The sequence below is a fragment of the Celeribacter baekdonensis genome, from assembly GCF_003047105.1.
Taxonomy (GTDB): Bacteria; Pseudomonadota; Alphaproteobacteria; order Rhodobacterales; family Rhodobacteraceae; genus Celeribacter; species Celeribacter baekdonensis_B.
On the sequence record NZ_CP028475.1, the window covers coordinates 2501066 to 2616408 of the forward strand.

At 56.1% G+C, this 115343-nt stretch carries 101 protein-coding genes, 3 tRNA genes, 5 pseudogenes and 1 riboswitch (1 of these 110 cut by a window edge); of the genes and pseudogenes, 45 read left to right on the plus strand and 64 right to left on the minus strand.

Going from position 1 to position 115343, the window contains the following annotated elements; all coding sequences use genetic code 11:
- Positions 1-504: pseudogene (locus tag DA792_RS15945) on the plus strand (aldehyde dehydrogenase family protein) (it extends 836 nt beyond the left edge of the window).
- An 18-nt stretch (positions 505-522) separates the two neighbouring features.
- Positions 523-1908, plus strand: coding sequence for a glutamine synthetase family protein (locus DA792_RS15950; RefSeq protein WP_107721019.1), 1386 nt, complete (start codon positions 523-525; stop codon positions 1906-1908).
- 100 nt (positions 1909-2008) lie between these two features.
- On the opposite strand, the gene DA792_RS15955 is transcribed toward DA792_RS15950, so the two are convergent.
- On the minus strand, positions 2009-2698 hold the full coding sequence (locus DA792_RS15955; RefSeq protein ID WP_107721022.1) for a GntR family transcriptional regulator: 690 nt from the start codon (positions 2696-2698) through the stop codon (positions 2009-2011).
- A 534-nt stretch (positions 2699-3232) separates the two neighbouring features.
- Between DA792_RS15955 and DA792_RS15960 the strand changes: the two genes are divergently transcribed.
- The 5 genes from DA792_RS15960 (at position 3233) to DA792_RS15980 (ending at position 8064) form a co-directional block, all read left to right on the plus strand.
- Entirely contained in the window at positions 3233-4318 is a 1086-nt protein-coding gene (locus DA792_RS15960; protein WP_107721024.1) for a polyamine ABC transporter substrate-binding protein, read from the plus strand.
- 71 nt (positions 4319-4389) lie between these two features.
- Positions 4390-5529, plus strand: a complete 1140-nt coding sequence (locus DA792_RS15965) for an ABC transporter ATP-binding protein (protein ID WP_107721026.1) — start codon at positions 4390-4392, stop codon at positions 5527-5529.
- Between the two features lie 26 nt (positions 5530-5555).
- The gene (locus DA792_RS15970) at positions 5556-6479 is read left to right on the plus strand and encodes an ABC transporter permease subunit (protein ID WP_254679716.1); all 924 of its coding nucleotides are present in this window, start codon (positions 5556-5558) and stop codon (positions 6477-6479) included.
- The gene (locus DA792_RS15975) at positions 6476-7279 is read left to right on the plus strand and encodes an ABC transporter permease subunit (protein ID WP_107721030.1); all 804 of its coding nucleotides are present in this window, start codon (positions 6476-6478) and stop codon (positions 7277-7279) included. The genes DA792_RS15970 and DA792_RS15975 overlap by 4 nt, the downstream gene beginning before the upstream one ends.
- 92 nt (positions 7280-7371) lie before the next feature.
- The gene (locus DA792_RS15980) at positions 7372-8064 is read left to right on the plus strand and encodes a GntR family transcriptional regulator (protein WP_107721032.1); all 693 of its coding nucleotides are present in this window, start codon (positions 7372-7374) and stop codon (positions 8062-8064) included.
- A gap of 170 nt (positions 8065-8234) precedes the next feature.
- On the opposite strand, the pseudogene DA792_RS15985 reads toward DA792_RS15980, so the two are convergent.
- The 4 genes and pseudogenes from DA792_RS15985 to DA792_RS16000 form a co-directional block, all read right to left on the minus strand.
- Positions 8235-9526, minus strand: a pseudogene (locus DA792_RS15985) (NAD(P)/FAD-dependent oxidoreductase).
- Positions 9527-9559: 33 nt separating this feature from the next.
- Positions 9560-9982: a Rid family hydrolase gene (locus DA792_RS15990; protein ID WP_107721033.1), complete on the minus strand. Its 423-nt coding sequence runs from the start codon at positions 9980-9982 to the stop codon at positions 9560-9562.
- Positions 9983-10015: 33 nt separating this feature from the next.
- On the minus strand, positions 10016-11155 hold the full coding sequence (locus DA792_RS15995) for a tyramine oxidase subunit B (RefSeq protein ID WP_107722735.1): 1140 nt from the start codon (positions 11153-11155) through the stop codon (positions 10016-10018).
- Positions 11156-11505: 350 nt separating this feature from the next.
- On the minus strand, positions 11506-12534 hold the full coding sequence (locus tag DA792_RS16000; protein ID WP_107721035.1) for an AraC family transcriptional regulator: 1029 nt from the start codon (positions 12532-12534) through the stop codon (positions 11506-11508).
- 199 nt (positions 12535-12733) lie between these two features.
- Between DA792_RS16000 and DA792_RS16010 the strand changes: the two genes are divergently transcribed.
- The 3 genes from DA792_RS16010 to DA792_RS16020 all read left to right on the plus strand — a co-directional run bounded on the left by DA792_RS16010 (position 12734) and on the right by DA792_RS16020 (position 15795).
- The gene (locus DA792_RS16010) at positions 12734-13669 is read left to right on the plus strand and encodes a tripartite tricarboxylate transporter substrate-binding protein (RefSeq protein ID WP_107721040.1); all 936 of its coding nucleotides are present in this window, start codon (positions 12734-12736) and stop codon (positions 13667-13669) included.
- Positions 13670-13759: 90 nt separating this feature from the next.
- The gene (locus tag DA792_RS16015; protein ID WP_107721042.1) at positions 13760-14299 is read left to right on the plus strand and encodes a tripartite tricarboxylate transporter TctB family protein; all 540 of its coding nucleotides are present in this window, start codon (positions 13760-13762) and stop codon (positions 14297-14299) included.
- An 11-nt stretch (positions 14300-14310) separates the two neighbouring features.
- Entirely contained in the window at positions 14311-15795 is a 1485-nt protein-coding gene (locus DA792_RS16020; protein ID WP_107721045.1) for a tripartite tricarboxylate transporter permease, read from the plus strand.
- A 68-nt stretch (positions 15796-15863) separates the two neighbouring features.
- Here DA792_RS16020 and DA792_RS16025 read toward each other — a convergent pair whose 3' ends face one another.
- From DA792_RS16025 to DA792_RS16045, 5 genes are all read right to left on the minus strand, one after another.
- Positions 15864-16703 carry an intradiol ring-cleavage dioxygenase gene (locus DA792_RS16025; protein ID WP_107721047.1) on the minus strand — a complete coding sequence of 280 codons (840 nt, stop codon included), beginning with the start codon at positions 16701-16703 and terminating at the stop codon, positions 15864-15866.
- Between the two features lie 24 nt (positions 16704-16727).
- Positions 16728-17786: a maleylacetate reductase gene (locus tag DA792_RS16030; RefSeq protein WP_107721049.1), complete on the minus strand. Its 1059-nt coding sequence runs from the start codon at positions 17784-17786 to the stop codon at positions 16728-16730.
- An 87-nt stretch (positions 17787-17873) separates the two neighbouring features.
- Positions 17874-19163: a TRAP transporter large permease gene (locus tag DA792_RS16035; protein WP_107722736.1), complete on the minus strand. Its 1290-nt coding sequence runs from the start codon at positions 19161-19163 to the stop codon at positions 17874-17876.
- Positions 19164-19177: 14 nt separating this feature from the next.
- Positions 19178-19699 carry a TRAP transporter small permease gene (locus DA792_RS16040; RefSeq protein ID WP_254679286.1) on the minus strand — a complete coding sequence of 174 codons (522 nt, stop codon included), beginning with the start codon at positions 19697-19699 and terminating at the stop codon, positions 19178-19180.
- Entirely contained in the window at positions 19696-20718 is a 1023-nt protein-coding gene (locus tag DA792_RS16045) for a TRAP transporter substrate-binding protein (protein WP_107721051.1), read from the minus strand. The genes DA792_RS16040 and DA792_RS16045 overlap by 4 nt, the downstream gene beginning before the upstream one ends.
- Before the next feature lie 122 nt (positions 20719-20840).
- Here DA792_RS16045 and DA792_RS16050 point away from each other — a divergent pair, with 122 nt between their 5' ends.
- Entirely contained in the window at positions 20841-21332 is a 492-nt protein-coding gene (locus DA792_RS16050; RefSeq protein WP_107721052.1) for a MarR family winged helix-turn-helix transcriptional regulator, read from the plus strand.
- A 14-nt stretch (positions 21333-21346) separates the two neighbouring features.
- Here DA792_RS16050 and DA792_RS16055 read toward each other — a convergent pair whose 3' ends face one another.
- From DA792_RS16055 to DA792_RS16090, 8 genes are read right to left on the minus strand one after another with little or no spacing between them, the layout of a single operon-like run.
- Positions 21347-21853 (minus strand): flavin reductase, encoded by a 507-nt coding sequence (locus DA792_RS16055; protein WP_254679287.1) that lies wholly within the window; start codon positions 21851-21853, stop codon positions 21347-21349.
- Between the two features lie 7 nt (positions 21854-21860).
- On the minus strand, positions 21861-22826 hold the full coding sequence (locus tag DA792_RS16060; RefSeq protein ID WP_254679288.1) for a PDR/VanB family oxidoreductase: 966 nt from the start codon (positions 22824-22826) through the stop codon (positions 21861-21863).
- Between the two features lie 2 nt (positions 22827-22828).
- The gene (locus DA792_RS16065) at positions 22829-23590 is read right to left on the minus strand and encodes an SDR family NAD(P)-dependent oxidoreductase (protein ID WP_107721056.1); all 762 of its coding nucleotides are present in this window, start codon (positions 23588-23590) and stop codon (positions 22829-22831) included.
- On the minus strand, positions 23590-24084 hold the full coding sequence (locus DA792_RS16070) for an aromatic-ring-hydroxylating dioxygenase subunit beta (protein WP_107721058.1): 495 nt from the start codon (positions 24082-24084) through the stop codon (positions 23590-23592). Before DA792_RS16070 ends, DA792_RS16065 begins: the two co-directional genes overlap by 1 nt.
- Positions 24081-25358: an aromatic ring-hydroxylating dioxygenase subunit alpha gene (locus DA792_RS16075; RefSeq protein WP_107721060.1), complete on the minus strand. Its 1278-nt coding sequence runs from the start codon at positions 25356-25358 to the stop codon at positions 24081-24083. The genes DA792_RS16070 and DA792_RS16075 overlap by 4 nt, the downstream gene beginning before the upstream one ends.
- A 55-nt stretch (positions 25359-25413) precedes the next feature.
- Positions 25414-25776 carry a hypothetical protein gene (locus DA792_RS16080; RefSeq protein ID WP_107721062.1) on the minus strand — a complete coding sequence of 121 codons (363 nt, stop codon included), beginning with the start codon at positions 25774-25776 and terminating at the stop codon, positions 25414-25416.
- 45 nt (positions 25777-25821) lie between these two features.
- The gene (locus tag DA792_RS16085) at positions 25822-26973 is read right to left on the minus strand and encodes an acyl-CoA dehydrogenase family protein (protein ID WP_107721064.1); all 1152 of its coding nucleotides are present in this window, start codon (positions 26971-26973) and stop codon (positions 25822-25824) included.
- Positions 26970-28130, minus strand: a complete 1161-nt coding sequence (locus DA792_RS16090) for an amidase (protein ID WP_107721066.1) — start codon at positions 28128-28130, stop codon at positions 26970-26972. The genes DA792_RS16085 and DA792_RS16090 overlap by 4 nt, the downstream gene beginning before the upstream one ends.
- 250 nt (positions 28131-28380) lie before the next feature.
- Here DA792_RS16090 and DA792_RS16095 point away from each other — a divergent pair, with 250 nt between their 5' ends.
- A complete protein-coding gene (locus DA792_RS16095; RefSeq protein WP_107721068.1) occupies positions 28381-28947 on the plus strand; it encodes a nuclear transport factor 2 family protein in 567 nt (188 codons plus the stop codon).
- Positions 28948-29009: 62 nt separating this feature from the next.
- Here DA792_RS16095 and DA792_RS16100 read toward each other — a convergent pair whose 3' ends face one another.
- The 8 genes from DA792_RS16100 to mutM all read right to left on the minus strand — a co-directional run bounded on the left by DA792_RS16100 (position 29010) and on the right by mutM (position 37124).
- A complete protein-coding gene (locus tag DA792_RS16100) occupies positions 29010-30335 on the minus strand; it encodes a TRAP transporter large permease (protein ID WP_107721070.1) in 1326 nt (441 codons plus the stop codon).
- 9 nt (positions 30336-30344) lie between these two features.
- A complete protein-coding gene (locus DA792_RS16105) occupies positions 30345-30857 on the minus strand; it encodes a TRAP transporter small permease subunit (protein ID WP_107721072.1) in 513 nt (170 codons plus the stop codon).
- A gap of 50 nt (positions 30858-30907) precedes the next feature.
- Complete coding sequence (locus tag DA792_RS16110) at positions 30908-31942, minus strand: TRAP transporter substrate-binding protein (RefSeq protein WP_107721074.1); 1035 nt, start codon at positions 31940-31942, stop codon at positions 30908-30910.
- On the minus strand, positions 31851-32768 hold the full coding sequence (locus DA792_RS16120) for a GMC family oxidoreductase (protein WP_254679289.1): 918 nt from the start codon (positions 32766-32768) through the stop codon (positions 31851-31853). The genes DA792_RS16110 and DA792_RS16120 overlap by 92 nt, the downstream gene beginning before the upstream one ends.
- A 242-nt stretch (positions 32769-33010) precedes the next feature.
- Positions 33011-34522, minus strand: coding sequence for an aldehyde dehydrogenase family protein (locus tag DA792_RS16125; RefSeq protein WP_107721077.1), 1512 nt, complete (start codon positions 34520-34522; stop codon positions 33011-33013).
- A gap of 492 nt (positions 34523-35014) precedes the next feature.
- Positions 35015-35278 carry a 30S ribosomal protein S20 gene (gene rpsT, locus DA792_RS16130; protein WP_107721079.1) on the minus strand — a complete coding sequence of 88 codons (264 nt, stop codon included), beginning with the start codon at positions 35276-35278 and terminating at the stop codon, positions 35015-35017.
- Between the two features lie 154 nt (positions 35279-35432).
- Entirely contained in the window at positions 35433-36209 is a 777-nt protein-coding gene (locus DA792_RS16135; protein ID WP_107722739.1) for an enoyl-CoA hydratase, read from the minus strand.
- 63 nt (positions 36210-36272) lie between these two features.
- On the minus strand, positions 36273-37124 hold the full coding sequence (gene mutM, locus DA792_RS16140) for a bifunctional DNA-formamidopyrimidine glycosylase/DNA-(apurinic or apyrimidinic site) lyase (RefSeq protein WP_107721081.1): 852 nt from the start codon (positions 37122-37124) through the stop codon (positions 36273-36275).
- An 86-nt stretch (positions 37125-37210) separates the two neighbouring features.
- On the opposite strand from mutM, the gene ubiE reads away from it, so the two are divergent.
- Together ubiE and ubiB are read left to right on the plus strand one after the other, a co-directional pair.
- Positions 37211-37963: a bifunctional demethylmenaquinone methyltransferase/2-methoxy-6-polyprenyl-1,4-benzoquinol methylase UbiE gene (gene ubiE, locus DA792_RS16145; protein WP_107721083.1), complete on the plus strand. Its 753-nt coding sequence runs from the start codon at positions 37211-37213 to the stop codon at positions 37961-37963.
- The gene (gene ubiB, locus DA792_RS16150; protein ID WP_107721085.1) at positions 37963-39498 is read left to right on the plus strand and encodes a 2-polyprenylphenol 6-hydroxylase; all 1536 of its coding nucleotides are present in this window, start codon (positions 37963-37965) and stop codon (positions 39496-39498) included. Before ubiE ends, ubiB begins: the two co-directional genes overlap by 1 nt.
- On the opposite strand, the gene DA792_RS16155 is transcribed toward ubiB, so the two are convergent.
- The 3 genes from DA792_RS16155 to fliK all read right to left on the minus strand — a co-directional run bounded on the left by DA792_RS16155 (position 39476) and on the right by fliK (position 43202).
- Positions 39476-40285 carry a phosphotransferase gene (locus DA792_RS16155; protein ID WP_159075298.1) on the minus strand — a complete coding sequence of 270 codons (810 nt, stop codon included), beginning with the start codon at positions 40283-40285 and terminating at the stop codon, positions 39476-39478. The genes ubiB and DA792_RS16155 overlap by 23 nt on opposite strands.
- Before the next feature lie 138 nt (positions 40286-40423).
- Entirely contained in the window at positions 40424-41101 is a 678-nt protein-coding gene (locus tag DA792_RS16160) for a flagellar hook capping FlgD N-terminal domain-containing protein (protein WP_107721089.1), read from the minus strand.
- Positions 41102-41198: 97 nt separating this feature from the next.
- Positions 41199-43202, minus strand: a complete 2004-nt coding sequence (gene fliK / locus DA792_RS16165; RefSeq protein WP_107721091.1) for a flagellar hook-length control protein FliK — start codon at positions 43200-43202, stop codon at positions 41199-41201.
- 108 nt (positions 43203-43310) lie between these two features.
- Here fliK and DA792_RS16170 point away from each other — a divergent pair, with 108 nt between their 5' ends.
- The 6 genes from DA792_RS16170 to DA792_RS16195 all read left to right on the plus strand — a co-directional run bounded on the left by DA792_RS16170 (position 43311) and on the right by DA792_RS16195 (position 47347).
- A complete protein-coding gene (locus DA792_RS16170; protein ID WP_107721093.1) occupies positions 43311-43601 on the plus strand; it encodes a rod-binding protein in 291 nt (96 codons plus the stop codon).
- The gene (locus tag DA792_RS16175) at positions 43588-43941 is read left to right on the plus strand and encodes a hypothetical protein (protein ID WP_107721094.1); all 354 of its coding nucleotides are present in this window, start codon (positions 43588-43590) and stop codon (positions 43939-43941) included. The genes DA792_RS16170 and DA792_RS16175 overlap by 14 nt, the downstream gene beginning before the upstream one ends.
- Positions 43942-44169: 228 nt before the next feature.
- Complete coding sequence (locus DA792_RS16180) at positions 44170-45684, plus strand: flagellin (protein WP_107721096.1); 1515 nt, start codon at positions 44170-44172, stop codon at positions 45682-45684.
- 89 nt (positions 45685-45773) lie between these two features.
- Positions 45774-46145, plus strand: a complete 372-nt coding sequence (gene flaF, locus DA792_RS16185) for a flagellar biosynthesis regulator FlaF (protein ID WP_439099367.1) — start codon at positions 45774-45776, stop codon at positions 46143-46145.
- Positions 46146-46553 (plus strand): flagellar biosynthesis repressor FlbT, encoded by a 408-nt coding sequence (flbT, locus tag DA792_RS16190; RefSeq protein WP_107721100.1) that lies wholly within the window; start codon positions 46146-46148, stop codon positions 46551-46553.
- Positions 46550-47347 carry a DUF1217 domain-containing protein gene (locus DA792_RS16195; protein ID WP_107721102.1) on the plus strand — a complete coding sequence of 266 codons (798 nt, stop codon included), beginning with the start codon at positions 46550-46552 and terminating at the stop codon, positions 47345-47347. The genes flbT and DA792_RS16195 overlap by 4 nt, the downstream gene beginning before the upstream one ends.
- Positions 47348-47594: 247 nt before the next feature.
- Here the strand turns inward: DA792_RS16195 and DA792_RS16200 are convergent, their stop codons facing one another.
- The 3 genes from DA792_RS16200 to DA792_RS16210 form a co-directional block, all read right to left on the minus strand.
- The gene (locus tag DA792_RS16200) at positions 47595-49643 is read right to left on the minus strand and encodes a DEAD/DEAH box helicase (protein WP_199908081.1); all 2049 of its coding nucleotides are present in this window, start codon (positions 49641-49643) and stop codon (positions 47595-47597) included.
- 234 nt (positions 49644-49877) lie between these two features.
- On the minus strand, positions 49878-51713 hold the full coding sequence (gene ilvD, locus DA792_RS16205; protein ID WP_107721108.1) for a dihydroxy-acid dehydratase: 1836 nt from the start codon (positions 51711-51713) through the stop codon (positions 49878-49880).
- Between the two features lie 114 nt (positions 51714-51827).
- Positions 51828-52886 (minus strand): LacI family DNA-binding transcriptional regulator, encoded by a 1059-nt coding sequence (locus DA792_RS16210; protein WP_107721109.1) that lies wholly within the window; start codon positions 52884-52886, stop codon positions 51828-51830.
- Positions 52887-53238: 352 nt separating this feature from the next.
- On the opposite strand from DA792_RS16210, the gene DA792_RS16215 reads away from it, so the two are divergent.
- The 3 genes from DA792_RS16215 to pbpC all read left to right on the plus strand — a co-directional run bounded on the left by DA792_RS16215 (position 53239) and on the right by pbpC (position 61006).
- A tRNA-Arg gene (locus DA792_RS16215) sits at positions 53239-53315 on the plus strand.
- A gap of 149 nt (positions 53316-53464) precedes the next feature.
- Positions 53465-58912 (plus strand): alpha-2-macroglobulin family protein, encoded by a 5448-nt coding sequence (locus DA792_RS16220; RefSeq protein WP_107721110.1) that lies wholly within the window; start codon positions 53465-53467, stop codon positions 58910-58912.
- A 24-nt stretch (positions 58913-58936) separates the two neighbouring features.
- Positions 58937-61006 (plus strand): penicillin-binding protein 1C, encoded by a 2070-nt coding sequence (pbpC, locus tag DA792_RS16225; RefSeq protein WP_107721113.1) that lies wholly within the window; start codon positions 58937-58939, stop codon positions 61004-61006.
- 183 nt (positions 61007-61189) lie between these two features.
- On the opposite strand, the gene DA792_RS22295 is transcribed toward pbpC, so the two are convergent.
- The 3 genes from DA792_RS22295 to DA792_RS16240 all read right to left on the minus strand — a co-directional run bounded on the left by DA792_RS22295 (position 61190) and on the right by DA792_RS16240 (position 62639).
- Entirely contained in the window at positions 61190-61375 is a 186-nt protein-coding gene (locus tag DA792_RS22295) for a hypothetical protein (protein ID WP_159075299.1), read from the minus strand.
- A gap of 479 nt (positions 61376-61854) precedes the next feature.
- A complete protein-coding gene (locus DA792_RS16235; RefSeq protein WP_254679290.1) occupies positions 61855-61998 on the minus strand; it encodes a TetR/AcrR family transcriptional regulator in 144 nt (47 codons plus the stop codon).
- A 565-nt stretch (positions 61999-62563) separates the two neighbouring features.
- Positions 62564-62639 (minus strand) — tRNA-Lys (locus DA792_RS16240).
- A 113-nt stretch (positions 62640-62752) separates the two neighbouring features.
- Here DA792_RS16240 and dapF point away from each other — a divergent pair.
- From dapF to DA792_RS16270, 6 genes and pseudogenes are all read left to right on the plus strand, one after another.
- On the plus strand, positions 62753-63586 hold the full coding sequence (gene dapF, locus DA792_RS16245; protein ID WP_107721117.1) for a diaminopimelate epimerase: 834 nt from the start codon (positions 62753-62755) through the stop codon (positions 63584-63586).
- A pseudogene (gene mtaB, locus DA792_RS16250) lies at positions 63586-64847 on the plus strand (tRNA (N(6)-L-threonylcarbamoyladenosine(37)-C(2))-methylthiotransferase MtaB). The gene dapF and the pseudogene mtaB overlap by 1 nt, the downstream one beginning before the upstream one ends.
- 12 nt (positions 64848-64859) lie before the next feature.
- Positions 64860-65486 (plus strand): glutathione S-transferase, encoded by a 627-nt coding sequence (locus tag DA792_RS16255; RefSeq protein WP_107721118.1) that lies wholly within the window; start codon positions 64860-64862, stop codon positions 65484-65486.
- A 221-nt stretch (positions 65487-65707) separates the two neighbouring features.
- Positions 65708-66271 carry a ubiquinol-cytochrome c reductase iron-sulfur subunit gene (petA, locus tag DA792_RS16260; protein ID WP_107721120.1) on the plus strand — a complete coding sequence of 188 codons (564 nt, stop codon included), beginning with the start codon at positions 65708-65710 and terminating at the stop codon, positions 66269-66271.
- Positions 66272-66282: 11 nt separating this feature from the next.
- The gene (gene petB, locus DA792_RS16265; protein ID WP_107721122.1) at positions 66283-67596 is read left to right on the plus strand and encodes a cytochrome b; all 1314 of its coding nucleotides are present in this window, start codon (positions 66283-66285) and stop codon (positions 67594-67596) included.
- Positions 67597-67613: 17 nt separating this feature from the next.
- The gene (locus DA792_RS16270; protein ID WP_107721123.1) at positions 67614-68429 is read left to right on the plus strand and encodes a cytochrome c1; all 816 of its coding nucleotides are present in this window, start codon (positions 67614-67616) and stop codon (positions 68427-68429) included.
- 50 nt (positions 68430-68479) lie between these two features.
- On the opposite strand, the gene DA792_RS16275 is transcribed toward DA792_RS16270, so the two are convergent.
- The 3 genes from DA792_RS16275 to thiB are packed head-to-tail and all read right to left on the minus strand — an operon-like array spanning position 68480 to position 71662.
- A complete protein-coding gene (locus DA792_RS16275; RefSeq protein ID WP_107721124.1) occupies positions 68480-69175 on the minus strand; it encodes a thiamine ABC transporter ATP-binding protein in 696 nt (231 codons plus the stop codon).
- The gene (locus tag DA792_RS16280; protein ID WP_107721127.1) at positions 69168-70712 is read right to left on the minus strand and encodes a thiamine/thiamine pyrophosphate ABC transporter permease ThiP; all 1545 of its coding nucleotides are present in this window, start codon (positions 70710-70712) and stop codon (positions 69168-69170) included. Before DA792_RS16280 ends, DA792_RS16275 begins: the two co-directional genes overlap by 8 nt.
- On the minus strand, positions 70688-71662 hold the full coding sequence (thiB, locus tag DA792_RS16285) for a thiamine ABC transporter substrate binding subunit (RefSeq protein WP_107721129.1): 975 nt from the start codon (positions 71660-71662) through the stop codon (positions 70688-70690). The genes DA792_RS16280 and thiB overlap by 25 nt, the downstream gene beginning before the upstream one ends.
- Before the next feature lie 43 nt (positions 71663-71705).
- Positions 71706-71810, minus strand: a riboswitch (TPP riboswitch).
- Positions 71811-72032: 222 nt separating this feature from the next.
- Here thiB and aroC point away from each other — a divergent pair.
- Positions 72033-73139, plus strand: a complete 1107-nt coding sequence (aroC, locus tag DA792_RS16290) for a chorismate synthase (protein ID WP_107721131.1) — start codon at positions 72033-72035, stop codon at positions 73137-73139.
- 8 nt (positions 73140-73147) lie between these two features.
- Here aroC and DA792_RS16295 read toward each other — a convergent pair whose 3' ends face one another.
- The 3 genes from DA792_RS16295 to DA792_RS16305 form a co-directional block, all read right to left on the minus strand.
- A complete protein-coding gene (locus tag DA792_RS16295; RefSeq protein ID WP_199908082.1) occupies positions 73148-74008 on the minus strand; it encodes a DMT family transporter in 861 nt (286 codons plus the stop codon).
- 69 nt (positions 74009-74077) lie between these two features.
- Positions 74078-74365 (minus strand): HU family DNA-binding protein, encoded by a 288-nt coding sequence (locus DA792_RS16300; protein WP_107721134.1) that lies wholly within the window; start codon positions 74363-74365, stop codon positions 74078-74080.
- Between the two features lie 132 nt (positions 74366-74497).
- Entirely contained in the window at positions 74498-75949 is a 1452-nt protein-coding gene (locus DA792_RS16305) for an AMP nucleosidase (protein ID WP_107722740.1), read from the minus strand.
- 187 nt (positions 75950-76136) lie between these two features.
- Here DA792_RS16305 and DA792_RS16310 point away from each other — a divergent pair, with 187 nt between their 5' ends.
- Complete coding sequence (locus DA792_RS16310; RefSeq protein ID WP_107721137.1) at positions 76137-77003, plus strand: SDR family oxidoreductase; 867 nt, start codon at positions 76137-76139, stop codon at positions 77001-77003.
- On the opposite strand, the gene DA792_RS16315 is transcribed toward DA792_RS16310, so the two are convergent.
- From DA792_RS16315 to DA792_RS16340, 6 genes and pseudogenes are all read right to left on the minus strand, one after another.
- On the minus strand, positions 76997-78190 hold the full coding sequence (locus tag DA792_RS16315; RefSeq protein ID WP_107721141.1) for an MFS transporter: 1194 nt from the start codon (positions 78188-78190) through the stop codon (positions 76997-76999). The genes DA792_RS16310 and DA792_RS16315 overlap by 7 nt on opposite strands.
- A gap of 118 nt (positions 78191-78308) precedes the next feature.
- A complete protein-coding gene (gene dxs / locus DA792_RS16320; RefSeq protein ID WP_107721144.1) occupies positions 78309-80237 on the minus strand; it encodes a 1-deoxy-D-xylulose-5-phosphate synthase in 1929 nt (642 codons plus the stop codon).
- Between the two features lie 14 nt (positions 80238-80251).
- Positions 80252-81117: pseudogene (locus tag DA792_RS16325) on the minus strand (polyprenyl synthetase family protein).
- A complete protein-coding gene (locus DA792_RS16330) occupies positions 81117-81359 on the minus strand; it encodes an exodeoxyribonuclease VII small subunit (protein WP_040401827.1) in 243 nt (80 codons plus the stop codon). The pseudogene DA792_RS16325 and the gene DA792_RS16330 overlap by 1 nt, the downstream one beginning before the upstream one ends.
- A gap of 79 nt (positions 81360-81438) precedes the next feature.
- Positions 81439-82137, minus strand: a complete 699-nt coding sequence (locus DA792_RS16335; protein ID WP_009570301.1) for a response regulator — start codon at positions 82135-82137, stop codon at positions 81439-81441.
- Positions 82134-82652: a MarR family winged helix-turn-helix transcriptional regulator gene (locus DA792_RS16340; RefSeq protein ID WP_107721147.1), complete on the minus strand. Its 519-nt coding sequence runs from the start codon at positions 82650-82652 to the stop codon at positions 82134-82136. The genes DA792_RS16335 and DA792_RS16340 overlap by 4 nt, the downstream gene beginning before the upstream one ends.
- Before the next feature lie 172 nt (positions 82653-82824).
- On the opposite strand from DA792_RS16340, the gene DA792_RS16345 reads away from it, so the two are divergent.
- Positions 82825-83694 (plus strand): branched-chain amino acid aminotransferase, encoded by an 870-nt coding sequence (locus tag DA792_RS16345; RefSeq protein WP_107721149.1) that lies wholly within the window; start codon positions 82825-82827, stop codon positions 83692-83694.
- A gap of 63 nt (positions 83695-83757) precedes the next feature.
- On the plus strand, positions 83758-84255 hold the full coding sequence (locus DA792_RS16350) for a hypothetical protein (RefSeq protein ID WP_107721151.1): 498 nt from the start codon (positions 83758-83760) through the stop codon (positions 84253-84255).
- Here the strand turns inward: DA792_RS16350 and DA792_RS16355 are convergent.
- The 6 genes and pseudogenes from DA792_RS16355 to DA792_RS16380 all read right to left on the minus strand — a co-directional run bounded on the left by DA792_RS16355 (position 84252) and on the right by DA792_RS16380 (position 93856).
- Positions 84252-85169, minus strand: coding sequence for a DMT family transporter (locus DA792_RS16355; protein WP_107721153.1), 918 nt, complete (start codon positions 85167-85169; stop codon positions 84252-84254). The genes DA792_RS16350 and DA792_RS16355 overlap by 4 nt on opposite strands.
- Positions 85170-85214: 45 nt before the next feature.
- Positions 85215-86249, minus strand: coding sequence for a tRNA epoxyqueuosine(34) reductase QueG (gene queG, locus DA792_RS16360; protein ID WP_107721155.1), 1035 nt, complete (start codon positions 86247-86249; stop codon positions 85215-85217).
- Positions 86250-86288: 39 nt separating this feature from the next.
- Positions 86289-86954 (minus strand): FtsZ-binding protein FzlA, encoded by a 666-nt coding sequence (fzlA, locus tag DA792_RS16365; RefSeq protein ID WP_107721157.1) that lies wholly within the window; start codon positions 86952-86954, stop codon positions 86289-86291.
- A gap of 47 nt (positions 86955-87001) precedes the next feature.
- A pseudogene (gene mtgA, locus DA792_RS16370) lies at positions 87002-87729 on the minus strand (monofunctional biosynthetic peptidoglycan transglycosylase).
- A gap of 103 nt (positions 87730-87832) precedes the next feature.
- Complete coding sequence (gene gltB, locus DA792_RS16375; protein ID WP_107721159.1) at positions 87833-92368, minus strand: glutamate synthase large subunit; 4536 nt, start codon at positions 92366-92368, stop codon at positions 87833-87835.
- 54 nt (positions 92369-92422) lie between these two features.
- On the minus strand, positions 92423-93856 hold the full coding sequence (locus tag DA792_RS16380) for an NAD(P)-dependent oxidoreductase (RefSeq protein ID WP_107721162.1): 1434 nt from the start codon (positions 93854-93856) through the stop codon (positions 92423-92425).
- A gap of 230 nt (positions 93857-94086) precedes the next feature.
- On the opposite strand from DA792_RS16380, the gene DA792_RS16385 reads away from it, so the two are divergent.
- Positions 94087-94890, plus strand: coding sequence for an undecaprenyl-diphosphate phosphatase (locus DA792_RS16385; RefSeq protein ID WP_107721164.1), 804 nt, complete (start codon positions 94087-94089; stop codon positions 94888-94890).
- Between the two features lie 86 nt (positions 94891-94976).
- Here the strand turns inward: DA792_RS16385 and DA792_RS16390 are convergent, their stop codons facing one another.
- Positions 94977-95960, minus strand: coding sequence for a complex I NDUFA9 subunit family protein (locus tag DA792_RS16390; RefSeq protein WP_107722741.1), 984 nt, complete (start codon positions 95958-95960; stop codon positions 94977-94979).
- Positions 95961-96101: 141 nt separating this feature from the next.
- Between DA792_RS16390 and DA792_RS16395 the strand changes: the two genes are divergently transcribed.
- The 8 genes from DA792_RS16395 (at position 96102) to DA792_RS16430 (ending at position 101176) form a co-directional block, all read left to right on the plus strand.
- Positions 96102-96188 (plus strand) — tRNA-Leu (locus DA792_RS16395).
- Positions 96189-96374: 186 nt separating this feature from the next.
- Complete coding sequence (locus DA792_RS16400) at positions 96375-96986, plus strand: ribonuclease D (protein ID WP_074644027.1); 612 nt, start codon at positions 96375-96377, stop codon at positions 96984-96986.
- Positions 96987-97022: 36 nt separating this feature from the next.
- Positions 97023-97985, plus strand: a complete 963-nt coding sequence (locus DA792_RS16405) for a KpsF/GutQ family sugar-phosphate isomerase (protein WP_107721168.1) — start codon at positions 97023-97025, stop codon at positions 97983-97985.
- Between the two features lie 9 nt (positions 97986-97994).
- Positions 97995-98594 carry an LPS export ABC transporter periplasmic protein LptC gene (gene lptC / locus DA792_RS16410; protein ID WP_107721171.1) on the plus strand — a complete coding sequence of 200 codons (600 nt, stop codon included), beginning with the start codon at positions 97995-97997 and terminating at the stop codon, positions 98592-98594.
- A gap of 47 nt (positions 98595-98641) precedes the next feature.
- Positions 98642-99115, plus strand: coding sequence for a lipopolysaccharide transport periplasmic protein LptA (gene lptA, locus DA792_RS16415; RefSeq protein ID WP_199908197.1), 474 nt, complete (start codon positions 98642-98644; stop codon positions 99113-99115).
- Positions 99115-99846, plus strand: a complete 732-nt coding sequence (lptB, locus tag DA792_RS16420) for an LPS export ABC transporter ATP-binding protein (RefSeq protein WP_009570317.1) — start codon at positions 99115-99117, stop codon at positions 99844-99846. The genes lptA and lptB overlap by 1 nt, the downstream gene beginning before the upstream one ends.
- Positions 99847-100092: 246 nt before the next feature.
- Positions 100093-100668 (plus strand): ribosome hibernation-promoting factor, HPF/YfiA family, encoded by a 576-nt coding sequence (gene hpf / locus DA792_RS16425; RefSeq protein ID WP_107721173.1) that lies wholly within the window; start codon positions 100093-100095, stop codon positions 100666-100668.
- Between the two features lie 43 nt (positions 100669-100711).
- A complete protein-coding gene (locus DA792_RS16430; protein WP_107721176.1) occupies positions 100712-101176 on the plus strand; it encodes a PTS sugar transporter subunit IIA in 465 nt (154 codons plus the stop codon).
- Between the two features lie 96 nt (positions 101177-101272).
- Here the strand turns inward: DA792_RS16430 and DA792_RS23320 are convergent, their stop codons facing one another.
- From DA792_RS23320 to cysQ, 9 genes are all read right to left on the minus strand, one after another.
- A complete protein-coding gene (locus DA792_RS23320; protein WP_368074477.1) occupies positions 101273-101488 on the minus strand; it encodes a hypothetical protein in 216 nt (71 codons plus the stop codon).
- Positions 101489-101595: 107 nt separating this feature from the next.
- Positions 101596-102702 (minus strand): nodulation protein NodH, encoded by a 1107-nt coding sequence (locus tag DA792_RS16435; RefSeq protein WP_368074478.1) that lies wholly within the window; start codon positions 102700-102702, stop codon positions 101596-101598.
- Between the two features lie 3 nt (positions 102703-102705).
- Positions 102706-104403: a DUF5927 domain-containing protein gene (locus tag DA792_RS16440; protein WP_107721178.1), complete on the minus strand. Its 1698-nt coding sequence runs from the start codon at positions 104401-104403 to the stop codon at positions 102706-102708.
- Positions 104400-105386, minus strand: a complete 987-nt coding sequence (locus DA792_RS16445) for a glycosyltransferase family 2 protein (protein ID WP_107722743.1) — start codon at positions 105384-105386, stop codon at positions 104400-104402. The genes DA792_RS16440 and DA792_RS16445 overlap by 4 nt, the downstream gene beginning before the upstream one ends.
- A gap of 236 nt (positions 105387-105622) precedes the next feature.
- Complete coding sequence (locus DA792_RS16450) at positions 105623-106642, minus strand: glycosyltransferase family 2 protein (RefSeq protein WP_107721181.1); 1020 nt, start codon at positions 106640-106642, stop codon at positions 105623-105625.
- A 31-nt stretch (positions 106643-106673) separates the two neighbouring features.
- A complete protein-coding gene (gene galE, locus DA792_RS16455; RefSeq protein ID WP_107721183.1) occupies positions 106674-107660 on the minus strand; it encodes a UDP-glucose 4-epimerase GalE in 987 nt (328 codons plus the stop codon).
- A 9-nt stretch (positions 107661-107669) separates the two neighbouring features.
- Positions 107670-108566, minus strand: a complete 897-nt coding sequence (locus DA792_RS16460; RefSeq protein WP_107721185.1) for a UTP--glucose-1-phosphate uridylyltransferase — start codon at positions 108564-108566, stop codon at positions 107670-107672.
- A 187-nt stretch (positions 108567-108753) separates the two neighbouring features.
- Complete coding sequence (locus tag DA792_RS16465; RefSeq protein WP_107721187.1) at positions 108754-109554, minus strand: 3-deoxy-manno-octulosonate cytidylyltransferase; 801 nt, start codon at positions 109552-109554, stop codon at positions 108754-108756.
- Entirely contained in the window at positions 109554-110351 is a 798-nt protein-coding gene (gene cysQ, locus DA792_RS16470) for a 3'(2'),5'-bisphosphate nucleotidase CysQ (RefSeq protein WP_107721189.1), read from the minus strand. Before cysQ ends, DA792_RS16465 begins: the two co-directional genes overlap by 1 nt.
- Before the next feature lie 132 nt (positions 110352-110483).
- Here cysQ and DA792_RS16475 point away from each other — a divergent pair, with 132 nt between their 5' ends.
- Positions 110484-111302, plus strand: a complete 819-nt coding sequence (locus DA792_RS16475; RefSeq protein WP_107721191.1) for an ABC transporter permease — start codon at positions 110484-110486, stop codon at positions 111300-111302.
- Between the two features lie 6 nt (positions 111303-111308).
- Here DA792_RS16475 and DA792_RS16480 read toward each other — a convergent pair whose 3' ends face one another.
- A complete protein-coding gene (locus DA792_RS16480; RefSeq protein WP_107721193.1) occupies positions 111309-111920 on the minus strand; it encodes an alpha-ketoglutarate-dependent dioxygenase AlkB family protein in 612 nt (203 codons plus the stop codon).
- 212 nt (positions 111921-112132) lie between these two features.
- Here DA792_RS16480 and dnaK point away from each other — a divergent pair, with 212 nt between their 5' ends.
- Both dnaK and dnaJ read left to right on the plus strand, forming a co-directional pair.
- Complete coding sequence (gene dnaK, locus DA792_RS16485; RefSeq protein WP_107721195.1) at positions 112133-114052, plus strand: molecular chaperone DnaK; 1920 nt, start codon at positions 112133-112135, stop codon at positions 114050-114052.
- An 82-nt stretch (positions 114053-114134) separates the two neighbouring features.
- On the plus strand, positions 114135-115292 hold the full coding sequence (dnaJ, locus tag DA792_RS16490; RefSeq protein ID WP_107721197.1) for a molecular chaperone DnaJ: 1158 nt from the start codon (positions 114135-114137) through the stop codon (positions 115290-115292).
- Positions 115293-115343: the final 51 nt, after the last annotated feature.

The window sequence follows — 115343 nt, forward strand, 5'->3', positions numbered from 1 at the left end:
CACGCCCTGACCGAAGATATGCAGATTGGCCCGGTGGCCTCCGAAAGCCAACTGAACAGCAACCTGTCCTATGTCGCCTTGGCCGCTGAAGAGGGCTGTGAGGTCTTGGGTGGTGAGCGCCTGAACCGCGACACCAACGGCTTTTTCCAAGCGCCGGCTCTGTTCTTGGGGTCCAAGAACAGCATGCGCAGTGCGCGCGAAGAAATCTTTGGCCCCTGCGCCAGCGTCATCCGCGTCGAGGGTTTCGAAGAGGCCGTCTCCGTGGCAAATGACACGCAATTTGGCCTGTCCTCGGGTATCTGCACCACCAACCTGCGCAATGCACGCGAGTTCAAACGCCGCTCTGCCGCAGGGATGGTGATGGTGAACCTGCCCACGGCGGGCGTGGATTACCATGTGCCCTTTGGTGGCCGCAAAGCCTCAAGCTATGGCTCACGCGAACAAGGCAGCTACGCAGCTGAGTTCTACACATCGGTGAAAACCTCCTATACATTCGCCGGATAATTCCGCAAGGGCTCCCCCATGACATCGACACCCTATCCACCTGCGCCGCTTCAAAAAGCGCCCCTTTCTGAGGCGCAGGCCTTTCTTGCCGCCTATCCCGATGTTCAGGCGATCGACATCGTGCTGAGCGATCTGCATGGTGTCGGACGCGGTAAAATCATCCGGCGACATGAGTTGGAAAGCTTGTTCACATCTGGACGTGGAATGCCTGCCTCGCTTTTTGCTCAGGACGTCTCTGGCCATGATGTGGAGGACGCGATTGCGTGCATGAACGATGGCGGCGGCGATAGCCGGTGCTGGCCTGTGCCGCACACGCTTGGGTTTCAAACCGCCACCGGGCGCGGCATGGTGTTGTTGCACATGGAAACGCCCAATGGCGCGCCAACCCCCACCGATCCGCGCAACGCGATGATGACACAAATTGCACGGGCCAAAGCGATGGGTCTGACCCCGATGGGGGCGCTTGAACTTGAATTCTACCTTGTCGACCAAGAGCGTGATGCAGAGGGCAAACCCCAACCCGCCCGCGCACCAATGACCGGGCGTCGCCTGTCTGGCACCAACTGCATGTCGGTGGACGAGCTGGACGAAATGGCACCATTCTTTGATGCGGTCTATGAGGGCGCTGCGGCCCTTGATCTCCCCATGGAAAGCCTGATTTCGGAATATGCTGAGGGTCAATTCGAATTAACCCTGCGCTACCGCGATCTGGCGCGGGCCGCGGACGACATCGTGCGCTCCAAACGCCTGCTGCGCACCACGGCGCGCCGCTTTGGTATGGAAGCCTGTTTTATGTCGAAACCTTTTGCGCAAAGCTCCGGCTCCGGTATGCATTTGCACCTGTCGATGATGGATGAGAGCGGCGCGAATATCTTTGCGGACCCGTCTGAAAACACATTGGCCCCTCGGATGCTCACTGCCATCGGCGGGATTCGCGCAAGCATGGCGGACTCGATGTTGATCCTCGCCCCGGTGCTGAACAGTTGGCGGCGCTTTGCCGGAACGATCTATTCCCCCGCCACCAATTCTTGGGGCTCAGAAGACCGCAATGTGGCCCTGCGCATCCCATCAGGCGCGCCAAAAACGCGCCACTTCGAACACCGTGTCGCTGGCGTTGATGCGAACCCGTATCTGGTTGCCGCCCTTGTGTTGGGGGCCGCACTGGATGGGATGGACGCAGGCACCGCTCCGGGCGCGGAAGGTGTCGCAGGCGAGGCGGACTATCCGCCCATGCCCGTCGGCTGGCTGGACGCCATCGACCGGTTCGAAGCCTCTGAGGCAATGAAAACCATTCTTGGCGCACCATTGCACCAGATATTTGCCGCCGTGAAGCGCGGCGAATATAACGCCCTTGCGGTAGAAGTCACTGAGCTGGAATGGAAGCTGTACGGGACCACACTCTGACATCGCGGGGGCACTTTAAACTCCGCAGGCAGGTCTCTCGCGACATTTTGAGGCCGACGTGCCTTGTTGAAATATGGGTCAGTCGAAGCGGGCATTCAGCTCAGGTCATTGCCTCTTGAAGTGCTTTCTTGCCGGCCAAAACCAAACCCTCTTGGATGTCCGCCACAAGCCCTGTGCTCAAAGCATCGGCATCACGGGTCTTCAATGCAGTCAAAATTTCTTGGTGCCGGTCAATGCGATAGTAATCTTGATGGTTGAGCACCACTTGGCGTTGAAAGGGACCGAGTTGAAGCCAGAGACTTTCAATCAACGGCATCACCGCTTGGTCTGGATTGAGACAATAGAGCGCGCGATGAAAGGCGTGGTTGAGCCGGGTCATCTCCACCGGATCGTTTTCCTCAACAGCGATGTCAAGCATCCTGTCGATCTCTGCCATTTGGTCGATCACGATGTCGGACACATAGGGCAAACTGCGCAACGCGGCATGCAACTCCAAAGCCGTGCGCAACCGCACCAGCTCCTCAAAGCGGCCCGACGTCATCACCGGTATGCGCAAACGGCGATTGCCAAGCACCTCGATCGCACTCTCAGAACTCAGCCGACGCACCGCCTCGCGGATCGGAGTTTGGGACAGATCTAAATCATGTGCCAAACCCCGGATCGTCAATTTATGACCGGGGGGAAACGCCCCGACCATAATTGCGCGGCGCAATCTCAAATAGGCATATTCTTGCGTGGTCATATCCGGCGTGCGGACAACCTCAGGAATGCGACAGTCTATTTGATCCATTGATGGCCTTTTCAAATCTTCGCTCAATCATAGCGCAGCAAGCACCTGACACAACGCCCTAATGCCGTGCCGTAAACGCAAATGCTATTCAAGAATGGATTGGCCTACACGGATCAAAATAGGATACAAATACCGCATAAAAAACCGCATGGCATTATCCGCGCAGGCCTTTAGGCCCGTCTGGCGACAAGCGGTTTTGGCAACAGCTGCATCCTCTTTGAGGCGATTTACGGTGTCCTCAAATGCTTTGACACCAATTCCAACCGACCTTGGGACCCATGCCTGAGCCGACGCTCCTTTCGCGCGCCAACCCTGCGATCAGGCCGTGGTGGCATGACCCGCACAACACACTTGGCCTGCAGTCAGATCGCATTTGCCGGAGTGTGTCACCTTGACTCGCCTCCGACATTCTGTATCGTTATGGAAAATAGTATCACAAAATGAGATTTGGCATCAAATATCGCACCCCACCTCAACAGGCTGCGTGGTTTGAGGCAAAGCCAATCCGTCCAACCAACAACAGTGGAGATCCCTATGAAACTTGGACTGACCGCCGCAGTGGCAGCCTGTGCTTTGGCGCAAAGCGCTGCGGCACAAAGCACCGAATTGAACGTCTACAATTGGTCTGACTATATCGCCGAAGACACGATCGCGAATTTTGAGGCCGAAACGGGCATCTCCGTGAACTACGACGTGTTCGACTCCAACGAAGTTCTTGAGGCCAAATTGCTCACCGGCACCACCGGATATGATGTGGTTGTGCCCTCGATCGAATTCATGGCACGCCAGATCCAAGCCGGTGTGTTTGCCCCAATCCCGAAAGACCAGCTTGAGAATTACGGCAATCTTGATCCAACGATCATGAAAGTGCTGGAGGTCAACGACCCCAATAACACCTACGGCATACCTTACATGATGTTCACCACCGGCATCGGCTACAACGTCACCGAAGTGGCTGCGCGCATTGACGCCGACAAAATCGGCAGTTGGGACATGATCTTTGATCCAGAAACGACGGCAAAACTTGCGGATTGTGGTATTGCCCTGCTTGATTCCCCAACCGAAGTGCTGGCACCTGCACTCAATTACCTTGGCCTTGATCCGAACACAGAGGATTCTGGCGACCTGAAAAAAGCCGAAGATTTGATGCTCTCCATTCGGCCTTATGTCCGCTATTTTCACTCATCGCAGTACATCAACGACATTGCGAATGGCGAAATTTGCGTCGCCTTGGGGTATTCTGGTGACATCCTTCAGGCACGGGACCGCGCATCAGAGGCCGGTCAAGGCGTAGACGTCGCCTATGTCATTCCGCGCGAAGGCGCACAGATCGGCTTTGACATGTTGACCATCCCCGATGATGCGCCGAACAAAGACAACGCCGTAAAATTTCTTGACTACATCCTGCGCCCGGAAGTGGTCTCCACCATCACCAACTATGTGTATTACGCCAACCCGAACACAGCAGCGACCGCGTTTGTGGATGACACGGTGCGCAATGATCCGGGCATCTACCCGCCGCAAGAGGTCAAGGAAAAACTCTTTTCCCTGCGCCCACACACGCAGCGATTTGATCGGACTTTGACACGCGCCTGGACCACGATCAAAACCGGGCAATAACCCTCTTTCCTCGGCACGTTGCACAAGCAGCGTGCCGTTTTCGTATCCAGATCAACACACGGGACTCCCCTATGACACAGGCTGCCACACCGGCTCATGCCGAGCCTTGGGCCGACGCAGATGCGACCCCTTTCCTGAGAATCCAAAACGTAACCAAAAAGTTTGGCGACTTCGTTGCGGTGGAAAATGTCTCTCTCGACATTTACCGCGGTGAATTGTTCTGCCTCTTGGGCGGGTCGGGTTGCGGGAAATCCACGCTCTTGCGGATGCTCTCCGGGTTTGAAACGCCCACAAGCGGAAAGATCATCATTGACGGTCAGGACCAGACCGGCGTCTCCCCACACCAACGCCAAACCAATATGATGTTCCAATCCTACGCACTTTTCCCGCATATGACGGTCGAAAAGAACATCGCATACGGGTTGAAACGTGATAGGGTGGCCAAGGATGAAATCCGCCAACGGGTTGCGGATATTTTGGCGCTTGTGCAAATGTCGAAATTCGCCACCCGCAAACCGCACCAACTTTCCGGCGGCCAACGTCAACGCGTTGCTCTGGCGCGTGCCTTGGTGAAAAAACCTAAACTGCTGTTGCTCGACGAGCCTCTTGGCGCATTGGATAAAAAGCTGCGCGAAGAGACCCAATTTGAACTGATCAAAATTCAGGAAAGCCTTGGCATCACCTTTGTCGTCGTGACCCACGACCAAGAAGAGGCCATGACCCTCTCAAGCCGCATCGGCGTGATGACGGACGGCGAAATCGTCCAAGTTGGCACCCCGCGCGAAGTATATGAATACCCGCAAAACCGCTTTGTTGCTGATTTTATCGGCTCGGTGAACACCTTTGAAGGCCGGATCATCGAGGACGAGGTAGATCATGTTGTCATCGCCTCACCTGAAACGGGAACAGAGATTTTTGTGGATCATGGTGTGAGTTGCACCCTGGGACAAAAGGTGGCCATCGCTCTACGACCTGAGAAAATTCAAATGCGTCGCCAACCTTTGGGCGACCTGCGCAATCTGACCACAGGGACAGTCAAAGAGATCGGCTATCTCGGCAATCAATCCATCTATCATGTTGCACTAGAGAGTGGTAAAATTGTCCGTGTGGCGCGGCCAAACCTGACCCGTTATGCAGGCGACTCGCCGACATGGGGCGACAAAGTGTACCTTGGCTGGGGCGGCGCATCTGGCGTTGTGCTTGTGTCATGACCATAGCCCCCGCCTCACGTAAAACCATGCCGCTTGTGGCCCCCATCCGCCGGTTGTGCCTACGTCTGGGGCTCACGGGTCGCGGCCTTGTCATCGCCGTTCCCACCCTGTGGCTGCTGGTTTTTTTCTTGATCCCATTTTTGGTGGTCGCGAAAATCTCTCTCTCGGAACCGGCGATTGCGCGCCCGCCTTATCTACCGGTTTGGGAGTGGATGGATGGGATCTTGTCGATCCATCTGAACTTTAACAACTATCTGTTTCTGTTCGAAGATCCGCTCTACTTCGCCGCCTATTTCGAATCTGTAAAAATCGCGGCCGGTTCGACATTCCTCACGTTGCTCATCGGCTATCCGATGGCCTATCTCATCGCCCGCTCCAGCCCAAGCCAGCGGAACTTGCTTTTGATGGCGGTGATTTTGCCCTTTTGGACATCGTTCCTATTGCGGGTCTACGCATGGATTGGATTCTTGGGCACCAACGGCATCATCAACAACATCTTACTCAAAACCGGCCTGATCAGCGATCCGATCGTGATGCTTCAAACGGATTTCGCGGTCTATGTCGGCATCGTTTACACCTACCTGCCGTTCATGATCCTGCCACTCTACGCCAATCTGGTGAAACTCGATCAATCCTATATCGAAGCCGCCTCTGATCTGGGCGCTCGTCCGGCAACGATCTTTTTCACCGTCACCCTGCCCCTGTCGCTCAGCGGCATTTTGGCGGGCTCAATGTTGGTGTTCATTCCTGCCGTGGGCGAGTTCGTGATCCCCTCCCTGCTTGGTGGACCGGACACGTTGATGATCGGCAAAGTGCTTTGGAACGAATTTTTCTCCAACCGTGACTGGCCGGTGGCCTCAGCGGTGGCGATTGTCATGCTCTTCGTTCTTGTGATCCCCATCATGTTGCTGCGCAAAGCGCAGGCGGCCGACGCGGAGGCAAATTCATGAAAAAACGATCCTATTTCCTCATGATCACCGGCTTTGCGGGCTTCTTTTTCCTCTATGCTCCGATCGTGTCCTTGGTGATCTATAGCTTTAACAAATCCAAACTGGTGACGGTGTGGGGCGGCTTTTCGACCAAATGGTACGGCGAGCTGTTCCGTGATCCGCAGATTTTGGACGCAGCCTGGCTCAGCCTCAAAGTCGCCTTCACAAGTGCCACCATCGCGATCTTTATCGGCACTTTGGCGGCCTTTGTGCTCACGCGGTTCACCAAGTTTCGGGTCAAAACTCTACTCAGCGCCATGATCACCGCGCCGCTTGTGATGCCCGAAGTGATCATCGGCCTGTCGCTTTTGTTGCTCTTTGTCGCCCTACAGGGCCTCACCGGCTGGCCCGGTCAGCGCGGGGTGATGACCATCATCATCGCCCATGCCACCTTTGGCGCGGCCTATTCAGCGGTGGTGATCCAATCGCGGCTCACCGATATGGACCTCTCGCTAGAAGAAGCGGCTCAGGACTTGGGCGCGCGTCCGGTTCAGGTGTTTTTTGACGTCACCTTGCCCGTCATCGCACCGGCCTTGGTCTCAGGCTGGCTTCTGGCCTTTACGCTGAGCCTTGATGATCTGGTGGTCGCCAGTTTTGTCTCTGGTCCAGGGGCCTCGACACTGCCGATGGTGATCTTTTCCAAAGTGCGCCTTGGCGTCAGCCCCGACGTCAACGCCTTGGCCACCATCATCATATTGATCGTGTCGGTCGGCATTGCCGCCGCCGCAATCAATATGCAGCGCGCCAACACACGTCGCTAACCTCCCCCCAAGTCCACCCCCCGCTGCGCCCCTTGAAAAATGGGGCGCAGCGGCGCATTGTGCACCACCAAGTGGACGGGTGGGAGCATCAGATGTCAGGCAAGACGAGTTTTGGGTTGGATGCCATTGAGACCGTGCCCTTGCATGAGATCGTGTTCAACCGCATCACCCGCGCTTTGATGTCTGGGCAAATCCAACAGGGCGTGAAACTCACCTCCCGGAAACTGGCCAAAGAGCTGGGCACATCGGACATGCCCGTGCGCTCAGCCCTCACGCGATTGCAGGCTTTGCGGGCATTGGAACAGCTTCCGAACGGGTCGATGATCGTGCCCGCAATGACCAAAGATCGGTTCTCTGATCTGATGTCCACGCGCGTCCTTGTCGAGACCCGCGCCGCCGAACTGGCCGCTGATCGCATGTCAAAACAAGCGCTGCGCGCGCTGCGTGTGGCCTCACACAACCTCACACAGGCTGCTATAGACCACGACATTGACGCCTATCTGGCCCAAAACTACGAATTCAAATTTCAAATTTATAAAATCTGCGGCTCTGACAGTCTTTTGTTTTTGATTGAAACACTCTGGCTCCAAGTCGGCCCGTTTTTGCGTCAATTTGGTGAGCAATTTGATGGGAAACTGTCAGGGATTTTAGCGCTCGATTTCCACGCGGAAATTGTGGATGCCCTTGAAGCTGGGGATGGAAAAGCCGCCGCGGACTTGATCCGCCGGGACATCTCGGCAGGTGCCCAGCACCTTCTCAAAGAGGCGTCTTTTTCCGACGCATAAGCCCGATATCCGCAAAATCTGCGGTCATATAGACGCGGCAGAATTTGAAGCCGGTTTGCCCGGTTTGTCTGGGTGAACACTTTTGACATAGGTGGCAGCAAAGCCATCAGGGTTGATGCCAAACAGTTTGGCAATGCCCGTACCGTGGTGGAACGGGATCAAGAGAGATATCACCACCGATCAAACCGATACGGGCTTGGATCAACAATCGGCGCCTCCCCCATCACCAAATCTGCGGCCAACTGACCCGCCGCCGGAGAGGTGCCAAAGCCATGGCCCGAGAACCCGGTGGCAAGGGTCAACCCATCAATGCCATCGACGCCGCCAATGACAGGTAGGGAATCCGGCGTGATATCCATCGTACCGCCCCATTCTTCCTCGGATGTGATGTCCGAGAAAGCGGGCCAATAGGTTTTAATATTGGCCATCGCTTCGGCATTGATCCTGGCATTCACCCGTGGGTCCATGGTGCGCACTTTCTCAAATGGCGACATGCGATCCGGCGACCAGCGCCGCGCAAGTTTGAGATCTTCGATGAACTCTCGACCCAAAGAGATGCGCAACATGCTGCGGCCATGTTTGAACATCGGCAAGTATTTCATCCCCAAAAGCGCGTGATCAAGAACCAAGGGCGACCCCACCGCACCACGTTGACAGACCGTAAATCCCCCGTCCATGCGCTTGCGAAACGACATATCAGGCGTCCCAACAGCGATAGGTGTCGGCCCCTCCATCGGCGCGGTGCGAATGGCGTAACAGACCAAGGGCAAGGTCGGAAAAGAGACCCCCATATTGCCCAAGAATTTGCGCGACCAAATCCCCGCTGCGAGGATGACATGATGACAGGAGATTTCGCCCCTTTCCGTCACCACACCACTGACTTTCCCGGCAGAGCGCACCAGCGCGCGCACCGCACAGTTATCGACGATCACCGCACCTTTGGCGACCGCGGCATTGGCAATGGCGATCGGGGCAATCGTCGGTTCGGCGTAGCCATCCGAGGGCGTGTAAATCCCCCCGGCCCAAGATGTCCCTCCCCCGGAACCAGTTCCGCGATCTCTTGATCCGTCACCATCCGACTGTCGAGGTTGTACTCCGCCACCGAGGCAAGCCATGCGCGATGCATGTCCAGTTCCACCTCGGTTTTGGCGGCGAACAAAATACCTTCTTGCCGATAGCCGACATCCACGCCCGTGCGCTGTGCCATCGTCGCCCAAAGCGCGTCCGAGGCCAAAGACATGGGCACATCTTGCGGCGCGCGGGATGTTTTACGAATCCAGCCCAAATTGCGCGAGGATTGTTCGCCCGCAACCCGGCCCTTTTCCAGAACCGTGACGGAAATCCCGCGCTCAGCGAGGGTCAACGCCGCCGTCAACCCGACAATTCCACCGCCAATGATGATGACAGAGGTGGATTTCGGCGCTTCAGCAGCCGTTTGGACAGGGGCGGTTTTGGGGGCCATGGGGCAGTCCTTAAAGGAGGCGCAGTGGGGCGATCAAAGCGAGGTGTCGATGTATTCGATCTCGGCTTTTGACGCGCCGCGATAGGCGCTGACCTCGATCTCAACTTTGTAGACGGAGGAGCCAAGCGGCGGACAGGTCACCGTGGTGGTTGGATCAACGCCGCGAAATTTTTCTCCGAAAATCTCCATCACGGCTGGGGTGTCACCGGGCGTTTGGATAAACACGCGGGTAGAGATCACATCCTCAAGTCCCGATCCCACGGCTTTGAGCGCATTTTCGATAGTCTCAAACACCTGAAGCGTCTGTTCGCGCAGGTCTTCGGGAATCTCTTTCGTCTGCGGATTGCGCCCGGCGGTGTTCGACACCGAAATCCAGTTGTCGACCATCACGATGCGAGAATAGCTGCTGAGCTGTTCCAGCTTGGCGCCGGTTTTGACTTTGACAATTTTTGTCATGTTTTTTCTTTCTATTTCAAATAGATATTTAAATCAACGCAGCACAGGTTCGTCCCACAGGTTGAGCTTGGTGCCGATGCCTTTCGCGATCGCCGTGCGGTACACGGTTGTGCCCCAAGCCACATCTTCGACCGGCATCCCGCCAACGGACAGCATGATGATCTCCTCATCATTTTGCCGACCCGGAGTGGCCCCGGCACAGATCCCGCCGAGGTCTTCGAGATCATCATGGGTCATTTTACCCTCATGGATCATGTCCATGAACCGCACACCGATGACCGGAACGTGGACGTGGGCGGGTTTCGGCAGTTCTTCGAACCACGCCTCATAGAGACCGATGTTGTCCATCACCTTGCGCACGTCTTTTTGCTCCATACCCTCGTCAATCTCACAGGACGCGGGCATCGACAGGAACGCGCCGGGTTTGAGCCAGTCGCGTTTCACAATCGGGTATTTCGACACGTCACCCGTCTCACCAGAGGCGCAATAGGTCACGATGTCAGCGTCGCGCACGAGGGTTTCGATGTCGGTGACAATCTCGATGTTGGTGATCTGCGGATAGGTCTCTTTGGTCCAAGAGATGAAGCTGTCGAGGCTCTTTTGGCCCCGGCCCTGAATTTTCAAAGTGTCGATGCCCGGGCACGCCACCATGAAAGCCGCAAGGGAGGTCTTGCCCATCACGCCGGGACCATAGACCGCCACCACCTTCGAGTCTTTGCGCGCCAGGTGACGGGCACCAACGCCGGGCACCGCGCCTGTGCGGTAAGCAGACAACAGGTTTGCAGACATGATCGCAAGCGGCGCACCCGTATCGGTATCGTTGAGCGTGAACATCAAAATGGACCGCGGCAGGCCCTTGTCCCGGTTTGCAATGTTAGAGCCATACCATTTCACCCCAGTGGTGCCATATGCGCCACCAAGATAGGCAGGCATCGCCATGAAACGGCGGTCTGCCGTGGGTTTTGGCATGTTCGGAAAGGGCGAGTTTTCGGGGAAAACCACCATTGCACCGTGGCTGTCATTGTTCGCGCCCGCCATGCGATAATCGCCTTTGTGCAGCAGGACAAACATATCCTCCATGGCATCCACGCAACCGGCCATATCGGTCACGCCTGCTTTGATCATGTCTTGTTCATTGAGGTAGATGAAATCAATTTTGGGCAAGTTTGTCATGGGGCTCTCTTTGGTCGCTGTGTCATGGGCCGCCACGGTCCCGAATAGAACACGGGCGGCGATCTGATGACCAGAAACGAGATTGCAGACGGGTTTGCCCATTGCGCGGCGCGTCATTTTTCCGATATTTTACGCCATCCGAGCGTTATCCACACACTGCAATGGTGTTTTCAATTTAGACGCAGCCATTGCGAAAACCCTTTATCTGCAAGGCTTCTAATCTCTGTGCGGGTTTTTTGGGGGTGTGAGCGAAATTTAAGCAGTTTGATGTCGTGTCGCATTTTCCATGCTGACCCACGGCGAATCCTCCCGCGACGCGCATGCTCAGACGTCTCGCTACGCACTCTTGATTACAGCGATGATCCCGCTGCCTTCACTTGGCGCGGCGAATGTTCGGACCATCTTTTATGGGCGCGCCAAAAGGCTGTGCCATCGGCGTAGCCCAATGCCGTCGCAATGCGACCAACACTTTGTGTGCCCTCCTGTAAGAGCATTTCGGCCCGCGTCCGCCGGATCTCATCAAGTAAAATCCGCACGCTTGTGCCCTCCTCCGCCAGCTTGCGCTGAAGGTTACGTGAGGACAGGCCCAAGGTTTCTGCCACCCTCTCAACCGACACGGGCCGCAATCCGAGAGACGAAGACACGATGGAACGCGTCGCTTCCGTGAGCGTGGAGCGTCGCGGTGTTTTCTCAATCAAATCCGCGATGTGACGTTCCAACATAGACACCAACGCAGTGTCTTCCGCACGGTAAATCTCCAACATCGGGCCACGATCCATCACCAACCGATTTGTCGCCTGACCGTACAGCACCGGACAGCCAAAATACCGACGCAAGAACTGCGCATTCTCCGGCTCAACATGTTCGAAATGAACCTGTTGTGGTGCCCAGCGCCCAATAAAATTGTCTCGGATCACTTGGGTGGTTGCGACAAGGGTGAATTCGGCATCTTGCCGCCGTGGCCAGATGTGGCCGTCGACCAAACGGTAGGACCAAAACACGTCCTCGCCATTTTCAATGAGCGCCACTTCGGTGCCCGTTTGTAACGACCGCGTGGATCTCACAATCCGATCAAGTCCGACATAAATTGACCGTGAGAGCGACAAGAGAATGCCCATTGGGCCAAGATCTCCGGCACGAATGTCGCTTCCGATCCGGGCCCCAATGTGCTCATCCCCTGACAAAGCGGCGGCACTTTCCATAAATCCCGCATATTCCATCATCGAAAGTCGGGCATAGGGATCTTTCAATATATCAAGGCTCATCCCGTGCTTTGACAAAAGCGGCTGAGTCGAAACGCCCCGCGCAATCAACCGGTCGAGAACGGATCCAAGCACCGTACTGCGAATTGCTGCATGGCCGTGCGTCGCATCTGCCATCTGTTTAAATTTCCATCTGTTTGGAAAAGGGACTTGCGCAAATTATCGCTTTTTTGGCGCGTTTTGCAATGGCGGAAAATTGGGTGGATGACATGTTTAGCGGGCAAAGCGAAACTGCCCCCATATCGTTGGAGGGCAGCGACGCGCAAAAACAAACGTCGGCCGCACAAAGTCGCCGATACGCCCGACAGGAGACAAAATGACCACGCTTTTGAAAATAGGCGCCGCCGCCATGCTGGCCGCCGTACCTTTGGCCGCCGCTGCAGAGTATCCCGAAAAGCCCGTTGAATTCGTCGTTCCCTTCCCGCCCGGCGATTTGGAAGACATCCTGACCCGCATGATCGCAGACGAATTTCAGGCCACTTACGGCGTGCCCGCAGCCGTGGTGAACAAACCTGGCGGCGGCGGCGGCCCCTTCCCCGGTGCGGTTGACGTGGCGCTGGCTCCGGCGGATGGCTACACTGTCGGCTCCTTCGTGATCGACGTCCCCATGGTCGGCCCCTACATCGGCATCGGCCCGCTTGACCCCAATCCATTCGAGCCGGTTGGCATTTTCTTAAGCTATCCGTTTGTCGTCGCAGCGGCAGGGGACGCGCCCTATTCGACCATGGCAGAGCTTGCCGCCTACGCCCAAGATCACGACGTCGCTTTGGGCCATTTCGGCTCTGAAACAAGCCCCGCGCGTCACACACTTGCCCTCGCCAAAGAGCTTGGCTTTTCCTACGCTTCTGATGCGGCCTTTGATGCGCTTGATTGCAACACGCTCGCCTCAGGCGACGCCGATGTGATCAACACCACGCTGCAACTGATCCGCCCCTGTATGGACGATCTCAACATTCTAATGTCAGTGACCAACAATCGCATCCCGCTTTTGCCGGACGTCCCAACAGCCGGAGAGATCGCCCCTGATCTGCCATTCTCAACCTGGAATGGTCTGTTCGTTCACAAAGACACACCGCAAGACGCGCGCGACAAAATCGCAGCTATTGCTGAGAAAGTGATCCATTCCGATACCGCACAACAAATTGCCGCAGACACAGGTGCTGAAATCTACTGGCTCGACATTGAGGCGTCTGAAGCACAGATGCTCAAAGATACCGAAACGCTTCAACGGATCAGCGACTACATCGACTGATCCCTCGCCTGCGATGACATCACTGCTTTAACAGACGGACGACGGGGCTGTTCGGGCCCCGTCTCTTCTTCATGCCTCAGGAGCAATGCCATGGAGCGCCTTAAAACCTTTGTTGAGCTGTTTCAGCGCCAACGTCGCCCCGGCGATTTCGTATTTGCCACGGCTTTTATGGTCTTCGCCGTCGTGAGTTTGATGCTTTTGCCGCAAGAAACCCGCTGGGTCGAAAAAACCCCGCTGTTTGCCCAGCCGGCGTTTTGGCCCGCCATTGGTATTTTTATGATGGTTGGGTTCGGCGCGGTGCATTTGATCGGCTCAATCGCGTCTGAACGTAGTCCCGGGCGCGGCAAAGAAGTGCTCTACTGGGCGCAATCTCTGGAATTCGTGGCGTGGTTTTTGGCCTATGTCCTCGCCGTTCCCGTGATCGGATACCTGCCCGCCTCAATACTCTTCTCCGTGCTGTTGGTCTGGCGTCTTGGCTATCGCAGCCCTCAAAGTTTCGCCATTGCCGCCATCTTCGGCTTCGCAGTCGTTGCCGTGTTTAAGGCCGGCCTCAATGTCAAAGTGCCCTCAGGCGCGCTGTATGCCTATCTTCCCGACAGCATCCGCACCTTCATGATGGTCAATTTCTAAAGGTTTCCGAAATGGATGCGCTTCTTTCCGGTCTCTCCCTCTTGATGAGTTTCGACGTCTTGGTGGCCCTCATGATTGGCTCCATTGGCGGCGTGATCATTGGTGCCATTCCGGGCGTTGGTCCCGCGGTGGCGATCGCAATCTTGCTCCCCGCCACCTTTGCCTTGCCGCCCTTGGTTGGGTTGGTGATGCTGTTGGGGATTTACGGGTCTTCGATGTTTGGCGGCTCTCTGCCCGCCGTGTTGATCAACACACCGGGCACGGCGGTGAATGCGCTGACCACCTATGATGGCTACCCGATGACCCAACGCGGCGAAGCAACCAAAGCGCTCGGCCTTGCCTATGGCGCGTCGTTTTTCAGCGGCATCCTGTCGATCCTTGCCTTGATCCTGTTGTCGCCGCTCTTGGCCAAAATCGCACCGATGTTTGGCGCGCGCGAAATCTTCCTTGCGGCCTTGCTTGGCATCGTTTTGGTCATCGTCGCTCACCGGGGCCAAATCGCGGCGGCGGGCATGATGGCAGGTCTGGGGATTTTGTTGCAATCCGTTGGCATGGAGCCGGTGAAATACACCATGCGCTTTACCTTTGGCCAAGACTGGTTGACCTCTGGTCTTGACCTGATTGTGGTGGTTTTGGGTCTGTTTGCGATCTCTCAGGCGTTCTCCTTATTGGTCGATCCCGAAAGCGCCCCGGACGCCGCCCCGGTCAAAGGCGGCATGGGCAAAGAGATGCTTGGCGTGCTCAAATACAAACGTGTGGCGGCCACGGGGTCATTTTTTGGCGTGGTCATGGGCATGATCCCCGGCGTCGGCGAATTCACCGCGCAATTCATGAGCTACACCCTTGCGCGCAAACGCTCCAAAACGCCTGAAAAATTCGGGAACGGCTCAGAAGAAGGCCTCGTCGCCTCCGAGTCCGCCAACAACGCCGTGCCCGCCGCCGCGATGATCCCGCTTTTGGCGCTTGGTATCCCCGGCGAGGCGTTGACCGCGATGATGTTGTCGGTGTTCTACGTCCACAACGTGGTGCCCGGCCCGGCGCTGTTCCGCGATCATATCGACTTTATCTATGCGCTCTACATCGCGCTTTTGGCCCTCAATGTGATCGTCATCTTGTTTATGTTGATCTCGTCCAACTGGCTCATTCGGCTGATCCGTATTCCCACTCGGTTCTTGGGGATGATGATCCTGATGTTGAGTTTTGTCGGCGTCTATTCGCTGCGCAATTCCGCCGTGGATTGTGCCATTGCCGCCGCCTTCGGGGTGCTTGGGTTGATCCTCAAACGGCTTAACCTTCCGGTGGTTCCAATCATCCTTGGGATGGTTTTGGGCAATATCATGGAGGTCAAACTCCGCGCCGCCATGGCCCGTGTGACCAGCCCTCTCGACTTTGTGGATCGTCCGATTGCGGCGTTCCTTGCCATCGTCATCGTGGTGATCATCGCCTCCTCAATGCGCGCGGCGATCCAAAACCACCGCCTGAAAATGACGCATTAAAGACTGAACTGAAATACAAAAGGGGCGCCTCACGGTGCCCCTTTTGTCGTGGAAACTGTCGCTCAGGATCAGACCAGAACAAAATCAAAGAGCGCCGTCCACTCCCCGGTCCGTTCACCTGCATCCTCTTGGATAAAATCAACAATCAGATCGCTCTTCACGCCAAAAACCGTGTCGCCCTCAAGATAGGGATCCCCCGCCACAAACGTGTGGGTGATCAGTGGCTTATAGCCTTCTGCGACGACGCGAAAATGAGTGTGTGCCGGACGGAACGGATGACGCCCGATATGGCCCAGCATTTGCCCAACAGGGCCATCATCGGGGATCGGATAGGACACCGGCTTGATCCCGTAGAACCAGTAGCGCCCGTCAGGCCCAGTTTTAAACACCCCGCGATTGTTCCATTTGGGTTGAATATCGGGCTGTTGCACATCGTAAAAGCCCTCCGCATTGTCGGACCACACGTCCATCACAGCGCCCTCAATCGGATTGCCGTCGATGTCCAGAATTCGTCCTTCAAACAGGCATCGTTCCCCTTTTCCGTCCAGTGAAATGTCAAAGCCCATCGGACGCTCCGGCGCACCTTCGACGTGAAACGGACCGAACACGGTGGAGGGCGTCGCGCCCTTTGGTTTGCGGTTCTGGATTGCGTCAACCAACATCGACACGCCTAAAACATCCGACAGCAGGATGAATTCCTGACGTTCCCCGGAACAAATTTGGCCGGTGGCGGTGAGAAATTCAATCGCTTTGCCCCATTCCTCCTCGGTCAACTCCACGTCTTTGACAAACGCGTGGAGATGCGCAACCAGCGCACGCATCACTGTGGCCAGCCGCTCCGGCACATCCGCCCCCATGCGAGCATTCACCACCTCGATGGATTTGCTCTCTTCAAAATAAGCACTCATGCCTGCTCCTCCTCCCAAATATGTTTACGACTGCGGTGCCTCTCCGCGCCACGCACGGGTCAACATCGCGCTCAGAGCGGCCTCTTCGAGCGGACGTGGATTGGCATAAGGGCTTTTCAGCGCCATCTGCGCTGCTTTGGCGATCCCACCTTCGGGCATCCCCAGATCGGACAGCGCACGCGGTGCCCGCAACCGACCGGACAGATCAAAGATCGCCTGCGCCGGATCGGCCCCAAGCACGGATGTCAAACGCGCCATCACCGGTGCAATCGCGGGTGCGTTATAGGCAAGCGAATGCGGCAACATGACCGTATGCGTTTCGGCATGGGGCAAATCAAAACTGCCACCCAATGTGTGACAAATTTTGTGATGCAGAGACATCGCCGCGCCATCAAGACAGAGGCCGCAGAGCCACGAGCCGTAGAAAAGTTTGGCGCGGATATCGACATCCTCCGGCGCATCCGCGAGCTTTGGCAAAGCCAAAGCCAAAACACCAATAGCCTCCAGCGCCATGAGGTCGCTGACCGGATTGGCGTTCGGAGCATAGAGCGCCTCGACCGCATGAGCCATGGCGTTCATCCCCGAAAGACCCGATAGTCCGACCGGCAGCCCCAACGTCAAATCGACATCATAAATCACTGTATCGGGACGGATTTTCGCGTCGCGACGGGTCACTTTCTGACCACCTTCGGTTTCACCCAAAATGTCGGTCATCTCAGACCCCGAATAGGTCGTCGGCAAGCTAATGTGTGCACAGTCTTGACGCACCGCAAGCGCCTTGCCCAAACCGATGGTCGACCCGCCGCCGATGGAGACAACCCCATCCGCGCCGCTCTTTTCATAGCTGCACATCGCCTCAGCAGTGACCTCTACTGGCGTGTGCATGGCAGCACCGGAAAACTGCGACCAGTTCCGCCCCATGAGCCCATCAGCCAGGTCCTCAACGGCGTTTTCTTGATGTGGCGTGGTCAAAATCAGCGGGTGCGTGATGCCCAACCGATCCAGTTCTCCCCCAAGAGACCGACGTGCCCCTGACGCAAACAGGACACGGCGCGGGTGAGACAGATAGGTAAACTCTTTCATGGATTTTCAAGCTCTTAAGGCGGCAAGGGCAAAGAAAAATGCGACGGGTCTCTTGCCGGACGACCCGCCGCAGTTGGTGCGAATGCGCTACATCATGTTGGGAACGAACAAGACGAGCGCCGGAAACGCGAGAATTAAGATCACGCGCAACACATCCACCAAAAGAAAGGGCCCAAGACCGCGGAAGATCGTGCTGAGCTGCACGTCTTTGACCACGGATTTGAGCACGAAAGCGTTTAGACCAACGGGCGGTGTGATATAGCTCACCTCGGTGACGATCACGACATAGATGCCAAACCAAATTAGATCGAACCCTTGCGCCGCGACGATAGGATAAAAGATCGGCACGGTGAGTGTGATCATCGACAGACCCTCAAGGACGCAGCCAAGGATCAGGTAAATCACCGTGATGATCCCGATCACCGCCAAAGGATGATCGCCCACGGAGGTGACCAAGACTTGAATGTCGCGGCTCATCCCAGACAGGTTGACGTAGTTGGCAAAGGTCAGTGCACCGAACAGGATAAAAAACATCATCGCTGTGGTTTTGGCCGTTTCATAGAGGGTGACAAGCGTTTTGGTCACGGTCAGACGCCCTTGCAACAGCACCAAAAGGAACGCGCCCCCGGCCCCCATACCGGCACTTTCCGTCGGGGTGAACACACCAAAATAAATGCCGCCCATGACAAAGGCAAAAAGCCCAAGCGCCCCAGCGACCCCTTTGAGGGCGATGATGCGATCCTTGAGCGGAAGCTTGGCCTCAGTCGGCAACTCAAACTTGCCAAAATGCACCGAAATCCGAACCGCAAGCGCATATAGGATCACCCCCAAAATGCCCGGAAGGATGCCCGCGAGGAACAGCTTGCCGATGTCTTGTTGGGTCATGATGCCGTAAAACACCAAGATCACGGAGGGCGGAATCAGAATGCCCAAAGTCCCGCCTGCCGCGATGGAGGCGGTCGAAAGGCTATCCGGGTAGCCAAATTTGCGCATGTTCGGCAGGGCGATTTTCGCCATGGTCGATGCGGTCGCCAAGGACGATCCGCAGACCGAAGAAAACCCGCCACAGGCCACAACAGTCGCCACGGCCAGCCCACCTTTACGATGCCGAAGCCACGCATAAGCGGCAGAATAGAGATCGCGCGCGATGCCCGATTGCACCACGAAATTCCCCATCATCAAAAACAGCGGCAGGATCGACAGCGAATAACTGCGGCTGTGTTCGAAATAGGTTTGCCCCAAAAGCGAAAAGGACGGGGACCACCCGATGATGGCCGCCGTGCCCGCCGTGCCGATCAGGGCCAAGGCAAAGGAAATCGGAACACCAAGAAACAACAGGATAAAGAGGACAAGCGTCCCGAATTCCCAATGGGTCATGAGTTGAGCCATCATCAGGCCTCCTTTTTCGGGCGGTAAAAGACTTCGGCCAAGGTGAGTGCCACCGCGACCCAAGTCAGGGAAGAGGCCAGATACCCGATGGGCGCCACGGGCAGTTCCAATGTCGCTGTGGTGCCACCATAGCCAGCGACCTGAGCGGCGGTGATCCAAAGACGCCACGCAATCACGCCAAGCACACCTGCCGACATCAGCAAAACCACGGGCTCGCGCAGCCGATTGATCCAATCCGGCAGGCGGTCAATAAAGAGATCGACCGTCACATGTTCCCGGTCCAGGCTCGCCGCCGGGAGCCCCAAAAAGATGATCGCAGCCAAAAGCATTTCGGTCAGCTCGGTCGAGCCCGGCACCGGCGCATTCATCAAATAGCGCCCCAACACATCGACGACGGTCAAGCCCATCATCAAGATCAAAAGCACCGCGCAAAGCCAGGCGATCACATGGTGGAAAGGTCGGGCCACCGCGCGCGGCAGCCCATCCTCGTGATGTCCGGCAACAAGTTCGGACAGGTTCATCATTTTTCGGACTCGATTTTAGCGATCTCGGACAGCATCATGTCATAGGCCGCCTGCCCATCGACACCCGCTTCTGTGATCTGCGCGATCCGCTCATCCACGATCGGCGCAAGACGCGTCTTGAGCGCGGCAACTTCTTCGTCGGAGGCGGCTTTGATGGTGATTTTTCCCTCCATCTCAGCCCGCCCCTTGGCATCGGCAGCGTTCCACATTTCACCCGCGCGGCGCGCAAAGGCTTCGCCCAAAAGCGGTTCGATGAGGGCCTGATCCTCCGCCGAAATGCTGTTCCATTTGGCCTCATTCATGACCACGAACATGGCGGAATTATAAAGTCCACCTTTGACGGTGTAGCCATAGTCCAAGATGTCTTCGAGGCTAAAAAAGGTCACCGTTTCAAAGGGAAAGAAGATCCCGTCAGCAACGCCTTGGCTCAAAAGCTCATAGGCCTTGGACGACGGCCCTTCGACTGGAACGGCACCCAAATTTGTCGCAATGTCATGCGCCATGGTCGACCCGATGCGGATTTTTTGACCGGACACATCTTCTGCGGTTTCAATCGGTTTGCGCGAAAAAATCTCGCCGGGACCATGGGTGAAGACGGTCAAAACCTTGACGCCGTCATATTCGCCCGCGTCTTTCAACATCGCGTCTTGAACCCGCCAAAAGGCCACAGACGTGGCCACGGCATCATCGGAAAGGAACGGCATTTCCCCCAAGACGGAGGTTTTAAACCGGCCCGGCGTATAGCCGTGAACCGAATACGTGATGTCGGCGATGCCGTTTTTGGCCAAATCAAACGCCGCGGGGGGCGGGCCAAGCGGGGCGGGCAGAATGTTGATTTTAACGCGACCTTCGGTGACTTTTTCGATGTCTGCGGCCCATGGCACGAACAACTCGGCCACTTGCGGATGGGTCGGGGGCAGCCAACTGTTCATGGTGAGAACGGTGTCGGCAAATGCCGCGCCGGAGAAGAGTGCAATGGCCGTCGCCGTGGCGGCGATCTTTTTAAGTTTCATGTTCATTTTCACATTCCCTATTGGTGCATTTTGATGGTATGACGCCCTTTGTGGGTGTTCTTTATTTGTTGGAAAGTCACCGTATCACACTGATACATATATATTATTCCCTAGGCCACGCGACGAGCATGGGACTTGGAGAGACCGATCATGACCAAAATAGAGACCCCGAAGAGTCCCAAAAACCCGATCATTTCCGTGATACGTGGCCCTATTTTTGGATCAACCGGGTCAACGCCTTTTACACGCGCGCGCTTGAAAAGCGGCTCAAACCCTTGGGTGTCGATGCGCCCCGTTGGCGCGTTCTGATCTCGCTGTACCAACAGGACTACATGTCGGTCTCCGAGGTTGCGGATTTTTCCACTCTCAAACTCAACACCACCACCAAGATCGTTCAGCGCATGATCGCCGATGGTTTGGTGGAGACTCGCGTGCGCCCCACGGACGGGCGCGTGACCGAAGTCTGCCTGACCGAAAAGGGCGACGATTTGCGCGCCAAAGCGCTCAATGAGGTCTACCGCATTCGCGACGAAAGTTTTCACAACGTCACGCCCGCGGAGATCAAAACTCTGAACGCCATCCTTGGAAAGATCACAACGGATCTTGGTCGGATTATCTGAGTTCAGCGTCACGCTCACGCCTGATCCTCCGTCACAAGATGATGGAAATCCCGGCTAAACCACACCAACCCATGACGCGCTTTGGCGCTCATGCGGACCTTTTCGACCTGACAGAAAAACACCGAATGCGTGCCCTCTTCCTGGCGACCTGTGATGCGGCAATCAAACGCGACATTGGCATCTGTGAGCATCGGCGCGCCGGTTGGACCCGCCTCCCAGTCACCAAATGAAAACCGATCCACGCCCTCGACAAAGCGGGCAAAAATGCCAGAGAGCTCCTGATGCTCGGCAGCCAAAACATTGACCGCAAGCACACCGTTTTCCACGAATTTATCATGCGCAAACGCGCGGGTATTGATGCAGACCAACAGCGTCGGCGGGTTGTCCGTGACGGAGCAGACAGCCGAAGCGGTGATGCCATGCTTACCCGCAGGGCCGTCGGTGGTGATCAGGTTCACAGCGGCACCGAGGCGGCTCATGCCTTCGCGAAAGTCCTGTTGGGTTTGAGTCAGATCCATCATCGTCCCCTTAAATATCCAACACGAGTTTTGGACCTTTGGCCCGCGAACAACAGACGCACATCACGTCGCCATCTTCGCGTTCCTCTTCGGTCAAAAACTGATCCCGATGATCAATCTCGCCCTCAAGAACGTCGGTCAAACAGGTGCCGCAAACACCCTCTTCGCATTTGACTTCGACCTTGATGCCGGCACGCGCCAAAGCTTTGGCAATGGTGTCATCGCCCCCGACCGTCAGCGTCACACCACTTTCACGGCATTCGATTTCAAAGCTGTCGCCGGAGAGGTCCACATCCGCCGAGAAATATTCGCGGTGGACGTTGGCATTGGCATGGCCTGCCGCTTCCGCCGTCTCGATAACCCAATCCATGAACCCTTGCGGACCACAGACATAAAGATGAGTGGCCCCAGAAGGGGCAGGCAAATCACGTTTGAGATCAAGCCGTTGTGCGGGGTCTTGGTCGTCATAGTGGAACACCACCTTATCGGCAAACCCACAGCTCTCAAGCGTGTCGCGAAAGGCCGTCACATCCGCCGAGCGGGTGCAATAATGCAAGGTGAAATCTTTGCCGATGGCGTGCAACCGCTTGGCCATTGCGATCATCGGCGTGATGCCAATGCCGCCGCCCAAAAGCACAGTGGTCTCAGCGGTTTCATCCAGCGGGAAGTGATTGCGCGGGCCTTCGACGGTGAACACAGCACCCTCAACGGCCGTTTCATGAACCTTAAGCGAGCCACCGCGACTGTTCGGATCTTTGAGCACCCCGATTTCGTAAAAGTCGGTTTCCGCAGGATCAGAGCAGAGCGAATATTGCCGCCACATGTCGAGGTCAGGCAGGTAGAGATCAAGGTGTGCGCCCGCCTCGAACGGGACGATATTCTCGCCGCTTTCTGGCACGAACCGAATGCGAGAAATCCCGCCACGATCATCCATACGTGCGCTGACCTTTAGCTTTTGTGCGTTGTCTTTGGTCATGATTACCTCACATACAACCCGCCGTTGACGTCCCAACAGGCACCGTTGACAAAACCCGCGTCAGGACCCGCCAACATGACAACCATCTTGGCCACAAAATCGGGATCGCCGAGTTTTTTGACCGGGATGCCCGCAATCGCGTTGCCGATATTGTCGCCCAAGACGTCACGCACCATCGGCGTGTCCATCGGACCCGGTGCGATAGCATTACAGGTCACACCAAACGGTGCGAGATCGCGGGCAAAAATTTTAGTCAGCGTCAGGATCGCACCTTTTGAGGCGGCATAATGCGCCCCTGTCGCGGTGCCGCCGTTTTGACCGGCCAAAGAGGCCATATTGATCAAACGGCCATAGCCCTGCGCCTTGAAATAGCGGCCAAAAACCTGACACCCGGCAAAGGTGCCACCGGCGTTTGTCGCCATGACCTCGTTGAAAAACGCGGGATCAATGTCGAGCACGTTTTGCACAGCAGTGCGCGCGGCGTTGTTGACCAAAACCTCGACCGAACCATAGCGGTCGACACATTTGTCGAGCACCGTTTGGAAATCCTCAGGCTTGGAGACATCCAATGTGGCGGTGATCGCAGTGTCCCCCGCGAGGTCCAATTCGGTGGCCAAGGCTTTGGCCTCCTCACCCGGATTCACGTCGGTGATGATCACTCGGTAGCCCGCTTTGTGCAGTGCCCGGACAGCCTGCGCGCCAAAACCGCGCGCACCGCCCGTGACCACTGCGGTCGGGATGTGTTCTGGAAGCGGCGCGCTCATCAGAACAAGTAGCTGAACGAATTCAGCATCCCATCAGAGTTCAAAAGACGGATGATCTTTTGGTGCAGTTTGAACCCGCCCTCGGTGGATTGGAGGGTGTATGCGACATTGCCTGCCCAGGTGCGTTGACGGCCAAATTTATCCTCGATGACATGTTCGGCGCAGGTCACGGTGACCAAATCGCCGTCTGTGGCCTCAATCCGAAACCGCGACAGCGTGCGCACCGTCAAAGCGGGCGGCGCGGACGAGATGGAAAAGCCTTGGTGGAAACGCCCAATGCGATCTTTGCGCATTTTGGCGTTGTCATAACACAGGTTGACGCTGTTTTTGAAATCCACCGTGTCGCCGATCGGCATGATGTAAAGACCGTCATCGGTCCACAGATCGAGCCACTCGTCATATTCCTTGGCATCCAGCATTGCGCTTTCGGCCCAGATGAAAGCTGTGACATCAGCCAATAGGGATTTGGTGTCGATTTTGCTCATTTCAGTCATTTTGCCATCAAGCCTTTCCACATTTTGTAAGCGGCACGCATGCCGGTCTCAGCGGAGATGTGACCACGCGGACCATTCGGTCCGTCGACCTCATCGACCATGCCGCGGTTCACGAGGATCTTGAGCTCTTCGCCCCCTTTGGTGCCGCGCTGAATGCGTTCCCAGACTTCGGCGTCATCCGGCGAGCCAAAGCCCATCGGCCCTTGGAAATGCTCATGTAAACGAATGCGCGCTTGGTTGGCGGCATCCGGGCCACCGTCCATGCCGATGGCGATATGGCGGATGTCGGTTTGCTCCACGGAAATTGGCGTGAGCACACGAAAGAACGCCAAGGAGAAGGACACGTTGGGGAAGAGGTTGAGGTTGAACCCCGCCCCGCCCACGGCACGCACGATTTTCTTGACCTGATCTTCGGGATAGCCCTCATCACGGATTTCTTGTGCCAGCTCTTCGAAACGGGCCGGGATCGGCGCATCAAGGTTGGCGTCGAGGTCTTCGAGCTCCGGGATCATCATCATGATCGAGTGACCGTTGCCCAGATCCTCAACCCAGCCTTTGCCCTTGTCGAGGAAATCGAACATCTCTTCGGTCTGACCGTCGAGCGTTTGCATAAAGCTCTTGTGCACGACCGGGAAATGGTAGGCGTCGGTGGTGTTTTCCAACTGCACTTTCCAGTTCATCGGCACGGTGAACTGATGCTCGCCCAACACTTTGACCGGGAAGCCACCGCCCTGTTTCATGAACAGGTCAATGTAACGACACACGGCCTCACCCAAGAACTCTTCGAGCGGCTCCATGTCCTCTTTAAAGGTCGCAAACACCATACCGTTGTAGGACTCGGTGCGCAGCTTCAACAGACCATGCTGAGCCTTGTCGAAATCATCGCCGTACTGTTCCGGGTAAGGCAGTGCGCGCAAAGAACCGTCAAGCCCGTAGCCCCAGCCGTGATAGGGGCATTGGAACGACGAGGTCTTGCCCTTTTTGACTTCACAGACGGTGGCAGCGCGGTGACGGCACCGATTGACCATGCAATGGATTTTGCCCTTGCGGTCGCGGACCACGATCACCGGTTCAAGACCGACGTTGGACAGTTTGAACGAGCCTTTGTCAGGGAATTCGCTTTCATGTGCGATCCAGACCCAGGTGTTTTTGAAAATCTTTTCCATCTCTTCGTCAAAGAGATCGGGATCTTCGTACATGGCGGTTCCGACCAGCGCATTCTCTTCGTCGTAGAGTGCGTCAAGGTCACTGAACTTTGGCATATCAAGAGACATGTTGGCTCCTTCTCAGTGGCATCAGGATGGCGTCGAAACCGCGCACCCCGGAAAATTAAAGTTGCGGGATTTCCAAAGCGCGACCCATACGCGCCTCGACGGTCATGTATTTCCAAAGCCGGTCATTGCCCTCGCCCACCACGATGGTGCGCAGCAAGTTACAGGCGGCCATAACGTCTTCGCGGGTCGGGAAATCACAGAGCATGTACCATGTGAACGGAAAGCCCGAGGAGGCCCCGACCATGGTCTGATCGTCATCAAACGTCCCGACGATTTCGACGCCTTCCATCTGGTCAATGCCGGACATCAACTCTTGGGTGGCTTTCCAAACCGGGCCGATTTGGTCAAACGGCAGGCTGAAAAACGTCGGATGGTTGTTAAAGCACAGCAGGGTGCGGATCGGCTTTTGGTCGCTCATAGACTCGTCCTCTTTCGGAATATTTCGTGCAATCAATCGGGTGTCTTAGGGGTATCCGGGCATAGTCGGTTGGTCGAAAAAGCCAGCACCTGCGGCAGTCCACGTGCCCTCGCCCATAAAAGCGTGTTGCGCGACACACGCCGCGTCCACCATGCAACGCCCCAAGGTATGGCCGGTTTCCATCACGCCAGACCCGCCGATGACAAAGGCGATGCGGGCCGCCTCTGCACCATCGCGGGCGGCTTTGGTCGCCACCAAACGCAGGCGAATTTTCATGTCCTGAGACACATCGCCGGTGGACTTGAGTTGCTCCCAAGCCGCCTCAATCATGTCGTAAAACGCCGCGCGCGCCCCCATCAAGATGCCCTGCGCCTTGGCGAATTCGGACTGCACGTAGGGGCGGGCGCCCGGATTTGGTGCGCCGGTGATCGAAGCGCGATCAGCCGCGTCTTTCACCAAGAAATCAAGTGCTTCACGTGCCGCGCCCAAGGCCACGACAGCCAAAACCTGTGATGCCAAAGCCATCGCCGGATATTTGAAAATCAGATCATCCATCTCGGGTCTGCCGCCGCGGATAAAGGTCCACTCAGGGGCCACCACGACATCTTCGACCACCGCGTCGTGCGAGCCGGTCGCAGACAAGCCGATGGTGTTCCACGTCTCATCGACAAAGACCCTGTCGCGCGGCAACACCGCCACACGTGGCAACGGCGTGTCATCGCCTTCGACCTTGATGCCCGCACCAACCAGGGACGACCCCATGATACCAGAGCACCACGGCCAGCGGCCTTTGACCTTAAACCCACCATCAACCTTGTCGGCCTTTTGCGGCGGGAACATTGCCCCCGCAAACACGGTGTTCGGATCTTTGCCGTAGATTTGCGCATAAGTGTCCGACGGCAGTGCCGCCAAATAGGTGGCGGAGACGCCAAAACTTGCGACCCAACCGGTGGAGGCATCCGCCGCAGAGATGTCTTCAATCAGACGGCAGAACTCAGCGGGGGTTTTCTCATCGCCACCAAAACGAGTGGGCACAAAAGAGCGATAAACGCCAATGTGTTGCAGCCGCTCCACCACATCCAACGGCACATGGCGCAACTGAGTAAACTCGGCCCGACGAGCACGGATTTCATCTAAGACGGAGATGTAGAGCGCATCATTTGCTTGGTCTGCGGAGAGTTTGGACAGTGAGGTCATTGGCTTTGGTCCTTTGACTGAAAATCGGGAACACAAGAGACGACCCAGCGCGCAATCGCGCAAAGTCGGGCCTCTTCGCCTTTACGCCCAACCAATTGCAGCCCGATGGGCAAGCCGGTGTTCGTGCGCGCGGGCAAGGTGATTGCGGGGTGGCCGCTGAGGTTAAACGGGCGCAAAAAGCGCGTCAGCGGCAGAATGGTTTGTGGGTCTTGCGCCTCAATCAGCGTTGGCGGGATCACCGGCAAGGCGGGCGTGACAAGCGCGTCATACTGTTCCAAAAGCACGTCCACTTCGGCAGTGAAGGCGGTACGCACCGCTTCGGCCTTGGCCAATTGCGCCTCGGTCACGTTGCGTGCCGCCGTCAGGCGTTTGTGAATATCCGCGCCAAGCGGTGCGCCTTCGTCGAGCAAATGCCCAAATGCGGCGGCGGTCTCATAGGAAATCACCGTCATTCCGGCCTGAAACGCCGCTTCAAAATGGGTGAGGCGTTCATAGCCCATGCCCGGATAGGCATCCATCAAAGCATAGACCAAAGGATCGCCCACTTCGGCCACAGGATCAGATTTGATCCGGGTCAATTTGGGCGCGTGGATGAGGGTTTCAGGAACAAAACTCGGGTCCATGGACGCCATAGCAGTCTCGATCATATCCATGTCACGGGCAAAGGCCCCGACACAATCAAGCGAGCTGTTTCTAGGCGACAGGCCCTTACGGCTGATCCGGCCATAGGTTGGCTTGATCCCGATCACGCCACAACAGATCGCCGGCTGACGCACCGATCCGCCAGTGTCGGTGCCAATGGCAAAATCACATAACCCTGCGGCCACGGCGACGGCAGACCCGGACGACGAGCCGCCCGGAATGCGGTCCGGCCAGTTGGGGTTCACAGGAGTCCCGTGAAATCCATTCACGCCCGTCATCCCAAACGCCAGTTCGTGCATATTGGCTTTGCCGATGATCCGGCATCCGGCCATCAGAAGCGCGTCAACCACCACGGCATTTTCGGTTGCGGGCGCGGCAGAGGCGAAGGCTTCTGAGCCACAGCCCGTCACGGTACCGACAATGTCGATACAATCTTTGACCACGACAGTTGGCCCAGCGCCGCCCAAAGACAGCTCTTGGACCAGCGCGTGAGAGCTGGTGACGTGTGCGTTCATTTTCTGGTCCCTGTTTGGGCTTTGGCGTCATCTGGCGTGACGCTGTTACAGTAATCTTCACGTATTTACGTCACAGGTCAAGTGAAAGATGAAACAATTTCTTTGCGCATTCACGCAGAGTGTCGTAAACCCTGTTTACGGTAATTTTACTGCTTCATCCGCAGGCAACACTCCTCCGCAAGCTCAATTTTTGCCCGAGGTTTGTCTCAAAATCTAAGGTGCGACACAGCGCCGAACCGAAAGGACGCACATGACTGACTCCGACACCATCGCCGCCCTCACCAAACGCCTTGAGCTGCTCGAAGCAGAGGCCGAGGTCCGCCGCGTACAATCCCGCTACATGTTCCTTTGCGACACACCGATGCCCGAATATGGCGTCAAAGATGATGCAGAACGCATTGATTTAATTATGGAACTCTTCTCAGAAGAGGCTGTTTGGGAAGGCGTAGGTGAGTATTACACCGGACAGTTTGGCCGCGCCGAAGGCAAAGCCGCCGTGCGCAAACACTTCGAAGGGTTCTGGGGCGGCAAAACCGATCCGGCGCTGATTCTCAACTGTCACTACCTGACCTCAGAGCAAATCAACGTGGCCCCTGACGGGCTGACGGCAACGGGTCAATGGGTCCATATGCAGCCGTGGTTGTTCTCCGATGGCAAAGCGCTTTTGCGTTCTTCGCGCCTGTTTAATGCGTTCAAAAAATGTGACGACGGCACTTGGCGTTACACCCGCAATCGCACGGAAAACGTGTTTGTTGCGCCGCTTCCCGCCACTTGGGCCTCGGATTATCCCTCTGCCTCGGTTTTGATGAAACCGTAAAATTGCAGCGACTCACACGCAAAAGGGCGCCCTAAGAGGCGCCCTTTTTCAATCGGATCGTCTCACCAAAGTGCAATTTTTGGCACCAAAAGCGTGAGCACCAAAATCCCAATTTGCATCGCCACAAAGGGTAGAACCGCCCGATAGATTTGGGTGATCTCCACATCCGGCACCGCATTTTTGAGGTAAAACAACGCCATTCCCACCGGAGGTGTCAAAAACGAGGTTTGCAGGCAAATCGCCATCAGAATGGCCACCCACGCCGGGTCATGTCCCAAAGCGGTCAAAACCGGCAAAACCAAAGGGGCTACGATCAGGATGATTTCCATCCAATCAAGAAAGAATCCCAAGAGAAACACGATGAACAGGATCAGAATCAGTGTTCCGGTTGGCGGCAAAGGGATGGCGTGAAGCGCAGTTTCGATCAATTCATCTCCGCCATACCCGCGCAAGACGACAGAGAAACAGGACGCGCCAAAAATCAACGCAAAGAGAAACGCGGTGGTCGTGCCTGTGCTTTCACACACCTCACGAAACCCGGACCACGTGAGCCGTTTCGACATCAATGCAATCAACGTCGCCCCTGCTGCACCGACGCCAGAGGCCTCGGTCGGCGTGGCAATCCCAAAGACAATGGACCCCAAAACCGCAATGACCAAAAGCAACGGCGCGACCAGTGAGCCGATCAAATCAAGCACGACCTCGCGCACCTCACGCCCCGCTTCAATCGGCTTGGCCGGAGCGCGATCTGGAAAGCGCAGCGCGATAAACACGGCATAGGCCACATAGGCCAGCGCCAACAACAGCCCCGGCACCATCGCGCCACGAAACAAATCTCCAACAGGGATTTGCAACTGATCCCCCATAACGATGAGCATAATCGACGGCGGGATGAGAATGCCCAAACACCCGGTCGCCCCGACAACACCAAGGCCGAGCCGGTCATCATAGCCCGCACCGCGCATCGCCGGCATCGCGATCGTCGCGAGCAAAACGACAGAGGCACCAATGATCCCGGTGGAGGCAGCAAGCACCACGCCGATCAACACGACAGAGACCGCCATACCCCCCGGAACCACCCGCAACACCTGGTGCATCCGGGTCAAAAGCCGCTCGGCAACGCCGGATTTGTCCAACATCATGCCCATGAAGACGAACATGGAGATTGGGATGAGAGAATAGCTTGAGAGCGTGTCAAAAATCCGATTGGCAACAAAGCCGATCATCCGCAACGAGGCCATATCGGCATCAACGTTAAACGCATCGAGGAACGTGCCTAAAGCCGCGAACAGAACCGCGACACCGCCCAAAACGAACGCAATCGGAAAGCCCGAGAACATCACCACCATGAAGGAGGCGAAAAGAAGGAAAACAAAGAGAATGTCCATGATTGCGCCTTAGTCTTTGTAGGTCTTGGGACCAAACAGAAAGAGGATGGATTTCAGAGCAATGGCCACGGCTTGCAGCGCCAAAAGACTGAGCCCGGCGGCCATCACGAATTTGATGATGTAGCGCGCGGGCAAGCCCGATGGCATGGGCGAGCCTTCTTTGAGGCGCCACGAATAGCCAAAAATCGTCCATGCGCTATCTGTCACGAACCACAGGAATGGCAGCAACAAAAACACCACGCCGCACAGTTCGACGATGGCCTTTTGCGTGGCCGACATTTTGACGTGAAACGCATCAACCCGCACATGGGCGTCTTTTTGATAGGTCCATGCCAGACAGGACATCACCGCCACGGCATTGAGATGCCATTGCAGTTCTTCCAACTCGATCGAACCGATGCCAAAGACATAACGTGAGGTGACATTGACCAGAATGGTGAGCATCAAGAGCGGCAAAAACAACGCGCCGATTTTACCAACCCGGATGATGAACCCCTCAATGAACGCGATAACGATTTGCATGATGTGTTTCCCCGCAAATGCGCGCCGGAGAGGCCCCCGGCGCAGATGGCTTAACGACGTTCGGCCCAAGGCGCGACAGAGGCGCGATAGGCGGTCAGCGAATCCCAGACCCGTTTGAAATCGGCGTCTTTGGCAGTTTGTTCTGCGATCACCTCGTCAAAAGCGGCATGGAGATGCTCCAAGACTTCCGGCGGAAAGGATTTGATCTCAACACCGGCGGCTTCAAACTCGGCCACGGCTTTGGCATTCAACGCCATGGTCGAGGTGATGGATTCAAGGTTCACGGCCTTACAGCTCTCTTCGATCAAAGCCTGTTGGCTTGCATCCAAACTGTCCCATTTCGCCTGATTGACGATCAACTCATTCATCGCAGCGGGTTGGTGCCAACCGGGGAGGTAATAGTATTTGCCCACTTGCTGAAGACCCAGAGTGATGTCGATGGCGGGCATGGACAATTCGGTGCCATCAATCAGACCTTTTTCAAGACCCGGATAGATCTCGCCACCCGGCAAAAGCACGATGGACGCACCGACCTTGGCCATGGCTTCACCTGCCAGACCGGCAAACCGAACTTTCTTGCCTTTGAGGTCGTCGATGGTGTTGATTTCGAAATTGTACCACCCGCCGGCTTCGCTATCCATCAGACCGCAGGGAATGGTCACAACGCCCTGTTTGGCATAGATTTCGGACCAGATTTCGCGGCCTCCGCCGTCATACAGCCAGGCGGTGTGAGTGATCGCATCGGGGCCAAAGGGGATGCCGCCAAACAATTGCACCGCCGGGAAACGACCCGCGACATAAAGCGGCGAGGTGATACCGGCATCCAGCGAGCCCTGTTGCACCGCGTCGAAAATCTGCAGCGACGGCACTAATTTGCCCGCACCGTAAACGGTCACATCAAGCGAACCGCCGGAGGTTTCATTGAGCTTATCGCCCAAATAGGCTGCGTTGGCACCACTTGCGGGCATGGTCAAAGGCCATGCGCTTTGGATGTCAAGTTTTGTTCCCTTGGCCATAACCGGGGCGGCCACCAGTGCAGAAACCGTAGCGGCCACGGCGGCCAGAGATTTGATGTGCGTCTTCATTGTTTTCTCCTATTGGGTTAGTTCGACCTTTCCGGCCGGATTCACGAGACGTGTCGTGGGTGACGCACCAAGGCCGCAATCTGTGCTGCGGCGGCCTCAGTGCTGGGTTGCTGTGCGATAAGCAAATCGAGGAAGGGGTCCTCAACTTCGGTACGCGCGCCCGAGAGTTCTTCGAGAACGGCAAGGGCGCAAAAAGGGACATAACTTTCGGCCTACCTTCGCTGATGTTGAACTGGATGCGCGAAATACCGTCTGTGGTCTCGCCGTTGTAATCTTGGTTATAGGGAATGCCAGCTTCGACACCGGCTTTGACCAAAGCCTCCATCACCGGGTGCGGCTCGTAGTCCTTGATCACACGAAGCGGCCCGCCGGTGGCACGGTAGTCATCCGTACCTCCTTGAAAATCTTCGATTTTCTTGAAATACGGCAAGACAGATTGCCAATCCCAACCATAGTTGCCCTGAAGCGCCCACGCGTCATAATCGGCCTTGTGGCCACGCACATAGATCATGCCGTTCATCGACGAACAGCCGCCCATGACCTTACCGCGTGGCCAATAGACTTGGCGGTTTCCGGCATGTTTTTGCGGCACCGTCGAAAAGCCCCAATCGTAATCGGAAAACCAAATGTCGATCACCCGCAGCGGGGTGGAGACCATGTCGGGCGTGTCACCGTGACCTGCTTCAATCAGAAGGACGGACACTGCGGGATCTTCGGACAGGCGCGCAGCAATCACGCATCCGGCGGACCCGGCACCACAGATGATATAGTCAAATGTTTTGCCGTTCAGATCGGCGGTGAGCTGGGGATATGTATGGGCATTCATGGGGAGATGAGCCTCTTGGCAATGGACAAAGAAAGGGCGGTTCGTGCCAGCGGAGCCGACACGAGGAAGGGAACTTTGCAGTGACAAGGATGGCGTCCAACCGAGGGCATCTCTCGATCTTCAGTTCAATCCTCTCTGTTGTCGTGGCCCCTCTATGGCGGGGGCTTCACGGGTCAGCTGCGCGTCAAGTGCACAGCGTCATTAGGCCCCGCCCCTCGGGGAAAGGGACAGGGCCATGCAGTCTACGCGGGATACGCCACGCAAACCGATTTCGTTTCGAGATAATTCTCAAGCGCGCCTGCGCCGTGTTCACGCCCCACACCCGATTGTTTAAAGCCACCAAAGGGCATGTTTTGATCAGGGATGTTGTGGGCGTTGACCCAAACTGTTCCGGCTTTGAGTTTCGGAACATACCGCATGACTTTGTTGACATCCGAGGTCCAAATCGACGCGCCAAGGCCATAGATCGTATCATTGGCCATGGTCATCGCCTCATCTGCATCATCAAAGGGCGTGACCGAGATCACCGGACCAAACACCTCTTGCTGCATGATCGCCATGTCTTGAGTGGTTTCGGTGAAAATCTGTGGCGCAACATAGTAGCCTTCATTCGGGGCAGCCCCGTTGAGAATTGGCTTTGCGCCTTGTTCGATTGCTTTGGAAATACAGGCTTTAACATGAGCCTGATGTTTGGCGGAGACCAGAGGATTGATCATATTGCCCGGGTTCATCCCAGAGCCAATCGGCAGGCTCCCGGCAATGGCCGCGATGATGTCGAGCGCCTTTTCGTAGATGCCTTTTTGGATATAAAGCCGCGTGCCCGAGGTGCAGGTTTGGCCAGAATTGAACATCGTACCAATGCCGATTGCCGGGCCCAGCAGATCAAGATCCATATCGTCGAACATCACCATCGGGGCTTTCCCGCCCAGCTCCAATGTCACCGGCTTCATGTCTTTCATCGCCTGAATGCCGATGAGCTTTCCGGTCGCGGTGGACCCTGTAAACGTAACCTTATCGACCCCATCATGCGCCACCAAAGGCGCGCCCACGTCCGAACCGGTGCCAGTGATGACATTGACCGTCCCCTCCGGGAACCCGGCCTCCAGACAGAGTTTCGCCAGATACATCGAGGTCAGCGGCGTTTCTTCGGCGGGCTTCAACACCACGGTACAGCCCGCCGCCAGTGCAGGCGCGATTTTCCAGACGGCCATGTTGAGCGGGAAATTCCATGGCGTCACCGCCGCGACCACGCCGACGGCTTCTTTGCGGGTCTGCGCTTGGTATTTTGTGCCCTCGGGGATGGCGATGGACACGTCAAAGGTCTGACCATAAATCTTGGTCGCCCAACCCGCCATATAGCGAATGTATTCGGCGGAGGATTGCACCTCGATGAGACGTGAAATCATCACGTTCTTGCCGTTTTCCAAAGTCTCGATCTGGGCCAGCTCTTCACCATTCTCCTCAATGAGATCGGCGAGCTTGAGCATCAAGGACTGGCGCGCCATGGCGCTCATGTTGGACCAAGGGCCCTCAAAGGCCGCGCGGGCAACAGCCACTGCCGCATTGACATCTTCGGCACCACCTGCGGGCACCTGAGCGATTTCTTCGCCGGTGGCCGGATCGAAGACGGCAAAGGTTCGGCCCGTGCTCGCCCCACATTCATTTTTGCCAATAACCATTTTGGGTGCGGCGAGAAATGCGGAAACAGACGGCAATACGACGTCTACCGCACTGTCAGGTGCAGAAAATTTCATGAGGACCTCCACTGGACCGATGTGCGACTTAGTGTGAACGCGTCGTTGCGCATTACATTATTATTACCGTGAAGAATGACGCATTAAACTTTGTTTTGTCAATCGTGATTTCAAATCAACGTCTCAAAGGCATTCTGGGATCAATATCAGAGCGCACTTGCCGCGCCGCGCCGCGCAATTCAGCACAATGGAAAAGCCATATGGCATTCTCCGCCTCGCCGGTCTCGGCAACGGCCATTGTGATGATCCATTGTGGAAGAGAGGGATGGCAAAGGTATCAACGCTCCAAAGACCGCAAAGCCGTCCGCTTCTGGCTGGGCGACGGCTGTGTTCCGATTTAAGAGCATAGGATGGATTGGAATGGCGACGATATGTGCGGGCCTTTCATCAGATCGACCCTGACCGCCCGCGCCCCAAACAGAGGCACGCCCCACAGACAAGGAAAAACGCGCCCGAAGGCGCGCTCTTTGTGTCACATCAATGTCGGACGACTTAGTTGATGGCTTTGACGCGCGCCGCAAGGCGGGACATTTTGCGAGCAGCTGTGTTTTTGTGGATAACGCCTTTGGAGACGCCACGCATCATTTCCGGCTGAGCCGCGCGCAGGGCAGCCAAAGCAACAGCTTGATCACCGGTCAGGATGGCTTCTTCGACTTTACGGATGAAGGTACGGATGCGCGAACGACGTGCTTTGTTGACGTCTGTGCGGGCGACGGCCTGACGGGCGCGTTTTTTGGACTGGGGCGAATTTGCCATGATCGTTTCCCTCTTTCGGGGTTGGTTGCATATATGTTGCACACGGCCCCCGACACCCCGTTAAGGGCAGGACAATCATAGCCTAAGCGGGCTCCACGCGCATGTGAGGCCTCCCTTAGAGCAGAATCACCCATAAGGGAAGCCAGAAATCTCTTTATTTGTCGCGGAATTGCGGCGCGCGTTTTTCCAAAAAGGCGGCCATACCTTCCTTTTGGTCCTCTGTCGCAAAGAGCGCATAGAAAGACCGACGCTCAAACAACACGCCCTCCGTTAGCGTGGTTTCATAAGACCGATTGACCGCCTCTTTCGCCGAAGCAACCGAAATCGTGCTTTTCTCAGCGATTTTGGCGGCGGTCGCCATCACATCCTCCAGCAGTTTTTTGGCCGGAACCACACGGGACACAAGACCAGAGCGCTCGGCCTCATCGGCATCCATGAACCGCCCTGTCAGATGCATTTCCATCGCTTTGGATTTGCCGACAAACCGTGTCAGGCGCTGTGTGCCACCAAGGCCTGCGATGATGCCAAGGTTGATTTCGGGCTGACCAAATTTTGCCGTGTCAGACGCAATGATGAAATCGCACATCATGGCCAATTCACACCCACCGCCCAGCGCATAGCCAGACACCGCGGCGATGATCGGCTTACGTGCGGCCAAAATGGCATTGGAATCGTCTGTGAAAAAGTTCTCGGTCGCCATATCGGCGTAGGTTTTTTCCGACATTTCTTTAATGTCAGCCCCTGCGGCAAAGGCCTTTTCCGATCCGGTGACGACAATCACCCGCACCTTTGGGTCCTGATCTGCTTTGGTTACGGCATCGGCCAGCTCGGACAAAAGCTTTGAATTCAAAGCGTTTAGAGCATCAGGACGGTTCAGCCGGATCAGCTCCACGCCATCTTTGATTTCGGTAATAAGCGTTTTGTAGGCCATATTGCCCTCCATTATGTGGATCGCAGTTTGGGGAGTCCTAACACTTGGCCCAAAGGGATCAAGTCATCTCTGACAGACTGGGCAAAAGAAGGTCGAGCGCCCAGACTGAACGATCCTTTTGACCTCAGATGTGCACTCGGGTGTGACACAAGACGCACCTTCCCGGCCATAGACGCGAAAATTGTGTTGGAAATAGCCAAGTTCACCATCCGCCTGACGGAAATCTTTCAACGACGACCCGCCCGCCTCGATCGCCTCCAACAACACCTCGCGAATGATGGGCACAAGCGAGGCAACGCGAGCTTTGGCGATTTGACCCGCTTTGCGCGTCGGATGAATGCCCGCTCGAAACAACACTTCACACACATAGATATTGCCCAGCCCGGCAACGATATGTTGATCCAAGAGCGCGGTTTTGACGGGGGTATTTTTGCCCGAGAACGCCGCGATCAGATGCGCCTCATCAAAGTGATTGCCCAAAGGTTCGGGACCGAGTTTGACCAAAAGCGAATGCGCCGTCTCGGCGCTCGTCTCCATCAAATCCATCGCTCCAAACCGACGCGGGTCGTTAAAGGTCACGCGCGCGCCATTTTCCATGTGAAAAACCACATGATCGTGCTTTTCCAACTGCGGATGCTCATGGGCGAACTGGCCCAATGGGTCGCCCGACACAGTCATCCGCCCCGACATTCCCAAATGGATCAAAAGCGTCTCAGCGGTATCAAGATCGGCTAAGATGTATTTTGACCGTCGCCTGAGCCGCTCGACGCGCGCCCCCGTCAATCGCTTCGCCATGTTTTCGGGAAAGGGCCAGCGCAAATCAGGTCGATTGACGTCGGCCCGCGCGATCACTGCCCCCACCATAGAGGGTTCCAGCCCGCGACGAACCGTCTCGACCTCTGGTAATTCCGGCATTTTGATCTCTCCGTTTTCCACATGCGATTGTCACGCCCGGTATGAGGCCTATAAGAAGGGTAAGTTTCGAGAAAGGTGCAAGCACGATGACCAATACCGGCGAGAAGACGACACATTTTGGTTTTAAAGATGTGGCCGAAGATCAAAAGGCCGGAATGGTCCATGGTGTCTTTACCTCCGTGGCCTCGAAATACGACATTATGAACGATGTGATGTCGATGGGCATTCACCGGGTTTGGAAAGACGCGCTGATGGATTGGTTGGCGCCGCGTCCGGGCCAACGGCTTTTGGATGTGGCTGGCGGCACAGGCGACGTGTCGTTTCGGTTCCTCAAACGTGCGCCAGGAGCAAGCGCCGTGGTGCTCGATATGACCGAGTCGATGTTGGTCGCCGGTCGTAAACGCGCCGAGGCCGAACAGATGGCCGAGAGCCTGAATTGGGTCACGGGCGATGCGATGGCCTTGCCGTTTGAAGACAACCAATTCGACGTTTACACGATCTCTTTTGGCATCCGAAATGTGACCCGCATCCAAGATGCCCTGTCTGAGGCCTACCGTGTGTTAAGGCCCGGCGGACGTTTGATGGTGTTGGAATTCTCGCAACTGCCAAATCCTGCGATGCAAAAGGCCTATGACCTGTACTCGTTCAACGTCATCCCGCGCATGGGTCAGATGATTGCCGGTGATCGTGACAGCTATCAATATCTTGTTGAGAGCATTCGCAAGTTCCCGGATCAGGATAGCTTTGCGCAGATGATCAAAACCGCAGGGTTTCACAACGTGAAGTACCGCAATTTGAGCCTCGGCATTGCGGCGCTTCATTCGGGGTGGAAAATCTAATGCGCGGTCCCCACAACATTTGGCGGCTGATCCGCACCGGCGCAACGATGGAGCGCACCGGCGCGATGAAACAGGCGATGGATGCGATGGAGGCCCCGCGTGCCTTTCGTATCTTCGCCAGAACCGTGGTTTGGCCGTTTCGTTGGCTCGGCTATCGCGGCGACGAGACCTTGCCGCCAGTAACCCGTGCGATCACGGCGCTTGGGCCCGCCTATATCAAATTCGGACAAATCCTATCGACCCGACCCGATGTGGTGGGTGTTGATCTGGCCAAGCAATTGCAAGTGCTCCAAGACGACCTACCGCCCTTCCCGCGCGATGTGGCGATCAAAATGGTCGAGGCTGAACTCCAACAGCCCATCTCAGAACTGTTTTCCGAGTTTTCCGAACCTGTGGCGGCGGCCTCCATCGCCCAGGTCCACAAAGCCGTGCGTGCCGATACCGGACAGTCTGTTGCGGTGAAGGTACTGCGTCCCGGTATTGAAAAAGCGTTTCGCAAAGACGTGGATGCGTTTTATTTTGCCGCCTCCCTGATCGAAAAGCTTTCCCCCGCCTCCCGCCGCCTGCGCCCCACCGAAGTGATCGCGCATTTTGAGGGCGTGGTAAAAGGTGAGCTGGACCTTCGACTGGAAAGCTCCTCGGCCTCTGAATTTGCCGCCAATACCGCACATGATGAAGGCTTCTCGGTGCCTGCTGTGGATTGGGCGCTGTCCGCGCGTCGGGTGATGACGCTTGAGTGGGTCGACGGGATCACGGCCTCCGACATCGACCAAATTATCGCCGCCGGACATGATCGCGCTGCCCTCGGCAGCAAAGTGTTACAGATGTTCCTGAGCCACGCGTTGCGCGATGGTTTTTTTCACGCAGACATGCATCACGGCAACCTCAAGATCGCCGCAAACGGTGATATTATCGCACTCGATTTTGGCATCATGGGCGTTCTGGATGAATATACCCGACGCGTTTATGCAGAGATTATCTACGGATTTATCAAAAAAGACTACAAACGCGTGGCAGAGGTCCATTTCGAAGCGGGCTATGTTCCCGCTGACCGGGATGTTGATGAATTCGCCCGTGCGCTTCGTGCCGTGGGCGATCCGATTTTTGGTATGGACGCGAGCCGGATTTCGATGGCACGGCTCTTGTCCTATCTGTTTGAGGTGACGGAACGGTTCGGCATGGAAACGCGCACCGAGCTGATTTTGTTGCAGCGCACGATGGTGGTCGTCGAGGGCGTATCGCGCTCGCTTGATCCGCATATCAACATTTGGGAAGTTTCCCGTCCTGTGGTCGAGAACTATATCAAATCCAACATCGGCCCACGCGCGTTGACACGCGATCTCTGGCGTACGGCAACTGTTTTGGCGCGATTTGGCCCGAAATTACCGCAGTTGGCAGAGGCCCTATTGATCGCACAAACGCAGAACGCCCCTTCTATGGAGCCGCCTTCGAACAGAAAGCAGGCGCTTTGGCTGGCTCTGGGCGGCGCGGTTGCAGCCGGGGTTGGCGCGGTTATAGCGCTGGCTCTAAGCTGAGCTCTGCTTCGGCGGCATCCGCATAAACCGCTTCACCGATACTCGCTTTCCAGACGCAATAGGCCGCCATGCGCCACCTGAAAAAGGGGCGCAACGAGAGGTAGCGATCCACAATTTCCGGGTCTGGATATTGCGCGAGTGCGGACATCTCATCCGCGAGTGTCAGTTGGTTCTGACCGTAAACGTGGTGCATGGCCGGCGAGAGCGCGATGGCCAAATCTGCCGTTGGATCTCCGAATGCGGGGCATTGCCAGTCAACAAACCGGACCATACCATCCTGAGACAGCGCATTTGCGGGCGTTGGATCGCCGTGAAGGAACACGGGCGACACCGACGGCATATCGCGTGGAGCGGGCCTATTGCGGCGCAATTGTTTAGCGAGGAGCGTCGTGTGGCCTTCAAGAAACCTGCTTCCTTCCGCCAAGAGCGTTGATGGGCTGACATCAACCTGCCGTATGCGAAGCGGCGCAGGCAGACAGTGTAAGTGCCTCAATGCACTCAACACTGAGCCGTCTGTTTTGGCCGCGGATGCACCGGGCAAGTAGGTATAGATCAGGCACGGCCCCTGTGATGTTTCAAACTGGGCGACACACTCAGGTGCGAGGTCATGCCCCTTCAGGGCATAGAGCGCGGCAATTTCGGCCTTGGGATCGTTCGGAAACAGCGGGTTTGCGCGTGATACATCAAAGAGCTTGAAGACCCAGTCACTGCTTGGGCTGACGGCACGCCAAACTGCGTTGGTCCGGCCACCCGACAAACGCGACCAGACCATCGGCCCCGTCATCATTTGGCCCGCCTGAGCCAAAATCTCTTTTGGCGGCAGAACATCTGCGTCTTGGGCGGGGGATGTCATCAATGCGGTCTCCGAGCGCGGGATCGCCGGAGTTTAACGGGGCGCGGGCAGGTGTCGCAACCCGCGAATGCTTCAACTTGGATCGCGCAGCGCCGTGACGGAATCGGAATCAATCTCATTGCCGCCTTCAAGCACCAAAATGGTCGACCCTCCATCAAACCGAGCTTCAACAATACGGGAGTAGGTTTCGACAGAACTGGTGGAGAGATAGGTTTCGCCGCTATAGTTTTCGAGCTCGAAACTATAGAGTCCTGACTTCAATGGATCGCCGTCCTCATCAACGCCCGCCCATTCCACGATATCCGATGTCGGGTCCATGGTGACCTTTTGGACAACATCTCCCTTCGAATCGCGTACGATTAAAATGGTTTTGTCGGCGGCTGTGGCCGGATCGGATTTGAGTGAAATCGGCGAGCCGTCGAAATAGGCGGCTTCTTCGCTCCGCGCCTCCATGCCGACCCAGCCTGACAATTGCGAAAACCCCATAAGCCCAAGCTGAGCCGAGAGATCTTCTAGAAGATCATTGGTCAAAACCGCCTGTTCGACCGATGAGAATGTCGCGAGTTGTGTCGCGTAATCGGTAGAATCAATCGGGTTAAGCGGATCTTGGTTTTGCATTTGTACGGTCAGCATTTTGAGAAACGTATCAAAATCGGACCCGACGGCGCTTGACGTGTCATTGGCATTCGAGGATTTCGAACCTGCGGAGCTTGAGGACGTGGTCGTCGCCGGTGCAATTGTGTTGGTCATCTGGTGCTCCTTTAGAGTCTAAGATCCATGCCGGAGGTCGCATCAAGCGAAAGGCGCACGGGCTGAATTTGTGGGCTGGTAACGGGTGGAGTGGCGGTCAAACTCTCCGCAGATGTTCCACCAAAACTGTCAAATTTTTGTTGATCGCCCCCTGAGATCCTTGATCAAAACTCTGAAAAGAGAACCCACTGTTTTCATATCCAAGGTCACGGAATTCGCTCATCAGACTGTCGATATTGCGCCGCAAAAGATCAAGCGTTTCACCCCGTTCCGCCGCAATCACCACATGCATCGCACCGCTTTCGGACAACTGAAAAGAAAGCCGAACCTTGCCCAATTCTTCAGGGGAGAGGGTGATTTCAACAGGACGATCCGGCAGTTGCCGTGCCGCATCAGCAAGCTGCATCGCGACCCGAGTGGGCAGATCCGCTTTTGTAACCATGCTCGCCGGTGAAGTCGCTTCATTCGCACGATCAGCGACAGACAAGACATGCGCATGTTCGCCAAGCCTCTCGGAGATACCTTCGACGCCCGCTTTAAGCTCTTCGGCTTCCGCGTTCGTCAAGGGCGTGATTGAAGACATCGCGAGAGGCGGAGGCGCAACAGAAGATGCGCCGGGTGTCGCTGTTATACGCGTTGTAGTGTCGGCCCCGCCGTCGTCCTGATGCGTTCTTTCTGGCGCGTCTACATCCCCATGACGCCCGACGCGTGTATTGCCACTGTTTTGTTGAGTGACGATATTCGCAGCGACAGATTGGTCTATGCCCTCTGTCGCATGCAGCGTGTTTTGTTGGGCAATCGTTGACGTTGGTGTGGCGATCTTTGGCGCTTCAATATGGCTCACACCCTCGGGTACGCCTTTCGACATCAGTGGCGTGAGTGTCGTCTTTTCTGAACCAGAAGGGGTAGCACTTCTTCCGGCTTGATCTGCCGTGCCTTTGAGAGCATCCGTGCCACCTTTTGGCCCGATCAAATCAGTCTCCAGCGCGACCTCGCCACCTTTCAACGTAAGGTTCCCGTTCGATTGGGCCTCGGATGTTTGATCAATTGTGGTGTCTGCCTGCAAAAGAACGGACGAGATCGCAAGTTTGACATGTGCATTGGCTGTGGTCTCAGGAGGGGTGCCTGGCTTTTCAACCGCTTTTGAAATCGTGGTTTGCTCTGCATTCGACACTGTATCATCTAACGCAAAATTCATGCCCAAAGGCGCTGTTTCATTACGGCTCATTGCAGCCGCACCACCCCAGGAGGACACTAGGCGTTGGATTTTAGCACTCTCAACAGTGGATTTTAGAGAATCATTTTTGTACGCAGCGACGTCAAAAGAGCGATCCTGTCCAACCATCTGTCCAGAGGAGATTGTGCCGATGTGGTTTAGTGAGGCCGTGACTTGAGGCATGCCATCTTGGCCGTCAGACTGGTTCGGATAACCCAGTCTCCCTGATCCATCTTGGGTTTTTTGATCCGCATTTAACCCATCCCCGATCTGATTTTCAGGAAAATCAGCTCCGGCCTCACCAACCGAAAGATCGGCAATTTCGTCAGTCGGTTTATGAGCAATACCGTCCTTTGCGTCCACCTCACCGTCGTTGATCAAGGGCAGGTTTTTACCCGGCTCAGCTGAAGGCCCGGAAAGTGCAATATTGGGTTGATCGCCCCCTTGTGCTACAGAGTGCATGTCAACAAATTTCACATCAAGGTTTTGAATAAGCGTGGTTTTGTTGGTTTGGATTGCATCAAATTGGCTCGCATCGGGCTCAATACTGTCGCCCGGTCCGTCATGCGCCTCACTGCTATCATCATTGGGCGTAACGCCCTCACTCGACACACCCGCCAACCCATCAAACATATCTTTGGCGGAAGTTTGCAACCTCTGGCCACTTCCAGCAGCGATCGCCACACCCGGCATAATCGCGTCATCGCCACCTTTCTTTACCTCGGGTTTTAGTATCTGGCTTTGCTCTCCGAAAACCGCGGCAAAGGTGCTTTCAGGATGTTCGGACAAGACCTCGTCCGGCACAGCCGTGTTTTTGGAACGGTCTTGACCGTCAGTGCGCGCAATCGCTGCGAAGTCTAAAGTCTGTAATTGCATTTCTTGCATCCGGGATTTCTTTCGCCGTGATGTCACTATCCTCCGTGAGTGGTTACCGCTTCTTTACCGAATGGGGGGTATGAGTCGAAAAATACTTCGAATTGGAGTGACCCGACCATGACCCTCAACGCAATCAATGCGATTCAACACAGTCAGACTCTAAAGACGCCACAAGATGAAAAGTTACAGAATGCCGCGAACAAGCTTGAGGCAACATTTCTCTCCGAAATGTTGAAAAGTGCTGGATTCGGCGAAACGCCAGACACATTTGGCGGGGGAACGGGCGAAGATCAGTTTTCGTCCTTTTTGGTTCAGGCTCAGGCAGAAAAGATTGTCGAAGCTGGCGGAATCGGCCTCGCAGAACACATATTTGACGCTTTAAAGGAGAGTATAAATGGCACTTCTTGATGCTTTTCGACCAGCTGCGGCGCTGTCTGATCTTTTAGATAAAGAAAAATCCGCAATTCTCAAAAGCGACTTTTCAACGCTCGAGAAACTCTCAAAAACCAAAGAATCGCTTCTTATCATGGTGGCCAAAACCCAGCTGTCCCCAACTGATTTAAAGGCGTTGAAACAACGCTCTGAGGACAACAGCCGTCTTCTTATGGCGTCGGCAAAGGGGATCAAATCTGCGCGGGAAAAATTGCTTTCGTTACGCAATACATCACGGAGCTTCACGGCCTATGGACCTGCGGGGAAAACCACTCCGATTGGCAATAAGTCGTTAACCATGAAGAAAAAAGCATAAGCGTTTGCCCGATTTTTGCCTCAAATTCGAAGCATCAATTGGGAACAGCTTAGGGAACTCTTAGCCTTTAAGCTTCATAGATCAGAGTGCATCCCGAGGGGGTGGCACGGTAGACCGGAAGCGGTCACCCGTAATCAGTCAGAATGACGATCCTGAACCTGCCCGTGGGGGTGGATCTCGAAACTCATGCGGCGCAAAATGCGTCCCAAGATCAAAGGAAATTATGCTATGTCCAGCATTCTGACCAACAATGGCGCAATGGTTGCGCTTCAAACGTTGAACTCTATCAACTCTAATCTTTCCAAGACTCAGAGCATGATCTCGACCGGTAAAGATGTTGCATCCGCCAAGGACAACTCTTCGGTCTGGGCCATCTCGAAAGTCATGGAATCGGATGTTGCCGGTTTCAGTGCAATCTCCGACAGCCTTGCTCTCGGCGAATCAACTCTGTCTGTTGCCTCCACAGCAGCTGAAACAGTCACCGACCTTTTGACCAACATCAAAGAAAAAGTCGTTGCGTCCCAAGAAGAAAACGTCGACCGCGCAAAAATCCAAACTGACATTGACGCTCTGGTTGGTCAGGTGAAATCGGTTGTCGGCGCAGCCCAGTTCAATGGTCTGAGCCTTGTTGAGGGCACCGATGATGTTAAAATCTTGTCCTCTTTGGATCGCGCCTCTGACGGCACTGTGACCGCCTCTGATATCACCGTAAACCGCATGGATCTCTCCACAAGTGCGGGGACCTATGGCTCCGGTACTTCGCTGGCCTCCAACGCCACCGCATCTGCCGCTGCAGTGTCCAATACCGCAAATACTGCCATTGTGACCGTCGGCAACACCTGGGCTGCGAATGATGTGGCAACGCTGAGTGTTGCGGGTGTTGAGGTGAGCTTTACAGCCACCGGCACGGCTGTTGCAGATGTTGGCGATGGCCTCGCGGGCCTTATCAACGGCCTTGGTATCGAAGGCGTTACAGCCACCGGTAATGGCGATGGCACTCTGACGATCAGTTCCGCCAAAGCGTTTGAAGGCGTGTCTGTAGGTGTGGGCGAAACGACTGCGGGCGATGGTGATGTCTTGATCACGACTCTCAATGGTACGGGCTCGCTAACGGCAACGTCAGGTGACATCGACGAACGTGCCGAGAGCATTGCTCTTTCGACCTCCGCTGCCGTAAAAGAGGGCGATGGCTACAAAGTTACCGTTGGCGGAAGTTCTTACAATTATATCGCTGGCAAAGGCGAATCGATGGAAGACGTCGCCAAAGGCCTGAAAACCGCAATTGACTCGGCCGGCCTCACTGACATCAGCACCACCGTTGCCAAAGATGAAACCACTGGACAGTGGTCTCTTAAGGTCGACAACGATGGCTCTTCTCTTGCTTTCTCCGTCACGGGCAACGAAGGCGGTAAAGCCTCTGGTGGCCTGTTTGGCCTCGATAGCATTGATGTAACCACCAATTCAGGCGCTGATTCGGCTCTCGGCAATATCGAGACTCTTATCAACAACTCGATTGATGCCGCTGCAGCCTTTGGTTCAGCCCAAGGTCGTATCGAAACCCAATCGAGCTTTATCTCAAACCTGACCGATGCTCTGACGTCCGGTATTGGCTCCATGGTTGATGCTGACATGGAAGAAGCGTCCGCCAAACTCCAGGCACTTCAGGTGCAACAGCAGTTGGGCGTGCAGTCCCTGTCGATCGCAAACCAAGCGCCACAATCGATCCTATCGCTCTTCGGTTAAGAGTAATTTTCCGGGCGCCAGATCGGCGCCCGGCTTTCACCGCGGTAAAACCCGCGCTGTAGAATTCATTGTCACCGGAAGGATACGACGTGAACGCTCTCCAAATGGCCCGAACGGCCTATTCCAATACCACCGCCCCAATTCGTACTCCTCGCGGCACCGAATACGAGGCTTTCGCACGCATTACACATCGTCTGCGCCAAGCCTCGGCAGATAAGAAAATATCTTATCCTGATTATGTGAAAGCTCTTTATGATAATCGCCGCCTCTGGACGCTCCTCGCCTCCAGTGTCGCTGATAAAGACAATCAACTCCCAAAGGAGCTGAGAGCAAAGATCTTCTATCTGGCTCAATTCACCGCTCAACATACATCGGCGATTCTCTCAAAAAAAGCCAATGAGTCAGCGCTCATTGATATCAACACAGCCATTATGCGCGGCTTGCATCGGGAGGGTCAGTAAATGAGTGGCCTCGTACTAAAGCTCGGCCCAAAAGAGCGGGTTCTGATCAACGGCGCCGTGATTGAAAATGGAGATCGGCGGTCTCGGCTTTCAATCGTCACGCCAAATGCCAACATTCTCAGACTACGGGATGCCATACATCCCGAAGAAGTAAACACGCCGGTACGCCGAGTATGCTATATTGCGCAACTCGTCCTCTCCGGAGATGCCGAGCCGAAAGAGGCGGGCATTCAGCTCATGCGTGGGATTGAGCAACTCAGTCAGGTTCTAACAGACCCCGACAGCCGTAAAATTTTAAATGCCGCCACATCTGAAGTTCAAAGCGAGCAGTATTACCAAGCACTTAAGTCGCTGCGTGCGCTCATTCCAAGAGAAGAACGGCTCTTGTCTGCCGCTAAATACCAATGAGCTATCAGCCTGTTGTTCCATTTGGTGGCTACGCTGGGTGGGTTGTCCTTCAACGCACAAAGGACAACCAGCAGGAGGCATTCAATGCCTCGTCTGAAATCAAGCGTGACATAGATTACTTCCGCGAGAATATCGCGGAGGTAAAGTCCGCCGAAGATCTGGTGTCCAATTTTCGCCTTCTCAAAGTTGCTCTGGGAGCGTTTGGGTTGGATGATGACATCAACAACAAATACTTTATCGAACGTGTTTTAGACGAGGGTACACTCGATTCAGATTCGCTCTCAAATAAGCTATCCGACAAACGCTATCTCAAGTTCTCAGAAGCATTTGGATTTGGAAACTTTGATATTCCAAACACTGTGCTCAGTGATTTTCCGGATAAGATCATTTCATCCTATCAAGATAAGCAATTTGAAATTGCCGTCGGTGAACAAAACGATGACATGCGGCTTGCTCTGAATATTGAGACAGAGCTGACAGAAATCGCCAACAAAGATACAACGGGAAACGGTCGTTGGTATTCAGTCATGGGAAATGAAGCGGTGAGATCGGTTATGCAAACGGCTCTTGGGCTTCCAAGTTCTGTCAGCACCTTGGATTTGGACCAGCAGTTGAGTATTTTTAAAGACAAGGCCAAACAATATTTTGGAAACTCTGAAGTCGCGCAATTTTCTGACCCCGAAAAGCGCGAAGACCTCGTAAAGCTATTTCTCATACGCTCCGAGATCAATGCAGGGTCAACAGGCACCTCAGCAGCATCTAATGCGCTTGCACTTTTGACCGGATCTTTTTGATTGAAGCGTTTTATTGAAACAACAAAAATGGTGAAATTTATATCAGGGGATGAAGCAATTTCCCTGCGGCCCAGTGGATTTGGATCTGCATAAAGATTTTGAACAGCTCTCGCGCTCAAACCGAAGTCATTCACAAATGACATCGCTGAAAACACCAAAGGCCATGCTTAAATCGAGCATTTCACCCTTCAAGCACGGCCCCTGTGATGTTTCGAGCCCTGCAATGAGGGCTTCAAAATTTGCCTGGTTAACTTTTCTGCCGTTTCGGAGTGGCAAATCCGCCGCCCTGTGCAGCTTTCCCCTTGCTGGGTTTCGCGCCACCCGCTTTAGGCTTAGCTCCCGGCTTGCCAGTCTTTGCGGCATATTTGGCAGCGGGTTTGCCACCATAGGTTTTCCCCGGTGTATCCCCCGCTCCCTTAGCCCGCTTGGGGGCTGCGCTCGGTTTTCCGGCCGGTTTCGGAGCGCGCTCCGTGCGGGGTTTGGCCGCTTGATGCGCTTCATCCAATTCGCGGCGTGTCTTCGGAATGCCAGCATTCTTGTGACGCGGCTTTTTGAACTCCCGAGGCGCATCGGAACCATAGGCGCTCTCTTTACGTGGAGCGTCAAAATCCTTGCGGGGGCCTTTGTCGTAGTCACGACGCGGGGCAGTGTCCACATCCCGACGAGGCGGCTTCGCATCCGAACGCGAGCCGGAGTTGCTGCGCGGCGCGGTAGCGGAAAATGTCGGCGGACCAGCAAGTTGGCGGGCAATGACGCCTTCTTCAAGTTCACCGCTCCCACCCAGAGACGACAAAAATCCAGAAAGGCTGGCTTGCTTGATCTCAACAAAGCTTTCAGATTGCTGAATGCGGATCGCGCCAATGTCGTCTTTCGTCAGGTTGCCTGAGCGACACAACAGCGGCAAAAGCCAGCGCGGCTCAGCCCGATCATCGCGCCCAACCGAAACGGAAAACCAGACACTCGGACCAAACGGCTTGCGTTCGCGCGGATCAGGGCGCGCATCCGGTGGCGTCAAGTCCTCAGGCGCGGATTGACGCGCGCGGAACAGACGCAAATAGGCGGCGGCGATCTGCTCTGGCGAATGCAACTCCAAGAGCTTGGCGGCAAAGGCGCTGTGCTCCTCGGTCATTTCCTCAGACCAAACCGGATCGGCCAAAAGCCGTTCCTCGTCGCGCTGGTTGATGTCATCGGCGGACGGTGGGGTGGTCCATTCGGCCTGAATTTTTGCAAATTTCAAAAGCTGTTCGGCTTTGCGGATCGAACGCGGCGGAATGATCAGCGCAGAAATACCCTTGCGCCCGGCGCGACCTGTCCGGCCAGAGCGGTGCAAAAGCCCCTCGGCGTTGGTCGGCAAATCGGCATGGATCACCAAATCCAGACCCGGCAAGTCGATCCCACGCGCCGCAACATCGGTGGCAACACAAACTTTCGCCCGCCCGTCCCGCATTGCTTGCAACGCATGGGTCCGCTCATTCTGGCTCAATTCGCCAGATAGGGTCACAACAGAAAAACCACGATTGGCAAGCCGCGCGGTCAGGTGATTGACGGCAACGCGGGTGTTGGCGAACACAATTGCGTTTTGCGCATCGTGAAAACGCAGAAGGTTAAAAATCGCGTTTTCCGAGTCGCTTTGAGCCACACGCAAGGCTTGGTAGCTGATGTCGGCGTGTTGGGTCGTGTTCGACTGGGTGCTGACGCGCACGGCATCGCGTTGAAATTGCTTCGCCAATTTGGCGATCATCGGCGGCACTGTGGCCGAGAACAACAAGGTACGGCGGTCTGCGGGTGCTTCGCCCAGCATGAATTCAAGGTCTTCGCGGAAGCCAAGATCAAGCATTTCATCGGCTTCGTCCAAGACGATGGCGCGCAGGCCCGTCATATCCAAAGACCCGCGTTGAATGTGATCGCGCAAACGACCCGGCGTGCCGACAACGATATGGGCACCACGTTCCAATTTGCGGCGTTCGTCGCGCATGTCCATGCCACCCACACAAGACGCCATCCGCGCCCCGGCTTTGGCATAGAGCCATTCAAGTTCGCGCATGACCTGAAAGGCCAATTCGCGGGTCGGGGCCACAACCAATGCAAGCGGGGATGAGGCAGGTTCAAGGCGGTCACTGTCGCCCATCAGAGTGTGCGCAATCGCAAGGCCGAAGCCCACGGTTTTGCCCGAACCGGTCTGTGCAGACACCAAAAGGTCGGCGTCTTGAAGTTCGGGGGCGTTCACAGCCTCCTGGACCGCAGTCAGCGTGTCATAGCCGCGTTCCGCGAGTGCATCGGAAAGTGTTTTAATCATGTAATAAGGTCTATCCGTGAGGGGGTCATCGCGGCACATGCCGCCATCCTGCGTCTTTGACTACAGAAGTCGGCACCATTACCGACAGTTTCGCCGGATGTATACAGCCATTCCGGCGAAAAATCTCTAAAATAAGGGGAACGGCTGTGTTCAAGGCCTGTGCGACCCTTATAGCTCGGCATAAAAACGCCGCCCCAAAGGACGGCGTTTTCACATCTGATCGTTCGGCTTGGCTTACTCGGGCAAAATCCGAACCCCACCTTTGTCAGCCGCAGAGGCAAACAAGGCATAGGCTTTGAGCGCAGTAGAGACAGCACGCGGACGCACCTCGGCCGGGCCCCAAGGCAGTGGGCCTTTGGCAACACGGCGTTTTTCGATCTCGGCGTCTTCGACTTTCAACTCAATCGTGCGATTCGGGATGTCGATCTCGATCACATCGCCCGTTTCCACCAGACCGATCAAACCACCCTCTTCGGCTTCCGGGCTAACATGGCCGATGGACAGGCCAGAGGTGCCACCAGAGAACCGACCATCGGTCAACAGGGCGCATTTTTTGCCCAAACCTTTGGATTTCAAATAGGACGTCGGGTAGAGCATTTCTTGCATCCCCGGACCACCGCGCGGGCCTTCGTAGCGGATCACAACGATGTCACCGGCTTCAACTTGGCGGGTCAAAATGGCGTTGACCGAGTCGTCTTGGGAATCAAACACGCGGGCTTTGCCGGTGAATTTGAGGATGGAGTCGTCCACCCCTGCCGTTTTCACGATACAGCCACGTTCCGCGATATTGCCGAACAAAACGGCCAAACCACCGTCTTTGGAAAACGCATGTTCGACAGAGCGGATCACGCCATTTTCGCGGTCGGTGTCGAGTTCTTTGTAGCGGTTCTCAGTGGAAAAAGCCTGTGTCGTGCGCACACCACCCGGCGCTGCCTTGAACAGGCTTTCAGCTTCGGGGTTGTTGGCAACGGAAATATCCCATTTCGCAATGGCTGCGGCCATCGTGTCGGAATGCACGGTGCTGACATCGCCGTGCAACAACCCGCCACGATACATCTGACCAAGGATCGAAAAGATGCCGCCGGCGCGGTGGACGTCTTCCATATGCACGTTGGGTACGGAGGGCGCGACCTTGCACAGCACCGGAACTTTGCGGGACAGGCGATCAATGTCATCCATGGTGAAATTCACGCCGCCCTCATAAGCGATGGCCAAAAGGTGCAGAACCGTGTTGGTCGAGCCGCCCATCGCAATATCAAGGGACATGGCATTTTCGAAGGCTTCAAAACGTGCGATGTCGCGCGGAAGCAGACCCGGAACCTCGTCTTCGTAATGCTTTTTGGTGATCTCAACGATCTTGCGACCCGCTTCCAAAAAGAGGTGTTTGCGATCCGCATGTGTCGCCAAAGTCGAGCCGTTGCCCGGCAAAGCCAGACCCAGAGCCTCGGCCAGACAGTTCATCGAGTTGGCAGTGAACATACCAGAGCAAGACCCGCAAGTCGGACAGGCGGCGCGTTCAATCGCGTCAACCTGTTCGTCGGTGTATTTGTCATCAGCCGCCGACACCATCGCATCCACGAGGTCGAGCTTTTGCACGATGTCGCCATCTTGCACTTTGCCCGCTTCCATCGGGCCACCGGAGACGAAAATCACCGGAATGTTGAGGCGCATCGCGGCCATCATCATACCGGGGGTGATTTTATCGCAATTGGAGATACAGACCATCGCATCGGCGCAGTGCGCATTGACCATATACTCGACCGAATCCGCAATCAGTTCGCGCGAAGGCAGAGAATAAAGCATCCCGTCATGGCCCATGGCGATGCCGTCGTCGACCGCAATGGTGTTGAATTCTTTCGCCACACCACCCGCATTTTCAATCTCGCGCGCCACCATTTGACCAAGGTCTTTGAGGTGAACGTGACCCGGTACAAACTGGGTAAACGAATTCACGACGGCGATGATCGGCTTGCCGAAATCGCTGTCGGTCATGCCGGTTGCGCGCCAGAGGCCGCGGGCACCGGCCATGTTCCGGCCATGAGTGGAGCGGCGGGATTTGTAATGGGGCATAGTTTTGGCTTTCGTTCTGTAACGTCAGTTTCATCCGCAAAACGCTGCGGGTCTGATGCTCCATACGGCTTTCGGAGCATCATTTCCAGTCTGGATGGTGTGGCGCGTACGGGTTTAAAGTGGCTTTTTCTTGCGTTTCAACGTGTCACCAAACTCAAGAGACGGCTCAAGCGTGATGATTTCGCCACCCGGCGCGTCAGGATTGTCGACGCGTTTTGCAATAATTTCCGCCGCTGCGCGCCCCACCTCAACCCGACAGGCGTCCATCGTCGCCAGCTTGCGCGGCAAGCCGTCGAGGAACTCAATCCCGTTGAAGCCCGCCAGCCCAATTTCGCCCGGCACATCAATGCCGTTGTCGAGACAATACAAAAGCCCACCGGCCCCGATCATATCATTGGAATAATAGAGAAAATCCAAAGGCTCTTCTTGGTTCCGCTGCAACATTGCCTCGGTCATTTCACGGCCTTTGGCCAAGGCCGAGCCGCCCGAATAAAACTCGCTATCCGCGATTTCCAACCCGGCTTTCGCCAAGGTTTCGGTAAACCCTTCAAACCGTTTGCGCGCCCGGTGATCGAGCGGCATTTTGGTGCCCAGAAACCCGATCCGTTTGTATCCGGCATCAATGATCGCCTGCGCCATTTTGCGACCCGCGCGACGGTGCGAAATGCCCACGGCGGAATCAATCGGTTCACCATCCGTGTCCATGATTTCGACAATCGGGATGCCTGCGGCCCCCATCATCGCCTTCGCCGCTTCGGTGTGTTCAAGCCCGGCAATGATCACGCCCGAAGGCCGCCAAGACAACATTTGATACAGAACCGTCTCTTCGCGTTCGGGTTTGTAATTTGTCACGCCCACAACCGGCTGCAATTCGGTGTCATCCAAGATTTGCGAAATGCCAGTCATCACCTCAGGAAACACCATGTTCGACATCGACGGGATGATCACGGCAACAAGGTTCACGCGAGAAGACGCCAAAGCACCAGCGATTTTGTTGGGCACATAGCCAAGCTCGCGCGCCGCTTCCAAAACCTTGGCGCGGGTGGCCTCGGAGACATCGCCGCGGTTGCGCAACACCCGACTGACGGTCATCTCGGACACCCCGGAGGCCTCTGACACGTCGCGCAACGTCAATGGTCTCTTGGAAGGTGTTTTCCCTGAACCCTGCGACATAATCTTAGCCTCCTGTAAAATTTTAAATTTCCACCACTCTACAATATAAATCGCCCTTGTCCACGCGTTGCAACATGTATATGTTAACGCTAACAAGTTTGCTCGGTTTCACCACGATCCGTTTTTAGGCGCTGCTGAAATCTGGCATAAAAAATCCGAATGCCCTGCAAGCTCTCTAACTGTCAGTGCTGTTTCGGATTTCAAAGGGGGAGTGGTGGGCCAAATTCGCTCCCCCTTTTTCACTTTCCTGATCAAGCATCCCCGCCAATACAGCCCCCACCACCGCCCAGCACAAAACCCACGCTTGGCTCTTGTGTCACAGACCCCTCACCCGCTAAACACCTGCGCGTGTGGTCCCGTGGCTCAACTGGATAGAGCAGCCCCCTCCTAAGGGGCAGGTTGCAGGTTCGAATCCTGCCGGGGTCACCAAAAACTCTGTAAAGAGGAGAATCCCTCCGCCTAACGCCCACAAGAACAGCTCTGCCAAAGAGGACGGCATTGCAGTGTCATGAAGCGGTGCGTTGACTCTGCGGGGAGCAGCGTGAGAGTTTGGTTCATGTTCTTGTGGGAGAGTCGTTATGCGTTGTCTTTTTGGTGTTGTTATTGTCCTTCTCAGCCTTGCGACTCCGGCGCTTTCACAGGACCCATTGCCCGAAAAGCGGTTGATCAACACGCGAAATGTCGACTTTTATGGGGCTGATTTACAATCCATTTTCGACACCACCCTTGAAAGCTGTGAGCGCACCTGCCTCAACGATGCCCAGTGCAAAGCATTCACGTTCAACGCCCGCTCCGGCGCCTGTTTTCCAAAATCCACGATCTCAGAGCGCAAAGCCTATGACGGCGCCATTTCCGGTGAGGTGATTACAATACCGACAGCCACGCGCGATCTGGCGCGGTCCTTGTCCAACGATCTCAAGTTTCTGACAGCATCCGATTTTGAGGCGGCACGTCGGCAAACTCAGAGCCTTGGGGCGACGACCTTGGCCGGGAGTTGGTCGGTCGAAGAGATGCTCGACGCCTATTTTGCGCGGCTTGATGCGGGTGACACGGTCACAGCCCTCGATTGGCTGGGAGGGGCAGTGGCACGCACTGATGATCCCGACCTGTGGCAGGTCTATGCCGCCCGCATGATACACCTTGGCGAAGAGAAGAACCGCAAAAACAACACCCTCCGTGAGGCGATGATGCCAACGGCGATCAATGCCTATCTGCGCCAAACCGACGGAGCCAAACGCACTGAAGCACTTGTGACATTGGCGCGCGCGCTGGATGTCCTGGACCGGGGTCAAGATCAACTTCCGCCCCTGCGTTTGGCGCAAAGCCTCGCTCCGAGCGCAGAAGGTGCCCGCCTTTTGGAGCGTGCCGAACGCCTCTATGGGTTTCAAATCACAGATCACACAGTGGACAGCGACATTGCGCTGCCTCAGATTTGTGTGGCTTTCAATCGAGATTTGGTCCGCACCGGCGTTGACTATGGCACATATGTCGGTCTGGAGGACGCGACGCTTGCGGTGACGGCGGAGGATCGGTCGCTCTGCATCGAAGGCGTTGAACATGGTGCCCGCTATGCCCTGACCTTTCGCAAAGGCTTGCCCTCAGAGAGCGGCGAAAAATTGGCGCGTGATGTGACGCTCGATGTCTATATCCGCGATCGTGCACCAGAGATCAGTTTCCCCGGTCGCACCTATGTTTTGCCGCGCACACCGGATGCCGGTCTGCCGGTGGAAACCGTGAACGTGGACCAGTTGGACCTACGCCTGCGCCGGATCAGTGATCGCAACCTTGTTGCCGCTATCCGCGAAGATTATTTTGGTCGCCCACTGGCCTATTATGAAGAACGCTATTTCTCTCGCGACTACGCCGAAGATGTCTGGTCCGGGCAGGGCGAGGTTCAGAACACACTTAACAAAACCATGCTCACGCGCCTGCCGCTTGCGGGGCCTCTGGCCGATTTGGATCCCGGCATCTATGTGCTGAGTGCAGATTTACCGGATGCTGACCCCTATGATGGCACCGGCGCAACCCAGTGGTTTGTGGTGTCTGATCTCGGCCTGACAAGTCTCAGCGGCACAGAGGGGTTGCATGTCTATGTCCGTAGCTTGGGGAATGCCACCCCGCGCGATGGTGTCGCGGTCGATCTGATTTCTCGCTCCAACCGCGTGCTTGGCGCGGCGATCACAGATCAAGACGGACATGCGATGTTTGACGCCGGGCTGACGCGTGGCACGGATGGAACCGCACCCGCCATGCTCATCGCCCGTGCCAACACGGGTACGGATGCCGAGGATATGGTGTTCCTATCACTGACTGATCCGGCCTTTGACCTGTCTGATCGCGGTGTTGAGGGGATGCCCCCTGCCCCACCGATTGACGTGTTTCTGGCCACAGATCGCGACGCCTATCGCCCCGGAGAAACCGTTCATGTGAGCGCTTTGATGCGCGACACAGAGGTCAAATCCATCTCGGATTTACCGCTCACGGCGATCCTGACCCGACCCGATGGGGTCGAGTATAGCCGTACACTGTCCAAAGCGGCCCGCGCGGGCGGACATGTGTTTGACCTGCCTTTGGGCACGACGGTGTCGCGTGGCACATGGCGGCTGGACCTGCGTTCCGATCTTGAGGCCCCGGCGCTGGCCTCCACCTCGCTTTTGGTCGAGGATTTCCTGCCCGAGCGCATTGATTTCGACCTCAGCTTGCCCGATGGCCCTATCCGCGCCGGAGACACGCCGCCACTGACGGTCGACGCCCGCTATCTCTTTGGGGCACCCGGCGCGGACCTGTCGGTCGAGGGCACTGTGCGCCTGGCAAGAGCAAACGGGCTGGAGGAATGGCCGGGATTTCTCTTTGGTCTTTATGACGACGCCGCCAGCCCGGTGACCCGCAGCTTTGGCGATGGTCTCAAAACCGATGCTCAGGGCAGAGCCGTCGTGCCACTTGAGCTTCCCAACGGCGCAGAGATGACGGACCCTTTGATGGCCACCATCACCACGCGCGTCGCCGAAGGGTCAGGACGCCCCGTTGAGCGCCGCCTCACCCATCCGCTTGCGCTCTCTGGACCGGTGATCGGCATTCGCCCCGGATTTGATGGGCTTGTGGGTGAAGGCGATGAGGCTCGCTTTGCGGTGATCGGCCTCGATACGGAAGCGACCGCGACACCCATGCCGCTGCGGTGGACGGTGAACCGTCTCGAACGCCATTACAGATGGTATCAGATCGACGGCTCATGGGATTGGGACGTCAGCACCACACGCAAAGCGGTTGCCTCTGGTGATCTGATGACCGGCGCTGATCCCGTCACCCTGTCGGCGCCTGTCGACTGGGGCGAATATGAGCTTGTTGTGGAGCAGGTGGGTGGGATCTATGCGGCGTCTTCCTATGCGTTTTCGGCGGGCTGGTATGTGCCCGCAGGCGCGGACAGCCCTGACACCTTAGAAATGTCGCTCGACCGAGACAGCTACACCCCCGGCGACACCGCAAAGTTGCGGCTTATGTCACGCTACGATGGCACGGCTTTGATCGCGGTGATGTCGAACCACGTGATCGCCACGCAATCCGTGACGGTGCGTGAGGGCGAAAACATGATCCCGGTGCCTGTGACCAAAGCGTGGGGCACAGGGGCTTACGTGACCGTACAAGCGATCCGGCCAATGGATGTGTCTGGCGGTTTGAATCCGGCGCGCGCCCTTGGGCTGGTCTATGCCGCAATCGACCCCGGCGCGCGGGCCTTGTCCGTCTCGATCGAGGCCTCTGACACCGTCGATCCCCGCGGACCGCTGCCGACCGTGGTCCATGTCGAGGGCACGGAAGGCACCGCCTATGTCACCCTCGCGGCGGTCGATCTTGGGGTGCTCAACCTCACCGGTTTTGACAGCCCCGATCCTATTGCGCATTACTTTGGCCAGCGCCGACTTGGCGTCGAAATCCGCGATCTCTATGGCCGCCTCATCGACGGCATGAACGGCGCAGCGGGGCAAATCCGCTCTGGGGGCGATGCCTCCGGCGGGATGCAACGCGAAGCGCCACCACCGACCGAAGACCTCGTCGCCTATTTCAGTGGCCCTGTCGAAATAGGTGCCGATGGCACCGCGCAGATCTCTTTTGACATGCCTTCATTCAACGGCACCGTGCGGCTGATGGCCGTGGCATGGAGCGACACCGGCGTTGGTGCCGCAGAGCGTGACGTTTTGGTCCGTGATCCGGTGGTGGTCACCGCAAGTTTGCCGCCGTTTCTCGCCCCCGGCGACACCGCGCAAATGCTTTTGGAATTTGTGCACACAGAAGGCCCAGCTGGAGACATGGCTTTGGCCGTATCCGCTCCGGGGCTGACCCTTGGCGCTGGCATTCCCGAAACACTCACCCTCAACGAGCAGAGCAAACTGTCCTTGCGCGTTCCGGTCTCTGCCACCGTGCCGGGCGACTATGAAATGACCGTGTCCCTGACCACCCCCGCTGGCAAGGTTTTGACCAAAGACCTGCGTGTTCCGGTGCGGGTGAATGATCCGCAGATTTCCGAAACCCGCCGCTTTGCGTTGCAATCGGGCCGCAGCTTTACCCTGAACCAAGACGTCTTTACCGCCTTCCGTCCCGGCACAGGATCAGCTCTGATCACCGCTGGGCCTCTGGCTCGGTTTGATGTGCCGGGGCTGCTGCGGGGCTTGGATTTATATCCTTATGGCTGCACCGAACAACTCACCAGCCGCGCCCTCCCTCTTTTGTATTTTGATGAGGTCGCGCACTCTATGGGTATGGCCAAAGAGGCGGATCTTGATGTGCGTCTTGCGGAGGCCGTGCGTCGGATTTTGACCCGACAAGACAGCAATGGCGCCTTTGGTCTCTGGCAGCCAGGCAATGGCGATTTCTGGCTGGATGCCTATGTCAGTGATTTCCTGTCACGAGCCCGTGCACAGGGCGTGGAGGTGCCGGACGTCGCCTTTCGCGCCGCGATGGACAACCTGCGCAATCAAATCTCCTACGCCTCTGATTTTGAGGTCGATAGAAATGGCGGCGGCGTGGCTTTGGCCTATGCTTTGATGGTGTTGGCACGCGAAGGCGCGGCACGGGTCGGGGATCTGCGCTATTATGCGGATGAAAAATCCACAGATTTCGCCACCCCGCTTGCCCAAGCACAACTGGGCGCGGCACTGGCCTATTACGGCGATCAACCACGTGCAGACCGTCTCTTTGCCCGTGCGGCATCTACGGTCTCGCAACAGGCCACGCGCCCCGAGCCCGCCGTGTGGCGCGATGACTACGGCAGCACCCTGCGCGATGCCGCCGGGATCATCAGTCTCGCAGCAGAAGCGGGCAGCGCAGCGGTGGACCTCAATGCCCTTGTCCGGCTGATATCCAACCCAGAGCGAGGGCGTTCAACACAGGAAATGACATGGAGCCTTTTGGCCGCGCATGATGTGCTGTCTGATCCAAATACCGCTGGGCTTTCGGTCGATGGTGCAAATGTGAACGGTGCCTTTGTGCGCTTGCTTGAGGACCAGACAGAGATGAGTCCCATCACACTCACCAACACAGCAAGCACGGACACCGATCTGACGTTGACCACCTTTGGTGTGCCCTCTGGTCCGGTGCAGGCATCGGGCTATGGCTTTGCCATCACACGCACCTATTATACCCCTGAGGGGGTACCCGTAAGCGGCGCTGTGCCACAGGGTACGCGTCTTGTCGTGGTGCTCGACATCGCCCCATCAGAGGCCCAAGGTGGGCGGCTGATGATCGACGATCCACTGCCTGCCGGGCTTGAAATCGACAACCCGCATCTGATTTCGTCGGGAGATATGTCGGATATGGAGTGGCTTGAAACGGCTTATGTCGAGCATGCCGAATTCCGCTCCGATCGGTTCTTGGCCCAAGTGAACCGTACCGATGCCAAGCGGTTCCAATTGGCCTATGTTGTGCGCGCCATCACCCCCGGCACGTATCATCAACCGGCGGCTTCCGTCGAGGATATGTACCGACCGCAATACATGGCGCACACCGCCTCCGGTCGGTTCATCGTGACCGAATGAGGATGGCCGAATGACACAGACAGCATGAAAGCCCAATTGAAAACGCGAGGGCATGCGCGCTGGATTTTCTTTCTCGCGGTGGGTTTTTATGCTGGGGCGATTTTCGGCGATGCGGGCCGCAACTGGGTGGCTCGTACCGAACTGCCCTCCTTAAACCCCGCGACCTCTGCGGAAATGCTGGCAGCCGATGGCACGCTTTTACGGGCCTTTACCGTTGAGAACGGGCGCTGGCGTTTGGCCGTCGATGCCGCGCATGTTGATCCGCGCGTGATTGCCATGCTCATTTCCTATGAGGACAAACGGTTTTACACCCACGCGGGTGTCGACCCTCTCGCGCTAATGCGCGCTGTCAGCCAAGCTTTGCGTCATGGCCGCATTGTCTCCGGCGGCTCAACCCTGACCATGCAGGTCGCACGGCTGTTGGAAAACAGTGGCACAGGGACATGGTCGGGAAAACTGCGTCAAATCCGAGTTGCTCTGGCCTTAGAGCAGCGGCTGAGCAAAGACGAAATCCTCAATCTCTACATGACTTTGGCACCCTATGGCGGCAACATCGAGGGGTTGAGGGCCGCCGCGCGAATGTGGTTTGACAAAGAACCCACGCGCCTGACGCCTGCGGAAGCGGCGCTGCTTGTCGTTTTGCCACAGGCACCAGAACGGCGTCGCCCGGATCGCCACCCAGACACCGCCCTTGCCGCCCGCCAGGCCGCACTTGCCCGGTTCGTAGAGGCCGGCCTTCTCACAGCCGAGGATGCGCGCACGGCCATGACCGAAGCCCTACCGCAGACACGCCACGACTTTCCGGCACTGGCCCCGCATCTGACCGCCCGGTTACACCGCGACGCGCCAGAGCGAGCGATGACACGGCTGACCATCGCGGCCAAGCTTCAGTCCGATCTGGAACGGTTGGCGACACAATCTCTGATCGGACGCGATCGGCAAAGTTCGGTGGCGATCATGGTTGCCGACTATCACACAGGCGCGGTTCTGGCCTCTGTTGGCTCGGGCGGCTGGGACCGCCCCGCTGGCTTTGTCGATATGACCCGCGCGTTGCGCTCACCCGGCTCGACCCTCAAACCATTGATCTATGCGCTGGCCTTTGATCAGGGTTTGGCCCATCCAGAGACCTTGATCGCCGATCGGCCTACGGCCTTTGGTCGCTATGCGCCGCAGAATTTCGATGGAACCTATCGCGGCGAGGTCCGGGTCGCGGAAGCGTTACGCCTATCTTTAAACATTCCCGCCGTGACGCTGACAGACGCCCTTGGCCCGGCCCGCCTCATTGCCGCCATGCGCCAGTGCGGCGCAGAAACGGCCTTGCCCAATGGTGAGGCTCCGGGGTTGGCGGTGGCGCTTGGCGGCGTTGGCATGACGCTTGAAGGGCTTATGGAGATTTACGGGACTTTGGCACGAGGTGGCCGGGCATTGCCTCTGACCTATTTGGCCGATCAAAGCCCCGAACCGGGCCGCGACGTGGTCAGCCAATCCAGTGCGTGGCAGGTGGGCCATATCCTTGCGGGTCTGTTGCCGCCCGGCGGTGAGCCTCCCGGACGCATTGCCTATAAGACAGGTACATCCTATGGCAATCGCGACACTTGGGCGCTTGGCTTTGACGGACGATATGTTGTCGGCGTGTGGTTGGGGCGGCCAGATGGGACACCTGTGCCGGGCGCCTTTGGGGCCAGTGTCGCCGCTCCGTTGGTGTTTGAAGTGTTTCAACGCATTGCCCCAGACACCGTCCCTTTGCCACCCCCGCCTCCTGAGGTGCTTTTGGTCGAAAATGCCGCTCTGCCACCGCCTTTGCAACGGTTTCGTGGGCGTGGCGCACTGTTCGCGCCTGAGGCGGATGCGCCCAAGCTGACCTTTCCGCCCAATGGGGCCATGCTTTTGCTGGATGGTCAGCCTGTGACGTTGCGCTTGCGCGATGGGGTGCCACCCTTTGCCATCCTCCTCGACGGCCAGCCCGTTGTAACGGGTGCGCGCCGGCGGGAACTGTCGCTGCCCTCACCGGGTCCGGGATTTGCGACCCTCTCCGTGATTGATGCCCAAGGCCGATCCGATCGCGTCCAGATCGGGTTTACAGCCCTGCCTTAGCGAGGACATGAGTGCGAAGAAAATGATACCGTTCGACATCAAATTGGCGCGTTTAGACACTTGGTTTTGCGTCTCCGAATTTGGCTCACTGAGCCTATTGATCCCGGACCAGAAGCGCCGAGAGGGTAAATCCGGGGGAATGCATATCGACATAGCCATGCATAAACTCGAAATAGTAAAACATTACAGCAAGGTCTCAAGCTCTGCACCAGTCGGGATCCGCCACCCGTCTCCGGCATTGGCTGCGTCGTCGTAAGCCGCGTTCAGATCCAGTCCTTCAGGTTCGCCGATACAACGGCTTTCATTTGCAGCCCATTCCATGCCGATGGCGCATCTTTGCCAGACAAGGCCCGACGTTTGGTCGGTCACGAATGCTCCACTTGCGACAAGATCATCATTTGCCTCTATGATGCACGCTGCTGATATTGGACGAGTGCAGAGGGTGAGGAGCAATCCCGCGAGGACGAATGAACGTTGCATGGTGAATCCTGAATGGCTAAAAAACGGCCTTTGAACCGGCAGATACCGCGCCTTTTTTTGAAATGTAAGTGCACAGCCCCCCCCCTCAGTTTTACGAACAGATGTGGATGGCAGTTCGGTTGCGGAAAGGGATGTGCTCGGACCAATGGCACGCAAAAGCCCAAAAGCCGTGACACTTCAAAGACTGCGACCAAACGCGAACCTGTATATATTGAAACACCAAATCCTTTTCTAAAGCGAGAATGTTGACAACCCCGGCGCGGTTATCTGGGGCGGCAGCCTCATGGCACCGCAATGCTGCGCTCCAGCGCCTCCAGAAAGCCCTCAGCGCTATACCCTGCAACGCGCCAGATCGTTTGTTCAAAGCCCTACACTGAGGCCTCTGCGATCAACGCATTCTTGGAGGTGAAGTGATTATAGAACCCGCCATGCGTCAGCCCAGCGCGCTCCATCACTTCGGCGACGCCAACCCCACCGAACCCGCGCTCGCGAAACAGCTCCGAGGTAGCCACGACGATCCTGCCCTACAAGATGCCACTGATCCTCGGCCATGACTTGGCCGGGGTGGTCGAGGCCGTCGGCGTGTCAACGGCGGAGTAAAAACCTACCAAAGGGCGGCGCAAAAGTAGACCACTTGCGCGAAATCGGCCGCTGCCTCAGGTTTGGTATACTGATTCATATCTACTCTTCACCGCTATCTGATGCACTTTGTTCGGCAGTATGCCGCGCAGAGCCATGACCAAGATATTAGAGCGGACCCTCGAGCCTCGTGTAGGATATGACGGCTTCGTCTGTTGTGCTGCCGATCGCAACTGATTGGATTATGCAGCTGCAACGAACCCACGCGTCCCTGAAGCCTTCAAGGCTATGCAACAAGTCGAGCTTTCACAGCTAACGGCAGCACTCATGGTGCATGACCCTGAGCGGTAGGGACAGTTGTGCAAAGCGTTTGCAAATTTGAATCGGCTTTTGGTTCAGAACGCTTCAGCTTGAGCTTGAAGCGACAATCCCAATGTCGAAAACACCAAATTCCTATCATTAAGAGACAAACTTAGTGTCGTCTTACAATGGAAGGAGTGGTGAGCCGGTCGGGATCCGAACCCGAGACCTACTGATTAAAAGTCAGTTGCTCTACCAACTGAGCTACCGGCCCACTCTCTTTGCCTCTCGGCTGTGCCGGGGGAACTACAGTTGCAGCGCGGGGGCGTCAAGCAGAAATCAGAGATTTTCTTGGAAAAGGTTCGAACAAGGTTTATATGCCCGCACATGCAACATGAGCACCCCCCTTCCCGCCTCCCCTTTTTGAAAATGCACGGGCTTGGCAATGACTTCGTGATCTTTGATTCTCGGGGCCGCACTGCTGTGGTCACACCAGAGCTTGCGCGCGCCATTGGCGACCGCAACCGAGGCGTGGGATTTGACCAGTTGGCAGAGATCAGATCGTCAGACACGGCGGATATTGATCTCGACTTCTGGAATTCGGACGGCTCGCGCGCGGGTGCCTGCGGCAATGCCACGCGCTGTGTCGGGCGGTTGATTTTGGATGAAACCGGCAAAGACGAGGTGACGATTCGCACCGAACGCGGGATTTTGATTGCCCAGCGTGCGGGCGATGAGGTGTCAGTCAACATGGGGCATCCGCAATTGATGTGGGATGAGGTGCCACTATCTCGCCCTGTGGATGTGGAGCATCTGCCACTCAATGGCGATCCTGTTGCTGTTGGTATGGGCAACCCCCATGCGGTGTTCTTTGTAAAGAGTGCCGAGGAAACCGATGTCGCCGGATGGGGCCGCAAGGTCGAATTCGACCCGCTGTTCCCGCAACGCACCAATGTGGAATTTGCCGAAATACGCGCGCGTGATGAGATCAGGATGCGGGTCTGGGAGCGCGGCACGGGAATCACGCTGGCCTGTGGGTCGGGTGCCTGTGCCACGGCTGTTGCCGCCAACCTGCGTGGTCTCACCGATAAAAAGGTGCGGATGGAGGTCGATGGTGGCTGGCTGACGCTCGATTGGCGTAAGGATGGCGTTTGGATGACCGGACCGACACAATTGGTGTTCAAAGCAGAATTTGATGCCTCCTTTCTGGAGCGCATCTGATGTCCACCAGCCCACCGATCTTTGCGACACTCGGCTGTCGCCTTAATGCCTATGAAACCGAAGCGATGAAAGACCTTGCCGCCAAGGCCGGGGTTGAAAACGCCGTGGTGGTCAACACCTGTGCCGTGACCGCAGAAGCCGTGCGCAAAGCCCGGCAAGAGATCCGCAAACTCAGACGCGACAATCCCGAGGCCAAAATCATCGTCACGGGCTGTGCCGCCCAGACTGAGCCAGAGACCTTTACCAAAATGGCCGAGGTCGATTTGGTCATCGGCAACACGGAAAAGATGCAACCTGAAACCTGGTCCCGCATGGGCCCGGATTTCATCGGCCAAACGGAACGCGTTCAGGTCGATGACATCATGTCGGTGACGGAAACCGCCGGACATTTGATTGACGGGTTCGGCACCCGCTCGCGCGCTTATGTTCAGGTGCAAAATGGCTGCGATCACCGCTGCACCTTTTGCATCATCCCCTATGGCCGCGGCAATTCCCGCTCTGTGCCCGCAGGCGTCGTGGTCGATCAGATCAAGCGGCTGGTGGACAAAGGCTACAATGAGGTCGTGCTGACCGGGGTCGATCTAACCTCTTGGGGGCGGATTTGCCTGCGAAACCGCACTTGGGCGATCTGGTGATGCGGATTTTAAAATTGGTGCCGGATCTCCCACGCCTGCGGATCAGTTCGATTGATTCGATCGAAGCCGATGACATGTTGATGCAAGCGATCGCGACAGAACCGCGTTTGATGCCGCATTTGCACCTGTCGCTTCAGCATGGCGATGACCTGATCCTCAAACGTATGGCCCGCCGTCATTTACGCGACGATGCGATCCGGTTTTGCGAAGAGGCCCGCAAACTGCGCCCGGATATGACCTTTGGCGCCGATATTATCGCCGGGTTTCCAACCGAATCTGACGCGCATTTTGAGAATTCGCTGAATCTGGTACACGAATGCGACCTCACTTGGCTGCATGTCTTTCCCTATTCCAAACGCGAAGGCACGCCCGCCGCAAAGATTCCCAATCAGGTGAATGGCACTGTCATCAAAGCCCGCGCTGCACGGTTGCGGGAGGCCGGAGATGTTCAAGTGCAACGCCACCTTGAGGCGCAGGTTGGGCGAGAGCACATCATTCTCATGGAAAACCCGCACATGGGGCGGACCGAACAATTCACCGAAGTCACCTTCGACACGCCGCAGACCGAAGGCGCGATTGTCAGAGCCAAAATACTGGGCCTCAAAGGCACGCAACTCTTAGCCTAGGGACATGCGAACATGAGGCCGATCCTGTACTCCTTTCGCCGCTGCCCCTATGCGATGCGCGCACGTTTGGCGATTTTAAGTGCCGGAATTGAGGTCGAACTGCGCGAGATCCTGTTGCGCGACAAGCCGCAAGAGATGTTGGCCGCCTCGCCCAAAGGCACCGTGCCCGTATTGATCGTTGGCGATCAAGTGATTGACGAAAGCCGCGACATTATGGACTGGGCCTTGGCACAAAATGACCCTGAGGGGCTTTTGGATATGCCGCCGCAGGCTCAGGATTGGATCGCAGCGGTCGAAGGCCCGTTCAAATCCGCTTTGGATCGTTACAAATACGCCACCCGCTATGCGGGCGCTGACCCGATGGCAGAACGCGACACAGCGGCACAGATTTTGCAGCGCATAGAGGCACAACTCCAAAACACCCCATGGCTCTACGGAGACCAGCCGAGCTTTGCTGATCTGGCGACGATCACCTTCGTGCGGCAATACGCAAATGTAGATCGCGCCTGGTTCGATGTGCAGGACTGGCCGGGGGTGCGCGGATGGCTTGAACGTTTTCTGTCCTCGGATCGCTTTGCGGCCATCATGGTGAAGTCTCCCAAATGGGAAACCTTAGCGATTCCGGTGGTTTTTCCTTAAGTTAGGGCATTTTCAGTTTCGTTAGCGGTCACAGATCGCGCGAAACCCAAAATGTCGTTCCCCTTACGCCACACCGCGACAGATCGCGCGTCCCTGCGCCCCATTGTATGCTGGACGTGAGCGCATCGCCTCGCTAAAAGCGGCCCGGAAGGGCTGCATCGAATTGCGGCCTCTCATGCATTCGCCGGACGGACCCGGCTTGAGACAATGGAGATTTGCTCGTGTCCCATGTAGAAGAACACGAAGGCACCCGCCGCGATTTCCTGTACTACGCCACTGGTGGCGCAGGTGCAGTCGCCGCAGGCGCCGCCGTCTGGCCGCTGGTCAATCAAATGAACCCCTCTGCTGACGTTCAGGCGCTGTCGTCGATCCGCGTTGACATCAGCGGCGTCGACGTCGGCACACAGTTGACCGTCAAATGGCGCGGCAAGCCGGTGTTTATCCGCCGCCGCACCCAAGAGGAAATCGACATGGGCCGCGCAGTTGAACTGAGCGATCTTGTTGATCCCAACGCCGAAAACGCCAACATCGCGGCTGACGCAACAGCCGCTGACCAAAACCGTACGCTCGATGAAGCGGGCGAATGGTTGGTGATGATGGGCGTATGTACCCACCTTGGCTGTGTGCCTCTGGGTGATGGCGCTGGTGACTTTGGTGGTTGGTTCTGCCCCTGTCACGGGTCGCATTATGACACCGCTGGTCGTATCCGCAAAGGACCGGCGCCGCGCAACCTGCCCGTTCCAGTCGCTGCCTTTGATGGCGACACTGAAATCGTTCTGGGCTGAGGGAGGAACTTATGTCTGGTATTCCGCACGACCATTATGAGCCCAAGACGGGCTTCACCAAGGCGGTCGAGTCCCGCCTTCCGATCATCGGCCTGATCCATGGCACCTTGATGATCCCGACCCCGAAAAACCTGAACTGGATGTGGATCTGGGGCATTGTGCTCGCGTTCTGCCTCGGGCTTCAAATCGTCACCGGCATTGTTTTGGTGATGCACTACACGCCGCAGGTCGATTTGGCCTTTGCCTCCGTCGAACACATCATGCGTGACGTGAACGGCGGGCATATGCTGCGCTACTTGCACGCCAACGGCGCGTCGTTGTTCTTCTTTGCCGTGTACCTCCACATTTTCCGCGGTCTCTACTACGGGTCTTACAAAGCCCCGCGCGAGATCACCTGGATCATCGGCATGATCATCTACCTCTTGATGATGGCCACCGGCTTTATGGGCTACGTTTTGCCTTGGGGTCAGATGTCGTTCTGGGGTGCTACCGTGATCACCGGCCTGTTTGGCGCGATCCCCTTTGTGGGCGAACCGATCCAAACTTGGCTCTTGGGTGGGCCGGCTGTGGACAACGCCACGCTGAACCGCTTCTTTTCGCTGCACTATTTGCTGCCCTTCGTGATTGCTGGCCTTGTGATCGTTCACATCTGGGCCTTCCACACCACCGGCAACAACAACCCAACGGGTGTTGAAGTGCGCCGGACTTCCAAAGCCGAAGCCAAGAAAGACACCCTGCCTTTCTGGCCGTATTTCGTGATCAAAGACCTCTTCGCGCTCGGCGTGGTTTTGGTCGTGTTCTTCGCGATTGTTGGCTTTATGCCAAACTTCCTCGGCCACCCCGACAACTACCTCGAAGCAAACCCGCTTTCGACACCTGCGCATATTGTGCCGGAATGGTACTTCTTGCCGTTCTACGCCATCCTGCGTGCCTTCACTGCGGATGTTTGGGCTGTGCAAGCGGTCTCCTTCATCACCGGCGGCATCGTTGATGCGAAATTCTTCGGCGTCTTGGCCATGTTCGGCGCGATCATCGCCATGGCGCTTGTGCCTTGGCTCGACACATCGTCGGTGCGTTCGGGCAAATACCGCCCGATGTTCAAATGGTGGTTTGCGCTGTTGGCCGTCGATTTCGTTGTGCTGATGTGGGTGGGCGCCATGCCGACCGATGGGATTTACCCGTATATCTCGCTGATCGGTGCAACCTATTGGTTCGGATACTTCTTTGTTATCCTCCCACTTTTGGGTGTGATCGAAAAACCGCTGCCGACCCCGGCCACGATCGAAGAAGACTTTGCCGCCCACTACCCGGGCGCGGCCGAGTGAGAAAGGAAACAGGGACTATGATGAAGAAACTTACCCTCTCCGCCCTCACCGCGCTGGCTTTGTCCACCGGTGGGGCCATGGCCTCCGAAGGCGGACACGTCCATGATGTGGATTTCTCCTTCGAAGGGCCGTTCGGTAAATTTGACCAGATGCAGCTTCAACGCGGTCTGCAAGTTTACACCGAGGTCTGTTCGGCGTGCCACGGCATGAAATTCGTGCCGATCCGCACACTTGGCGACAAAGGTGGGCCGGAGCTTCCCGAAGATCAGGTCCGCGCTTATGCGGCTCAGTTCCCGGTGAACGACGAAGCCTCCAACATGCAGCTTTTCGACTACAACGAAGGCGCTGCACGTCCGTTGACTGCGAACGATCACTTCCCGGCCAACCACTCGATGAACGCACCCGACCTGTCCTTGATGGCCAAAGCACGTGCAGGCTTTCACGGTCCTTACGGCACGGGCATCAACCAATTCCTCAAAGGCATCGGTGGCCCGGAGCACATCGTCTCCATCCTGACCGGCTACACCGGTGAGGAAAAGGTCGAAGCAGGCACCACCTATTACGAGAACACCGCGTTCTCGACCGGTTGGATCGCCATGGCTCCGCCGCTGTACGGGGAAGACGTCGAATATGCTGACGGTCACTCCAATGAGCTGCACCATGAGGCCGAAGACGTGGCTGCCTTCTTGATGTGGGCCGCCGAGCCGAAGATGATGGCACGCAAGCGGGCTGGCTTTATGGCCGTGACCTTCTTGATCCTGCTGACCTCTTTGCTCTACCTGACCAACAAAAAACTCTGGGCACCGCATAAGGGCAAAAAGACATCGCTCTAATTGAGCCAGGAGTTCGAAATGAGAAAGCGCCCCAATTTGGGGCGCTTTTTTCATGTGCCAATGTAGTCCAAAAGGCCCTGTGGCGGCTCAGACATCATCTCCGTCCAAGGTCGCGGCGGATGACAGAGACCCTCCTCAACCCAAATCACCAAATCGGCGAAACGGTCCACATCAGATACATCATGGGTGACCATCAACATCGTCGCCTCTAAGCGCGCGGAGACCTCTTTCGCCAGATCAATCATCTCATGGCGCATCGCCGGACCAAGCGCCGAAAACGGCTCATCCAACAGGATCAACGGCTTTTGCTGCACAAGGACGCGCGCCAAAGCCACGCGACTTTGCTGTCCACCCGAAAGTGCGCCGGGACGCCGAGCTTCTAAACCCTCAAGCCCCACCGCTCGCAGAGCCTCTGAGACAGTGTCCTTGTCTGACTTCGACAATCTTAAGTTTGGTTTCAGCCCAAGACCAACATTCTGCGCCGCGGTCATATGGGCAAAAAGCGTGTTGTCCTGAAACAGATGAGAAATCGGACGTTCAAAAGGTGCCGATCGACCAAAGGGTTTGCCCTGCCAAAGAATGTCACCGTCATCAGAGGCTTCAAATCCCCCGATAAGCGACAAAAGCGTCGACTTCCCCGCGCCTGACGCACCAATCACCGCCACCCGCGCGCCTTTTGGCACTTGAAAATCAGCGGTGAGGGTAAAATCGCCCTGCGTTAGGCGCAGATTGCGGAACTCAAGCACGGCGTCTCCCCCAAAGATCGAAGATGTAAAACAGAGCCAAACTCAGCCCAAGAAGCAGTAACGCCGCCCCCATCGCCTGATCCATTCGATAAGATCCCATCAAGCGGTAGATTTGCAGCGGCAGCGTTGCGGAGTCAGGGCGCGCAAAAAGGGCGATCACGCCCAGATCGCCCATCGACAGCGCCGCAGCAAGCCCAGCGGAAAAGCCCACAGGCCCGCGCAACCGAGGCCACAGCACAAGCCGCACACGGGTCCATCCCGTCAGCCCAAGACTGTCGGACAAGCGCCCATAGTTCCGCTCGGTCGCAGCCAAAGCGGGCCCAATTGCGCGCAAGATAAACGGTAAAGACATCACCGCATTGACCAGCCCAGTGATGAACAAAGCCCAATCCGCCGGATCAGCCACAGCAAAAAGCACAATGTAAAGCCCTGTGCCCATGACCAGTGGCGAGGCTGCGATGGCCGTCATGCCAACGCCTTCCAACCACCGCCAGCGCAGTGCCGAGAGACTAAGAGACAGGGACAAGATGATCGCCAATGCGGCCGACCCAAGAGCGGTCACAAGGGAACGCAGGGCCGCGGACCAAACGGAGCTGGGCAAATCAAACAGCCCATGCGCGCCGCGCAGGACGATAGCCAGAAGCGGCAGGAGCAAAAAGAGACTGACCATCACGATCCAAAACAGATCCAAACCCCGTGCGCTCAACATGTGAACATCGAACCGCTGCACAGGGCGATCCAAACCAGCGCCACCCACCTGAGGCACGCGAAATTTGAGCGATACGAAGGCAGCCACAGCACAGATCACCACTTGGATCAGGGCCAAAAGCGAGGCTTTTCCAAGATTGAAATCATAGCGAAACGCCTCGTAAATCGCGAGTTCAACGGTGGTGGCTTTTGGCCCCCCGCCAAAGGTCAGAGCGACGGCAAACGAGGTGGTGCAAATCAGAAAAATAACCGCAAACGCGCCGGGCACAATCTCTTTCAACATCGGTCCTTCGATGTGGCGAAAGATGTCGCGCGGGGCGAAATTCAGCGACGCCGCAAGGCGGAACCTCTCGGACGGGATTGCGCCCCAACCCTGAAGCAACAACCGCGTTGCAAGCGGCAGATTAAAGAACACATGCGCAAGGATCACACCGTGGAACCCGTAGATCGAAATAGGCCCTAATCCAGCCCAATTGAGCGCGATCGAGACAAATCCTGTTTTGCCAAACACCGCTGTCAATCCGAGAATGGCCACGATTGTCGGCAAGATGAATGGCGCGCCCAAAAGGGTGATCAAAAGACGACGCCCATAAAAATCACGCCGCGCCAAACCACGTGCGACGGGGATCGCCAAAACCACAGACAGGCCCGCAGAGATCAGTGCCTGAACAACGGTGAACCGCACTGCCATCCAGTCAAATTTAGACAGTGTTGAAAAGCTCTCGGCCCGAAGCGCGACAACGCCCAGAGTGCCAAGGCTCAAGGCCGCGACCAAAGCCGCCGCGATGAGCCCCGGCCAAAGCCTTATTGCGAAAACGCGGTGCGCCATTCGGCAATCGCCTCGTCCCGCAACGCATCCGCTTCGTCTTCATTCAGGAAAATGGCCTTTTCCGGGTAGTTCAATTCAGAAAACGCTTCAGGCCATTGATCACGTGGCAAAGCGGCGGGATAGGACCAGTTCGCCGTCGGAATAATGTTTTGGAACGTCGGCGAGAGAATAAAAGCCATGAACTCGTCCGCCAGTTCCGGCTGATCGGTGCCTTTCAGTTTCGCGGCGAGTTCGACCATGAAATAGTGGCCTTCATCAAACAGTGCGGCGGACTTGGTGTTATCTTCTTCGGCGATGATGTGGTAGGCGGGCGAGGTCGTGTAGGACAGCACCATGTCCACCTCGCCATCAGTGAACAGGCCATAGGCCTCGGACCACCCCTTGGTCACTGTCGTGACTTTCGGTGCCAATTTTGCCCATGCCGCCTCGGCGTCGTCCCCGAATACCTCTTTGCCCCACAACACCAGAGCCAACCCCGAGATCGACGTGCGCGGGTCTTGGATTGCGATAGACCAGTCCTCGTCAGAATTCACCAACTCATGGAAAGACGCTGGCGGATTTTTGATTTTGGTGTTGTCGTAGATAAAAGCTGTGTAGCTCCAGTTGAATGGCAAGAACGTGTCGTCCGTCCACTCAAGTGGCAGGGTCAAAGGTGACAGATCCAGCCCATGCGGCGCGAACAGACCGGTTTCGCGGGCTTTCTTAGTCACATCGGAATTGAAGCCTATGGCCACATCCGCCTTGGTCCGCTCACCTTCCAACAGAATACGAGGCAGCAAATCACCTGTGACATATTCAATCTCACAGTCACATTCGGCCTCAAACGCCGCTTTGATCGCCGGACCCGGCCCCCACTCAGAGGCAAAATAGTCGGGCGCGTAGATTGTCAAAGGGTCTGCAGTGGCCGCAGTGGCCGCAACAAGCGCTGCAAAAGTCAGTCCATATTTCATGGCTCGCTCCATTCAAAAATGGGCGAAGAAAAAGGCGGCGAATGTCGATCGCTGATACCTTCCCTCCGCCGGTGTTAGCCGGTTCAGGTTCAACGGGTCCGCTTTCGCATCTCAGCCGTGTTGCACACGAGCACCCCGAGGTGTCGGTCACGCTATTGCCCCTTTGCAGGAAGTTCAAGCCCCTCCCACATGTCACGAGAGACAGGTTGGTTCATGTTTGTGGGCCAACAGAGCCAATTCTGCTTTGGCGGCTTTATCAATGTGACGATGACACCAGACGATGCGATTGATGTGCGTCACAGAGTGATTTCCCTTGATTGCTCAAAGATGTGACATCGGGTAAAGCAGGGGAAACCCTGAGGAGCACCCGATGAGCATGAACACATTCGGACATCTGTTTCGTTTCACAACATGGGGCGAAAGCCACGGTCCGGCGCTTGGCGCGACGGTGGATGGCTGTCCTCCGGGCATTGCCATCAATGAAGAGATGCTTCAGGTCTGGCTTGATAAGCGCAAGCCAGGGACATCGAAATACACCACTCAGCGGCGCGAACCGGACCAAGTGGAAATCCTGTCTGGCGTGTTTGAAGGCAAGACCACCGGTACGCCGATCCAATTGATGATCCGCAACACCGATCAGCGCTCGAAAGATTATGGCGAGATCGCGCAAGCCTTTCGCCCCGGTCATGCCGATATCACCTATTTCCAAAAATACGGCATCCGCGATTATCGCGGCGGTGGTCGCTCCAGTGCGCGCGAAACGGCGGCGCGTGTGGCCGCTGGCGGTATTGCACGCGCGGTTTTGGCCGAATTGGTGCCGGGCCTTGAGATCAAAGGCTACATGACCCAGATCGGCCCGCATGGGATCGAAGGCACGCGTGACATGTCGGAGATCGACAACAACCCGTTTTGGGTGCCCTCCGCCAAAACCGCTGAAAACTGGGCCGCCTATCTCGATGGCGTACGCAAAAGCGGGTCCTCGATTGGGGCTATTATCGAGGTGGTCGCAAAAGGCGCGCCAGCCGGTCTTGGCGCACCGATTTACGCCAAATTAGACACGGATTTGGCCGCAGCGATGATGTCGATCAATGCTGTGAAAGGTGTTGAAATTGGCGAAGGTATGAATGCTGCTTGTCTGTCTGGTGAAGAGAACGCCGATGAGATGCGGATGGGGCCAAATGGGCCCGAATTTGGGTCTAATCACGCAGGTGGTATTCTTGGCGGGATTTCCACCGGACAAGACCTTGTTGTGCGGTTTGCGGTGAAACCCACATCCTCGATCCTCACCTCACGCAAAACGATCAATCAGGCGGGCGAAGACACCGACCTGATCACAAAGGGGCGTCATGACCCCTGTGTCGGTATTCGCGCTGTGCCTGTGGGCGAGGCAATGATGGCCTGCGTGATTTTGGATCACCTTCTGCTGCATCGTGGTCAAGTTGGTGAAGGTTTGCGCGGCACGTTTGGGGCCAAATAAGACCCCCATCAGGCCTTCGACATCTGGACGGCAAAAATGCCCGCCATGATGGTCACAACACCGTAAATATCCCATTGGGTGACATGTTCCCCCAACAACAGCGCCGCGATCGCGACGCCAAAAAACGGGTTGAGAAAGTGGAATGCTGCGGATTTGACCGTGCCGATCCGCTCGACCAGTTTGAACCAAATCCAAGTGGCCATGAGTCCCGGCACGAAGGTTGTATAGAGCATCGCCCAAACCAATTTGGCGGACATCGTGAGCTCATATGTGTCTATCGCCGGGGACAATACAGCAAGTACTGTCGAGCCGATCAGGCTTTGCACGCCAACCACCATCAAAACATTGCCGCCCGCATTCGTAGACCGCAAGGTCAGGGTCGCAACAGCAAGCGCGACAGTGCCAACAACGCACATGACAATCCCCGCAAGATTACTGCCAGTCGACAAGCGCGTGCCCATGATGATCAAGACCCCAATGAAGCCCAACACGAGGCCAAAGATCGCCATAGGTTTAGGTGTTTCGCGCAGGATTAGAGTTGAAAGCAAAGCCACAACAAGCGGCATGGAGGAGGCAAGAACCGCAGCAAGGGAGGCTTCAACATTCCGCATCGCCAAAAAATACAGACCGAGATAGGCCACGTTTTGGCACAGGCCAAAGACGATAATGCTCTTCCATTGTGAGCGGGTAAAAGTCCACGATTGGCCAAGCAGTTTGGCCAACGCCACCCCCACCACACCGGACAGGAGAAATCGCACAGACAGAGCGCCAAGCGCGGGCGCATCCGCAACGATGATCCGCGCCGACGTGAAGGCCGAGGACCACATTAGCACGAAGGCCACGCCCATTACGATCGCTCTGATATCCATATTCATAGCCCTAAACGAAAAGGGCCGCGGCAATGCGCGACCCCTCCCAGAAATAACTCAATCAACCGATTAGCCGTTTACGCTGTCTTTCAACGCTTTGGCGATGGTCATTTTCACAACCTTGTCGGCGTCTTTCGGCATCTGCTCACCCGTTTGCGGGTTGCGCACCATACGTGCAGGGCGTTCACGGCAATAAATTTTGCCAACACCCGGAAGAGTCACGGCGCCACCGGCGGACACTTCTTTGGTGATGAGTGCGGTGATTGCATCAAGCGCAACCCCTGCGGATTTTTTGTCTGCGCCCATCTCTTCGGCGAGAGCAGCAACGAGTTGGGTCTTGGTCATTGGTTTCGACATGTCTGTATCTCCTCGTAGTCCCCCATGCAGTAGGGGGTTATTGCGCATTTCTAAGCGAATATTGAGGGGCCGTACAACGCCTAGTGTAACAGTGCGGTCTGTTTTCGCGCATTTTGGGTGAAAAAACCTCCCTTAAAGGAAAGCCGTCTCCTCAAAAGACCGCAATTTGCGGCTGTGGATGCGCTCAATCGGCATGTCGCGGAGAATTTCCATCGACCGAATGCCGATCAAAAGATGCCTCGCAACCTGTGATTTGTAGAAATCAGAGGCCATGCCGGGCAGCTTTAACTCACCATGAAGCGGCTTATCAGACACGCAAAGCAGCGTGCCATAGGGGACTCGAAACCGAAACCCGTTGGCGGCAATGGTGGCAGATTCCATATCAAGCGCGATGGCCCGGGATTGGCTGAGCCTTTGAACCGGACCAGATTGATCACGTAATTCCCAATTGCGGTTGTCAATCGTCGCCACGGTGCCAGTGCGCATGATCCGTTTTAACTCATAGCCTTCCAATTCGGTCACCTCTTCGACGGCCGTTTCCAAAGAGGTCTGAATTTCCGCCAAGGCCGGGATCGGCACCCAGACCGGCAGGTCCGCATCCAGCACATGATCCTCGCGCAGATAAGCATGGGCCAAAACGAAATCGCCAAGCCGTTGAGAATTGCGAAGACCGGCGCAATGCCCAACCATGATCCAAGCATGGGGCCGCAGCACCGCGATATGATCGGTTGCGGTTTTGGCATTTGACGGCCCCACCCCGATGTTCACCAATGTGATCCCGGACCCATCCGCACGCTTCAAATGATAGGTCGGCATTTGCGGCGTTTTGGTCGTGGGCGGAATCTCCGTCTTGGCGTCAAAAATCTCAACATTCCCGGTTGAGACAAAGCTCATATAGCCACTGTTCGGATCGGCCAGAACCTGACGCGCATAGGCTTCGAACTCCGAGACGTAGAATTGGTAGTTGGTGAACAACACATGGTTCTGAAAATGGCTCGCGTCCGTCGCAGTGTAATGGGACAGGCGGGCGAGCGAGTAATCAATCCGCTGCGCCGTAAAGGGCGCAAGCGCGGCGGAGCCATCCTCATGCAGAAAGCCAAACCCGTTGACGATATCATCGTGGGTCGTGGTCAAATCCGGCACATCAAACACATCGCGCAGCGGATAGGACATGACGCCTTCTTGCGGGATGGTCACAGATTCGTCATTCGCCACAGCAAAATGCACCGGCATCGGCGTGTCAGAGATGCCAATTTCGACACTCACGCCATGATTGCGCACGATCTGTTTGATCTGTTGCGTCAGGTAATTGCGAAACAAATCCGGGCGCGTGATCGTTGTGGAATAGATGCCGGGCTTGGCGACATGCCCAAACGACAAGCGGCTGTCCATTGCGGCATAGGAGGTCGTGACAACACGGATTTCGGGATAAAAGGCCCGGTAGCGCGCTGTGGGTGCCTGCCCGCTGGCCACTTGGGAAAACTTTTCTGCCAAAAACGATGTGGCTTCGAAATACAACTCTTCGAGGAACGCGACCGCTGCCGCTGGATCGGTAAAATTGCGCGGCTCGCTCAACGGTGGCATCTCAAGGGCGAGGCTTTTGCTTGTCGTATTCACTCTTATATCCTCTTGCGGTAAGACGGAACCTCAGTCGTTTGGGGTCCGTTTCGGCGAATGCTGAGAAATCAGCCTTGCTGACCAATTGAGACCAAGAGGGCGACGGGCGCAAGGCCCAGAGATGTGACCTGAGATCAGACACGAAAGGCCAACCATGACCCAACCGCACCTGTTTTCCTTCGGCCATGGCTACAGTGCCCAGGCCCTTGCGCGCCGTCTCTTGCCTCAAGGTTGGGCGATCACTGGCACCACCCGTAGCGCAAACAAGGCACAAGAATTTGACAGCGCAGGTGTGGCCCCGCTGGTGCTTGGACAAGACCCGATTTTACCACGCCTGTCCCAAGCCACCCACCTTTTGATCTCCGCCGCGCCCGGCCCTGACGGTGACCCAATGTTGCACCATTATCGAGAAGCCTTGGTGGAAGCTGCACCACATTTAACGTGGGTTGGGTATCTGTCGACCACCGGCGTTTACGGTGATCACGGCGGGGATTGGGTGACAGAGGAAACGGCCCTCACCCCCGCCACAAAACGCGGGATCGCTCGGGTCGAAGCCGAGGCCGCTTGGCAGTCTTTTACGCGGGATTTGGGTCTTAATCTGTCGATTTTCCGCCTTGCTGGCATCTATGGGCCTGGGCGCGGTCCGTTTGCCAAAGTCCGTTCTGGCAAAGCCCGACGGATCATCAAGCCAGGTCAGATTTTTTCCCGCATCCACGTTGAAGACATTGCCCAAGTGGTTGAGGCCGCGATCCATAGACCCGAACTCAGCGGCATTTACAATGTCTGCGATGATCTCCCCGTGCCGCCGCAAGACGTAATCGGCTATGCGGCCGAACTTTTAGGTCTGCCTTTGCCACCAGAAGAAGATTTTGCAACCGCCGACATGACGCCGATGGCGCGCAGCTTTTATGCCGAGAGCAAAAAGGTCAGCAATGAAAAGATGAAGCGCGATCTCAGCGTGAACTTGATCTATCCCGATTACAAAACCGGCCTAAAGGCGCTTTTAAAGCTGGATCAGTGACTGTTTTTCCAGTTTCGGCGATGGTCAAGAACCGTAACTGCATAAAGAATGACGCCTGCAAAGGTGAGCACAGCACCGACATAGCCTGACGAGGGAAACCCATACCCTTTGGCAATAAAAATCGAAGCTGCAAAGGGCCCCAAGGCATTGGCAGCGTTAAAGGCCGCATGGTGCAACGAGGCGGCAAGCGACTGTGCGTCGCGCGCGACATCCATCAGCCGGGTCTGGAGCAAGATCGGATACCCGTTCGCGATGCCCATGACGAGCACCAGCACCGCCATCGCATAGACTTGATCAGCAACCAGCGGGTAGATCAGCAGCAACGCAATGTTGATGAACAAGGTTGTGAAGACCGAAAAATTGAGCGCTCGGTCCGCCGCCCATCCGGCCAACAGCGCACCAATTGTCATCCCTGTGCCCATCAAAGCGAGGTAAAGTGGAATGCTACCATCTGAAACATGGGTGACGTCGATCAGCGTCGACGCCAAATAGGTATAAAAGGCGAAAAAGCCACCAAACCCAATGGCTCCGCTCAAAAGTGTCAAAAGCACCTGACGATTTTTCAGCGCGTCCAACTCGCTCAAGGCGTTGGAGCCCGTGCCAATCTCAGTTTTCGGAGCAAAGATCAGGATCATCAGGGCCGTGATCGCCGCCAAAACCCCAACCAGAGCAAAAGCCCAGCGCCAACCGATCGTTTGCCCCAGCACATTCGCAACCGGGACCCCCACGACCGTCGCGACGGTCAGCCCCAACATGAGCCGCGCCACTGCTTTGCCGCGATTTTTCGGACCTGCCAAAGACGCCGCCATAAGCGCCGCAACACCAAAGTAGGCACCATGCGGCACACCGCTGAGAAACCGCGCGATCAACATCATCGGATAATTGGCAGCCAAAGCAGACAGAATATGCGCCAGACAAAAGGCGACCATAAGCCCGATGAGCAAAAGCCGCCGTTCAATCCGTGCCGCCGCCACAGCGATCAAAGGCGCGCCGACAACCACGCCCAGAGCATAGGCCGAAATCAACCGACTTGCCGTGGCTTCTGTGATGTCCAACCCCTCTGCCAAAAACGGCAAAAGGCTCATCGAGGCAAATTCTGTCGTCCCGATCGCAAACCCGCCCATCGCGAGCGCAAAAATGACGATCCCCGGTCGCGTACCGGAAGGGGCGTAGGAGGCGATTGCCATGGTATGAGATCCTGAACTGAGAGTGTGCGTCACACTTCCCCTATTCGGCCCTGTGGTTCAACAAGAAGGACGCAATGCTTTGCTCATAGCCGCTTTGCAATTCTGGTAAGGCAGCACTTTAGGCGCGTTTGCTCGACAGATCGGTCACACCAAGAGCGGACAAGACTTTGGCTTCAATGTCGGGCGTGTTGAGACCCGCCATGGCATACATCGCCTCAGGGCTTGCCTGATCAATGAACGTGTCCGGCAAAGTCATTGAGCGGAATTTGAGACCCCGATCAAACAGACCCTCATTGGCCAGAAAATCGGCCACGTGTGAGCCAAATCCACCGACAGCGCCCTCTTCAAGCGTGATCAGAGCTTCGTGGTTTGCAGCCAGATCGCGGATCAGATCATGGTCCAGCGGCTTGGCAAAGCGCGCGTCGGCCACAGTACAAGAGATGCCCTTAGCGGCGAGGTTTTCCGCCGCTTTTAGGCTGGATTCGAGACGTGTTCCAAACGACAAAAGCGCCACGCGTGTGCCCTCACGCACAACACGACCCTTGCCAATCTCAAGCGGCACACCGCGTTCGGGCATTTGAACCCCCACGCCTTCACCGCGCGGATAGCGGAACGCAATTGGCCCCGCATCATGGGCGGCAGCGGTGGCAACCATATGGACAAGCTCCGCCTCATCGGCGGCGGCCATCACCACCATGCCGGGCAGGTTGGCGAGAAACGCCACATCAAAAGAGCCCGCGTGCGTGGCCCCGTCAGCGCCCACAAGCCCTGCGCGATCAATGGCAAAGCGCACAGGCAGGCGTTGGATCGCAACATCATGGACGACCTGATCATAGCCACGCTGAAGGAAGGTCGAATACATCGTGCAAAATGGTTTCATCCCGCCCGCTGCAAGACCGGCGCAAAAGGTCACGCCATGCTGTTCGGCAATGCCCACGTCAAAACAGCGGCTCGGGAAGCGTTCCGCAAAGAGGTTCAACCCCGTCCCATCCGGCATCGCCGCCGTGACGGCGACGATTTTGTCCTCAAACCCGGCCTCTTGGATCAGCGCTTTGGCAAACACAGAGGTGTAGGACGGCGCATTGGATTTCGCCTTTTTCTGTTCGCCGGTGACCATGTCGAATTTGCCGGTGGCATGACCTTTGTCGGGCCGCCCCTCGGCCGGGGCATAACCTTTGCCTTTTTGAGTGATTGCATGGATCAAGATCGGTCCAGTGGCACGCGCTTTCACGGTCCGCAAGACAGAGAGGAGTTGATCCAAATCGTGGCCGTCAATCGGCCCGACATAAGAAAATCCCAGCTCTTCAAACAAGGTGCCACCGACAGTCATGCCCTTGAGCATTTCCTTGGCGCGTTTGGCCCCCTCTTGGAACGGATGCGGCAAAAGCGATACGGCCCCTTTGGCTGCGGCCTTGAGCTCTTGAAACGGTGCGCCCGCATAGAGACGGGTCAGGTAGGACGACAGCGCGCCTGTCGGCGGTGCAATCGACATTTCATTGTCGTTGAGGATCACGATCAACCGTTTGCCCAAATGGCCCGCGTTGTTCATGGCCTCAAAAGCCATACCAGCGGACATCGAGCCATCTCCGATCACCGCAATCGCATCACCGATGCCATTCTCGGGCGCTCCGCCCAGATCCCGCGCCACGGCAAAGCCCAAAGCGGCAGAAATCGAGGTCGAGCTATGCGCCGCACCGAACGGGTCATAGGGGCTTTCCGAGCGCTTGGTGAAACCGGACAGGCCACCTTCGGTCCGTAAAGTACGGATACGATCACGACGCCCGGTGAGGATTTTATGCGGGTAGCATTGGTGCGAGACATCCCAAATCAGGCGATCTTTTGGCGCATCAAATACCGCATGAAGCGCCACGGTCAACTCGACCACGCCCAGCCCAGCACCCAAATGCCCACCCGTCACGGAGACGGCGGAAATGGTCTCCTGCCGCAACTCATGCGCCAGACGCTTTAGCTCCGGATCTGAGAGGGCCTTGAGATCGGCCGGAACATGAACACGGTCTAGGGTCGGTGTGGCTGGACGGTCAGACATAGCGTCTCGCTTTCTCAGGTTTCCCGCGAAATAACGAAGCGGGCAAGGTCTCGCAAGGGTTCGGCGCGGCTTCCATAGGGGCTCAATGCCGCACAGGCTTGCTCCACAAGGCGTTCGGCACGGGCTTTGGCCTCCTCAAGACCAAGCAGCGACACGAATGTGGCTTTGCCAGCCTCGGCATCTTTGCCCACGGCTTTGCCGGTTTTGGCAACATCGCCCTCTATATCTAGGATGTCATCATGGATTTGAAAGGCAAGTCCCAGCGCCGATGCATAGGCACGCAGTGGCGTAGGATCGGCCCCCCAAGGATGGCCCCGGCGCAAGCGGACCACTCAATCAGCGCACCGGTTTTATGCCCCTGAAGCTCGGTGATCTGCGCCAGATCAAGCGGTGTCTCTGAGGTCTCAGCCGCGATATCTTGGGCTTGGCCCAAAACCATGCCTTGAGCCCCGGATGATTTGGCCAAAGAGGCGATCAATTCGACCCGAACTTGGCTCGAAACGGCCATTTCAGGCCGAGTCAACAACTCGAACGCAAGAGTCTGAAGCGCATCGCCAACCAGCACAGCCGTCGCCTCGTCCCATCGTTTATGCACCGTTGGCTGACCCCGGCGCAGGTCGTCGTCGTCCATACACGGCAGGTCATCATGCACAAGACTATAGGCATGCAGCGCCTCAATCGCGGCGGCGGCCCAAACGGAGTGTTCAGCCGATACCCCATGAAGGGTCGCGCCCTCCATAACCAAAAACGCCCGCAACCGCTTGCCACCGTTTAAGGCATAGCGCATCCCCTCCTCGACCGGCATGGACCCAAGCGGGGCCAAAGCCGTCTCAAGACAGGCCGCAACAGCCGCTTTGCAGCGTGCGAGATCGTCTTGCATCAGAGGCCTTCGACTTTCGTGGTGCCAGCGGCGGTGCCATCAGGACCAACAGTGATCTTTTCGACCTTTTCCTCGGCTTCTTTCAGCTTGGTCTCGCAATGCGCTTTCAAAGCAGCACCGCGCTCATAGAGTTTGATGCTGTCTTCCAACGCAACATCACCATGTTCCAGCTTGCCGACAACCTGATCAAGTTCGGCCATAGCGGATTCAAAGGACATCTCGGATACTGGCGTTTCACTCATTTGATGTGCTCCCGATTGCTTTGTGACCTGCATATAGGGAAACCGCCCCAATTGACCAGTTCCCGTTTGGCTTTTGGCCTTATTCCGGGGTCAGCATATAGCCCGATCCGCGCACAGTTTGAAGGTAACGCGGTTGGCGTGGATCATCCTCGATCTTGCGTCTCAGGCGGGTGATTTGCACATCAACGGCGCGCTCTTGCGCTTGCCCACCATCGCGCCCAAGCCGTTCAACCAAATCATTGCGCGTTACGGGTTCTGCGGGGGCCGCGGCAAAAATCCGCATGAGTTGAGATTCGGTCGCGGTCAAACGCACGATCTGATCCCCTTCCCAAAGCTCCCCGCGCTCCACATCATAGCGAAACCGGCCCAAATGAATATATTTCGGCGCTGTTTCAATCTCTTCGATCTGAGGCATCCGACGCAGAACCGCATTGATCCGCAACAGCAGTTCTTTCGGCTCAAATGGCTTTGGCAAATAATCATCCGCCCCCGCCTCAAGCCCGGCAATGCGGTCTTCGGTTTCACCTTTTGCGGTCAAAAGCATGATCGGCGTGGCGATTTTACTGCGCAGATCGCGGGTCAGACTGATCCCGTCTTCGCCGGGCATCATCACATCCAAAACGATCAAATCGAATTCAAGCCCCGCAAGCAATCGCCGCGCATGAGCAGCATCGCGCGCGGCGGTCACGCAAAAGCCATGACGGATCAGAAACTTTTGCAAAAGCCCCCGGATCCGTTCATCGTCGTCCACGATCAAAAGGTGAATTTCACCACTCACCCTTTGTCCTCCTTCGTTGCCATGGCATTAAAATATGCGGCCTGATCTGGGTCCATCATTGCCTCAAGTACGCGCCTAAAGCCAGCAACGGCTTCGTGTCCCGCCTCGCGGTAGGCCACGCGCATCCGGGCGCGCTGCGCTTCTGACAGCTCCGCCTCCAACGCCTTGCCGCTGTCCGACAGGTAGAGATGACGTTCACGTTTATCCTGAACCCCCACCCGGCTTTCGACCAAACCGTCCTCAATCAACGCCCGCAGAACACGGTTCAAAGATTGTTTGGTCACCCCAAGAATGCCAAGCAAGTTGTTCACATTGGTCCCTGGCGCGCGGCTGATAAAATGGATCGCCCGATGATGGGCACGACCATAGCCGTATTTCTCCAAAATGCGATCCGGGTCGGCGGTAAAGCCACGATAGGCAAAGAACATGGCTTCGATCCCTTTTCGAAGCTGCTCATCTGTCAGAAACAAAAGGGCTTGTCCGCCCTTTGTCCCGCCTGCTTTGCCGTCCGCCATGTCATGTCCCGTTCAAAAATTGCGTATTTTGAAGTCACTTTAAGTCAGTGTTGTTGACATTCCAAGTTTGAATTGATAGCGAAACCGGGATTTCGCGCAACAATAAGTCCTCAAAGAGACCTTATTGCGCAACTATCGTGAACTCAAGCGGCGGATAAAAGGGAGGCACCTCATGGCAGGAAGCTACGAAGACCGGGACGGCAAAATCTGGATGGACGGTGGACTGGTCGATTGGCGAGATGCCAAGGTCCATATTCTGACCCATGCGATGCATTATGCCTCTTCGGTGTTTGAAGGTGAGCGCTGCTACAATGGCAAGATCTTCAAATCCGTCGAACATTCCGAGCGCCTTCTGCGCTCCGGCGCTTTGCTTGATATGCCGATCCCCTACACGGTCGCAGAGATCGAAGCGGCGAAATACGCCGTTCTTGAGGCCAATGGCTGGGACGACGCCTATGTTCGGGTGATCGCATGGCGTGGTGCGGGTGAGGACATGGGCGTGGCGTCGAACAAGAACCCCGTGCGCATGGCTGTCGCCGCGTGGGAATGGGGCGCGTATTATGGGGATGCGAAAATGAAGGGCGCTAAGCTCGACATCGCGAAATGGAAACGCCCCTCGCCAGAAACCATCCCGACCGCCGCGAAAGCCGCTGGCCTCTATATGATCTGCACCATGTCCAAACATGCCGCCGAAGCCAAAGGCTGTTCTGACGCGCTGTTTATGGATTATCGCGGCTATGTGGCCGAAGCGACAGGCGCAAACATCTTTTTCGTCAAAAACGGCGAAGTCCACACGCCGATCCCTGACGCGATCCTCAATGGCATCACCCGTCAGACCGTGATCGAGATGCTCAAACAAAAAGGCATCACCGTGCATGAGCGTCGCATCCTACCCGAAGAGCTCGACGGGTTCGAACAATGCTGGCTGACCGGAACCGCAGCGGAGGTCACGCCTGTCGGTCAAATCGGGGACTACACATTCGAAGTAGGCGCTTTGACGCGCGACATCGCGGAAAGCTACGAAATGCTGGTGCGCAGCTAAACTTAACCAAGAAATAAGGCCTTTCTGCCAATCTGTTTCTGAACGGATTGGCGGGAGGCGCTTGTGCCCAAAAAAGACACCATTGTTATTCTTCTGATCACGGTGTTCATCGTGACCCCGGCTATTCTTGCGCTTGGGGCTTATTTCGTCACGAAAAACCCCTCATTGCGCCCTCTTGGCATCACCGTTGAGCGCCTGACAGAGGCGGGTCAAATTGAAAACAAAAGCCTGATCGTCGCAGTGATCGACATCGGGACAGAGACAAAAGACCCGACAAGCAAACAGACCTACAAGCAAGCGATCGAAACAGCGTTTGATCGGCTAGAAACCGAGGCGAGTGTCAAATTTCGCTCTATACCGGGCAGCTCTCAAACAACGATCACTTATATTGTTGGCGAAAGTCGAATTGGACCTTTTCCTGTCTCACGCGCAGCCGAGGGCATTCTGGCCGCGGCTCAGGCAGAACGCATGATCGTGACTCAGCGGCGTGCTGTGGCAAAAGAGCAGGAGCGCAGAGAAAGCCTGTCCAAAAGTGCATTCTGGCAAAAAGTATTTGATTAAATTGAATCGGTTTTGCGCCGCCGTTCCGCACTCAATCCAAGAGCGCGCTCTCGCAAAATGATCGCAATTCCCGCAGCAATCACGATACTCGCGCCAATCAGCATCGGCAGTGTCGGCACCTCGCCAAAAACGGTATAGCCGATGATCAAGGCAAACAACATTGACGCATAATCAAACGGCGCAAGAAGCGATGCATCCGCATAGCGGTAACACGATGTCAGGCACACCTGCGCGATGCCGCCAATCAGACCGCCGAAAATGAGAAATGTTGCGACGATTGGGCTCGGCATCACCCAATCTGAGAAAGGAATGGTCAAAAGCCCCGCGAGAGTACAGGACGTAGAGAACCAAAAGACAATTGACGTCGTCGATTCACTGCGCACCATGTTGCGCACATGCAGTTGTACAATCGCGGCCAAACAGGCGCCACCAAGGGCAACCATCGCTCCCAATTGTTCAAGCGGATCGGGTGCGCCCTGCAACACAGTGATGCGCGGCAAAAGCACGACAATCACCCCGACAAGTCCGGCCAACACCGCAGAAAACCGAAACAGCCGGACATTTTCACCCGCAAACATCGCAGCAAAGATCACCAAAAGCAGTGGCGAGGCGTAACCGATGGCCGTCGCCTCCGGCAGCGGCAACAAAGCCAAGGCATAGAAATTCAAAAACATTGCGCTTGCGCCGATCATCCCACGCCAAACATGCCCCATCGGAGATTTAACCCGAAGTCCCGCAGTGAATTCATGCCGTCGCGCAAGCCAGATAAAAATAATCGGCAAGGCAAAGAACGATCGGAAAAACACCGCCTCGCCCGGCGGCACCTCATCGCTCGCAGCTTTGATCAGTGCAGCCATAATGACAAAGCAAAATACCGAAGCGAGTTTGAGGGCAATGCCTCGAAAGGGGGTCATAAAAGGGATTCCGCGCGCTGATCAGACCACTAAACAGTTTCACGCTCAGCCAAGCCGCGCAACGGCCCATCGCGCTGCGTCGCGCACGGTGGCATCGGCATCTTCGCACAACGCTCGCGCGATGGGTTCAAGATCGGTCACACCCGAATTGCCAATCGCATAAAGCACGTTGCGAACAAAGCGGTCGCGTCCAACCCGCTTGATCGGAGAGCCCGAAAACTTTGCACGGAACGCTGCATCGTCCAGCATCGCCAGATCACGTAAAGGCGGTGAAATGAGATCATCCCGAGCCGCATAACGCAGCTCCTTCGCTGTGACCGCGAACTTATTCCACGGACAGGCCGCGAGACAATCGTCACAGCCATAAATTCGATTGCCCATCTTTTCGCGTAGTTCAAGGTCTACCGGCCCATGATGTTCGATCGTCAGATACGAAATGCACCGTCGCGCATCGAGTTGAAACGGCGCCGGAAAGGCCTGAGTCGGACAGGCATCCAAACAGGACCGACAAGACCCACAATGGTCTTTTTCTGCTGGATCAGGGTCGAAACTATGAGTTGTAAAGATCGCCCCAAGAAAGAACCAACTGCCCAAATCGCGCGCCAAAAGATTGGTGTGTTTGCCTTGCCAGCCCAGCCCTGCCTGAGCGGCAAGAGGCTTTTCCATCACCGGAGCGGTGTCGACAAACACCTTGATCTCCGTCCCCTCGCCCGCCTGCTCTATCAGCCACCGACCCAGTCGTTTGAGCCGCTTTTTGACCATGTCGTGATAATCGCGATTGCGGGCATAGACGGATATTGCGCCGGATTCGGGTCTGTTTACTGCCTTCATCGGGTCATCGTCAGGGGTGTAAACCTCGGCCAGCATGATCACCGATTTTGCCTCAGGCCAAAGGGCCGCCGGATCACCCCGCCACGCCATGCGCTCTTCCATCCACCCCATTTGACCGTGATGCCCCGCGTCCACAAAGGCTTTCAGCCGCTCCATGGCGCCGGGCAAATCAGGCCGGGCAAAACCCACCTTAGAAAACCCCTCCTCCAAGGCACGCGCGCGTACTGTTTCTTTGTCTAATCCAGCCACATTGCGCCCCTTTAGGGTCAGTTTTCCTTAGATCCGACCTTAGAAATCAAGGTCAGCATAATGGGACGGCGGCGGGAAACCGGGAACTTGGTCCGCCAAAAGCGACCGAAACGCGGGGCGCGATTTGATCTTTGCGTACCAATCCTTGACCACTTCATGCCGATTCCAATCAACGTCGGAAATATAGTCCAACGATGACAGATGCGCGGCCGCAGCAAAGTCGGCAAGCGTCATCGCATCACCGGCTAGCCAACGCCGACGCTCCAACAACCACGCCATGTAGTCCAAATGGTATTTAACCGCTTTCGCCCCGGATTTCACATTGGCGGACACCGGATAGCCGCCCTTCATCAACTTGCGATTGACCCGTTCGTACAAAAGATTTGCTGTCACCTCACTGTGAAACTTATCGTCGAACCATGCCACCAACCGCCGCACTTCGTAGCGACCATCGAGGTCTTTGGGCATCAAAGGCGGCGTTGGATAGCGCTCCTCTAAATATTCGCAAATCGGTGTGCTCTCTGCGAGGTGCATATCGTCGATCCGCAACACTGGAACCTTGCCAGCGGGATTGCGGCGCATGAAATCGGGGTCGCGTTCCCAATAGCGTTCTTCGACCAGCTCCACCTCAAGCCTTTTCTCCGCCAAGCAGAGACGCACCTTGCGGCAAAACGGGGAAAGGGGGACGTGAAAAAGTCGGATCATGTTCGCTACTCTTGTTTTCTTCTACTTGCCGCGATTGTGCCGTCAGTTCAATGGTCGAAACAAGCTGCGCGACCATCGCGGGATATTGTCGCGGCCCCATCGACGATCTGGGCGGCTCTCCGCCGAACAAATGGGCCAGGATTGCCCGCATTTCGATCTTTTGGTGCGGGCAAAACAGCCGCGAGTTGGGCCGACTGTTGCGCCGTGAGGGCCTCTGGGCCGACTCCAAAATAATGGCGCGCCGCAGCCTCTGCACCAAAGACGCCCGCATCAAATTCAGCAACATTGAGATAGACCTCAAGGATGCGCTTTTTGCTCCATGTCAGTTCAACGATGGGGGTAATGAGGGCCTCAAGCGCTTTGCGAGACCAACTCCGCCCATGCCATAAAAAGCTATTTTTGACCACTTGCTGTGTGATCGTCGAGGCCCCACGTTGCCCCCCGAGTCGATTGCGGCACGAATGGCGGTCAGGTCAAACCCCCAATGGGTACAAAAATTAGCATCCTCCGCAGCAACAACGGAGCGCGCAAGCGCCGGCGATATACGCTCGATCGGGGTCCATTGATAATCCACCGATGCGCCCTGACGGCCAGATTCGGCCATCATATAGGGTGTCGTCGGCACGGGAAGGACGGAATAGGCCAGAATCCACAGCACACCCACCCCCATGAACAGCGCCACCAATCGCAACACCCGCCGCCGAATGCGCCGAAACAGACCGGGACCGGAGGTGGTCGATTTTTTGGTCGATTTTTTCTGTGTCTTGCGTGCCATGCGAACGAGGAACCACGTGGGCCGTATAAAGGTCAAGTGATCGGATCGACAAAACGAAAAAAGCCCCCGAAACCGGGGGCTTTTCGCGAAGTTCGGGTCACATTCACTCGGCCGGGATCGCGCCTTTTTCAATGGCGAGCGGCACCGGCAAATGGATCAACATCTCTTTCGGGCAAATCTGAAGGAAATACCCTTTTTGCTCCTCCCAGTGGAGCAAAATGTCTTTGGCTTTCACCGATCCGGTTTCTGCAGCGTGACGTTCAACCAGACCTCTGAGCTGCGTTTCCCAATGATCGACAGTGACCGGACAGGTGACCAACGTCTCCATGTTGATGAGATCAAGCGCGAGCCCATCCGGGTCATAGAGATACGCCATGCCGCCGGTCATCCCTGCGCCAAAGTTTGCGCCAATAGAGCCCAGAATTACGGTCAAACCGCCGGTCATATACTCACACCCGTTGGAGCCGCAGCCTTCGATCACCGCCGTCGCGCCAGAGTTGCGCACAGCAAAACGTTCGCCTGCGCGACCCGCCGCAAAGAGATAACCGTCGGTTGCTCCGTAAAGAACGGTGTTGCCGATGATCGTATTCTCGGAGGCAACAAGCGGCGAATGCATTGGAGGGCGTACCACAACCGTGCCCCCCGAAAGACCTTTGCCGACATAATCGTTGGCGTCGCCCGATACCTCGATTTTCAGACCAGGTGCCGCAAAAGCGCCGAGGGACTGACCAGCAGATCCGGTGAGTTTCACCGTCAAATGATCCGGCTGAAGCGCATTGCGCATACCGAATTTCGACACGATATGCGACGAGGTGCGTGTGCCAATGGTCCGGTGCGTGTTTTGCACCGCGTAAGACAGCTGCATCTTTTCGCCATCATTCAAGAAACGCGCAGCGTCAGAAACGATTTGCGCATCAAGCGTATCAGGCACCGCATTGCGCGGTTTGGAGCGATCATAGACAATTTTGTCTGCGCCATCGACGGAGATCAAAAGCGGGTTGAGATCGAGATCATCAAGATGCGCTGCACCGCGAGAAACCTGCGTCAACAGATCCGCACGACCGATCACCTCATCCAGAGAACGCGCGCCAAGAGAGGCCAGCAATTCACGCACCTCTTGAGCATAGAAGGTGATGAGGTTCACAACCTTATCGGCATTGCCAGTAAACTTGCCGCGCAGGGCTTCGTCTTGGGTACACACACCCACCGGGCAGGTGTTCGACTGACACTGACGGACCATGATACAGCCCATCGCGATCAATGCGGCGGTGCCGATACCGTATTCCTCAGCACCCAGCATCGCGGCCATGACAATGTCACGCCCCGTCCGCAAACCGCCATCCGTGCGCAGCGTCACACGCTCGCGCAGATTGTTCATCGCCAAGACCTGATGCGCCTCGGTGAGGCCCATTTCCCACGGCAGGCCCGCGAATTTGATCGAGGTCGCAGGCGAGGCCCCCGTGCCACCGTTGTGACCGGAGATCAGGATGATGTCGGCTTTGGCTTTCGCCACACCTGCGGCAATCGTGCCAACGCCAGAAGACGCCACGAGTTTGACCGTGACCTTACAGCGCGGGTTGACCTGTTTGAGGTCATAGATGAGCTGTGCAAGGTCTTCGATCGAGTAGATGTCGTGGTGCGGTGGCGGCGAGATCAGCGTCACGCCTTTGGTCGAATGGCGCAGCTTGGCGATCAGGTCGGTGACCTTCATGCCGGGCAACTGACCACCCTCACCGGGTTTCGCCCCCTGAGCGACTTTGATCTCAAGCTCTTCACAGGCCAACAGGTATTCGACCGTGACGCCAAAGCGTCCCGACGCCACCTGTTTGATCTTGGCCGACGCGTTGTCACCATTGGGTTCCGGTGTGAAATCATCCGGGGATTCACCGCCCTCACCCGAGTCAGACTTCGCACCGATCCGGTTCATTGCGATCGAGAGCGTGCGGTGTGCCTCGGGAGACAAAGCCCCCAAAGACATGCCCGGCGTCACAAAGCGTTTGCGGATCGAGGTGATCGATTCGACCTCTTCGATCGGGACGGGTTTGCCCAGCGGTTTGAAATCCAACAGATCGCGCAGATGAATCGGCGGGTTGGATTTCATTTTCGCGGAATATTGTTTCCACATCTCATAGGAGGCACGGTCACAGGCCGATTGCAGCATATGCATCGACTGTGCTTCCCATGCATGGGTTTCGCCCGATTTACGCGCTTTGTAAAAGCCGCCGATCGGAAGCGTGTTGCCACCCAGCCAGCCTTGTTTGTGAACCGCCAAAAGTTTCTTTTGAATGCCCCCGATGCCAATGCCGGAAATCCGGCTGTGCATCCCCGGGAAGAACTCCGCACACAGGGCGCGAGACAGGCCCACGGCCTCAAAGTTCAAACCGCCGCGATAGGAGGAAATCACCGAAATCCCCATCTTGGCCATGATCTTCAACAGACCCGCGTCTACAGCGGCACGGTAGCGCAAAACCGCCTCGGACAAGGTGCAATCCAACAGGCCGCGATCAATACGGTCGGACAGGCTGTCCTCCGCGAGATAGGCGTTGACGATGGTCGCGCCGCAACCGATCAACACCGCAAAATAATGCGGGTCGATACATTCGGCGGAACGCACACCGAGCGAACAGAAGGTCCGCAGGCCCTTACGCGTCAGCCAGCTGTGCACCGCCGAGGTCGCAAGGATCATCGGCATGGCGACGTTCTCTTCGTTCTGCCCCTGATCGGACAGGATGATGTGACCACCACCGGAGCGCACGGCCTCTTCGGCCTCGGCGCGTATCCGATCCAACCCATCACGCAACGCGTTCGGGCCACCATCGACCGGGAAGGTACAGTCGATTTCCGTCATCGGCGCGTTGAAATGATCTTTCAGCGCATCGAATTGTGCGTTGCCAACGAACGGGCTTTCCAACACGAGAATCTCGGTCTGGGAGCTGTCCTCATCCAACACGTTTTTCAGGTTGCCAAAGCGGGTTTTGAGCGACATGACGCGGAATTCGCGCAAGCTGTCGATCGGCGGGTTGGTCACCTGAGAAAAGTTCTGCCGGAAGAAATGCGACAGCGGGCGGTACTTGGTCGAGAGCACGGCAGAGGGCGTGTCGTCGCCCATCGAGGCCAGTGCCTCTTTGCCGTCTTCGGCCATCGGCGCGAGGATTTGTTCCAGCTCTTCAATCGTGTAACCGGCTGCGATCTGACGTTTTTTCAACTCGGCGCCCGTGTAATACGCGGTCTCGGTGATGCCTGACAATTCATCTTCCAGATCATTGATTTTACCGACCCAGTCACCAAACGGACGGGCATTGGCCAAGCGATCCTTGATCTCAACGTCGTGGTACAATTTGCCCTCGGCCATATCGACAGCCAACAATTGCCCCGGCCCAAGCGCACCTTTTTCAACCACAGTGGCCTCATCGGTCGGCACCATGCCAACCTCGGAGCCCGCGATCACAAGCCCATCGCCCGTCACGACATAGCGCATCGGACGCAGCCCGTTGCGGTCAAGCCCGGCGCAAACCCAGCGGCCATCGGTCATCGCCAAAGCGGCCGGACCGTCCCAAGGCTCCATCACGGAGTTCACATAGGAATACATGTCGCGCCACGCCTGCGGCAGTTCTTCGGCATTTTTCGACCAAGCTTCGGGCACCAACATGGTTTTCGCCATCGGGGCCGAGCGGCCCGCACGCACCAGCACTTCGAACACCGCATCGAGAGCGGCGGAATCGGAGGCGCCTTGCGGGATGATCGGCTTGATGTCTTCGGCCATGTCGCCAAACGTTGTCGAGGCCATGCGGATTTCGTGCGACTTCATCCAGTTGGTGTTGCCGTTGATCGTGTTGATCTCACCGTTATGCGCCAACATGCGGAACGGCTGGGCCAACCACCACTGCGGGAACGTGTTGGTGGAATAGCGCTGGTGATAAATCGCAAAGGCGGATTCAAAGCGTTCGTCCATCAGGTCCGGGTAAAACACCGCAACCTGTTCGGCCAACATCATGCCTTTGTAGATGATTGAGCGGCAGGACAGCGAACAGATGTAGAGGCTGCTGACACCTGCGGCTTGGGCGGCTTTTTCGATCCGACGACGGATCACATAAAGCTCGCGCTCGAACGTCTCTTCATCCACACCTTTGGTGTTGGAAATGAGAATTTGCTCAATCTCAGGCCGTGTTGCATTGGCCTTTTCGCCCAAACATTCGGTGTTCACCGGAACGTGGCGCCAACCGTAAATGTAATAGCCCATGCGGAGCACTTCGCTCTCCACAATGGTCCGACAGGTTTCCTGAGCGCCAAAATCCGTGCGCGGCAAAAACACCTGACCCACAGCCAAAAGTTCGCCTTCGCGCGCTTCGTGGCCGGTCCGGCGGATTTGGTCACCAAAGAAATGATGCGGAATCTGAACGTGAATGCCTGCGCCATCGCCGGTTTTCCCGTCAGCGTCCACAGCACCGCGGTGCCAGATCGCTTTGAGCGCAGTGATGCCGTTTTCCACAACTTTGCGGGATTTGGAGCCATCAATCGACACCACAAGACCCACACCACAAGAAGAGTGTTCATCTTCTTCGCGGAACAGAGAATGCTCTGTCATCCACTGGCGCTTGGCCTCTTCGCGGCTGGCCCAGTCTTGGTCAAACTTCGTCATGTCAGATACCTTTCGGATAAAGGCGGGAGGGCGGACCCTCCTGAAAAACTAGGATTATTCGGCAGCCACAGAGACGGATTGGTCGATATACTCGATCATCGCATCCGCCGCTTCGCGCCCGTCACGGATCGCCCACACCACAAGGGAAGCGCCGCGTTGAATGTCACCACAGGCATAAACACCCGGAAGCGAGGTCACATGGGATTTGAAATCCGCCATGACAGTGCCCCAACGCGTGACATCAAGACCCTCTACGCCCCAAAGTGTGGGGAGGTCTTCGGGTTCGAAACCAAGCGCTTTGATCACCAGATCGGCGTCTTCGACGTAATCCGCGCCCTCAATCACTTCGGGCGATTGACGACCGGACGCATCAGGTTGGCCGAGGCGCATTTTCTGAACCATGACGCCCGAAACCGGATCGCCCGCAAAACCTTTCGGCGCGGAGAGCCAGACGAATTCGACGCCTTCTTCTTCGGCGTTTTGGGTTTCGCGTTGTGAACCCGGCATATTGGCGCGGTCACGACGATAGAGACATTTCACCGAAGTGGCCCCTTGGCGGATCGCGGTGCGGACACAGTCCATCGCGGTATCACCGCCGCCAATCACGACGACCTTTTTGCCCGCCGCGTTCAATTCACCGCTTAGATAATCCTCAACCTCATCACCAAAGGACACTTTGTTAGAGGCGGTGAGATAATCAAGCGCGCGCACGATCCCAGCGGAGCCAGACCCCGGACCTTTGAGATCGCGGGATTTGTAGACCCCGGTTGCGATCAGCACAGCATCATGTTTGCCCCGGATCGCATCAAAGGAAATATCTTCGCCGACATTACAGTTCAGCACGAATTCAACACCGCTGTCTTCGAGTTGTTTCACCCGACGCAGCACGATGTCTTTTTCAAGTTTGAAGCCCGGAATGCCGTACATCATCAGGCCGCCAGCACGATCAGAACGTTCGTAGACCGTCACCTTAAGACCCGCACGGCGCAGACGATCCGCAGCGGCAAGACCACCGGGGCCAGAGCCGATGATGCCGACGCTTTCCTCGCGCTCCACGGAGGGGGCGATCATTTCGACCCAACCGTTTTCCCACGCGGTATCGGTGATGTATTTCTCAACCGAGCCGATGGTCACTGTGCCATGGCCGGATTGTTCGATCACACAATTGCCTTCGCACAACCGGTCCTGCGGACAAATGCGACCGCAAATCTCCGGGAAGGTGTTGGTGGCCTGAGACAGTTCATAGGCCTCTTTCAACCGCCCAGTTGCGGTCAGGCGCAACCAATCCGGGATGTTGTTGTGAAGCGGGCAATGGCTTTGGCAATACGGCACACCGCATTGCGAACAGCGCGACGCCTGTTCTTCGGCCTTGGCCTCCACGAACTCGCCGTAGATTTCAAGGAAATCGTCTTTACGATCCTCCGCGTCCCGCTTGGATGGCATATCCCTGCCTACGGTCACGAATTTGAGCATCGGCTCTTTCGCCATGACACCACATCTCCGAATAGGTTGGTTGTGAGTTTGAGCTTAAATACAAGCAGTCTGAAAAAAAGAAAAGTCAGAAGTGCTGTCTTATTTTTCTTTTCTTTTGGGCCAACTGGTCAAAATTAAGGTCCCGACAGATGATTTTAGGTAATGCATGGTGACCTACATTCATCCTTCTTATTGATAACAAATGGGTTTACGCTGCCGCAAACCAGTCCAAAGGCGAACCTCCCATGTCTCTCTTTTACCTCCTCATTCTTGCGATTGTTCAAGGCATTACAGAGTTTTTGCCGATTTCATCGTCTGGCCACCTGATTCTCCTGCCCCACCTGCTCGGAGCACAAGACCAAGGTCAGGCGATTGATGTCGCGGTTCATGTTGGCACACTGGGCGCCGTCATCGTCTATTTTTGGCGCGATGTGCGCGAGGGCGTTTTAGGCCTTCCCAGACTCGTCACCGGACGCATCGACACCCCCGGATCGAAACTTGCTTTTCTCCTGCTCATCGCAACCATCCCTGTCGTCTTTCTTGGTCTTGTCCTGAAAGTCACCGGGCTGTCGGACCTGATGCGCTCCACCGCCGTGATTGGTTGGACCATGCTGATTTTTGGCATCGTTCTGTATTGGTTCGATCAAAAAGGCGCTGAGGAAAAAGAGGCGGGCGACTGGTCGATCAAAGACGCTGTGAAACTGGGCCTCTGGCAAGCGATCGCTTTGATACCCGGCACATCACGCTCCGGCATCACCATCACCGGCGCGCGCGCCATGGGGTACAAACGCGAAGACGCCGCAAAGATTTCGATGCTGATGTCGATCCCAACAATCATGGCCTCCGGCATCTTGTTGGGCGCGGAGGTTGTCGGGCAAGCGGATTGGGCGATGATGAAAGACGCGGCCATTGGCGCGGTCTTTGCATTTGGCGCCGCCATCCTTGCCCTGTCGCTGATGATGAAGCTTTTGAAATCCGTCAGCTTTACGCCCTATGTGATCTATCGTGTGATCTTGGGCGTGGTGCTTTTGGTGATCTCCTACAGCTAATCCAGCCCCGCGACCTGCCGCATAACACATGAAAAAGCGCGCCCACTTTCGTGAGGCGCGCTGTGCCATTCATCCTGTTAAACAGGTCAGATATTCATGTTCTTCGCGCTTTCGCGGATCGCGTCATACTGACCCGACGGGCGATAGACCCACATGTAGTCCGGCAAAACAGCCTGAAGCGCGGTCGGCGTCATGCCAAGATCAGCAAAGGTTTTTGCACCTTCTGACACCACATTATCAACCCGCAGGTTGGCCACCTGATCGCGGGTCAAAACACCGTTATGGAACAGGCCAGCGGTCAGAAATTGCGCCACGGAGAAAACACCGCCCATGATATTGCCCGCCCAGAACGGCAAGTTCAGGATCAAACGGTTGCGGTGAAGCACGGCGAGCATGTCGCCCATCAGACCCTTGAGCGTGTCCACATCCGGGCCGCCAAGTTCGTAAACGCCCGCGTCCGCCTGCCCCAAAACCGCTTTCACGGCGACTTGAGCCACGTCATCGACATAGACCGGCTGAAATTTCGTATTACCGCCAACCAAGGGCAAAACGATGCTTTTCTCAGCCATCTTGCCGAAGCGGTTAAAGAACTCATCCTCTGTGCCAAAGATCACCGAAGGACGCAGGATCACAGCCTTTGGGAAGGCCGCGAGCACTTTGGCCTCACCTTCCGCTTTGGTGCGGGAATAGGCGCTTTTCGATTGCGCGTCGGCACCAATGGCGGACAAATGAACCAGCCGTTCCACGCCTTGCTCGGCGGCAATGCGCGCGATGCGACCCGCGCCATCAGCCTGAATCGCCGCAAAGGAATTTTTGCCGCGCTCGGTCAAAACACCAACACAGTTCACAACCGCATCCGCGCCAGCCATCGCCGCACGCACAGAGGCGTCATCGCGAATGTTGCAAAAGATCGGTTCGACCTGACCCACTGCGCCGTAAGGTTTTACATAAAGCGACTCGTTGGGGCGACGAACCGCGACACGCACACGCCAGCCCTCCTTTGCCATACGACGGGCGATGTACCGCCCGACAAAGCCAGCGCCGCCATAGATGGTGACCAGTTTCGTCATCTGCATCTCCAATGCCAATTACCGCTTTTCTTTAGCTTTTAGAGCGGAAATGAACAAGACGCTATTGCTGTTCCACAAATCCTTTAAAATCGTCGTTGACAGTGCCCTTCAGGCCTATTACATCGCGGCTCTACGACACCTGCCCAGGTGGCGGAATTGGTAGACGCGCTAGCTTCAGGTGCTAGTATTGGCAACGATGTGGAGGTTCGAGTCCTCTCCTGGGCACCAAATACTCTTAAGAATTTAAGAGTGACGACCATCCCCCCGATTTTGACATATTGCAGTCTGATCACCCAAACCCTTTGGATTGGTCAAACCACGATCACGACATCAAAGATGTGCGATCCCTTGCCCCGGATGGGCAGAATGCGTATTGACAGGCGACAGCCAGATTTAGCGCAAAGGCCCCTCTCCATGGCGAATTTCCTTTATAAAAACGATCTCCCTGACGATCTCGACCTTGGTCCGATTGTTGCCATTGATTGCGAAACCATGGGGTTGAATCCGCATCGGGATCGTTTGTGCCTTGTGCAAATGTCCGGCGGCGACGGCAACGCCCATTTGGTTCAAGTCGCTCGCGGCCAAACCGAGGCCCCCAACCTGTGCAAAATGTTGGCCGATCCCAATGTGCTAAAGCTGTTTCATTTCGGTCGTTTCGACATCGCCGCGATGTATCACGCCTTTGGCACCGTGACCGAACCGGTCTATTGCACCAAAATCGCCTCCAAACTGGTCCGCACCTTCACCGATCGGCATGGGTTGAAAAATCTGCTTGAGCAGCTTTTGAAGGTCGACATTTCCAAATATCAACAGATGAGCGATTGGGGGGCCGAAGATCTTACCAATGCGCAACTCGATTATGCCGCCTCTGACGTCTTGTACCTGCACCAACTGCGTGAAAAGCTCAACGTGATGCTGGAACGCGAAGGTCGGATGGAGATTGCTCAGGCCTGTTTCGACTTTCTGCCAACGCGGGCCAAATTGGACCTCGAAGGTTGGCCCGAAATCGACATTTTCACCCACTGATCTGCTCTTGCCCATTTTGCCACTGAGGAGGTCGCCATGACCCAATCGGACGCCTTTATCGCCACCGCCCAGCGCGTGATCCGCCTCGAAGCTGAGGCGCTGACCCAATTGGCCGAAGGCATCGGCGCAAATTTTGCCGAAGCTGTCGGGCTTATTCTTGCCGCCAAAGGGCGCACGATTGTCACAGGCATGGGGAAATCCGGCCATATCGCCCGCAAAATCGCCGCCACACTGGCCTCCACCGGCACGCCGTCGCATTTCGTCCACCCCGCCGAAGCCAGCCATGGCGATCTTGGCATGATCGGTAGCGACGATGTGTGTCTGGTTCTGTCCAATTCTGGCGAAACGCCTGAACTTGCCGACCTCATCACCTACACGCGGCGGTTCAAGATTCCGATGATCGGCGTCGCCTCGAACCCGGACAGCTCATTGATCCGCGCCTGTGATGTGGCTCTGATCCTGCCGAAAATGCCCGAAGCCTGTGGTCACGGCATCGTGCCGACCACCTCGACCACAATGACACTGGCACTCGGCGATGCCATCGCCGTGGCTCTGATGGAACAACATGCTTTCACCGCCGACAATTTCCGCGTCTTGCATCCCGGTGGTAAACTGGGCGCACGCCTGACCAAAGTCCGCGCGTTGATGCACGAGGATATGCCTTTGGTGACAGCCGAAACGTCGATGCGAGACACGCTTGCAGAGATTTCCGCAAAGGGCTTCGGTGTTGTCGGTGTGGTTAACACCCAAGGTCATCTGACCGGCATCATCACAGACGGCGATTTGCGCCGCAACATAGACGGATTGCTCGATAAATCAGCAGGCGACATCATGACCGCCGCGCCAATGACCATTTCCCCCGATGCCTTGGCCGAAAAAGCCGTGGCGCGGATGGATGAGCGGGCGATCACCTGTCTTTTTGTGCGGGATCCTGCCGAAGATGGCCGTCCTTGCGGGATTTTGAAAATACAGGACTGTCTTCGCGCTGGCGTCGTGTAAGACAGCCCTATGGCGCGGTTTGACAACAGCTATTCTCGATTTGTGGCGCTCGCAAAGATCGTCCTCCCTTTGGCCAGCCTTGTGGTTTTGGCCACCCTATTTTTGTTTGCGCGCGGGCGGGAATTTGAAATGTCGATTCCCTATGCGCAGGTTGATCTGGAAACACTGGCCCGCGAACAACGCGTTGATGGGCCCTCCTTTGCAACCGTGACCCAAGATGGGGCGCAGTTGGAACTGTCCGCCGACCGTGTCCGTCCTGACCTCTCCACCAAAGATGTGGTGAACTCGTCGGCCATTCGCGGCGCTCTACGCATTCCGGGAAATGGCTCCGTCACGCTGCAAGCCGATGATGGTGTCATTGACGGTCCCGGCAAAATTGCTGAACTGTCCGGCAATGTGCAAATCGAAACATCCACCGGCTACACGATCCTCTCTGACCGCATCGCGACCATGCTGGATGTGTCCAACATCGAAAGCCCCGGCACCGTCACCGCCGACGGGCCAACCGGGCATTTGACCGCCGGAGCGATGCAAATCTCCCAAGATGAGGGGGCAGACACTTACCTTCTGGTTTTCAAGGACGGTGTAAAGCTGGTATATCAGCCATGAAATTTGAGGAAAAACCCGTGCGTATCATTCAAGCCCTTTCCCTGAGCATGGCGCTGATCATCGCCCTGTCGCTTCACGGCCTCGCAGCACACGCCCAAAGCGCCCAGATCGCATTCGGAGGGTTGAAGCACGACAGTTCGCAGCCTGTCGAAGTGACCTCCGACCAATTGAGTGTCGACCAAGCAACCGGAAAGGCGCTTTTCGCAGGCAATGTCGTGATTGGCCAAGGCACGCTGCGACTGACGGCGCAGACCGTTGAGGTTGTTTATGCCAAAACCGGCGGCACAATCGCACGACTTTTGGCCTCCGGCGGCGTGACCATCACCAATGCAGGCGAAACGGCGGAGGCCGCTCAGGCCGAATATGACCTCGAATCATCGACCGTTCTGCTCACTGGCAACGTGCTTTTGACCCAAGCCGGTAGCGCCCTTTCGGGCGAACGCATGGTGATTGACCTCAACACCGGCACCGGTCGCATGGACGGGCGCGTGAAAACGATTTTGCAGCCTGGGAAAAACTGATGTCCGACACAACCGGGCTCAAGGTCCGCAATCTGCGCAAAGGCTATCGCAAACGCACCGTGATCCGCGACGTGTCGCTTGATCTTGGCCGTGGTGAGGTTGTGGCGCTGCTGGGTCCAAATGGTTCGGGCAAAACCACCTGCTTCTATTCCATCGCAGGTCTTGTGATGCCGGAAGCCGGAGAGATCACCGTCGATGGCCGCAACATCACGCTTTTGCCGATGTACCGTCGCGCCAAAATGGGGATCGGATATTTGCCGCAAGAGGCCTCTATTTTTCGCGGCCTTTGCGTTGAGGACAACATCCTCGCGATCCTCGAAGTGTCCGAATCCGACCCCCTCGTGCGGCGTGAAAAACTTGAAGAATTGCTGTCCGAATTCTCGATCTCTCACCTGCGCCGCGCGCCCGCCTTGTCGCTCTCCGGGGGCGAACGTCGTCGGGTCGAAATTGCGCGCTGTCTGGCGTCTGACCCCTCTTATGTGCTTTTGGACGAACCCTTTGCCGGCGTTGATCCGATTGCGGTGGCGGAAATTCGCGGACTTGTGTCCGATCTCAAAAACCGTGGCATTGGCGTCTTGATCACGGATCATAACGTTCAGGAAACGTTAGGAATTATTGATCGGGCCTATATTTTGCATGACGGCCAAGTGTTGATGTCCGGCACCACCGAAGACATCGTTGCGGATGAAACTGTACGCCGCGTTTACCTTGGCGACAATTTCCGGATTTGATCGCGAGTTTCGATTGACATTGACCTAGATTCTGCCGCCAAATGTAACCGATGCATGACGCGCGTTTCACAGTCTGCGCCACGGCAAATCAAAGCCTTTGGGCGCCAAAGCAACACCCCGACACACCGTCTGGGTCCTACGGTGAACGCATGCATTCAACTCCCGCTTTATACAAGAACCCAAGGCCCTGTCAGACGTCGGAGGAGGCGTCGAATATATAGGTCCCAAAGAAAGAAGGAGGTATCAATGCGGTACCAAATCAGCGGAAAACAAATCGACATCGGCACAGCCCTTCAAACGCATGTGAAGACGGAGCTGGGCACCGTTCTTGATAAATACTCGCAGCGTCCGACCGACGCGAATGTCGTGTTTTCAAAAACTGGGGCAGAATTCAATTGCGAGGCCGTGGTGCATCTGTCCAGCGGACTGACCGCACAGGCCAGCGCTCATGCCCATGAAATCTACGCGGCTTTTGATGACTGCGCGGAAAAAATGGACAAGCAGCTGCGTCGCTACAAACGCCGTTTGAAAGATCACCACAAGGATCGTGCCGAGCCGGTTGAACTCTTCGGCGCTTCCCAGTATATCCTCGCCGCATCAGACCATGATGAGGATCAGGAACCCGAAAGCCTTCAGCCGATGATCATCGCTGAAATGGAGGCGAAGATTCCGACCCTGACGGTTGGCGAAGCAGTGATGCAAATGGAATTGGCCGGCGCTCCTGTTCTTGTGTTCCACAAGGATGGAAAAACCGGAGTAAACGTGGTCTACCGCCGTGCCGATGGGAACATCGGTTGGGTTGACCCTAACAACGCGACATAGCAAAACTGGCCCGCCTCGACGGGTCGGGGCGGGTACATTTCATATGGATATATCTAAGATCTTGGATCCGCAGGCCATCAAGCTGGTCGGAAAGATGACGAGTAAGAAACGTCTCTTTCAGGATCTTGGTGAAATCGCAGCGAGTGCCTATGGCCTGTCGCTCAACGACACGGTTGATGCTCTGCAAGAGCGCGAAAGCCTTGGCCCAACAGGTGTGGGCCATGGCGTTGCTCTACCGCATGCCCGTATTGAGGGATTGGATCGCGTCGTGGGTGCTTTTATGCGCCTTGAAAACCCGATGGATTTCGATGCGGTGGACCGCCAGCCGGTCGATTTGATCTTCGCGCTCTTTGCCCCTGCGGAATCTGGGGTCGATCACCTCAAAGCGCTGGCTCTTGTGTCACGCACCATGCGTGATGGCGATATCTGTACCAAACTGCGCGCCAACGGCGAGGCCGCGACCCTTCATGCCATTCTCACTGAAGCCCCCGCGACAAAGGCCGCTTAAACACGGCCTCTGCGTGTTTCGACCTGACGCATGAAGCACAGAGCGCGCAGCACGGCTTTCACCTCCACTTTTGAGACCCGCGTATAGCGACACACTTTAAGTCTGTGACCAGGACTTAAAGCCGAACATCATGTAATCGCGCTGATAGGCGGCCCTTACGGCATCTTCGACCTCATCGTCATAGATATCCGCAAGGGTGAAGGGCATATCGTCCAGCTCCGCTTTTGCGGCGAGGCCCGACACCCCAATGCTCGTCCCAAGATAGCCGAGACCCTCGGCAAGACTTTCCTCACGCAAGATCATGTCAGGCAATGAAAAATCCGCGAAACCTTTGATCACTTCCGATTGTGACGCCCAAGTGCCATCCACGCGCACGGATGTTTGGCCATTGAGATTGCCTTTGACGAAGTCCGCAAATTTCAGGAACGCTTCCCGGTGCTGATCCCGGCTATACCCCGCGTCTGGTTGGCCCACGGGATCGGAAGTTTATAGGTGCCACGCAATGTCTCTCGAATTTCCCCATAAGTCAGTTCGCTCAGATTCAAAATATAGCGACAAAACGTGCGATGGAGTCGCAAAGCCGGGTGCGAAATCACCGTAAAGCTACGATGACCTTTGTGTTGCCGCTTCCACTGGCGGAGCGTCTTTTGGGTAAAGCCTTTGCTCAAAGCGGCGGGATCGCCCTTGTCCAAACCCGCCAGCCAAACCTGCACCGCCTGTTCTGGTCCACTGCGCACCGGCATGTAGAGCAAAGGCGCCGTCTGACCAGCCACATAGGTCGGGACCCCAGGGCCACGGCGCGGCTCGAAATTTGGCGTGTTGGATAGATTGAAATGATCGACATTGGAGAGCGCGGACACCATCTCCGCGTAGTTCACAACCTTATCCTCAAGGCGCGAGGGGTTTTGAACCTTGGTCTTTTGCGTGGTCTTGCCCCGCTCCTCAAAAACGCCCAGGAAATGCGCCAAACCATTGAGAACCTCAATGTCCTGAATATCGTCATAGTTGATATAGAACGCAGTTTGGCCTGTGGTTTGTAGCGCCCGTTGCAGCGAGAGTTGAAAACCTTTCAGCTCGTCCAACAGGCCTTCGAATTCGCGTTTATCAAACACGACCTTAGCCGATTTAGCATCTTTCAAATCACCAAGTCGCCATTGCCCGGTCTCGCCCGCAATCTTGCGCGACACATAGCTGTCGAGCGGATTGCGTGTGAGGATAATCTTGGCACAGTTCGGGTCTTTCAAGACATGCGCCAGAATGCGCGGATCGTGATCATGGAAAAACCGAAACCCGGCCAATCCCTCGGTTGCATCGCGCATTTTGCGCAGCAAAAGCGTCGGGTCCGCCTCGCGCATGATCAGGCTCACGCCCAACATGTCTTTCTGTTTCGACTTCCCGATGAAGGCCGGGTTGAACACCTCGCCCCAACATTTCAACCCAGGGTAGGAATTGATGTTTTCTTCGAGAAAGTTCGACCCGGTTCGCATTTCAGCGAAAATCACGAAATAGTCGTACTGCTTAGACATGCGCTACTTTACCAGATAGGGCCGTTTGCTCTCGCGGGGGCGGGCATCAGGCTCGTTACCCATGGGGAAATCGCCCATGAGGTGGGGTTTCATCCCCTGATTTTTCAGATTTTGCAGGAACTGACCAAAGCCTGTCAAATCCCGCATCTTGGGGGCTTCGGTCAAACGCCGGACATTGCGCGGACCGATCTCATCAATAATCGCCTGCAAAGGCTCCATCCGGCTTTCGATGAAATCCGCCATGGTCCAAATCCGCACGCGCGCTTTGATATGTTGGGACCGCAGAATGTCGATATGCTCTGCCTCGATCCGTTGCAGCCGCGCCGCCTCGCGACGAATATCGGAAAAATTGCGGTTTGAACGGAACAGCGTCACGGCCCAAGCCCCGGAAATCACCGAAATCTGAGCATTTGGATCGGTGGCAATGAGCCAATTGATCTCCTGATTGTCGCGAGGTCCGAACATAAAACATTGTCGCTCGCCGCGCGTGTTCCAGATCAGCGATGTGAGAAAGCCGCAAGGGTTATAATCCCGCAACGCTGCATGGTTTGAGAGCGCGCCAGAAAACACCTTTTGGCCCCCGGCAAACTCTGCGCCGTCGGGGCTAAAAAGATGACCATGGACCCGCGCGCCGACTGCACGCGCCAGCCACTCATCAAAATCCTCGAACAGATCAGAGAAGCCCTCAAACACGGAATAGGGCGCACCGGTTTTGCCGTGACCCTGACCATGCCCCGGCATCCGACTTTGCATATATAGCCCTTCACGCCCCATAGTGCGACGTTCCACAGCCTTTGAAAAGATGCGGTCGATTTTGCCCGGATTGGGCTCAGCCCCCTTCATCGGATTGCTGTCAGAGTTCAAAAACGTTGTGTAAAGACGATCCGCCTGAGGCCATATTTTGCGCGCCACAAAGCAATCCGAGCGCCGCAGTAGTTGCAGGTGATCATCGTAGAAAATATGCGGTTTGCCCTGATAGTCGAATTTGGACAGGGTCAGAGAACGGCTCTCGATATTGTTGGAATAAAGCCGCACCAAGGTTTGGTAATAGCTTTCATCCGGGATCCAGACCCTTTTGAAATAGGCGTCATAGGCCTTGCGATCCGGGTCTTCGAGAATAGCCGACAGGGTCTGGCGCGTCAGACACCACCATTGCGATCCAAGATGCGGGATCAAGCCGTCCGGGATTTTGCGTTTATACCGGAATTTACGTTGAAGCGTGACGTAACGGTCAAACAGCCGCCGCTGCTTTTTCCACGAAAACGGGAACCGAAGCGTGAAGCGTTCGGCATCCAGCCCGCCGACAGTCCAAGGCACATCCTCGGTCGTGACACTTTCGATGAAATTCGTCATCGGCCGCGCCGCAAGATATTGTTTCAGGTCCTCCACAGGCCGCAGCGGCAAACAGGAGCCAGACGACAGGTAGACATGCCGCACATCGCGAAACCGATCAAGCATCAGCTCCGAGGCGTCCTGTGAGGCCGCAACGAGCGACCACGTGCCCCAATCGCACGCATGTCGTTTGCTAAAAATCACCGTATCGAGATCAGAGAGGCTCTCCACAAAGGGTTGATAGACATCCTTTTTAACCCGACGATCCACATGGATCACTACAGGGCAGCCATGGCTCGCCCAGTGGCGTGCCACCTGTTCGGCGCGATCAAGGGCGGTATGAACAAGCATCACAAACCCGACTGTCATGCCCAATTCCCCTTGGACATGAGACCGAGAATCTCAAGTTGCCGCCAATTGATGTATTTTTCCGACCAGTTGCACCACAGATCAGGATCATCCTTGATCCGGCTGCTGTAGGCGAGGTATTCGCGGCTTCCGGCATAATGCTGACGACGTTTTAATTCCTCTTCGGTCTTTTGCACGAATGTGTTGAGGAACTTGGCATGCAACAGCGCGCCAGAGGCCATTTCGCCGCCATGGCTGTCATAGACTTTGTTCAATCGCCGCGGCAAAAGCATATGGGTCGAATGCAGATACACATAGCTGCGATCCCATTTGACCAATGGGATTTTGTTCAACGATGGCGCGTTGATCGGGTCGTTGTGAAAAAACAGCCGCGCTCGGGGGCCACCCTGAATCCACAGGTTTTCATACTCCCAATTGGTCGAGAGCATGTAATTTCCACTGTCAAACCATTCGGCAATCTCAAACGGATTTTGCCCATCCACATAGGGCTGCGCATCAATCGGACCTTTAGGATACATGTCGATCAACATGGCCGAGAAACTGCGCAGGCCAGAATTATCAAGCCAATCGGTCAAGGCCGGGATCGGACGGGTGTCGCTAAAGGGAAAGACGAAAAACTCGTCGACATCGACGGTCAGCGTCCAATGACCATGGCAATATTTGCGCGCCAGAGCGTTCATCCAATGCACGCCAAACAGCGATTTTCGATAACTCGCCATGGTGTGCCAGATCGACACATCCTCTTGGCCAATCAGAAATTCCCGTGAACCATCATCACTGTCATTGTCGACAAAAAGGAAATGAGAGACGCCCATATCTCTGTAATATTTCATAAAATATGGCAACCGGATGCGTTCGTTGCGCAGCGTACAGACCAGCAAAACATCATTTTTCTTGATCTGGCTGGTATGGTTTTGAACACAGGTTAGCTCCCGACCTTTCCGATACGCTCGGATCAGTCGGTGCTTGCGCCGAAGCCTCAGGCGATATTGCCGTAGTCGACTCACTTCAGCCCTTTTCCATTCCGTTCAGGGTTTCTCTTTTGCCTCTGCTATCACACAAACTTTAAGAGCCGCCTCACATGCCCATATTTTTTTGGGCACCTTGGATCGTTTTCATATGTTTCCGTAATGCGTCTTTTCCTATTTTAAATAGGGGTTTATTCAGTTTTCGTAAACAACACATTGTAAAATTAGAAACAATTCCCGGCATTTCGGCGTTAAGCCCAAGCCCCGCGCGCCATCACCCCGTCCGCCTCCAGCCCCTCCCAACCGCGATAGACCTGAGAGAATGCGTCCCACAAGATCGGGTCAGAGGTCACGGCGTCATAATAGGCATTGTAGTTTTCCGGCTGGGTGAAATGCTCTTGGCGGATCAACTCCGATGTCGATTGACGCAAAGCCTCATCCAAAAACTTGGCATGAAGCAGCACGCCCGTTGGCAGGTTATGACGCGGTTCAAAGCCTTCATTCAACTCGGTCGGAAGGGCGATATGCGTCGAGCTGGCATAGGCATAGCGCCAATGCCATTTGATCAAAGGGGTTTTGTGCATATGCGGTGCAAGATCTGGCTCATCCTTGAAAAACACACGTTTCCGAACGCCACCTCGAATAGAAACATTCCCATATTTCGGGTGCCTCTCCCGCGTATAGCCCTTGGCATCATAATAGCCGAGCGCCTCCGTGAAGGGCCTGCCGGGGGTATATTTGGCCTCGCTCAACCGTGTTTTTGGATAGAGATCCAACATCAACGCCGAGAAAAAAGGGCGGTTTTGCGCGTTAAGCCATGTGGTCAAATCGTGCAAATCACGGGTGTTCTGATGCGGAATGATCAGCGCCTCATCGGCATCCAACGTCAAACACCAATGCCCGCGCCCATAGCGCATCTGCAACCATGTGATCCAATCCATACCAAACCGCGCCGAGCGGTAGCTATGATCTGTGCGCCATAGTGAAACATCCTTTTGATCGGCCAAATACCCAGCCGTGCCATCGTCACTGTCATTGTCGACAATCAAAAATTGCGACACACCCATCGCCCTGTGATGGTCTAGAAAATAAGGCAGCCGAACGGCCTCGTTGCGCACGGTCGCGAAACACAAAATATCGGAGGGGGCAATTTGATCGGTCAGACTGATGACAGAGGTCAGCTCGCGACGCTTATGCAGCGCCCGAAGCAAAAGCCTGCGCCGACGAAGGCGCAGACGGTACTTACGCCAAAGCTGCTGTGATGCCCTCATACGCCCCCCTAGAGAGGCGCAGCCCCTCGGATCACTTATCGTAATGGCCAGTTTGATGCCATTTCCACGCATGATCAATCATCGTGGCAAGATTAGAGCGTTCAGGCGTCCATCCAAGCTCTGTTATCGCACGCTCGGAGCCAGAGACAAGTTTGGTACAATCGCCCGGACGGCGATCACCCTCAACAATGGGCACATCCTTGTTGGTCACGGCACGGGAATGATCCACGACTTCGCGCACCGAAAACCCCGCCCCGGTGCCGAGATTGAACACCCGGCTGCCTTTACCGTCCTCAAGCCATTTGAGACCCAAAACATGGGCATCGACCAGATCGCAAACATGGACGTAATCGCGAATACAGGTGCCGTCCGGCGTGTCATAATCCGTGCCGAAAATCGTCAAAGCGGCGCGTTTGCCTGCAATCGCATCCAACATTAGCGGGATAAGATGGGTTTCCGGCTGATGGAACTCGCCCACCTCACCGTCAGGATCACAGCCCGCCACATTGAAGTAGCGGAAAATCACGTGATTGAGACCAAAGGCCGCACCGAAATTGTCGAGAATGTCTTCGATCGCGCGCTTGGACGCACCGTAAGAGTTGATCGGGTGCTGCACAGAGTCCTCATCCAACACCACATTGTCCTGATCGCCATAGGTGGCGCAGGTGGAGGAAAACACAAAATTTGGACACCCCGCAGCCACCGCTGCCTCAACAAGTGTGAGCGAGCCGATGACGTTGTTGCGCCAGTATTTTCCCGGGTCTGACATGCTTTCGCCAACCTGAGAAAAGGCGGCGAAATGCATCACTGCAACGGGTTTGTATTTGGCAAAGACCTCATCAAGACGGGCGCGATCCAAAAGATCCCCCTTCTCAAAAGGACCAAATTTCACTGCATCTTCCCAGCCCGTCGACAGGTTATCAAAAGTCACAGGCTGATAGCCCGCGGCCCGCAGCGCTTTACACGCATGCGAGCCGATATAGCCGGCCCCGCCGGTTACAATCACGGATTTGGTCATGGGTGGACCTTACTGTGCGGCGGTGCGAATGGAAGACAGGGTATCAAGATACTCCTGAAGCTCATCGTGCAGCTCAGGGCGCGACAGGCCAAACGCAATCGTCGCTTGAAGGAAACCAGCCTTGGACCCGCAATCAAACCGCTGACCTGAGAAACGATAGCCGTACACGCCGCGATCCGATTCGATCTCGTCGGCAATCGCATCGGTCAGTTGGATTTCACCACCGGCGCCCGCTTTCATCTGGTTGAGGTTTTTCATCACGTTGGGCGAAAGAATATAACGGCCAATCACAGCAAGGTTGGACGGCTCAGTGCCAGGCGCGGGTTTTTCAACCATACCTTTGGCCGAAACATAGGCCCCCATGTCCTCTTTGATGTCGAGCACACCGTAGGAGGACACTTTATCATCAGGGACTTCCATGGCCGCAACCATAGATCCGCCAATTTCCTCATAGGCTTCGACCATCTGTTGCAAACACGGCTTATCGGCCGCAATCACGTCATCCGGCAGGATCACAGCGAAGGGTTCTTTCGGGTCAAGAAGACGGCGTGCGCACCATACAGCGTGACCCAGACCCAGCGCTTTGTGCTGGCGGATATAGGCAATCGCACCACTGTCCATATTGGTCATTTTCAAAGTTTCAAGAAGCGCATCTTTGCCCTTTTTGCGCAGCTCTTGTTCAAGGACGGGAGAATGATCAAAGTAATCCTCAAGCGCGCCCTTGCCGCGCGAGGTGACAAAGATGAACTCCTTAATTCCGGCCGCCCGCGCTTCATCAATGGCATATTGAATCAGGGGGCGATCGACGAGCGTCATGATTTCCTTAGGAATAGATTTGGTCGCAGGCAAAAACCGCGTCCCCAAACCCGCCACAGGAAAGATCGCTTTCGTCACTTTACGTTTCATCTTTACTCCTCTGGGCTCGCACCATTGAGCCCTCAAATTGAACTTTGCCAAAGCGACCTTAATATTTTCCGCTCATAAGGTCAGCACTGGTCTTCAGCTTTCGCAGTTTATTGCCACAGTTTTACAACTGTGCCTTGTTAGCACACAGATACAGATCAAAAAACGATCATATGGCGTATAAATTCCCCTAAGATGCGCCCATCTCAGACAGCATTGCCTCAAGGCGCGGGACGTCTTCGGGGTTGTTCAACTCCCAAAATTGCCGCCCACGAGATTCGACCTCAACACAAAGAACAGGCCGCTCTTGTTCCAAAAAGCGGAGTTGCTCCAAACCCTCGAGGCGTTCCAATGGGCCAACCGGCCATTTCGGATAGGCCCCCAAGGCAGACGGACGATAGGCGTAGACGCCGACGTGGTGAAACACGGGCGTTTCGGCGTCATCCGCATAGGTTTGAGAGGTATAGGGAATCACCTCTTTTGAGAAATAGAGACCCTTGTGGTCACTGCCAAAGACGGCCGTCGTTCCGCCCACACGTCCCGCCCGCCGATCCTCAAGAAACCCGTTCAAAGCCCGGCCATCACACCGCAACACCGGAGTGGCAACCTCCGCTGTTGGATGCGCCCGCAAACCCGCCACAAGGTCTTCGACGAACCAAGCGGGGGTCAGCGGTGCATCACCCTGAAGGTTGACCACAATGTCATAACCGCCACCGAGATTTTCCAAGGCCTCAGCACAGCGTTCAGTCCCATTGGCGCAGGTCTCTGAGGTCATCACAACCTCTGCCCCAAAGGCTTCGGCAGCAGTGCGAATGCGGTCATCATCTGTTGCAACAACAACCCGATCCACACCGGACACCGCCGTGGCAGCATCCCAACTGCGCCGGATGAGGGATTTCGCTTCGCCCGTGGCCCCGGTCAATTCCACAAGGGGTTTGCCCGGATAGCGCGTTGACGCGTACCGGGCCGGAATCACAATCAGAACAGACATTAAGCCTCTTTCAGCTCCACGCCAGGAGCATAGGCAATGAAGAACGGATTGGCGTAATCTTCTTTGCCATAAGTCAGAGGCGTATGATCATCAAAGCGCACCACGTCCCCACCGGCTCCAAGCAAAACCGCATGCCCGGCAGCCGTGTCCCATTCCATCGTGCGACCAACGCGCGGATAAAGATCGGCCTCACCCGTCGCCACAAGACAGAATTTAAGCGACGACCCAGCAGATTTGCTGTCTTTTGCGTTGTATTTGGCAAGGTAATCTTCGGTCGCCTGATCACGGTGCGATTTCGAGGCAACGATCATCAAAGCGTCATTGTCCGGCGTCGACACCGAGATCTTTTTCATTTCACCCGGCGCCGAGACTTCGAACGGGCCAATTTCCTCATAGGACTGACCATTTGCATCGGTGATAAACAGGCGGTCCTTGGCAGGCGCGTAAACAACTCCGCGCAGTGGTACACCTTTTTCAACATAGGCAATGTTCACCGTAAAATCGCCGCGACGCTTCACAAATTCTTTGGTGCCATCAAGCGGATCGACAATCAGAAACGTGTCCGATTTCAACTCATGCGAGGCGGATTGCTCTTCGGTGATCAGGATCACGTCAGGGAAAGCCGCACGCAAACCTGCCGAAATCAATGCATCTGCCGCCTCATCCGCTTCGGTCACAGGACTTTCATCGGCCTTTGTTTTCACCTCGAAGTCATCGGCATTGTAGATTTCAAGGATCTTCTCACCAGCTTCGATCGCCAGACTGCGCATGAGGGGGATTAGTTTTTCGAAATCCAAGGCATTGCTCCTGATTAATATCACATGTGTTTTCATTGAAAGAAAACCTCAACAACCTTATGCTATGTGGACATAGGAACAACAAGAAATCCCGAAGAAACGGGCACGATTAACCTACAGGACACATGAACGATGTTTCATTACGCAAAAAGCCAAAGCGGGTTCTCAGCCGCACTGACAATCCTGAGGCTTATTTTCGTGAACACCGTGCGTCATGTCCGAAAATCACACGGAAATCCACTTCTCGGTTTGATTTCGAACATGACACAGGCCCTGATTCTCGTGTTCGTCTTTACCTTCATGTACAGCATCCTTGGCATTCGCGGCGTCGCGATCAGAGGGGATTTTATCCTGTTCATCATGTCGGGGATTTTCCTGTTCCTAACTCACAACAAAGCGATTGGGGCCGTTGCCGGGGCGGAAAACGCCACCTCGCCAATGATGCAACATGCGCCGATGAACACCGCCATCTCAATCGCTTCCGCGGCTCTCAGCACGCTTTACATCCAAGTCCTGTCGGTCGCCGCGATCCTCATCGTTTATTCGCTGGGCTGGGGGGGCGTGCATTTTCAGGATGCCGCTGGCGCTTTTGGCATGCTGCTTATGGCTTGGGCCTCCGGGTCTGCCATCGGCACTGTGGTTTTGGCGGCCAAACCGTGGGCCCCGCGCATGGTGGGGATCGTGCAAACGGTCTACACCCGCGCCAATATGTTCACCTCCGGCAAAATGTTCGTCGCCAATCAAACACCGGGCTACATGCTTGCCTTTTTCTCATGGAACCCCCTGTTTCACACCATTGATCAGGCGCGTGGATTTACCTTCGTCAACTACAACCCGCATTACAGTTCGGTGGTCTATCCCGCCGTCTTTTCGATGATCTTTGTCACCATCGGGTTGCTCGCCGAATTTTTCACCCGCAAGCGCGTGTCGCTTAGTTGGGGCGCGCGGTGATCGCGATCACGTCACAACGCGCAGAGTCAAATTGAGGCGGCCTCCATCGCGCAAAAGCGTGCTGGTGCCGGTCTTGATCCGATCAATGCCGTGATACAACAGGCGCGCCTCGCCCCTCATGACCACCACATCGCCAGACTGCAACCAAACGCTTTCCGTCTTGCCGCCTCGGCTCGCCTGACCAACCCGAAACAGCGCTTCATCGCCCAAAGAAATCGACACAACAGGTTGATCAAAATCTGCCTCATCGCGATCTTGGTGCATCCCCATTTTCGCACCTTCGCCGTAAAAATTGATCAAACAGCACTCAGGAGGCCGGTTTGTACCCGAAACCTGGTCCCAAATGGTGAGAATGCGTTGCGGAATGGGCGGCCAGCCTTGCCCCTTCGGATGCCGATCCGCATAGCGATAACCCGTTTTATCCGAGACCCAGCCAAACCGCCCCGCCGAGGTCATACGCACCGACATCGGCTTTCCATAGGGGGTCATTGGCGAAAAAAGTGGGGCACGCCGCGTCACCTCGCGCAGATCGTCAAGGATCGCCTTTTGATCCTCTGCCGCAATAAACCCCTTATAAATGCGCATCCCACGCAGACTTAAGGCCTTTGGTTGATCCATTTTCGCCTCCTTTGTCATTTTTCCTCTGAAATGACTCCATTTTTCCTGTCCTAGAGCGCCTCGCACAACTTGCAGGGGGCCAAACGCCTCCTTATATACGCCGAGAAGCAATGATCGGTTCGGATATTCTGATCGGTCAAGATCACTGGGATCAACGGCGGGTGCCAAAATGGGCCCCTCGTTTTAACATCGCCTAAGAGAGGATTTTGAGCATGGCCAAAGTCATCGGTATCGACCTCGGGACCACCAACTCCTGCGTTGCCATCATGGATGGTTCGCAACCCCGGGTTATTGAAAATGCTGAAGGTGCACGTACCACACCTTCGATCGTCGGTTTTACCGACAATGAACGCCTCGTTGGCCAAGCGGCCAAACGTCAGGCTGTCACCAACCCTGAGAACACAGTGTTCGCCGTCAAGCGTTTGATCGGTCGTCGCGTTGGCGACGCCGAAGTGGAAAAGGACAAGAGCCTCGTTCCCTACAACATCGTCGATGGCGGCAATGGTGACGCTTGGGTTGAAGTGCGCGGCGACAAATATTCGCCTTCGCAAATCTCTGCCTTTATCCTTGGCAAAATGAAAGAAACCGCCGAGTCCTACCTTGGCGAAGAAGTGACACAGGCCGTCATCACGGTCCCGGCTTACTTTAACGACGCCCAACGCCAAGCCACCAAAGACGCCGGTAAAATCGCTGGCCTCGAAGTGCTGCGGATCATCAACGAACCGACAGCTGCGGCTTTGGCCTATGGCCTCGACAAATCCGAAACCAAAACCATCGCGGTCTATGACCTTGGCGGCGGGACATTCGACGTGACCATCCTCGAACTCGGTGATGGCGTGTTTGAAGTTCAGGCCACCAACGGCGACACGTTCTTGGGCGGTGAAGATTTCGACATGCGCATCGTGAACTACCTTGCAGGTGAGTTCAAAAAAGAGCACGGCGTCGATCTGACCAAAGACAAAATGGCCCTTCAGCGCCTCAAAGAAGCTGCTGAAAAAGCCAAAATCGAACTGTCTTCGTCCAGCCAGACCGAAATCAACCAACCGTTCATTTCGATGGACCCGTCCTCCGGCACCCCGCTTCACCTCGTGGTCAAACTGACCCGTGCGAAGCTGGAAAGCCTTGTGAACGACCTGATCAAAAACTCGATCAAACCGTGCCAAGCCGCGCTCAAAGATGCTGGCCTGTCCACCTCTGACATCGACGAAGTCGTGTTGGTCGGCGGGATGACCCGTATGCCGAAAGTCATCGAAGAGGTGACCAAATTCTTCGGCAAAGAGCCGCACAAAGGTGTGAACCCGGACGAAGTGGTTGCCATGGGCGCCGCCATTCAGGCCGGTGTGTTGCAAGGTGACGTGAAAGACGTGTTGCTGCTCGATGTGACCCCGCTGTCCATCGGCATCGAAACGCTGGGTGGCGTGTTCACCCGCCTGATCGACCGCAACACCACGATCCCGACCAAAAAGTCGCAAATCTTCTCCACTGCCGAGGACAACCAGTCCGCCGTGACACTTCGCGTGTTCCAAGGTGAGCGCGAGATGGCCGCCGACAACAAAATGCTTGGCCAATTCAACCTCGAAGGCATCCCGCCCGCACCGCGCGGCATGCCGCAAATCGAAGTGACCTTTGACATCAACGCCGACGGCATCGTCGAAGTGGGCGCCAAAGACAAAGGCACCGGCAAAGAGCAAAAGATCACGATCCAAGCCTCTGGTGGCCTCTCCGATGAGGACATCGAGAAAATGGTCAAAGACGCCGAAGCAAACGCCGACGCCGATAAGGCCCGCAAAGCATTGGTCGAAGCGAAAAACCAAGCCGAAAGCCTCATTCACTCGACTGAAAAGGCCATCGAAGAGCACAACGACAAGGTCGACCCGACCACCGTTGAAGCCATCGAACTTGCGATTGCTGCGCTCAAAGATCAGCTTGAAACCGAAGACCCGGATAAAATCCGTTCGGGCATTCAAAACGTGACCGACGCTGCCATGAAGCTCGGTGAGGCCATCTATAAGGCCGAACAGAGCAAAGCGGGTGCAGGCGACGATGCCGACATGGATGACGGTCCGTCTTCCGTTGATGATGACATCGTTGATGCCGATTTCGAAGATCTCGGCGGCGACAAGCGCTCCTAACGCGTATCTGGGACCGATTGGCCGGTTCGACACCATCGAACCGGCCTCTCCCGTTTAGGGCGTTCCCGAAAGGATAAAATCCATGGCAAAACGCGATTTCTATGAGGTGCTTGGCGTCGAAAAAGGCGCGGATGCCGGGGAGTTGAAAAAAGCCTATCGCAAAAAAGCGATGGAATTTCACCCCGACCGAAACAAAGACAACCCCGAGGCAGAGGCCAAGTTCAAAGAAGCGAACGAAGCCTATGACACGCTCAAAGACCCCGATAAAAAAGCCGCCTATGACCGCTTTGGCCATGCTGCTTTTGAACAGGGTGGAATGGGTGGCGGCGGACGTCCTGGCGGCGGCTTTGGCGGCGGTCACGGCGATTTCTCATCGGCCTTCTCCGACGTCTTCGACGACCTGTTCGGCGATTTCATGGGCGGCCAGCGTGGCGGCCAGCGATCGCGTGCGCAACGCGGCTCTGATCTACGCTACGACATGCGCGTCACCTTGGAGGAGGCCTATCAGGGCGCACAAAAGACCATCAACGTCCCGACCTCTGTGGCCTGCACGGGCTGTAGCGGAACAGGTGCTGCGAATGGGGCCGAACCGCAAACCTGCCCGTCTTGTTCGGGCATGGGCAAGGTCCGCGCACAGCAAGGCTTTTTCACCGTTGAACGCACATGTCCAGCCTGTGGTGGACTTGGCCAAACGATCAAAGACCCCTGCCCCGATTGTCGCGGTGCTGGGCGCGTTGAAAAAGAGCGCTCGCTGTCTGTGAACATCCCTGCCGGTGTTGAAACCGGCACCCGTATTCGTCTCGCTGGCGAAGGTGAAGCAGGGCTTCGTGGCGGTCCTACAGGCGATCTGTATATTTTCATCGAGGTCCGCTCGCACAATCTGTTTGAGCGCGATGGTGTGCATTTGCATTGCTCCGTGCCCGTGTCTATGGCCACGGCGGCCCTTGGTGGTGACATCGAAGTGCCGACAATTGATGGCGGTCGCTCGCGTGTGAAAATCCCCGCCGGTAGTCAATCCGGTCGCCAAATGCGTCTGCGCGCCAAAGGCATGCCAGCGCTGCGCGGTGGCGGTCAGGGTGACATGTTCATCGAGCTTGCGGTGGAAACACCGGTCAATTTGACCTCGAAACAAAAAGAATTGCTTCAAGAGTTTGAAAAGCTCGGCGAAGACAACAACAACCCGGAAAGTTCTAGCTTTTTCAAAAAGGTAAAGACTTTTTGGGATAGCGTGAAAAGCTAAAGACCTAGGACTGGCGGCATAGATTTATGCCGCCGGTTAAAAGCCGTTAAC

What these genes read in the sequence shown, in the direction of transcription:
- DA792_RS15950 (WP_107721019.1), top strand. Translation starts at nt 523, where the DNA reads ATGACATCGACACCCTATCCACCTGCGCCGCTTCAAAAAGCGCCCCTT.
- DA792_RS15955 (WP_107721022.1), bottom strand. Translation starts at nt 2,698, where the DNA reads ATGGATCAAATAGACTGTCGCATTCCTGAGGTTGTCCGCACGCCGGAT.
- DA792_RS15960 (WP_107721024.1), top strand. Translation starts at nt 3,233, where the DNA reads ATGAAACTTGGACTGACCGCCGCAGTGGCAGCCTGTGCTTTGGCGCAA.
- DA792_RS15965 (WP_107721026.1), top strand. Translation starts at nt 4,390, where the DNA reads ATGACACAGGCTGCCACACCGGCTCATGCCGAGCCTTGGGCCGACGCA.
- DA792_RS15970 (WP_254679716.1), top strand. Translation starts at nt 5,556, where the DNA reads ATGCCGCTTGTGGCCCCCATCCGCCGGTTGTGCCTACGTCTGGGGCTC.
- DA792_RS15975 (WP_107721030.1), top strand. Translation starts at nt 6,476, where the DNA reads ATGAAAAAACGATCCTATTTCCTCATGATCACCGGCTTTGCGGGCTTC.
- DA792_RS15980 (WP_107721032.1), top strand. Translation starts at nt 7,372, where the DNA reads ATGTCAGGCAAGACGAGTTTTGGGTTGGATGCCATTGAGACCGTGCCC.
- DA792_RS15990 (WP_107721033.1), bottom strand. Translation starts at nt 9,982, where the DNA reads ATGACAAAAATTGTCAAAGTCAAAACCGGCGCCAAGCTGGAACAGCTC.
- DA792_RS15995 (WP_107722735.1), bottom strand. Translation starts at nt 11,155, where the DNA reads ATGACAAACTTGCCCAAAATTGATTTCATCTACCTCAATGAACAAGAC.
- DA792_RS16000 (WP_107721035.1), bottom strand. Translation starts at nt 12,534, where the DNA reads ATGGCAGATGCGACGCACGGCCATGCAGCAATTCGCAGTACGGTGCTT.
- DA792_RS16010 (WP_107721040.1), top strand. Translation starts at nt 12,734, where the DNA reads ATGACCACGCTTTTGAAAATAGGCGCCGCCGCCATGCTGGCCGCCGTA.
- DA792_RS16015 (WP_107721042.1), top strand. Translation starts at nt 13,760, where the DNA reads ATGGAGCGCCTTAAAACCTTTGTTGAGCTGTTTCAGCGCCAACGTCGC.
- DA792_RS16020 (WP_107721045.1), top strand. Translation starts at nt 14,311, where the DNA reads ATGGATGCGCTTCTTTCCGGTCTCTCCCTCTTGATGAGTTTCGACGTC.
- DA792_RS16025 (WP_107721047.1), bottom strand. Translation starts at nt 16,703, where the DNA reads ATGAGTGCTTATTTTGAAGAGAGCAAATCCATCGAGGTGGTGAATGCT.
- DA792_RS16030 (WP_107721049.1), bottom strand. Translation starts at nt 17,786, where the DNA reads ATGAAAGAGTTTACCTATCTGTCTCACCCGCGCCGTGTCCTGTTTGCG.
- DA792_RS16035 (WP_107722736.1), bottom strand. Translation starts at nt 19,163, where the DNA reads ATGACCCATTGGGAATTCGGGACGCTTGTCCTCTTTATCCTGTTGTTT.
- DA792_RS16040 (WP_254679286.1), bottom strand. Translation starts at nt 19,699, where the DNA reads ATGATGAACCTGTCCGAACTTGTTGCCGGACATCACGAGGATGGGCTG.
- DA792_RS16045 (WP_107721051.1), bottom strand. Translation starts at nt 20,718, where the DNA reads ATGAACATGAAACTTAAAAAGATCGCCGCCACGGCGACGGCCATTGCA.
- DA792_RS16050 (WP_107721052.1), top strand. Translation starts at nt 20,841, where the DNA reads ATGGGACTTGGAGAGACCGATCATGACCAAAATAGAGACCCCGAAGAG.
- DA792_RS16055 (WP_254679287.1), bottom strand. Translation starts at nt 21,853, where the DNA reads ATGATGGATCTGACTCAAACCCAACAGGACTTTCGCGAAGGCATGAGC.
- DA792_RS16060 (WP_254679288.1), bottom strand. Translation starts at nt 22,826, where the DNA reads ATGACCAAAGACAACGCACAAAAGCTAAAGGTCAGCGCACGTATGGAT.
- DA792_RS16065 (WP_107721056.1), bottom strand. Translation starts at nt 23,590, where the DNA reads ATGAGCGCGCCGCTTCCAGAACACATCCCGACCGCAGTGGTCACGGGC.
- DA792_RS16070 (WP_107721058.1), bottom strand. Translation starts at nt 24,084, where the DNA reads ATGACTGAAATGAGCAAAATCGACACCAAATCCCTATTGGCTGATGTC.
- DA792_RS16075 (WP_107721060.1), bottom strand. Translation starts at nt 25,358, where the DNA reads ATGTCTCTTGATATGCCAAAGTTCAGTGACCTTGACGCACTCTACGAC.
- DA792_RS16080 (WP_107721062.1), bottom strand. Translation starts at nt 25,776, where the DNA reads ATGAGCGACCAAAAGCCGATCCGCACCCTGCTGTGCTTTAACAACCAT.
- DA792_RS16085 (WP_107721064.1), bottom strand. Translation starts at nt 26,973, where the DNA reads ATGACCTCACTGTCCAAACTCTCCGCAGACCAAGCAAATGATGCGCTC.
- DA792_RS16090 (WP_107721066.1), bottom strand. Translation starts at nt 28,130, where the DNA reads ATGAACGCACACGTCACCAGCTCTCACGCGCTGGTCCAAGAGCTGTCT.
- DA792_RS16095 (WP_107721068.1), top strand. Translation starts at nt 28,381, where the DNA reads ATGACTGACTCCGACACCATCGCCGCCCTCACCAAACGCCTTGAGCTG.
- DA792_RS16100 (WP_107721070.1), bottom strand. Translation starts at nt 30,335, where the DNA reads ATGGACATTCTCTTTGTTTTCCTTCTTTTCGCCTCCTTCATGGTGGTG.
- DA792_RS16105 (WP_107721072.1), bottom strand. Translation starts at nt 30,857, where the DNA reads ATGCAAATCGTTATCGCGTTCATTGAGGGGTTCATCATCCGGGTTGGT.
- DA792_RS16110 (WP_107721074.1), bottom strand. Translation starts at nt 31,942, where the DNA reads ATGAAGACGCACATCAAATCTCTGGCCGCCGTGGCCGCTACGGTTTCT.
- DA792_RS16120 (WP_254679289.1), bottom strand. Translation starts at nt 32,768, where the DNA reads ATGAATGCCCATACATATCCCCAGCTCACCGCCGATCTGAACGGCAAA.
- DA792_RS16125 (WP_107721077.1), bottom strand. Translation starts at nt 34,522, where the DNA reads ATGAAATTTTCTGCACCTGACAGTGCGGTAGACGTCGTATTGCCGTCT.
- rpsT (WP_107721079.1), bottom strand. Translation starts at nt 35,278, where the DNA reads ATGGCAAATTCGCCCCAGTCCAAAAAACGCGCCCGTCAGGCCGTCGCC.
- DA792_RS16135 (WP_107722739.1), bottom strand. Translation starts at nt 36,209, where the DNA reads ATGGCCTACAAAACGCTTATTACCGAAATCAAAGATGGCGTGGAGCTG.
- mutM (WP_107721081.1), bottom strand. Translation starts at nt 37,124, where the DNA reads ATGCCGGAATTACCAGAGGTCGAGACGGTTCGTCGCGGGCTGGAACCC.
- ubiE (WP_107721083.1), top strand. Translation starts at nt 37,211, where the DNA reads ATGACCAATACCGGCGAGAAGACGACACATTTTGGTTTTAAAGATGTG.
- ubiB (WP_107721085.1), top strand. Translation starts at nt 37,963, where the DNA reads ATGCGCGGTCCCCACAACATTTGGCGGCTGATCCGCACCGGCGCAACG.
- DA792_RS16155 (WP_159075298.1), bottom strand. Translation starts at nt 40,285, where the DNA reads ATGATGACGGGGCCGATGGTCTGGTCGCGTTTGTCGGGTGGCCGGACC.
- DA792_RS16160 (WP_107721089.1), bottom strand. Translation starts at nt 41,101, where the DNA reads ATGACCAACACAATTGCACCGGCGACGACCACGTCCTCAAGCTCCGCA.
- fliK (WP_107721091.1), bottom strand. Translation starts at nt 43,202, where the DNA reads ATGCAAGAAATGCAATTACAGACTTTAGACTTCGCAGCGATTGCGCGC.
- DA792_RS16170 (WP_107721093.1), top strand. Translation starts at nt 43,311, where the DNA reads ATGACCCTCAACGCAATCAATGCGATTCAACACAGTCAGACTCTAAAG.
- DA792_RS16175 (WP_107721094.1), top strand. Translation starts at nt 43,588, where the DNA reads ATGGCACTTCTTGATGCTTTTCGACCAGCTGCGGCGCTGTCTGATCTT.
- DA792_RS16180 (WP_107721096.1), top strand. Translation starts at nt 44,170, where the DNA reads ATGTCCAGCATTCTGACCAACAATGGCGCAATGGTTGCGCTTCAAACG.
- flbT (WP_107721100.1), top strand. Translation starts at nt 46,146, where the DNA reads ATGAGTGGCCTCGTACTAAAGCTCGGCCCAAAAGAGCGGGTTCTGATC.
- DA792_RS16195 (WP_107721102.1), top strand. Translation starts at nt 46,550, where the DNA reads ATGAGCTATCAGCCTGTTGTTCCATTTGGTGGCTACGCTGGGTGGGTT.
- DA792_RS16200 (WP_199908081.1), bottom strand. Translation starts at nt 49,643, where the DNA reads ATGATTAAAACACTTTCCGATGCACTCGCGGAACGCGGCTATGACACG.
- ilvD (WP_107721108.1), bottom strand. Translation starts at nt 51,713, where the DNA reads ATGCCCCATTACAAATCCCGCCGCTCCACTCATGGCCGGAACATGGCC.
- DA792_RS16210 (WP_107721109.1), bottom strand. Translation starts at nt 52,886, where the DNA reads ATGTCGCAGGGTTCAGGGAAAACACCTTCCAAGAGACCATTGACGTTG.
- DA792_RS16220 (WP_107721110.1), top strand. Translation starts at nt 53,465, where the DNA reads ATGCGTTGTCTTTTTGGTGTTGTTATTGTCCTTCTCAGCCTTGCGACT.
- pbpC (WP_107721113.1), top strand. Translation starts at nt 58,937, where the DNA reads ATGAAAGCCCAATTGAAAACGCGAGGGCATGCGCGCTGGATTTTCTTT.
- dapF (WP_107721117.1), top strand. Translation starts at nt 62,753, where the DNA reads ATGCAACATGAGCACCCCCCTTCCCGCCTCCCCTTTTTGAAAATGCAC.
- DA792_RS16255 (WP_107721118.1), top strand. Translation starts at nt 64,860, where the DNA reads ATGAGGCCGATCCTGTACTCCTTTCGCCGCTGCCCCTATGCGATGCGC.
- petB (WP_107721122.1), top strand. Translation starts at nt 66,283, where the DNA reads ATGTCTGGTATTCCGCACGACCATTATGAGCCCAAGACGGGCTTCACC.
- DA792_RS16270 (WP_107721123.1), top strand. Translation starts at nt 67,614, where the DNA reads ATGATGAAGAAACTTACCCTCTCCGCCCTCACCGCGCTGGCTTTGTCC.
- DA792_RS16280 (WP_107721127.1), bottom strand. Translation starts at nt 70,712, where the DNA reads ATGGCGCACCGCGTTTTCGCAATAAGGCTTTGGCCGGGGCTCATCGCG.
- thiB (WP_107721129.1), bottom strand. Translation starts at nt 71,662, where the DNA reads ATGAAATATGGACTGACTTTTGCAGCGCTTGTTGCGGCCACTGCGGCC.
- aroC (WP_107721131.1), top strand. Translation starts at nt 72,033, where the DNA reads ATGAGCATGAACACATTCGGACATCTGTTTCGTTTCACAACATGGGGC.
- DA792_RS16295 (WP_199908082.1), bottom strand. Translation starts at nt 74,008, where the DNA reads ATGGATATCAGAGCGATCGTAATGGGCGTGGCCTTCGTGCTAATGTGG.
- DA792_RS16300 (WP_107721134.1), bottom strand. Translation starts at nt 74,365, where the DNA reads ATGTCGAAACCAATGACCAAGACCCAACTCGTTGCTGCTCTCGCCGAA.
- DA792_RS16305 (WP_107722740.1), bottom strand. Translation starts at nt 75,949, where the DNA reads ATGCCACCGTTGAGCGAGCCGCGCAATTTTACCGATCCAGCGGCAGCG.
- DA792_RS16310 (WP_107721137.1), top strand. Translation starts at nt 76,137, where the DNA reads ATGACCCAACCGCACCTGTTTTCCTTCGGCCATGGCTACAGTGCCCAG.
- DA792_RS16315 (WP_107721141.1), bottom strand. Translation starts at nt 78,190, where the DNA reads ATGGCAATCGCCTCCTACGCCCCTTCCGGTACGCGACCGGGGATCGTC.
- dxs (WP_107721144.1), bottom strand. Translation starts at nt 80,237, where the DNA reads ATGTCTGACCGTCCAGCCACACCGACCCTAGACCGTGTTCATGTTCCG.
- DA792_RS16330 (WP_040401827.1), bottom strand. Translation starts at nt 81,359, where the DNA reads ATGAGTGAAACGCCAGTATCCGAGATGTCCTTTGAATCCGCTATGGCC.
- DA792_RS16340 (WP_107721147.1), bottom strand. Translation starts at nt 82,652, where the DNA reads ATGGCGGACGGCAAAGCAGGCGGGACAAAGGGCGGACAAGCCCTTTTG.
- DA792_RS16345 (WP_107721149.1), top strand. Translation starts at nt 82,825, where the DNA reads ATGGCAGGAAGCTACGAAGACCGGGACGGCAAAATCTGGATGGACGGT.
- DA792_RS16355 (WP_107721153.1), bottom strand. Translation starts at nt 85,169, where the DNA reads ATGACCCCCTTTCGAGGCATTGCCCTCAAACTCGCTTCGGTATTTTGC.
- fzlA (WP_107721157.1), bottom strand. Translation starts at nt 86,954, where the DNA reads ATGATCCGACTTTTTCACGTCCCCCTTTCCCCGTTTTGCCGCAAGGTG.
- gltB (WP_107721159.1), bottom strand. Translation starts at nt 92,368, where the DNA reads ATGACGAAGTTTGACCAAGACTGGGCCAGCCGCGAAGAGGCCAAGCGC.
- DA792_RS16380 (WP_107721162.1), bottom strand. Translation starts at nt 93,856, where the DNA reads ATGGCGAAAGAGCCGATGCTCAAATTCGTGACCGTAGGCAGGGATATG.
- DA792_RS16385 (WP_107721164.1), top strand. Translation starts at nt 94,087, where the DNA reads ATGTCTCTCTTTTACCTCCTCATTCTTGCGATTGTTCAAGGCATTACA.
- DA792_RS16390 (WP_107722741.1), bottom strand. Translation starts at nt 95,960, where the DNA reads ATGACGAAACTGGTCACCATCTATGGCGGCGCTGGCTTTGTCGGGCGG.
- DA792_RS16400 (WP_074644027.1), top strand. Translation starts at nt 96,375, where the DNA reads ATGGCGAATTTCCTTTATAAAAACGATCTCCCTGACGATCTCGACCTT.
- DA792_RS16405 (WP_107721168.1), top strand. Translation starts at nt 97,023, where the DNA reads ATGACCCAATCGGACGCCTTTATCGCCACCGCCCAGCGCGTGATCCGC.
- lptC (WP_107721171.1), top strand. Translation starts at nt 97,995, where the DNA reads ATGGCGCGGTTTGACAACAGCTATTCTCGATTTGTGGCGCTCGCAAAG.
- lptA (WP_199908197.1), top strand. Translation starts at nt 98,642, where the DNA reads ATGGCGCTGATCATCGCCCTGTCGCTTCACGGCCTCGCAGCACACGCC.
- lptB (WP_009570317.1), top strand. Translation starts at nt 99,115, where the DNA reads ATGTCCGACACAACCGGGCTCAAGGTCCGCAATCTGCGCAAAGGCTAT.
- hpf (WP_107721173.1), top strand. Translation starts at nt 100,093, where the DNA reads ATGCGGTACCAAATCAGCGGAAAACAAATCGACATCGGCACAGCCCTT.
- DA792_RS16430 (WP_107721176.1), top strand. Translation starts at nt 100,712, where the DNA reads ATGGATATATCTAAGATCTTGGATCCGCAGGCCATCAAGCTGGTCGGA.
- DA792_RS16435 (WP_368074478.1), bottom strand. Translation starts at nt 102,702, where the DNA reads ATGTCTAAGCAGTACGACTATTTCGTGATTTTCGCTGAAATGCGAACC.
- DA792_RS16440 (WP_107721178.1), bottom strand. Translation starts at nt 104,403, where the DNA reads ATGACAGTCGGGTTTGTGATGCTTGTTCATACCGCCCTTGATCGCGCC.
- DA792_RS16450 (WP_107721181.1), bottom strand. Translation starts at nt 106,642, where the DNA reads ATGAGGGCATCACAGCAGCTTTGGCGTAAGTACCGTCTGCGCCTTCGT.
- galE (WP_107721183.1), bottom strand. Translation starts at nt 107,660, where the DNA reads ATGACCAAATCCGTGATTGTAACCGGCGGGGCCGGCTATATCGGCTCG.
- DA792_RS16460 (WP_107721185.1), bottom strand. Translation starts at nt 108,566, where the DNA reads ATGAAACGTAAAGTGACGAAAGCGATCTTTCCTGTGGCGGGTTTGGGG.
- DA792_RS16465 (WP_107721187.1), bottom strand. Translation starts at nt 109,554, where the DNA reads ATGTCTGTTCTGATTGTGATTCCGGCCCGGTACGCGTCAACGCGCTAT.
- DA792_RS16475 (WP_107721191.1), top strand. Translation starts at nt 110,484, where the DNA reads ATGTTTCATTACGCAAAAAGCCAAAGCGGGTTCTCAGCCGCACTGACA.
- DA792_RS16480 (WP_107721193.1), bottom strand. Translation starts at nt 111,920, where the DNA reads ATGGATCAACCAAAGGCCTTAAGTCTGCGTGGGATGCGCATTTATAAG.
- dnaK (WP_107721195.1), top strand. Translation starts at nt 112,133, where the DNA reads ATGGCCAAAGTCATCGGTATCGACCTCGGGACCACCAACTCCTGCGTT.
- dnaJ (WP_107721197.1), top strand. Translation starts at nt 114,135, where the DNA reads ATGGCAAAACGCGATTTCTATGAGGTGCTTGGCGTCGAAAAAGGCGCG.